We start from the raw sequence: 115,343 nt of genomic DNA, 5'->3' as shown, positions 1-115,343 counted from the left end.
AACCTTTTGAGATTCGGCCCAGAAAGGCTTACCTACGTTAATTGCATCACCAACCAAAAATGCAACAATTGCAAAACCGATGGCACCGATCAAAATGTACCCTGCGCGATTCCGCAAAAATGTCATTAATCCCATAATATTCTTATTTATAAATCTTTTTTAAGAGGGCGCAAGATACAACTTTTGCGAAAAAAAGAAAATATTAAATTGTTTTTGATTAAGTATTTAAAAATTAAGGAAATATGGCCTTTTGAGTCCCTCGGTTATTCCCCGAATTTTTTGTCCAGATAAGTCTCTCCAAAACCTTGTTCGAACTTAAAAATGCTGAAATCTTCCGTTGCACTGAAGTTTTTTGCATTAATCACGGTCCCATCCGGCTTGGTCACCACTCCTGTTGGAGAGAAAAACATCCGCTTATTTTGGTCCCAGGTCAGCTCTTCGGTATTGAAGGTTAACTCTTCGTTCACCACGATCACATTCCGTCTAAAGATCACCAGTTTTTCCGATTCCCGCTGAATCGCATAATCGGAAGTTACCGAGCCCTTGACGCCTTGCTGTTCGTTTAGAAATTTGATTCTCACGCCTTCCGGCATCTCCTGATATACCGCACCATTTTTGGGGGTAATCTTATCCATGATCGGAGCCGTTGCCGTTGCTTTTACCATGGCCGAATCACTGTAAGTGATATTCACATCCGTGGTACGGTCCCTGTTCAGGATGAGTTTATCCTTCGCGGAAAGTGGCGCTGCTTTTTTCAGGTCATCCTCTCCGCAGGAGCTTAAACAGAGCTGGAATAAGCAAAGTACAGCGATTCCAGATAGTGTTATAGCCCGGGATTTCATGATCATGATATTTTAAAATGGTTCCGGGTTTAAGCCCGGAGCTCATTAATAAAGTTTGTGTTTAATAAACCAGGTATCGTTAAGCGTAAAGCCAAGATGGAAGTTGATATAATTCTCTTTTACAAGGCCGTTCGTCAATGTTCCCCTTCTTCCGATCTCTGTCGTAAAGTTCATTTTGTAAACTGAATACCTGTCGGACGACAAGGGCAAACCTAATCCAAAAGTAATTGCCTGTTGTTTAATGTCCTGACCTGCAGTCTGGATATAAGTTTTGTCGTACATGAAACCCAAACGATAGTCTACACGCTTAAAGTAACTCCCAATAGAAGTAATGTCAGGTGTATATTGTCCACCGGCAGAAACACCCCAGCTATCTTGCAATCCTTGATTTACACCATCAATGGCTAATTTTTTCCAGCCACCCATTCTATAATCGGCACCAAACATCCATTTATTATCTCTCTGAATTGTAAATCCAAAGCTATGCGTCAATGGCAATTTTAATTTCGTTTCTTTTCCATTGATGGAAGAAAGGGTGTCTATGATACCACTTTCATCGCCGGAAGCATCCTTAGCATATTGACTGGCAAGGTAAGTTCTTGTAGAGTTGAGAGAAGAAGAAGCAGATCCTGAGTATCCAAGGGTAATTCTCTTCTTAGCTCCCAAAGGGATTTCATATTGAGCACCATAAGAGAAACTCACACCGCCAACGCTATTTTTATCTGTTTCTCTCGAATATTTCGAAGCAATCCTATCCAGTTCTATAGAACGGCTTTTTTGCAGGTTTCCGAAGATGTATTCTACGTTTCCACCGATTCTGAAATGATCACCAATTTGCTGACCAAAACCAAGATAAGCTTTAGACAAACCACCTTCTCCGGAATAGATACTTGTAGAATTGCTCGTATCAACTTTTGCTGATTTGGTGTATTCATACCCTACCTGAGTATAAGGCATTAAACCAAAACTAAATCCGGATTTACCATTTTTGATGGGGAAAGCAAGTGCGATATGACTCAATGAAGCATTAAAGCTTTTCTCTGCCAGACTTCCCTGATTCAGTGTCGTGAAGGTTCCTGACATTCCTATATCCACCGTGGTCAGGCTAATTCCAGCATAAGAAGCCGGATTCTGCATGTTGATATTGCTATATCCACCCGGTCTGAAAACACCTGTAGAGATGCTTCCCATCGCCCGCAATTGTGGAAGTACCAATGGTTTGACATTTCCAAGTCCAAACTGTGAATATGGAGATTGAGAAGTAACCTGTGCCTGAGCAGTAATACCGGTAAACAAGGCCAATACGGCTGCTATATAATTAATTTTTTTGTACATATTCAAATGCAATGACTTCATTTAATCCTTTTAATACCAAATACGGATCGTGAGTAATTTGAGGCGCAAAGATGCTGTTTTTTAATTGTTTCAGCAAAAATGTAGCGCTACCCCCTGTTATCAATACCGTCAGGTCGTTATTTTTATTATTTTGTTGGGTGATAAACCCTTCAACTTCATTAATTACTCCTTGTAAAACACCATTTTGAATGGCGGTAATTGTATCTGTTCCCTCAGGGATTTCTCCTTCTTCCCTATCCCAGTCTACCAAAGGCAAACGCCCTGTATAATGATTTAATGCTTTAAAACGCATTTCTATTCCCAAACTTATACTTCCTCCAAAATATTCACTTTGGGCATTTAGTAAGTCGTAGACAATGCAGGTTCCGGCATCGACGATAAAACAGTTTTTCGCCGGGTAATAATAATGGGCCGCAATCACTTTCGCCCAGCGGTCCAATCCTAGCGTGGATGGTGTTTTATACTTGTTTTTCACCCCGATATTGCTCCCGGTTGAAAAAGGAATGTAAGTTGTATTTGCTTTCAAAACACTTATTACTTCTTCTAATTCAGGACCTACACTGGATATTGTGGAGCAAGTTATTTGGTATTCTTTAATTAAGTCCAGTATTGCGTCCGGTGTAATTTGCTTCAGAACCTGAGCATGAACCATTGTTCTGTCTTTAAAAACAGCAATTTTAGGGTTCGTATTTCCAATATCTATTACCAGATTATGCACTCAGGGCGTGTTCTAATACATAAACAAACTTCATGTCACAAAGCTATTAATCTTTAGCAAAGAATAAGGTTCCAAATTGTTAAAAAAAGTTAAACAAACAAAAAGTACTGAATAGCGAAAACTAAAATCAGGAACAAGCTTTCGTAAAACCATCGTTTTCTGGCATTTGAGAAATAATAAGCCAGTAAAACTGAGCCTGGAGGAACACATAAAAGGAAGTGATAAAGCCTGAAATCAGGCTTGGTATACACACTCACAATGGCCACCAGAAACATGATAAAAAGCATTTGAAAAGCCTTCCTTGTGCTGATAAAACTCCGGAAGAAATTCTCCCTCAATTGAATCATTGCCAGCACCATCATCACCAGTACCGGAACAAGCACCAGGTAATCGTTATAATTGATCTTAAAGACCGAAGGAAACTTATTACCAAGGGGCAGCCAGATCTTATAAAACATGGAAAGATTATCATTCCAGTAATAAAATACCCAGACAAAAAAGAAGATCGTTAAAAAGCCTACCAGGCCTGCCATCCATTCCCTCCCGTTAAAAGAACGGTAAAGCAACAGCGTGAACCAGATCATCACCAGCATCACAATAAACGGGAAATAGATCAGGGTGCCGATCGCAATGATCATCCCGATATCAAACATGATCATCAGTGCATTGGCAGATTTACCCACCTTCAGGAACTTGTCCATGATCCAGATCAGCAGGAAATTACAGATCAGTGTAGGGCTCAGTACCAGAAAAGGCATAAATAAACCCGCTGCAGTAACATACAACAGTGCTGGCAGGAACCCTGGTTTATTCAATAAACCATGATTGTTGACCACCCTGTTGAACAAAATCGCCTGAACATAGATGATGATCGCTGCAAAAAAGGCATTGCCAATAGGAGAAAAGGTATTTTGAACCGGAATCTGGATAAAAAACTTGGTATAGGGTTCCAGAAACTCAAAGTTCAGCTGTGCCGGAGGATCTGCAAATATCGCCATGCGCATAAAAAAAGTATATGCGAATAACAGGAGCAGGTTTATAGGGTTTAAATTTCTAAATTGATTGATCATGCCTGTATACTAAGGCAAAGTAAAGCAAATTATCTGGCAAAATCCTTTACTACTTTATCAATTACAGCGGCTGTTTCATCCGGAAAATGAAACTGATGCTCCTGAGGATTATTTACCCAGTTTTTTATGATCGGCAACCAATTCCTGTTGCTTCCCCAGATCACGGGCAAACCAAATTTCTTCAATGCAAAAGCGTTACACTGCTGTTCATATTGAAATTTCATCGGTGCAACGAGCAACTTCTTCCCAAGGAACAGGGCTTCAGCTGGCCCTTCAAAGCCTCCTCCGGTAAACAAACCCGCACAGGAAGCCAGGCTTTTGTTAAACAGTTCATTATTGACCGGACTCACCTCCACATTTCCATCTATATAGCTGATTTTGGTGTGTTTAGAAAAGACTTCCCATTTCACTTGTGGAATCTGTTTCAGGATTGGAACCAGGAATTTATCGTCGATCGCCGGCAGGTAGACCGAATAATGGCCCAAATTGCTGACCACCATATTCCGAATCTCCGCACGGATCACCGGTGTATAGATAAAATCATCGTAACGTTCGAAATGAAAACCTACATAATGACTTGCCGGAGCATAATATTTCATCACCAGCTGTGCCCAGTCTATACTTTTAGGCTTAGGCACTTTTCTCGACTGAAAAGAGGCCTGATGACTCAATCCTACACTTTCTACACCTTGTGTTCTGCAAGCCCAGGCCGTTACCGGCTCAAAATCATTCAGAATCAAATTGTAATCTTTCAGCGGGATGGTCTTCATGTCTTTCATAAAACGTGGAAGGTTCATCGTCTTCCAGGTTTCATAATGATTTACGCCACCTTTTTTACCGAAGACGAAGCTGAAGCCATGGAGTTGATATTTCACCTCCTGGACCAATTTAACGTCAGCTTGTGTACCGCTGACCAATAAATCAACTTCTCCATACTTTTGCAATAAAGGAACGATTTCCCTTGCCCTGCTAATATGTCCGTTTCCTGTACCCTGAATAGCGTATAGTATTTTCATTCGCACCGAATATCTACAATTTTTACGCGCTAGACAATTTCTAATTTAATCTTTTGAAGCAAGGCATTGATATCGAGCTTACTGTGAAGGTCTTCACTATCGGAGAGCTCGCCTTCTTCCACTTCATCTTTTTCAAAATCCTTATGATCGTATTTGAAAATCTTCCAAGCTTTATCACTGTATTCCAATGCGGTCAGGTTTTCCACCCAATCTCCACTATTTAGGTACATCACCGAACCTTCTTCAGTCGTTACGGTTCTCATTTCCGGCTGGTGGATATGGCCACAAATCACATATTGATAACCGTTCTCCACAGCCAGCTCTGCAGCTGTTGATTCGAACTTATTGATAAACTTTACCGCGTCTTTAAATGCGGCTTTGATCTTTTTGGAAAAACTCATTTTATCTCTGCCTACCAGCTCCAGGCACCAATTTACCAGGCTATTGATCAGGATCAGGGTATCATAACCTACGGCCCCTAATTTGGCCAGCCATTTGGAATGCTGCATGGTTACATCGAAGATGTCTCCATGAAAAAACCAGGCCTTCTTCCCGTCCAGTTCAATAACCAGCTTATTCTGAAGGTGAAAAGCCCCCATGTGCATGTCTGCAAATTTCCGCAGCAATTCATCATGATTTCCTGTCAGGTAATATACCGGTACGCCTTCTACTACAAATTTCATGAGCTTGCGCACCACTTTCATGTGGGTTTCCGGCCAGTACCGTTTGCTGAACTGCCAGATGTCGATGATATCGCCATTGAGCACGAGCATCTTGGGTTTAATGCTCTTCAGGTATTTCAATAATTCTTTCGCGTGGCAGCCATAAGTTCCAAGATGAACATCTGAAATTACGGCAATATCCACTTCTCTTTTAGACATCATCTTCCTCCATCATCAGTTCGTAAGGACTGAAAAAGAATGCAACCAATACAATTAAGCATATTATCAAAAACAACTCCTGCATAGGGATAACAGTTTAAGTTTATGATGCAAAGTTGCAACTCAAGGATTAACAGGCTGTTAAGTAAATATTATTTATTAAGCCATATCATCTTATAAGATGATATGGCTTAAATAGGAGTCGATTTCTAGTTATTTAGTTTTCTCTTTTTTAAACTTTCAATCTCTGCTTCCTGCTTCTGCAATCGTTTATCCTGTTCTATTAAATGAAGTGTAAGCTCTTCAATTTTTTGTAAAAGCTTAATATTCATTTCGCTTAGATTCAAGCCATCTTTGATCATTTTATCGGCAGGTGGAATACCCGGAAGATGTTTGTTTATTTTAATAAACTGCTCCGTTTCTTTCAATGTTAAGTTTATATAGGAATCTTCAAATACAAAATCAGCACCAGCATCAACGGCGACTTTCACCTCTCTTGCATAGATGTTACCAGCAACTGTTAGTTTTGCATTGGGTGCAGTTGTACCAATTCCTACATTGCCATTTGGCAAAAAAGCCATTAGAGGTTTATTAGAATTGGTTCCTAAATATCCATAACCAAGAGTAGCTACACCATTTACTGCGCTTCCAAAAGTACCCAAACCAAAGAAATCGACAGTTCCATTCTCATTACTCAACGTAAAGGCTCGCGCAAAATTCCCGGTATAGGCGGGGAAATTATTTTTAATTTTAATTCCAAGACTTGGTGGTCCAAGTGCTATTCCAATGTTCGGATCTTGTGCGTATACTCCAACTGTTGTAAGTGCTAGTATTAATGCAATTGTTGTTGTTTTCATAAACATATTATTATTTAATTTCTTTAAAACCAACTCTCGATACATTCCTCTAGCTTTTACCAGTTTCTGCATTTGCTTATTTTTTTAATCAGACATAAGATCAGCTCTTCTATTTTGAAAAAGAAGTCAGAAATTTCTATTTATAAAATAGTGACCGCAGGTCTCTAATCAGGTAAAAAAATAACCACTATAAGTGCTAAAAATCAGTTAAATTACCAATGATAGAAATACTTTTTTCATAAAATGAAGGTGCGGTAAAATTTAGATCTGTGCTGACATTTTAAAAGAGTGTGATTGTAAAAGTATTTGGAACCGACAAATTAACATTATTAAAAATAATATTATTTGAGCTGACCAGCCCGTCGATATCAATATTGCCATCCGACAACAATGCTGCATGTGGAAGGTTGGCCGACGTAATCATTAGAGAAACATTGAAAAGGGAGCCTTGGGAAATTGGAGTTGTAACCGTAACAGATCCCCCTGAAGCAATAAATTTCGCGTCGCTTACCGGAGTCCCATTTACATTCAAAATAACGGTAATCCCCTGAGGCAATGAATTTTCAATATTAAAATTCAAGTTCGTAGGGTTTGAATTATCAATATTACAGCTTCCAGCATTATTTGCGTAATTCTGACCATTTAATTCAATATCTCTGTCGGCTCTATAATCTGCACTTGCCTGAGAAAGGGTCGAAGTGTAAGTCCCCTCAGGCACAACGTAAACAACCTCTCCTCCAACTTTCCCTACACCGCAGTTGTTTCTAATTATTCTGGCCTCCTTGCGAGCATTGTAGTAAACTGTAGATACTGGAACTGGCTTATAATTATATTGATAATTCCTGATTATATTACCGTTGTGATCTTTAACACTTTTAAGCTTGTGAAAATTATCATATTGATAATACGTCGTTAAGCCTTTAATGTCAGTAGACGTGGTTATACCTAACAATGATTTGTAAGTATACTGAGAAATCCGGGCTTGAGGGAAAGCCAATTTTAGTGGCTGAAGAAAATTATCTAATGCTCCTTTATCAGGATTTGAATTTCTGAAGCTAGCTATATTCGCTGTACCCAAGACCCCCTCCATATCAGTGTAGGAAACATTGGTAATCTCCGCAACAGGAAATTCACCTTTATAGCTCCATAGATATACGATTTTGGTTACGCTGTCTTTAGTAATGAAAAGAGGATTGCCATTTTCATCATACTTCAAATAGTTGATTCTTTTTTCATAAACATCATTTCCCTTCGCAGCGCTGACATTTCCCACGAAAAATTGATTCCCAAATTTTTTAAAATCTTGCTTTGTTTTACTTAGAAGCACACTTTCTTTATAACTAAAAACTTCCACAGTGGGAGAGCGTATATTTTGAATTACCATCTGCTGATAATCGGTGTTACCGGGATAATCAAAAGGATGTGTGAAAACCTCCCTCCTGACTATATTGTCACTTCCAGTTTTCCTGACTTCAATTGGTGTTAAAAGTCGATAGGACGGATCATATAAATAAGAAGTCTTAGATTCAATTACGCCACCTGGGGCAAAATCTTTGACAGAAGTTTCAGTTAACAGGTTAAAGCTTTTATCCCCTAAGACACCCCAAACTGAGAAATTCTTATTAAACTGGTAACCCAATACTTTCAAAGATTGGAGATAATATTTAAAAGGTATATCCTCCAGGAGGATAGGATAAGGGTCAGTGGTTTTGTCTTCTTCTTCTACTCGAATTGCAGTCAGGAATTTTGGTAAAGCGACTTTAGTATAACCATTTGTAGTTTCCTTCAAGAGGCCATAAGCTCCATTTTTATATTCATACTCGCGTTGCTTTAGAAGGTCAGGTTTAATGCTGCCCCGGTCCAGATTGATAATATCTGCTGGAATGTAGGACGAATATTCGTAGTCTGTTTTTCCGGACTTTTTATCCAGGGCATCGTTATACACTGTGACATTTTTGTAAAACCCTACAGACCCATTGTCGTCAAAGGGAAAACCACTCATTGCGTGGGATGCAAATTCATTATCATAGACATTAATGTCCTGGTAATTATACATTCCAGCGGGCTGGGCTGTTTTAGGCACATAAAACACTGCAGTATTCTTTAAAAAATGAGCAGGTGTAATCATGCGGGTCGTTGCCCCCCCGGAATACTCATAGAATTTTGACTCCGATATTTTATCTCCCTCAAAATTGATCACTTTTTTGATTCTCAATCCGCCAAAATAATTAATGGAATCTGTTTTCTCCGGGAACCCGGAATAGACGTTTTTACCCCGGTTCAATTCAAATTCAAATTCTGACCGTCCACCAGTAGGATACCTGATGGCAGTTAAAATACCAGCTTTAACGAGTGATGTATCTGGTTCTCTTGAAGGAACATAACTACGGACAGCCTTAGTAATTAAATTATTCACTATAGTTCCTTCAGTCCATTTAAATGGAATATGATGTTTATGATTCCCATTATAATAGCCCCAGAAATCTTCACAAAAAGCCTTATCTGTCTGATAATTGTAATTTGAATAGTATGGTAGATCAATTGGATTATAAGAAAACTTATATTCTTCCTGATCTACCTTAATTCCATTTAGCATTAACCTATAATTACCGCTGTTGACTCCTAGGTAATGATTATTGTCAAAACTCGTGATTTTTGATACATCGCCATCCTTAATTTCGATAGTTGATAGTCGTTCCTTCATCGGATCCAGCCTGTCTTTTAAATAGTTGAAAGATAGCACTCTATTTTTCCATGTTATAGATGAAAGCAGTGGGGAGTTAACTTTCGTCTGATACAACAAATCGGTCTCACGAGAATTAATATAATTCGTGCTGGTACTTTGCACGTATTCGTCAAAGTTAGGATCTAACTTTATCCAACCCTCATGTTTAACTTGTACGCCGTGTCGGGCTGTTTCAGAAAATCCGTAGGTATAATATTCATCTGAATTTATATAGTTAAGGTCGACTGTTTCATTCGATCCTGGAAATCCGATTTTTGTCAGATAATATTCCTTCGATCCTCCTATAAATCCATTGGGACCTTGCTGAACTCCTTTATGATCAAACTTCCAAATTATTCCTTCATCATCAGTAATCTCAAAAGAATTGAAGTTAATTCGTTTTATTTTCAAGGTAGAATAAGGCATTGTTTCAATCTCCTTACTCACCATATTATATCGGAAAAAGCCAGAAAAACCATTAAAGTTAATATAGTATTTGTCTGACGCAATATCCCCGGTTGAAACATAATTTTTATTTCCAGCGTATTGCAGCCACCTAACATCCGTCGTATTAGCTTGAGAAGCCAATAAATTATCGACATCCTGCGCTGAAGAGAATGCAAAATCCAGCGGATAGGAATCCTCATTATTTACGATGTTCTGCACAATCACTCCGCCTGCATTGAGCACCCAGCCTAGTCCCACTGTTGATGCGATATCACTTACCTTGTTACCCGATGCATGATAGGATATATTTATAGGAATTTCAAGTTTATTTGCCTTTAGGGTGTATATAGGGATACTAATATTGGGAACACCGGTGCTTAAATCAATCGGAATTTCACCATATCTCATATAGGTCTGAGCCTGAGGAGAAGCCGGCAATACTTTAGGAAGCGTAATTGGAATCGTACTCCCCTGCGAGAGCGCTATAAAAGGAATTAACAGTAGAAATAAAAAAACAACTAAAATGTTTTTTTTCAGGTTATTCAAAAATACAAACATGCAAGTTAATATAAAGGGGGTAATATGATATTTTCATTCTGAAGATTCAAGAGGCATCAGCTAAAAGGATGCTATAGAAATTTGAGTTATCAAAAAACAAAGAATAACCATATCCCTGAAGTATAAGTAAAATCGCGCTTTTTCAAAAGAGGAAATGAAAGCATATATTAATTTTTAGACAGGCCTAATCTACAAATTTAATCCTTATAAAATTTAGATTTCATTTCTTGCCTACTGCATTTGTCTATGTGTTCGATGGATTTTTCGAAAAAACTTCCTGGATTCACTATACCAAAACCTGCTTCATAGCCTGCCACTTTAGTCGCTGTCCGTGGAGCAGATTTCCACAAATGAAGCTAAGATAAACAAGTGCATAGATAGCTAATCAAATGATGATCCAATATCAATCTCACTAACTTTCCTCCCCTTAAAATCGACTATATAAAATGATAATTTGCGCTCATTATTATCGAAATTAATCTTTTAATTTGTCTAAACTTTTGGGTTCAGTCTACATTTCAGCCGGGCTCCAGATTCCTATTTTTAAAAGACTTTAATAGTATTCTATTAAACTGTTATAAATCCAGAAGTCCACTCGTCATGATCCAACCTATGAGATGAAATCTCAAACCCTTCAACAGAGTCTCTGAAACCGTCTAACGATTCCGAACGAGATTGCGCAGCTTCTGCTTGCTCTCTTGTGCTGTAAACACCAATCAGCTTAATATCTTCACCGGCTGAAAGTTCTTCGCTCAAGTGAGTATGCCATAATAAATAAACAATTCCATACTATATATAGATATATTTAACTCCGAAAAATAATCAAACCACTTTAATGGAATACTTTAATAAAAAATTATTTATTTCTTCTGTCACCATTCTTTTTTAACTTGTTATACTCGGTACCAGGCCCCGTACCTCCATTCTCCTTTTCCATATTGTGTATCCATTAACCTTTTAGCAAAATCGTTACCTGACTCACCAGCTTGGGGTTTCTGTCCACGTGCCCAATGGGGAACATCTGACCCCTTTTCCCTACCACTCTTTTTAGTGAGTAAATTTCGTGCCCCTAAATCGAATGCATTCTCAATAGTCAGAACGCCATTTATCAATTGCAGGCCTTCACCTAACCATTGAGTCGCTTTAGCCTCTGTTCCTACAAGAACATCTCCTCCAACTTCAAGCATGCCTAATGCGACTGCTCCATAATTTGTTTTTTCGGAAAAACTCCCCGAAGCACCTTTCACTATCTTCATAGCCCCTCTAAGAAGAGGTACCTTATTCAATTTCTTTTCAGCTTGTTTTGCTTTTTCACTAAGCTCTGTAATTGGTTTTCGATTTTCAGCTTGTTCTTGTGCTTCCTCCCGATCTCTAGGTTGATTGTTTGGACCAAATCCAAGTGTAGCTAATAGTTGAGCCCAAAAACCAGGATCGACGGGCATCATCCCATCGGGATCAACAAACCTTATAGGGTTATTGAACTCGTAATTATATGGAGAATGCCTCCTCATTTGTTCCGCCATCGGATCTACGACGTTCCAGCGACCTATTACTGGATCATAGAACCTAGCCTCGTAATCTGGTTAGGTTCTCTATTTTAGATTTTTTTTCTTCAGGTAATCGATAATCTCCTTTCTGACCTTAAATTCCTTCGAATTTTCATCATATTTCTGTTCATTTAGAAAATCTGTCACAGTCAATTCTTCCCTTGGAACCTCATTGTGTGCTTGCCTAACAAAAGAGTACCTTGGTATTTTTATATTTCTATCTATGATTAAATATTTTAACACATTTAGATTACCATGAATAATGGAGCTGGAAATGGGACCATTTCCTTCTATATAATTATATTTATTTATATCAGCACCTGACTGGACTAAAAGTTCCACTATATCAAGGCAATCACTCTTTGTTGCTTCGATTAATGGAGTCGCAATCGACTTGTATTCTGCATTCTGGAACTCTACTTCAATCTCATCATCTACTTTTCCGCCGTAATTAATAAGTGTCTTTAATATGGTAGTATCACAATAGTTTTTCTTATAAATATAATTACATGCCACAAAAACAGGTGTTATAATTTCATTCGTGGTAATAGAATTTGTTACCGATCTTTTATTCGGATCTGCACCTAATTCCAATAACCTTTTAACAGATGCTGATAAATCATTTGCAACTGCAAGCATTAACAAAGAGTGACCAAACTTTGGATCTAAAGCATCAACAGACACTTTTCCTTCTTTTACTATCTGAGTTATTTCATCAATAGACTCTCTTTTAACAGCTAAAGCTAACTCATAGCTTTCTGTTCCCTTAAATAGGTCAAAATCAAAGCCAGGTAAATATTTCGTACAGGAACACAACATTATGATTCCAATGAAGAATATTTTTTTGCAAACATCCATATTAACGTATACTCTTAATAACACTTAAAATACTATGACCATTTGTTTTTGCATCAGCTCCCTTCGGACTAATCATTTTTACATTTCCTATCGCGCTTGGTGATAACGTAACATCTTGAAAGATAGTTAATGGATCTGACTTAAGTTGATAAGCTGTAATTTGATTAGAAAAAGATTTAAAAATAGCAGAAAATCCTCCATATTTCATTTTTGTTCCCGTGCTAATACCTGCTGCATTGAACGTAATAGCCTTATCTCCAGTTACTATCGAATTAACACTAGCTTCACCTCCACCCAAGGAATGACCAACATAGGTAAGTTCTGCGTCTCCTAAATTAGCACGAATAGTCTTCGCATTATCTACTGATTTATCATATTGAGCTGAATTACCAAATAACTGTGCACCGTTAGCTGTTATATCCTGAGTATTTTTTATATCAGGAACTTCTGTCCCTGCTGTAGCGTAAACATACTCTGTTTTACCATCTGTTGTCCTTTCATATAAAGCGGACTTTATTCCTGTATTAGAATTGGTAAAGTCAGAAGATTTTAATCCAACATTTCTCTTGCTGACAGCCCAGCCCCCTTTTAATTGAATATAAAAGAACAGTTAAGCGGATGCAACAGATAGAAGGACTCTCTGACGATGACAAGTCTCACTTGATTGCCATCATTGACGCTTTTATCCGGGATGCTAACACCAGGAAAGAGTATAATCAATAAATAGGAAAAGCCAGTCTATCTACGTCCAGCTTTTCCTATTTATAATGAGTTATGCAGAATAGCTACAGGGGGTTTATATATTCAACACCTTTTAGCTCTTTAAATACATTTTCCAAGAAGGTTTCATTTTTAGAATGAATAATCCAATAAGATGAATCAATGAGCTCAATTGTATAATCACAGCCTGAATACATCTCTTTATCGGTCAGGTACTTTTTTATTTTTACACGTAGTCTGTCTCCAATAATCAAGAGATTAATCCCTTGAATGATCTGGCTCGATAACTCTATCAGTTCTTTCCACGTCATCATCGTAGCCTTTTCAGATTTATTGATTTCCTGCTCCAAATCAACGATTGACCTTTCTCCATCTAACTCTCCTACAGCTTCTAACCATAACATTCCCCATTCTATTTTTTCACCATCTTCAAGACAATTTAAGATATCCGTTAAGCTAACTGATAGTATAGAGCTGTCATCTCCATTTATTTTTATAGATCTTGTCATTTTATCACTGGCTTAAAAGGTTTATAACTAAAAGGCTCGGCTTTTTTACTTCTTTGAGGTGTACCACCGGTAGGATTAGGAAGATATTCATGTTGATGCGGATTCGGGTGAGTTTGTGGACGCCCATGATCAGTGAAATCTAAGTCTTTCACTGGCTCTCCTTTTTCATCAAATTCTCTAGCTTGTTTATAATCACCATTTCGACCAGATTTTTTACCTAATTGGGTATGAGGTCCTGCATCTGAAGCCTCAGGATCAACCGTAGGCCTTCCATTTTTATCTCTAGGTAATTCTCTGTCGGTTGGACTTTTCTCATCAGCACCTTTTTTGTCTGAAATCGGAACGTATGGTGGAGGCATAACAGGCTTAGGATTATCGGATCCTGCTCCCGTACCATTTTGCGGCAGGAGAACTAAAGCTACTGTCCCAACAACAGCTGTAGCAGCTCCAGTACCAACGACTTCTAATGTTCCAATAACTCCATTTGTTGAAACTGCTGTTTTTATAGCATTCCAAATTGCCCATCCAACAGTTGGGTCAATAGCCGCCATTCCATCTGGATCTATGTATCTAATCGGATTATTGAAAGCATAATTATAAGGAGAGTGCCGTCTCATCTCTTCCGCTTTAGGATCTACCACATTCCACCTCCCAATCACCGGATCATAGAACCTTGCCCCATAATCGTATTGCCTACCGCGTTTTTTTTGCCTTCTCCAAACTTTTCCAGCCGCACTTTTTCAGTGCTATAAAGAACGTTCCTCTACCAAAGATATAGATTTGATTTTCATCCACCAACCTTGTTTTTTGGTCGTTTTTGTTGTTTGTTTTTTGCAGAGAGCGGTACTATGAAAGGCAGTGCTTGTTCGTTAGATCATCTGTAACAGCAAAGGTAGCCTCGAAAGAAAAGCAGTAAAGGGACTTTCGCGGCATAAACGCGCTTAGCCTTTGCCCGCAAGGCCATTTATTCCACGTTCCCTTGACAGCTTTCCTTTCTTTGGCTCTGGGTGGCTTAACAGATGAACTACCTGAACCCTTGACGATTGGGAGGCCAGCAAAGTGCATCATGCAATCCCTCGCAGGGATGGAAAGTTCTTTGGTGTGCGGGGAGGATAAGATCGGATCTTTCTATCCCTGTGAGGTTGGGCGGGTCCAGTGCCCCCGTTTCCGAAGGGATTCCGTTGTTCCCCCGACCAGTCTTGCACTGCCCCAATCAGCTTCAACAATAACATGCTGCCGCAGGCTTTGCCGCTGACCGACCGGAGGAAGACGGCAGAGCGCAGGCCAGCCGGGGCGTGCGGCTATTTAACATAATAGCCCATTATAAGGGCAGCTTTGGTCGCGGGATAGCCTTCGCGGGGCTGTTTTATAATGTGTATTATGTTATATAGCTTGGGGCCGGTCTTCCCGGCAGAAGGGATCAGCCGGGCGAAAGGGCAGCAAAGCACAGAGGGAAGCTGAAAGCTGGGTGGGTTTTGATGCCCTGAAGGTGGTGAAAGGGATTACTTCAATGGATGGTGCTTGTTTAAAGCTTCTTTCAGGTCTTCAAGGTTGGTCGTCTGATAACGTTCAGTTGAACTTACATATTTATGGCCTGCCATATATTGAACCGTTCTTAAGTCCTTTTCCTTTAGCCATTCAGTGATGACACTCTGACGGATCTGCGCCGCATTCTTATATTTAGGGTTTAGCTTTCTTAAAGCATAATTGAAGTGTAACAGACTGTTCTTTAAGTTTTCAGAGCCGTTCATACTGATAAACAGCTGACTGATCTGCGCTGCAGGCTTCATCATTTCAGGCTTTCTTCCCGGCCTGTTATCTGTGCTGCCAGCCAGGATTTTAACCCGGGTAACAGTGAGGTATTCATGTAGCTCCATGATCTGGAAAGCTTCCAGTTTAAGCGTACGGCTATTGCTGCCACCCATTGCCGCAATCCGGATCTTCCCTTCTTTAAGCTGGATATGATCTGCTTTTAAGTGGTGCATTTCTTCATTGGTGATGCCCTGGTAGATCAGCAGCGACAACATCACTTTATTCCGCTGGCTACGGTCATCTTTCACCACATAACCTTCATACAATCCATCCAGCTCTGCTTTTTCCAGCAGGCCATGCGGGATACCCCGAACAGCACCTTTCAGCCGGATACCTGCGGCAGGGTTATGGACACCACTGCTTTGCTGAAGCCAGCTGAAGTAATAACGTATCGACAACAATACCCGGTTTACATAACCTGTACTGCAGCCTTCCTTTTGCAGATGATCGGCATAATCCAGCACATCACTGTAACTTATGGCGGTAATGGCCAGGCTTTCTGAGCTCATCCAGCCCTTAAACCCCTCCACATACCTGCGGTGCTGCTGCACCGTATTTGGCTTTAAGCCTTCTTTTTCCAGGTAAAGCTCAAAGCTGTTCATGTACAAGATGGGTATAGATTTGTGTACTTTCCAGGCTGCTGTGACCAAGGAACCGCTGGATCTGTTCCAGTTTCATTCCTGACTGCAATAAATGGGTAGCAATACTATGGCGAAGAGTATGTGCCCCAATCTGCTTTCTGATCCTGGCTTTACCTTTTAACTTCCGGATCCGTTCAAAGACAGTAACCAGCCTGCTGCCCTGAATACTCAGCAGCAGGGCATCTTCCGGTTTTCCGCTGAGCAGGTAAGGCCGGGAGTAGATCAGGTAGTTTTCCAGATCTGTTTTATTACTGCCGGTAAGGGGAACCAGGCGCTGCTTATAGCCTTTACCTTTCCTCACATACACCAATTCCTTTTCCAGTTGGATATCGTTTACATTCAGGCTCAGCCCTTCGTTTTTTCTAAGTCCACATCCGTAATACAGCGCCAGCATAGCCTTATCCCGCAATCCCAGTTTATCTTCTCCGGTTGCCTCATACAGCCTTGCAATCTCATCAGGACTCAGGATACATTTGATATTGCTGCTTTTACCTTTGATCTGTACTTTCACCTCAAAGCTTTCCTGATTGCTTTCTGACAGGTAACGGCTGAACTTACGGATCACCTGCAGGTGTTTACGCAGGTAGTTTTTACTCAGATTTCCTTCCTTCTTTTGGTTTGGACGTTCGGACAGCTCCTGCAGGTAGTCTTTCAGGTCGCTTTCCTGCACTGCAGATATGCTGTTACAGCCTTTTGTTTCAAGAAAGACCAGGAAGCTGGTTAGCATTTTGGGCATGTCCCTTGGACTGCTTGCCTCAAAGTTCAGTACCCGGAGCCAGCGGTCAAACCCGGCCTGCAGCCTTATATAAAGCGGGTTTTTCAGTTTTATATTTTGCCTGCCTTGCATTTTTTACTTTCCTTGGGTTACAGCATCTTTCTTATTGATCTTCTGATTGTTATGTAACCCATAAGGGCCCTGGGATACTCCCGGGTTACGGGTTACTGAGCGGATATCCTGAAGGATGTTTGCAATCAGGGTTTTGGCATCTGTACTAAGCACTTCCAGGTCATTCCAGCTCTGTACTTTATATTCAAAGCCTTTATAACGGTTGCCACGAACGATCTTGATATAGCCCATTCGTTCCAGCTCATACAGGTAACGGCTGATACTGCTCGGGCTGATCCGCAGGGCAGAGCGGATCTCTTTACTGTAAAAGCTCTCGGTATCCTGATCCTTTAACCAGGCTTTCAGTTTTTCAAAGAAGCCACGGCAGGCATCGTTCAGCTCATCACTCTTTTTTAAGATCGTTGCTTCCAGCAGCGTAAAGGCGGCTTCAATATCTTCTATCGTACTTTCAATATACTGTTCTCCGGTATCTGTATCGGTTTTCAGTTCCCGCTGGTACTGATGATAATAGGTAATGGTTTCGGTAAACAGCAATAGTAAGAGCATTGTCCTTCTGGGCTTAAAGACTGCTTCAGGTAATTGCAGATAGACTGCATGTGGATTTTTAACGGTAACAGGATTTAGGATGCGCTGCACATTTTTAAGCTGTGTCCGGATCCGCTGTTCTGCACCCTGGTCAACCTGCCCTGCACTGAGTCTTCGCTGATAGTCCATGATCTTTTTATCCTGCTCCATACTGTTATCCATATACAGCAGGATACAGCGGTTGGCATTATCCTCATATAAAGCTTCTCTGGTGGTGCAGCCACTTACACAAACAGGCCCTTCTACATTCAGGGTTACTGTTTTCAGGTTTCCCTTGTTGTCTTTCAGGGTAACGGTCTTGGAGATCTTACGTTTACTTTGCAGCTCCCTTAATGGGTACAGCACACTTTCTGCTCCGTCCAGATCTTCAATCAATAGCAGTTTATGTTTCAGTTCTTCCCTGCCAAAGTAATAAAAGGCATTACTGGAAAGGGTAGTGATTTCCAGTTTATCTTCTTCAGGCATCAGCTCAGACACTTTTTCCTGAAGCCAGGTCTTTCCGGTGCCGCTGGCACCAAGACACATCAGGTGCAGTGGCGTATGCCGTTTTCTCGATGTATAAGTCAGGTAAGCAATCATACTGTTGGTTTCTTCACCAATTAGTCCGCTGGCTGCTATCGCAGCCCCGGTACGTTGCAATAAGCCCGGAGATTTCAGAAAAGCTACTGCAGCTTTTCTTTCCTGATCACTCAGCTGCTTTTTCTCTATGGTTTTGGGCTTCATCGCTTCCAGGCGTTCGGACCGGTAGTTTTCCAGTGCTCCGCACAAAAGGTTGATCACAGTGCTGATCTCCGAAGTACTGATGTCAAGTACCTCTGCGGATTTCTCTATCATCTGCTCCGTCTGGATGCTGTTGTACAGGTCCAGATGATGACGGAATGCAATACCGGAAGGTTGAGCTTTGAGGCTGATCTTCAATGTCACTTTTAACCGTTCCAGTCCGGTGAGCCGGATGCCGCCGGGAATGGTGATGTGCAGTTTCCCCGAGATGTAGATTAACAGCTCGGGGTTATCACTGTGCAATTTGGAACTGTTCATTACCCCAGGGCTTTAATGACCAGCATTCCGTTATGGACCTGGATGTCCACCATATCCCCGGGATGAAAGCCCTGGGATTCCAGCCAGACACCGGAGATTCTCAATTCAGGTACTATTTTAGTACGGCCTAGGCTCAATGCCCTGTATTTGGGCTGCAACTTCACGGATTTACTGATTTGTCTGTTCATAAAAAAGTTTAAGTTTTCTGCATGTGTAACTTGTTCCTCAAAACCATAAACTATTTCTCTTTCAAACAAATAATACCTTACTTTTTTATGCACCTAAGTTCTCTTATATTTACACTTCCACTGTAACAGAGGCTATATATGAGTAATACATTGAACATCGGAAGCAAAATAAGCACGCTTAGAAAGGAAAAAGGATGGTCACAGGGTGACCTGGCTAAAAAGATTAACGCCTCCCGGGAGATCATAGGGAAGTACGAACGCAATGAAAACTTGCCATCCATTGAAATGGTTGCCAAAATGGCTAAGGCCTTTGGTGTTACAACGGATTTTCTGATCGGAGAAGGAGAAAATGCCTCCTATGACAAAGAAATCGTAGATCGCATTAACGACATCCAGAAAATGGATGCCGAGACCAAAAGCATCCTGTTCAATGTCATTGATACATACATCCAGAACTTTAAGACCAAACAGGCCTTTCAGTAAAACAGCATAGCCCGGTTACCCAGGCTATGGAAGCGCTCTAATGTAAACGCACTAAAACATGCTTTCTTGAGATTTAAAAGATCTATTATATCCAGATGGTGGCTTTAGAGAAGTTCTTTAACTACTCCTTCTCCAAAAGGTTCCCGACCTTCACCAAAAGTAAATCTCGAGCCCAAACCAAAATTTTCTCCTAAGAACTCTCTATGCAAAAAGGCTATCTCGACAATATCTTCATCTCCAGGAGGAAAGTCACTCCGACCCTTCAAAGTAATTTGCCCGGACGTCTTCACCTCTCCAACGAAAGTAAATAGAGGCCTATAACCCGTCATAAATGGCGTTTTACGACCATTTATATACAATTTAATTCTTGCTTTTACTCTTATCATAATTGGCTAAGGAATTGGACTATAATTTAATGGAACGCCTTTTAGTCTACTCAAGTTCTTCGCAGCAATATCAATTGCATTCATCCCATCTGCCACAAACTTATGAGCTCCGTTTAAAACACTGTTAGGAATCCGTACTTTCATTATGGTGTTGGGAATGCCATCTAAGCCATAGTTATATTTACCAAATTGCGCCGCCTCTCTTAATGTTGGAGCAAATAATTTTGATTCATATCCACCCTTCATAACTCTAAATCCAAATTGCGCAATATCGTCTGCCTCCGCAGAAGAGACTGCCCTAAAAATTGTACTGTATCCACCGCCAGAAGACAGACCCTCCGCAAAGGCAGCCCTTCTTCCAATTCCATTTATCAAGAAGTTTCCGGCGCTTTCAGTTGCACCTACTGCACCAGAGGCTGCAATGGCGCTCACTGTCGCAATTCCTTCTGCCATATTCAGTGTAGGCATATTCGCCTTAACCGCCTCACCAATTGATGGTCCCGCAGGTCCGGCATCTAACTGAGGAAGATTATAGCTCCAGGTCTTATCTGAGTTTAGATTGATTTTATATCCTGATGCAGTGGTGGCAGTTCCATCTTTACCCGCATACAGCGCACCTTCTCCATAAAGAGCCGTTGCACTCTTCTGATCTGTTACATTATCATCCCACTTCGCATATGATTTACCATCCACTTCATATTTAACCCAATCATCACCTTTCATCCCATCAGGATCTACGAAACGTAATGGATTATTATATACGAAAGTATATGGCGAATACCTCCTCATTTGCTCCGCAAGCGGATCTACAACATTCCACCTCCCAATTACCGGATCATAGAACCTGGCTCCATAATCGTACTGCTCTCCTAACTCATCCTGAACCTCCTTTCCGTTATAAAGATATTTATTCGGCCCCGCACTCACAACTTTACGCTTTCCAAATGCATAATAATTATCTGACTGTAAACCCCGAAGTAACTTTGAATCTGGATGTTGGTTAAAAGTAAACCTCACATTCCCTAAATGGTCGGTCAGGTTGTACTCATAACTATAAGTCCCTGAATTGTTTCTGGCCAATCCTTCTTCGGTATGGATCACCTCTATTACCCCATTCTGGTATTCTATTCCTGAAACATAATCTCTCGCCACCCCAAGACTCAGTTTCTTTAATTTATTTCCTGTTGCATCATAAGTATAAGCCAGGTCTACTCCTGTCTTTTTTGCAGTAGCCGGAAGGTTCAGTACATTGTAAGTTAGAACCACGCCCGTCCGTCCATCAGTGGTCACATTCCCATTCGCATCATAAACATAAGTTCCGGTAACCAGCGGAGCTCCACTAATATTCGTCAAACGGTTACCTGCATAGTTGTAAGTTCCAAGACCCGCCCCATCCCGGTTCATCGTCTTGATGTTCCCCATCACATCATAACTCAGCACCTCATTCATCACAATTCCCGTACTAATGCTGCTGGTTAGCCGGTTTAATTTATCATAACCATAGGTAAATTTATTTGTTAAACTGGTTCCTGCTCCCCATTCCTGATTGGCAATGTTTCCATTGTATTGTGGTGTAGCCCCATCATTGTACTTCATAATCAGGCTGAACTGACCGGAAGTACTGCTCCTCAGCCAACCACGTTCATTATATCCGTATTGGGTGTTTTGCAGATAACTTATCCCATTGTCGATACTGTGCAATTCTTTTTTCAGCAGCTGTCCGATTTCATTATAACTCAGCTTACTCAATACCACCTCCGGACCGGTATTGATCTGCTCAAGGGTAGCCAGTTTTCTTCCCATATGATCATATTCATATTTGTTGGCAATTGTAGTCACTGTGCTGCCTGTAGTATGTTTTCTGCTGCTGGCCTTTAATTCACCTGCAAAATTCCAGGTATTAAACACTTCATCAGTTCCGATTAAATGATGCTGGCTTTTAGTCCTGAGTACCCTACCCTCTGCATCATAATAACTTGTGCTCAACCGCATGGTGCTTAATTGTGTTGCCCCAGCCCCCAGCAGATTGACTTTGCTTCCCGTAGCTAAACTTTTAACCGAATTACTTTCTCCGGTTGATGGGCCTGAAAAACTATTCCCATAGAAATCATAACTATCAAAATAATTGATCGTATAATAGTATTCTACCAGGTTATGCTTCGGAAGGGTCCGGTTGGTATACCCTGTACCCGTTAAGCTGATATTGGTATCGTCACGAACTTCCCATAACGTACAAAGGGCACATGAAGTATCCTGCCCATCAACATCAGTCTGCCAGACTGCCCTCGACAAAACACTATTGATAATCCCCGTTATTATTGATCTGCCAAACGCATCGTATTTACTGAATAACCATTTGCCAGCTGCTTTTTGCAGGGCATCCTGACTCATTACAGCCTGATCCAGTTTATTGTAAACCATATATTCCCAACCCTTACCCGGAAGTTTCTTTTCAATCATCCGTTTTCTTCCATCATACCGGTATTGATAGCAGAAATCATTCAGAATAGCCTGAGATGGAACTGTAACTCCGTCTGGCGCAGCACCGGGAGGCAGTACAAAGCTCAGGTTGCCGAGATCATCGTACACATAATAAGTAGAAAGGGTTTCTATAGTACCCAGTCCATTTTTATTAAAGGTACGCTTTAGTACCACCCTGTCTTCTTTATCCTTATATTCTTCCGTGGTTCCTGCTTTTCCATCGGCGGTTACCCAGTTCTCATCCTTACCAATGGTTAAATACAACTGGTTAGTCCCGTAATAACCGGTTCCTGAAAGCGTACGTTCATGGGTCTGCCCAGCTGTTATTACGGCATTGGCAGCGTATAGCCTTACTGCAAAACCGGTAGTCGCATAATTTACATCAACATTGTTTGTTCCGTAATCCAGTTTTTGAGTATGTCCCGAACCTAGCTGCCAGGCCGCACCAGGCGCCCCCTGTTCCAACACCCGGTTTAAAGGGGAAGCCTCGAACCTCGTTTCTGAAAAAGCAGCTGAGGGTATCGGAACAACTCCCGGAGCAAGCTGCAAAGTTGGATTGGTATAAAACGTCCCCTGATCAACAATTGCTGTAGCTTTAAAGCTGCCATTACTGGCAGCAACTGTAGAAACATAGGGCAGGTATTTTTTAGCTTCCCGCCCAAAAGCATCATAAGCAACTGGCTGGACGATATCTCTGAAAGCCGGGCTTCCCTGTACGCTGATCGTTTGTTGCGGACGGCCAAGCCCGTCAAAGTACTGTATACTTTGGTTTTCGTCACAAACCTTCCGCTGAACTTTAAGATCAGCATCCGTCTTGACATCAGGAACTTTAAAGGTCCGCGTTAAAATATAATTCTGATTAGTACTGGGAACGGAAAGCAAGTCTACACATTCCCGGAAATTTGTACCAATATAAATCCGAACCGTGTCGCCCAAAGGAATATGAAAACCCGGTTTAAGTGTAATACTTTTTGTCGCTCTGATTTCAGACTGTTTGGTATAGCTGCTTAATTCAATATCAGGTTGTTGGGCATAAACCATACCAGATGCAAGCCATAACAGTAGCGTGGAGAGCAATAATTTCTTTTTCATTTTATAGTTTAGTCTTTGAAGTTCATTTCTATAATCCAGCTTGTTTTTTAACTGGTTGTATCAGCTGTTCAAGCCTATGGATCCGGCTTTCCTGATCTGCAATTTTAGATTGCTCCTTCTTCAATTCTGATATTTCTTTATCTTTTTCAATCAGGTATAAGGTCAGTTCCTCAATCTTCTTCAGCAGTAGCTTGTTCATTTCCCCTAAGGCTATTCCATCTTTTTTCACTTCAGCAGCAGAAGGAATTTCAGGTAAGTGCTTATGGAATTTAATATAGTTTTCCAACTCCAGAAGAGATAAAATTTGATGATTAGCATCAAAAACATAATCAGGCCAGTTTGCCGTTTCGACCTTAACCTCTTCCGCACGGATCCTACCTCGAACAGATAGTTTCTCTTTAGGGGTAACAGTACCTATTCCAATATTCCCGGCCTTATCTACTGTTAATGCAGTAATATTTGTCCCTTCAAGATCAATTACATTCAATCTGATCTCCTGATCCAATAATCTCATGTAAGACCCTCCTCTTACCGTACTTATTCTTACTACTCCGTTGGCAGAGTTGCTATTATATACATTGTTTCCAATTCCTGTACCGGTATAAGTCCATCCAGGTTCACTTGCCCACAAAGTAAGATGGGCCTGTTGTAATGGGTCAGCAGTATAATAATGGAGATTCAGGTTAGTGTTTGTATGACCACCGATCATTTGTAACTGATACTGCGGGTTTGTTGTACCAATACCAACCTTTCCAGTTACAGGAAAAGTATTTGTCTGCCCAAAGGATCGGACAAAAAACAGTGTCATAGCACTTAACATGTAAATTTTAGTCATGTTTTTTTAAATGATGATTATCATGAAGATCAGTTTTTGGCTTTTTTAGGATTAACAGAATCCAGTTTCTCCATCAATAACTTGATTTGAAGTTCCTGAGCTTCCAGCCTTTGGGTATTCTTCAGATTTATTTTGTTTTCCTGAATTACATAAAGTGTCAGCTCTTCTATCTTCTTTAATAATCGTGCATTCATTTCTCCCAGGTCAACTCCATTTTTTTCTACTTCTACGGCCGATTGAATCTCTGGTAAATGTCCCTTTTCCTTAATATGCTTCTCTATATCAGCAAGTGCAGGCAGTTTATAGGCATCAGTAAACACATAATCCGGCCAATTCGCAGTCTCTACCTTTATTTCTTTTGCCCTTATATTGCCATTAACCGAAAGCTTTGAATCCGGATTAGCTATCCCTATACCAACATTTCCGTTTTCAATCGCTTTTATGGCAATTTGAGCTCCATCAGTTTTATAAGGGTTTCCCACATATAAACTCCAATCATTGGTCATAGGAAGCAGCTTATTTACAGTCAGGTCATTCCCTGTTACATTTAAAGCCGTCCAGGCGGAATTGGCATTAATAGACCTTACTTTTACGTTTATTGTAAGAGGAGCTGCAGGATCTCCAAAAGTATTAATTGCCCTGATCCTCATTCTGGGACTACCGTATTGCGTATTAAAATCAATGGTAAAATTATGCCCATCAGATCCACTATTCGCATAACCATTACTATTCACTCTACCAACTTCTCTCCAAAGATTGGAGTTATTATGGGAAACACTGGCAAGGTAAGTTGCAGCAGCAGCCATACTATTCCTGACATAAGAAATCGATATTTCATAATTTCCTGAGGCTCCTGCACTAATAGGTGATGTTTTCAAGAATTCAATATAATCTCCTTTAACAAAACCAGCGGGGAAAGTTACCTGCCCCTCGTAATCCTCTATAGAGAAATAATTTATTTTATTTTCAACAGTGCTACACGAATACTTATTAAAGGTCCGGCCCGCCATTGCTTGCATTACAGTTAAACTTAATAACGAACTAATACAAATTATCGAGCGTATTTTCTTTTTCATTCTGCAACAAAGATAACATCACACTTATTTAACTTGTATTATTTTAAAAAATACTTTCCTAAAATTTTTATTTCCTATTAACCAAAAGTAAAGCTACTCAGCTCAGGGTATTTCAAAGTGCCTCCAGTTAACCTGGCGGAGCCACAGCCCAGTTAAAGCAATTCCACCGGCGTGGAAATTATTGGTTTTTGCCATCAAAGTAGTGCCAGTATCGCTCAGGTAAATAGCAACAATCAGATCTAACTCTAAATGCATAATTAAATATTTATCCCGAAAGACATAACGATAGCTGATACCCCCATTACCACACATAAAATGATAAAAGCCCAGGTCGCAACATACTCCCTTGCCACAAAAGATTTCACAGCTGTTCTGTTAGAAAGCCTCAGTCCTTCAATTGCTCTGTACAAAAAATAAGCGATCAGGAAGAGGCCCAACCCACCAAGAAAGTATTTCCAATCCATTTGTTCTTTTTATCTTTAAGTTTATCAATTAAACTACAATATCAGACAAACAAACCTTTTTCGCAAATAAGAGGACGTACGCTAACCTGATCAGCACAAACCTGTTTCTCATCAACAAATGCAATGCCCGTATAAAATGTCTTTTTCATCAAGATAAGAACAACTATTTTTCCAGGCGTTTTTCCAGATCCGGAATGCTTACCGAGATCATTTTTCCAATGGGCTTTCCATTTCTGTAAGTTAAAACCCGGAACAAATCTGCTCCCAAAGGAATGCTTAATGGTGCTTTATATGCGGCTGAAAATTTATCCGGGTAGGTGCCGTCGAAAGTATAATACACCTCCAGGTTTTTCAACTCCGTATCCAATGCAATTTGAAAAGTTTTATTGACGCTGTCTTTAACAGGCCTGATCACAGGATCGTATATACTCCTTGCATAGTTCGTGTTTGAAAAGTCATAACGTGCCATATGACCTTCCATTCTCGGAATAAAATTCTCCCAGTTTTTTAGTTCTTTTGGCGACCATAATGCTTCTGCTAAAGCAAATGCCCGGGGCCAGGTCATATACTCTGCATGGCGATAACTGGGAACAGACTCTGTCCAAAGACTACCTTGCCCTCCCAGAATCAATGCAGGGTTCAGCACTTCTTTTGGAACAGGATCAAAATTATAGCAATTGCGCAGTGTAAGCATCGAGTAAGTAGGTGGTTCAACAGCGGGGTCTCCCTGGTAAAGATCCAGGTAACAATTATCGGTGGGAGTCATGACCACATGGTGATTCATCTTAGCTGCATCAATCCCTCCCTTCATTCCCCTCCAGGACATTACAGTTGCTTCAGGAGCCAGACCGCCTTCCAGAATCTCATCCCAACCCATTAGTTTTTTACCTCTGGCCTGAACCATCTTTTCCATGCGCTTGATGAAATAACTCTGCAGTTCCTCCACCGATTTAAGCTTTTCGACTTCCATTCTCTTTTTACACTTCACACAGTCTTTCCAAGCCCCTTTATCACATTCATCTCCTCCAATATGGATATACCGGCCCGGAAAGAGTGCAGCGACCTCTCCGATTACTTTATCCATAAATTCAAAGCTCTGCTCATTTCCCGGGCATAGCGCATTCTCTTTCTTCTCAGGAAAGTTATTGCCAACATTTACGCTAAACGGGCCTCCGCTACATGACAATTCAGGATAAGCTGCCAGGGCAGCGAGGCTATGTCCGGGTACATCAATTTCAGGTAATATCGTCACAAACCGCTTACTCGCATAAGCGACAATTTCTTTAACCTCTTCCTGAGTATAATACCCTCCATAGCTGGCAATTTCACCAGCTGCCTGAGGTTTCCGGCTCCACCATAGCCCCATTCGCGGCGCTCTCCATGCCCCCACACTAGTGAGTTTAGGCAGGCTCTTGATTTCTATACGCCATCCCTGATCGTCGGTCAGGTGCCAGTGAAAAACATTCATTTTATACTTTGCGAGCTGATTGATGTACTTTTTAACCAGCTCCTTTGGAAAGAAATGGCGACTTACATCCAGCATCAACCCTCTCCAGGCAAATCTTGGATAATCGGTAATTTTCACACAAGGTATCGTCCAGTTTTGATCATTAACTTTTGCCGAACTTTCAATTGTTCTGGGCAGCAACTGCATCAGGGTCTGTATGCCATAAAAAAGCCCAGCTGGTTTATTTGCCTGAATGTTAACTCCCGAAGGTTTCACATCCAGCACATATCCTTCTTCGCCGATCAGTTTATTATAAGTGCTGTTGATATTAAAATGAATGCCATCTTTTCCCTGGCCAGAGCGGAGCAGGGAATACCCTGTCGGCATTTTTACCATGGCAGCAAATAATTCCGTGATATCCTTATAGGCATCCGCTGAAATCAACCTGGTACTACTTTTCAATTTGAAAACACCTGCCCGGTTCTCTACTTTGACAGGTAAAGGAATCAAGTCCGGATTTGTTGGCTTAGCTTCGTTTGTGGAAGCCAAACCAACAACTGGTATCGCTAATGTCAATACAGTAGCCAGGAAAATCAGGCTTGCCAATAGTATATTCTTTCTCATATCTACGCGTTATTGTTTATTCAACTCCTGCCATTCCAGTGGTATCATTTTCCAGCGCCTGTTTTCAGGGCCATCAATTTCAGGACCATACCATACAGACTCCTGCAAAAATTCAGTTCTGGTTTTGCTTCTAAAATTAATCATCAAATCATTTTAAGCGCTTCTTTTTTTACCTAACTATTAAGCGATTTTGGCGTACAGTCTGTTTTTTGAAAAAACCCGGTGATTCTTTATGATGAGCCCCGCTCGGGCCATAAAAAAGCCCGATACTTTTTAGGTATCGGGCTTTTCTTTTTTTAAGAATGAGCTTAAGCTGCCTTCTTCTTTTGTTTGCTTTCTGAATAAAATGCGAATCCTAAACCTGCAAGTAACAGGATAGAACCTGCTAAGGATATTTTTTCACCCATATAGTAGGAAACCGGCTCAAACTTGAACTCTACTTTATGATTTCCAGCTTTCAGCTGAGCTGCACGTAACACGTAATCAGCTCTGAAATAAGGCTTCAATTCGCCGTCCACATACATGTTCCAACCTTTGTCGTAATAGATCTCAGAGAACACCGCAATGATATCTCTGGGCGCGCTGTAAGAATACACCAAATGATCCGGGTGGTAACTATCCAGTTTAATGAATGCAGTTGGATCTGCACCAACACTTCTGGTATCAATTAAAGATTTATACCTAATGTCTACAATCGCTTCCTTTTTAGGGTCAAAGCTACTGATCGCTTTCATTTCTTCATCCGCATCCTTTGCGAACTGAATATTCTGAACGATCCAGGCATGTCCTGCTGCAGTCGGGTTGCGTTGCATTTTATAAGATCCGTTTTTAGGATCCTGTGTGATCAGATATTTCGTATTCAACATATCCAACACATCCTGATTAATGCTTTTTGAGAATTGGTTATCAATTAGTTCCTGATAACGTTTCAGCTTAGCAGCATGGTAACCACCCACTGTTTTGTGGAATTGAGAAGCACTTGCATCCTGGAAAGTAGAGATACTTAAATCCAACACCCTATAATCCGGATCTTTATCCGCCATAATAAAGGTATCCACATCACGTGGCTGAAAATGATTATTAACATCACTTTTGCTGGCAAAATTGCTGTTATTTAAATAACGGCGATCCACCTGCCACATGTCGACCATGATGGCAACTCCAAGTAAAATCACTGCCGTTTGTACGTTCAGTTTCTTATTTAAGAAAGCCCAAACCAGGCCATAACCAATCACGATAAACAATAAAGAGCGTAAAGCATCCGCACGGGCGATGTCTGCGCGGTCAGAAACCAATGCACTGGCAATATTCTGTGCGATTCCGCTATTGTTTTCCAGCATCTGTGTCAATGCCTGAATCATTTGTGGGTGATTCTCTGCGGTGAAGCTAAAGAATGCCGTAGGCATAATCGCTACTAATAAACTGAAACCACCAGTGATTCCGGCAGCAATAGTTAACTTTTTAACGAGTGTTTTTTGATCATAAGTACCTTCCTGTGCTTCTTTTATCGCAAGGACAGCCAGAACCGGCACCATTAATCCAACCAATGCCAGAATTGATTCTACCGCTCTGAACTTGTTGTACATTGGGAAATACTCGAAGAAAAGATCTGAAATCATCGGGAAGTTCCTTCCGAAAGACAACAACATAAACAAGATCGTTGTACTTAAGATCCACCATTTGATTCTGCTTCTAACGATCAACAGACCGAATACGAACAAGAAACAGATGATTGCACCAAAATAATAAGGGCCTGAAGTACCTGGTTTCTCACCCCAATATTGTTGCAAACCAACCTGACCTGCCAGTTGTTGAATGGCCTGGGTTGGATCTCCACCTGTAATTCCCTGTAACGCTTTATACGTATGGCTCTCTGGTTTCACCAATTCGTCTATGCTTGTTGGTCCACCATAAAGGTTTGGAATAAGGAAGGTAAAACTCTCTCCTACACCCTGACTCCAGCCATAAGCATACTCTTTTGACAAACCGTTTTTCTCTTCTGCCTTATCTGTTGTTAAATTAGATTTACCTCGGTTAGACTCCTTACCATACTCGTAAGTTGTCCATAATTTTCCGGCATTGACCATAAAAGCCAAAACCATGGCAACGGCAAGGAAGCTCAGCGCTTTTCCAAAAGCTGCTGTTTTTTTCTCTTTAACCGCATGGTATACTTCAATACCGATAAAGATCAACAGTGCAATCATCAGATAATAGGTCATCTGAATGTGATTCGCCCTGATTTCTAAAGCCAGGAATAAAGCCGTTAAGCTTCCTCCCAACCAGTATTTACCCCTGAGGGTTAGGATGACCCCCGCGATGATTGGCGCACAGAAAGCAATGGCTAATGCCTTATTGCTATGCCCTGCGGCGATAATGATAAAATTATAGGAAGTAAAAGCGAAAGCTATTGCTCCTGCTGCAGCGAGCCAGGGGTTTACCCTTAGTACGCAAAAGAGCAGATACGCACCTACCAGGTACAATAAAACTGCATCTACAGGATCAGGAAAGATCGCTTTTATGAAAGAGATCACATAAGTTGCTCCATTGAGCGGGTGTTGTACCCAAATCTGATAAGCGGGCATACCTCCAAACATCTGGTTCGTCCAAAGTGGCCCTTTGCCATCTTTAGCCTTATAATCCATGATTTCTTTGGCAGTGGCCTTTGCCTGTATAACGTCACTTTGCGCAGGAGCTTTTCCTTGCAATACGGGACTGAAATAGACAAAACAGATGATAACAAAAAATCCAATGATGGCCAGGTGTATGCCATTCGCTTTTAACCAATTATTCATTAAGGTTTGTTTAAGATTAAACTAACCCCAAAAATATAAAATTGATACAGATTAGGAAGTAAATTTATCGATAAGAATAAAATACCTTTATTTTACCTCTTCATAGTCTACGAAATCGCCTAGTTTATCTGTTCTCCCGCCTTTAGGCTGGGGAGGCATATAATCAATAGAAATAGCTCCTTCAGGTCTGCTGTTGCGTTGTCTCGACTGGTTTTCAGCTTGTTGCTGAACCTTGCTAAACATATTTTTTAGTACCATTGGAAATATCAGACGGAAAATCAACCGAAGGATATAGAGTACTAAAAAAGCGATAAAAAGAAATTTTAAAAATGCCATTTTGTTAATTTAATGTTTACAAATATAGACGGAATTAGATTTTCATTATTACAAACCCCTTCTGATTATTGCATTTTGATTACATACCTGGTATTAATCTTCTACAATTTCAGCCACACGCCCTACCTGACCATCTTCCAGGCGAACTTTAATTCCTCTGGAATGAAAAGCAGAAGAAGTGAGCAAATTGGCAACGATGCCTCTTGTTAACTTTCCGCTTCTCTGGTCTTTTTTCAGGATGATGTCTACTTCTAATCCCGGGTAAATGTCTTTTCTATTCTTTCCGTCCATCTTATTTACTAAATCTTTCTTCAAATACTTTTTCCATGGCAAACATTTCATCACGTAATCTTGCCGCCATTAGGAAATCCATTTCTTTTGCCGCCTTTGCCATGTCCTTACGTGTTTTATCAATTGACTTCTGCATTTCGGGCTTCGTCATGAACTGCACAATAGGATCTGCAGCCATACTTACTTCATCCACCTCTACATAAGCCTTGGCTCTTGCCGCATTACCAGAGAAATCCAATACTGAAGTCTGTTCCAATATCGCTTCCCTGCTCTTGCCCACTGTTTTAGGTGTGATGCCATGCTCTAAATTGTATTCAATTTGTCGGGCGCGGCGTCTGTTGGTTTCAGAAATTGTTCTCTCCATCGAGTCCGTGATGTTGTCAGCATACATGATTACTCTTCCCCTGTCGTTCCTGGCAGCCCTTCCGATCGTCTGAATCAGCGCCCGGTCTGAACGAAGGAATCCTTCTTTATCTGCATCCAAAATTGCTACCAGTGAAACTTCCGGTAAATCCAGTCCTTCCCTTAGTAAGTTGATCCCGATCAACACATCAAATTCACCCAGGCGAAGTCCACGGAGGATTTCCACCCTTTCCAGCGTTTTCACCTCAGAGTGAATGTAGCGACATTTTATGTTTAGGCGGTCCATATATTTTGCGAGTTCCTCTGCCATTCTTTTGGTCAGTGTAGTCACCAGGATCCTATCGCCCATTTTGATTGTTTTATCAATCTGATCCAGCAAATCATCCACCTGGTTTACGGCAGGTCTGATTTCAATCAGCGGATCCAGTAAACCTGTAGGCCGGATGACCTGTTCAATGACCACACCTTCGGTTTTCTGCAATTCATAATCCGCCGGAGTTGCACTTACATAAATGGTTTGTGGCGCAAGGCTTTCGAATTCATCGAAATTTAAAGGTCGGTTGTCCAATGCGGAAGGCAGTCGGAAACCATATTCTACCAAGGACATTTTACGTGACCTGTCTCCACCATACATGGCGCGGATTTGAGGTACCGTTACGTGGCTTTCATCGATCACCATCAGGTAATCGTCTGGAAAATAATCCAGCAAACAGAAGGGGCGCATTCCAGGAGAACGGCCATCAAAGAAGCGGGAATAATTTTCAATTCCTGAGCAATAGCCCAGTTCTTTCATCATTTCAATATCAAAGTTCACCCTTTCTTCCAATCTTTTGGCTTCCAGAACCTGTCGATCGCCAATCAATTGATTTTTGCGGATCTCCAGTTCTTCCTGAATCCCCCAGATGGAAGAGGTAAAACGGTCTTTTGGTGTCACGAACAAGTTTGCCGGATAAATGGCCATATCTTCCAGTTTCTCCAGGGTTTTCCCGGTTACCGGATCGATTACACTTAACTCTTCAATATCATCCCCAAAGAAAGAAATGCGGTAGGCATTGTCCAGGTAAGCTGGAAAAATATCTACGGTATCTCCTTTAACCCGGAATGTTCCCCGCTTAAATTCATTGATGGTACGGGCATATAAAATCTCTACCAGACTGTGTAAAAAGCTATTTCTGGAGATTCTGGTACCTACCGCAAAACGGAAAACTGATCTGGAGAAATCTTCCGGATTTCCCATACCATAGATGCAGGAAATGGAAGAAACGACAATGACATCTCTACGGCCGGACATTAATGCCGAAGTAGTGCGTAGTCTTAGCTTCTCGATTTCTTCGTTGATGCTCAGGTCTTTTTCTATATAGGTATTCGTACTGGGCATAAATGCCTCAGGCTGATAATAATCGTAATAGGAAACGAAATAGTTGACCGCATTTTCCGGAAAAAACTGTTTAAACTCCCCGTAAAGCTGTGCCGCCAATGTTTTATTATGACTCAGAATTAAGGTTGGTTTTTGAGTTTGTTGAATAACGTTGGCTATGGTAAAAGTTTTACCAGAGCCTGTTACGCCTAGCAATGTCTGATAATTTTCTTCGTTATTTACCCCTTCTACCAGTTGTTTGATGGCACTGGGCTGGTCTCCTGTTGGCTTATAGTCTGATACAAGTTGAAATTTCATCTGTAGATTTTCTATTTATCGCTCACGCTCGGTTCGTAAGAATCAAAGATAAGGAATTATTTATGTGGATTAACCTTTCCATCTATAGCTTATGCTTCAGGAGGCAGCATCATGCACTAACCATCGTTATTACTATGCTTCCAATTACTTCTATTTTGCTTCTTTATTGAGGGTAGGTTGCTAGGGCCCAAGAGGGCCTGTAGCCTCATCAACCCTTGTTCTTCTCACATGAAAATTATTTGTAAAATAAAAGCAATTGGTAACTTGATGTACGCTTATTATTCACTTTAATAAAACTTATTGCTTATATTGGTATTGTTGATATAAAACTTATTAACTGATTTCACTGAATAATTAACCTGTTAAATATGGCAAAAGCACCAAATGGCCCTCTGGGGGCGTTAAATGGAAAATTACACAACCTGGTTTTTTACATGCTGAACGGACAGCCTGTTGTTCGTATGATCGGCGATCCGGGTAAACCAAGCAGGAATCAGCTGGCCAACCGTCAGGCGATGTCTGTGACGATGGAAATGGTGAGCAGGATCTCTGAGTTTACCAATGTCAGCTTTGAGCTGGAAGCAAGAGGAACGGTACGAAATGCCCATAACCTCGCGACTTCTTATATTAAAAAACATGCTTTAAAAGGGGAATACCCAAATATTTCTGTGGATTACAGTAAGGTCATACTCAGCAATGGTAATTTACCAGGTGCAAATAATCTTAAAATCGAAAAGAAGGAAAAAGGAGTATTGGTGAGCTGGGATCCGAGTGGTCAGTACAACGACACGGTGATGATTCTTCTTTATCACCCGCTGGAAAAAACGGCAATGTCTGTGATTAATGCCTGCAGGAGAGATGCCGGGAGTTATTTTATCGATTTGTACGAGCAGCGGGTTGAGGAACCGATAGAAGCCTATATCTGCTTTAAATCCGCCAATGGCAAGGCCATTTCAGACAGTGCTTATATTGGAAATTTGAACGGGGAAGTAGAAAGTAAGGAAAAACAGCAGGAGAAACAGAAATATGCGCTGGTAAAGCAGCGGTTTGATGTACTGGAGGCCGATTATTTAAAACAAATGGCAGATAATTACGGAAATCCCGTCAATACTAAAGCCTTCCGGAATCTGGAAATGGAATACGAGGTGCTGAAGTATAAACTGGCAAATCTTCCAGGGAAACCAAGCTAAAAAACAAGCCAGATTAATTATTTTTCCGGAAAAAGCTCAGATTAATCACGTTAAAAAATCAAACAAGGATTTCCTAAGGGGCCGTTATGCCAAAAAATTAATGCCTGTTCTATAATTTACCTTCAACTACTTTTCTTGCTCATGATCAGCGAATGCGGTTAATTTCTATATATATTATTTATTTAACAATAAGAATAATAAATTAAATGTATACTTTTACATTTCCTAAACTAATGCAAGGATTAACATATAATGACTACTCAGGAAAAAGCTTTAGCGAGAACGCTATTTAAACTCAAAATTCATGAGTCAGATGGCGGTAAATACGAAAATATTTTCACCGCTATTATGAATTATGAAGCGCTTTCATTTCAGCAGATTAAACCCTGGGGCAATATTGGGGATAGAAAAAATGACGGATATATTCCCAATAAAGAGATATACTTTCAAGTGTACGCTCCAGAAGATATTAGGAATAATTATCCAGTAGTCATCACAAAATTAGATACAGACTTTAAAGGCTTATTGAAACAGTGGCCAAATGTCAGGGAGTTTTATTTTGTTATCAATGATAAATATCACGGTGTAAATGCAGATAGTGAAAAAGCCTTAGCCAGTATTATAAGGAAGAATAAACTGAATAATGGTGGATTTATAACTTCAAAAGATTTAGAAAACAAGTTATTTAAATTGACTGATGATCAAATCATAACGATTACAGGTTTTTTGCCAGACACCAATAGCATCACTAATTTGGATTTTTCAGTACTTTCTGAAGTTGTTGGCTATATTATGAAATTACCGATTATTCCTGTTCTGGAAAAAATTGAATTTCCAGATTGGGATGAAAAGATTAAATTCAATAAACTAAGTCCTTTTACTAAAAATTATTTAGAGATAGGAGTGCAAAAATTAGGAGCTCTAAATCAGTTTATATCAAATCAGGGCTTTTTGGAGGATTCCCTTCAAGAGCAGCTTTCCGGCCTATATCAGAACTTAAAGACACCTTTTAATAAAGAAACTGAGGAAGAGTATCCTGGCGATTTAGTTTTTTGGGAAATGGTCAAGCAATGCTCACCTAGAAATGAAGCTCATTTTGAATCCGCGGTCATTACTATCCTTGCAAAATATTTTGAATCTTGTGACATTTTTGAAAAAAATCCTGATCTAACATACAATGGTACTACCAAGTAAACATGTGAACTTTTCCGAATCTCTTTTAGGGTTTGGCAGCTATTTGCTCCAAAAGCTTGATCGACCATCGAGTGTAGACGAACTATGGAAGGCATATCAGACAGATTTAAAATTAGGTTATTATTTTGCAAAACAGAGCTTTGACAATTTAACACTTACATTAATATTTCTTTATGGCATTAAAGCAATCAAAGAGGAGAAAGGGGTAATTCACAAATGCAACTGATCTCTCTTGAATCCAATCATAGCAGTTTTAGGCCAGTAATCTTTAAAAACCGCACTGGTTTGAATTTTATAGTCGCAAGACAGTCGGCAAATAACCAAAGTAGCGATAAGACATTTAATGGCGTAGGAAAATCTCTGTTAGTAGCATTGATTCATTTCTGTTTGGGTTCAAGTAAAAAGGACTCACTTAAAAAGCACTTACCTGGCTGGAGTTTCACGCTGACTTTTATTATAGATGGAGTTCAATACGTTACATCCAGGTCTACTGACAATCAAACTAAGATTAATTTGGATGGAGTGGCGGTAAAACTGGTCGAATTCAATAATAAATTTGGGGATCTAATTTTTGATATACCAGAGGATGTCAGTCAGTTGTCATTTAGAAGCCTGCTTCCCTTTTTTATCCGTCCCAGACGTGGCTCCTATACATCCTTCAACAATCCAAATGTTGTAAACAATGACTTTCAGATTTTAATAACGAATTCTTTCCTTTTGGGGCTAAACGTTCATTTAGCAGAGGAGAAATTTAAGCTGAGAAAAGAAAAAGAGCGAATCCGAAACTTAGTTAATGAATTGAGTAATGATCATTTGCTGAAGGATTTTTTTATTGGCAATAGAGATGTTTCTTTAGCAACACAGGATCTGGAGGATAAAGTAAAATACCTTGAATCAGATTTGCAAAAATTTAGAATTGCTGAAGACTATTATGATATAAAAAAAGAAGCCGACAGAATAAAGAAAGAATTGGAGAACACTCAAAATCAAATCGTGTTGATACAAAACCAAATTCTAAATATTGAAGAGAGTCGAAAAATCTCCCCTGACATCAAAAAGGAGAATATTGAACGGATATATAAAGAAGCCTCCGTTATTCTAGCCGACGGCGCATTGAAAAAATTAACCGAATTGGAACAATTCTATAAACACTTAACAATAAATAGAGAAAAGAGACTAATTGACCAAAAAGACTTATTAACGAGAGAACTAAAAACACTTTCTAATCATTTTGAAGCATTAAAAAATGATTTTGATAAAAATCTAAAATATCTTGATACTCATCATGCTCTAGATGTTTTTGTTAAGCTAACAAATAAGTTGGCTGATCTCAAAAGCGAGAAGGATAAATTAACAAGATATGATGAACTGCTAAAAGAATATCACAAGTCAAAACTTAAAATCGAGAAAGACTTTATTGAAGCAACGGATGAAACTGACAAATATATTGCCGAATTTGAAAACGTCATAAAGGCACTTAGAGATTTCTTTAGGGAATTAACCAAAAGATTTTATCCCAAGTCGGCGGCTGGTATAACAGTCTACAATAATGACGGAGACAACCAATTAAGATATGATTTTGATGCAAAAATAGAAGCAGATGCCTCTGACGGGATCAATAGCGTTAAAATATTCTGCTATGATTTAACCTTACTTCTAAAAGGATTTGGGCACAAAATGCAGGTTGTATTTCACGATAGCAGGTTATTGGATGGTATCGATCCAAGACAAGTGGCTGAATTATTCAAAACCTTGAGAAACTACATACTCCCTGGCAATAAACAATATATACTTACAATAAATCAAAATCATTTAGATGAAATGAAACAATATCTATCTGAAGATGATTATAAATCCGTCGTATTGGACAGCATTTGCCATGAACTTGAAGATGACTCAGCTTCCGGTAAACTTTTAGGAATCCAGGTGGATATGACCTATGATTAATCCTTATCTTTTAAAGCATGCTCTTTAAAAAGAGCGTTTAAGGTTAAATCTGATAGCTGCCTGATAGTTGCAAAATAGAAAAAAAGCAGATCAGAAAAAATTCCCCTTAAATAAAAACTCCCCTGGACGGGGATTGTCCAGAGGAGGGTATTAGGGGGGTATTATTGTTTTGCAGCGCAGATTCCTGCTGCAAGTTTTTTTCCAAGTCTTTATGTCCCGTTTCGGTACAGAAAGACTGTTATTTTCTAATGGCCAGTTACCTTACATTTTGTGCTATTCCAGACTTCCTGATGATCTGATCGGGAATAGGCAGTGCATATTTCGGATCATTTGGTGGTAAAACATATTCCTGACTTCCGCCACTGCGCTTTAAAGTCAGGGCAAATTCAGGTTCTTTATTCAGACGTTTTAAATCCATCCATCGCGTTCCCCTAAGCACCAGTTCCTTTCTTCTTTCCTTCAGAATTAACCGCAGCGCTGCTGATTGATCAGTAGCTGTTAGCGGAATAAAATCTTTGATTCGTTTTTTTAGCAGGGTATTCAGGTCGTCCATCGCGTCGTTCACTTTATTTGCTCTTGCAGCCGACTCTGCCCTGTTCAGGTACATTTCGTCTGTTGCCACTCCTGTGAAGTAGGCATAACTGCCATCGTAACTTCCTTTAAAACCCATCGATCCATCCCTGTTTTCTTCAAAGAAAACCGTCTTCCTGTAATCATTATTCGGGTACAAATCATATAAAGACTGATCAATCTCAGGTGTAAATGAGACTTCCATTGAGAAAAACATGATAATTTCCGGATTGGTGATTCCCGGCAAAGGATAAAACTCGGTGTTGTCCAAATCTGCATAATCAATCAGTTGATTATTCAGCTGTAAAGCAGCATCAGCGTACTTTCCGGCATTCGGATAATCGCGCATCGCCAGGTATACCCTTGATAAATAAGCATAGGCTGCTGCCTTTGAAGGACGGATATTATGTGCTGCATTTGCCGGCAATAAATCTGCGGCCTGTTTCAGGTCATTTAAGATCCTGTTGTAGGTCTCCTGCACATTTGGCCTTGTTGTTTTCACATTAAAATCGGAAGTCATCGTTAATGGAATTCCCGGATCAGTCATTGCGGAAGCAGGGTCATAGGCTTTCGCCCAGTTCAAAGCAGCCTCAAAAAATGCCCTTCCACGGAAGAATAAGGCCGAGCCTCTTACATTGTTCCAGCTTTGCTCATTAAAGCCAGTCTTGCCAATCTTTTCGGTTCCTTCAATAGAAACATTGGCAATAAACACTTGCGTATAACTGGAAGACCAGTCGTTACCATTAACATCGGAGAAGCTTTTGTCCTGCCAGGTGTATAAATTACGTCCTTCCACACTGAGACGGTTGTAAGCATCAGCGCTTAAGGAATAATCGTCTGAACTGACAAATGCAGCAATGTTAGAGGACAGGTTCAGTTCAAAATTACCATCTAAAAGCGTTTGATAATCTTCCAACGATTTTGGCACCAGCAGCTTTTTATCCGGTTTTTCATCCAGAAATTTCTTACAGGAAGCAAGTGTACTAAGGACGGCCAGTAACAGTATATATAAATTAATCTTTTTCATTGTATCCATTATTATTGATTAAAAATCCGCCTTTAATCCAAGCGAGAAGCTCGCTCTAGGGTTAAACTCATTGTTATACTCAGGATCTATCCCGAACTTATTTGCCCTCCATAAAACCCCGAGGTTACTTCCATTAGCAAAAAACTGAACCTGCTCTACCGGCAATTTCGACCAGTGGCTTTTCTTTAAGCTATAAGCAAGGTTGACAAACTGAAGGCGGATATGATCGGCTTTGCTAACCAGAATTTCCGACATATTATAGAAACCACTTCTATCGGCATTATTGGGATAAATAAATGAAGGAACGTTGGTATGTTTTTCGTCGCCAGGTTGTTGCCAGCGTTGCGCGTAATCCGCATGCCCACCATTGCCCGAACTAGATACCAATGTCGAATAGTTTACCGATTGTCTTCGGAAATAGTGTCCCATTTTATAGCTTAGATTAACCGTCAGCGACAGTTCCTTCCAGCTTAGGGTATTCATAAAATTACCAAAGACCGTTGGTGTAGCAGAACCGGAAAAGACCATATCTGAAATCTTACTGTTAGCCCCTATAAATGCTTTATAATCTTTTGAGACCTGACCATTCAAATACCCCTGAGGATCGCCTGTAAGTGGATCCAGTCCTGCCCATCTATGAGATACGATGGCAAAGACCGGTTGTCCGACCAGTGGCAGAGGGGCTAATTTCAGGCCATCACTTACGTAATCACCTCCACTGGTACTTCTCAGCAAATATTTAGTCACCTTATTGGTATTGTAGCTGAAATTTAGTTGCTGCGACCATTTAAATGTCCGGTCGATAAGATTAGCCCTCAACTCTACATCAATTCCATTTCCAACCATATCTGCTACATTTCTGGTGATCCTGGCAATTCCGGTCGTGGTATAATCCATATCATCAGTCCCAAAAAGATCCCGTCCTTTTTTATGATAATATTCAACGCTTCCTGAAAGTACATTATTGATCAGCCCGAAATCAGCACCGATATTGAACATATTTACCCTTTCCCAGCGAAGCTCGTTATTTGGAAACTGACTGATGACAGACTGAGGAAAACCAGTATAAAAAGCAGATCCGGCACTTTGTAAAGTAAGCACTGCCGTCTTTCTGCTATCCAGGTTTCCACTTGCACCGTATGTTGTCCTTAATTTCAAATAAGGTAAAAATGCCAGGTTGTAAAACGATTCCTCAGAAAGGTTCCAGGAAGCTCCGGCAGACCATAAAGGGACGCCTTTTTCGTTCGTTTTTACGCCAAACAGATTAGACATATCCTTACGTACACTTCCCGAAAGGGTATATTTGTTTTTATAGGTATAGGCGGCATTTCCAAATAAGGACACGAAGTTATTCAACAATTCATCGGCCCTCAGTCTTGAAGGAAGAAATTGATTATTTCCGGAAATAAAATTCGGATAACCATTCATGAAATCAGGTTTTCCGGACCTCAGGTTCTCTTCGTCATAGCCATAAGTAGTATAGCCGTCTATCACAGTAGAAATCTGTCTTACTTCTGTTCCCGCCAATACCACCATCTGATGATCTCCGACCTTTTTGTTATAATTTAACTGTAAGCGGCCATTCTGAGAAATGATGCTTTGGGCATCGCGGGTCAGTATCGCTCCGTATGGAGCATTGTAAGTCATCACACCTGTCTTCCGGTTCAGTTTCGAAAAAGAGTTCAGTAAATCCCTGGTTTCAAAACTCCCCAGGTCTCCGAGCAGGTTTGTTTTCCTTTGCTGATTTTCGTATTGATATTTAAGGTCCAGGTTCAGGTCTTTGGTCAGTTCATAGTTCAGGCCAACATTTGCCATGATGCTTTGAAGATTCACTTTGCTCACATTATGTTTATAATTTTCCAGCGGGTAAAGCTTCCAGTCCATCAATTTCCCCATTCCGGCGGTATCCGTATAGGTTTTCCGATACACATGAAAAGGAATCGCATTTCCCCCCTCATCTGCCAGTTGAGTATAAGGGTATATTCTCCTTCCGCCAAGGGTATTCATCTTGTAACCTGGCTTTCCCGATGTGGTATTACTGTTGGTATAATAAAGCGAGGTACTGATCTGTAGTTTATCTATCGGTCTGAAGGTATTTGCTGCACGGAGGTTAATGCGATCGTACTTTTCTGAAAGTACAGACAAATTCCTGTCGTATCCTCCGGAGATCATATACGTCATTTTCTGCGCACCCCCCTGCAGGTTCAGTGCATACTGTTGGTTGACTGACGCTTTATACAGATATTCCGAAATTTGATTTCTGGAATCAATTCCCCTTAAGGCATCAATGCCTGATTTAGCCTGATCAGCTGTGATCTTTTTATCCCTCGCTGCGATCAGTAATTCTATGACCTCCGACAACTCTGGTCTCCTTTTATCGTTCTCCTGTACTTTATAGGCCCCTGCTGCAAACATGGTCTGCTCCAGGTCAATAAAATCACTGGTGCTCATCTGCTTAAGGTCAAAAAGATCCGGTTTACCGGTAACCGTGACGTTGGAATTGAACTGAATTTTCAGTGGTTGATCGTACCTTCCTTTCTTCGTCACGATGACAATCACACCGTTTCCGGCTCTGGCTCCCCAGATAGAGGAAGCGGCAGCATCTTTCAGAACGCTTATACTTTCAATGTCGTTCGGATTAATATTGTTGATGTCTCCTTCATAAGGAAAATTATCCAGCACAATTAATGGTGCCATGGAACCATTGATGGTACTCACCCCCCGAACTGTCAGTTGGGCCCGGTCTGCGGCTCTGTCGAAAGAAACACTGTTTGTAACACCATCCAGGCGGTTCAGGATATTTCCGCCCACCTGTTTATTCAGCGTTGCATTGTCAATCAGGGTAAAGGAACCTGTAGCTCTTTCTTTAGGAATTTGCTGATAACCGGTATTGACCATTACCTGCACTTCTTCCAGCTCTCCGGCCTTTACCTCTAGCTGGATGGAAGGGTTTAATTTGAGCGCAGCAGCACTGATTTCTTTGGTTTGATACCCGATATAAAACACCTGTAAAATGGCATTTTCTTCTATATTCTTGAATTGAAACTCCCCCTTTTCGTTGGTCAGCACCGTATGTTCTGTTCCTTTGATTTTAATGGTGGCTTTAGGAAGACCTTGCCCGGTTTCATCGAGAACTCTCCCGCTGACGTCAATAGCCGCCATATATGCGACAACTTTATCAATGATTGATTTCTCTTTGACGCGGATGACAATACTTTTATCTTCTATGGCATAGGATAAGTCCTGTTTTTGCAGGCACATTTCCATCACAGCTGTTAAAGTGGTATTCTTAAAATTAACGTCTATACGTTTCCCGGCATCCAGACTTTTATCTGCATAAAACACGTGATAACCAGTCTGTTTGGCCACCTCTCTAAAAATCTGTTCCAGGCTTACTTGTTTTTTGCTCAAAGTTATTTTCTGAGCAAACCCGGCAGCGCTCACCTGTAACAAGCTGGCCGTCAATATAATTATGATTAATTTCACAATTAATAGGAATTTTGTTGGCAGCCGGGAGCATAGCATGCCTAGGTTAAAAGCATTTAATTTCATAGTTTTGGTTTAGTTGGGTTAATGCCCGGAGTGGGTGCGATCTTATTTCTCCCGGTGTTAAAACCGGAAGGGGTTAACTCAATCATTTAGCCGGATAGTGTTCGTAGCACGATCCGGCTTTTTTTATTGGTTAACCTGTTGGATAGGTAGATGGTTAAGGTAGATTTCTCTTCATATTTGATTTATTTTGACACTATAATTTTTCTTCCCTGGATTTTAAAGCTTACTGCTCCGGTGAGCTCCAGTCTGCGCAGCACCTTATTTACATTGTCGTACCTGGATACAATTCCACTGAACGTTTCTTTTCTTGGGGCATATTGTTCATAGACAATTTCTACATTATACCAACGGGCAATTTTCCGCATGATCCCTTCCAGGCTCTCGTTCTTAAACATGAAAATGCCGTTCTTCCAGTCTGTATTTCTTTCTATATCGGCTTTCTGAACATCCAGCCTGTTCGCCTTCAGCATTGCTTCTTCACCCGGACTTAACATCACCACATTGCCCGTCGTCAAAGATGAGACCCTTACCGATCCTTCCAACAGGGTAGTTTTTGTCTGTTGCTCGTCCAGATAGGCATTGATGTTAAAATGTGTTCCCAGAACTTCTACCCGCTGTTTATCCGTGGTGACTACAAAAGGAGTTTTGAGTTTTGCGACTTCAAAATAGGCTTCTCCGCTTAGGGTTACCTTCCGTTCCCTCGTTCCGGAAAAAGCGGTAGGAAACTTTAAAGCAGAAGCAGAATTGAGCCATACTTTTGTTCCATCCGGCAAGCTCAGCAGATACTGTCCGCCCTGAGGTGTACTTATGGTATTCTCCCCTGTTGTTGCAGCAGTACCATCGCTAAGGCTATACACCAGCTCACCATTTTTGGTTTTAGTGATCTTTACGCCTGAGACCTCTGCCAGCTGACCATTTGGTGCCGTTTGCAATGAGATCACTTTTCCATCTGCCAGGGTTAAAGTGGCCTTATTTCCTCCCGGCGAGATGGCCGCAGCAGCCTGTTCCCGGAGCTGTTCCACTCTGTTAGATTTAAAATAATAAAGCCCTGCACATAGCGTAAGGAAAATTACCGCAGCGGCAGACCAACTGCGGTAATCCCAGCCCCGAACAGATTTAGAACGCTGTAGAGGGCTTTCCCTATGATCGAAGATATACTGAAGCAGCTCGGTTTCCTGGACTGCGGTCAGCTGTTTTTCATCGGTAGATGTATTTATAGCATCGTCGAGCAGGTCACTCAATTCCATGTTATTTGCGGGATCATCCACCAGTACATAAAATTCTGCCAGCTCTGCTGCTGAGCATTGGTCATTTAAGTACTGATTTAGCAAATAAGGAAGCTTCTGATTCATATCTTTCGTGGAAACGGTTTATTCTTCTCTTCTTGTCCTTTGGCGACCGTTTACCTATACATAGACACGAGAAAAAGCAGGAAGGGGTAGTCGGGTATGAAATATTTTCAGAAATACACAAAAAACGACCTTAACGCAGGATCATGGTAATGATCACCATTGGGATGCCCATCTTTTTAAAATGAATCCGGATTCCCCTCAAGGCTCCTTTCATGTGTGAATGGACAGTTGATGGTGCAATGTTTAACCGGAGGGCAGCCTGTTCGTAGGTAAGTCCCTCTTTATGGCAGAGTTTATACACCTCCTGTTGCTGGGCAGGAAGTCTTTCGATGGCCTTCTGAACCAGCGCTACGGTATCTTTATAATCCAGTGCATGCTCGGTAGAATGATCCGGGATTTCCTTTGCCTCAAAATCACCGACAAGCACTTTATGTTTGGCAATATTGCGCAAGGCATTTAAAGAAAGGTTTCTTGTGATTCTATTGAGATAGGCACCTAAGTTCTCGACCTTGCCAAGGTTAGCTCTGTTTAGCCAGATGTTCAAAAAAACGTCCTGAATGATTTCTTCCGCCAGGACCTGAGACCGGGTTAACTTCAATGCAAAAGCATAAAGACCAGGGTATCTGGTTTCAAACAATTGGCTGAAAGCTTGTCGGTTCCCCCCGATAATTCCTTTCAGCAGTTCCGTCTCGTCATACATCGGCTTAATTGACAGAAATTATCCTTCCCGCTAAAACAATTTGAAATTTCATATGTATATTTACTATGAGCAGTAAAGATAAATTTTATATACTAAATTATATACTATGAAGCTTCTGGTTTATACCCCCCTGATCACTCCACGCATAAAATATATCTTTAATTTTATCTTTAAGGATATATTAAGGGCAGATCTGGACATCAGCCAGAACTTGTCAGAATTTATCAACGCCGAAGGTCCCAAGCTTTGTTATGGAGGACAGCCTGTTGTGGAATCCTTATTCTTCAAGAGCAGCGGATTGCTGACCGACCAAAAGATCGCTGTTCAACGGATTGGCACCACCAGCTTTGGAGATCAAAAAGTTCCTTTTCCTGTGGCCGCTGGTCAATTGCCTTTTGATATTTTTGCCGCTTCCTTTTATTTTCTGACCAGGTATGAGGAGTACCTCCCGTTTGACGACCGCAAAGGGCCGAATTACCATGCCCGGCTGAGCTTACAGCATAAACTGGGACTGCTTCAGGTTCCGATAATTGATGAATGGGCATTGATTTTAAAGAACATTCTCCTCAAAAACTTTCCTTCAATGACCTTTGGAAAGAAAGATTTCAGTTTTCAGCCAGCATATGCTCCTGAACTCAGATCCAGGGCAACTGACAACAGGTTAAGAAAAGCATTACATTTCATGAATTCCCTGGTCAGAGAGAAGCTGCAAAGAAAACATTATGAACAACAAATAAAGGGGATCCACAGCTTGATGGCAGAGATGAATAAAAATGGTCTTTCCAGTCGGCCGGAGTTTCTACGCACAGAAATTTCGGGTATTCCAGCCCCCAAAAAACACAGCCATTGGGAAGAGAAGTTAAAAATCCCTAAGAGTTACCTGAGGCTCAGCATAAAAAACATCAATCAGGATTACAGCATGTACTATCCCGATACTCCCGGTTTCAGAGCAGGTACCTGTAGTCCGTTTTTCTGGTATGACCTCCAGATAGAAAAACAATCTCAGTTAAAAATCTATCCAATTGCACTAACAGACCGCGGATTGCGATCCGGCAAAACCAATAAGGACCTGCTTTTACAATTGAATGAGCTGATGGACCATGTAAAACTGGTAAATGGTAGTTTTTACAGCCTTTGGCAGGATAAGACCATTGCTCTGGCCTAATCTTTTATCTTTACACCCTCCTAGACTTTTACACGATGATATTTAACCTTGATAAAACAACTTCCATTGCCAATGTCTTCCTGGCTGAGCTCCGCGATGAGAACATTCAGAAAGATGCCATGCGCTTCCGGAAAAATATGGAACGCCTGGGCGAGTTCTTCGCTTATGAGATCAGCAAAACTTTAGAATTTGAGCGTAAAGAGACCCAGACTCCATTGGGATTAGCTAAAACAGCATTTATGCCTCAGCAACCGGTATTGGCAACGATTTTAAGGGCAGGAATCCCTTTACATCAGGGATTATTAAACATATTTGACCAGTCGGAATCTACCTTTATCACCGCCTATCGGAAGAACCATAAAAACGGAAATTTTGTAATTCAGGTAGAACACATCTCTACTCCCGATCTGACGGATAAAGTGGTGATCATGGCCGACCCCATGCTTGCTACCGGGATGAGCATGGTTTTATGCTGTAAAGAACTCATCAACCGTTACCAGATCAGGGAACTACATATTGTGGCCGCCATTGCCAGTACAGAAGGCGTAAACCATGTGCGGGCAAATTTACCTAAAGCGAAGTTATGGCTTGGCGCAATTGATGAGGAAATGACCAGCAAATCTTACATTGTGCCCGGTCTGGGGGATGCCGGAGACCTTGCCTATGGCATAAAGCAATAACGGAGGCCATATGAGTATAATAAAAAGACCGGTTATCAAACTTAGGCTTTCCGTGTTCGATAAAGGGATTGAGGCCTTTGGGCTCCTGGTCCTGTTGGCGGGATGGGTCTATGTATTGGTGGCCTATTCGAAGTTCTCAGATTCCATTCCGACGCATTTCAACATTAACGGGAAACCCAATGCTTTCGGTCCTAAATCTGATCTTTATCAGCTATTGACGGTATGTACCTCCTTATATGTATTGCTAACTGTAGCGAACCTATTTCCGCAATATTTTAATTACCTGAAAGCCATCACCCCTGAAAACGCCAAAAAGCAATATACGATCGCCACAAGAATTCTTCGATACCTGAAAGTATTAATTGTGCTTATGTTTGCGGCACTGGTGTTCATTACCTCAAGGTATTGACATCACATAACCCCCTGAATAATGATTAAACATATTTTTTTCGACTTAGACCATACCATTTGGGATTTTGACAGAAATGCTGAAGAAACCCTGACAGAATTATATGCCCAGTATCAACTGGAATCCCTCGGACTTCGCTCTTCCCGCGAATTTATTGACACCTATACGGAAAACAATCAATTGCTTTGGGCAGAATACCATTTAGGAAAAATAACGAAAGAAACGTTAAGATCTGAGCGTTTCAGTAAAACTTTTATCCAGTTAGGCATACAACCTTCCCACATTCCGTCTCAATTTGAAGACGATTATGTGCGGCTTACCCCTACCAGAACCAATTTATTTGAAGGCTCTGAAAAAGTATTGACTTACCTTCAAAAGAAATACACTTTACATATCATTTCCAACGGATTTAAAGAAAGTACCTTAACTAAAATGGATAAATCAGGCCTAAATCCTTATTTCGCCAATGTCATCATTTCGGAAGATGTAGGCGTTAATAAGCCCAACAAAGCCATTTTCGAGTATGCATTACGTTTAGCTTCCGCTCAAAAGGAGGAAAGTATTATGATTGGGGATAGCCTGGAGGCCGACATCCGCGGTGCTCAGGATTATGGGATGAAAGCTATTTACTTCAATCCAATGAACAAGGAAAAGCCTGAAGATGTGCTCTGGCAAATCACGCATCTGGAAGAATTACTACATCATTTCTAAAGACGATATATTTTGGTATGGGATTCGCATTCCCAACACACACAAATAAAAAGCCTTATGAAAAGATTAGTTTTACTGTTTGCCGTTATGCTGCAAACCGCCCTTACTTTTGGGCAAAACCGGAGTACTTCAGAAGTATTCGTCGAAATCCCTGAGCGTGGGAATTATGTGGTTTATCTGGATGATGATTTTGCAGGATCTTCCAAAGGCCGTTTCCGTTTTTATGAGGTATACAGAAATTCTCCAACCCTTGTGGTGAAGAAAGACAGTGTTGAGCTGTTTCGCAGAAGGATTAATGTTGCTCCAAATACCCGGATGATTGTCAGCTATTCCAAAAGATTAGGATTGCGCAATGTAGTCACTCTTCCCATATTTGACCGTGGACAATATGCACTGGACGACTGGGACAGGAGTTACGCTGGTAACGGAAGCGGATATGAATACGAAGAGGCCATGACTGATGAAGAGTTTAAAGATGCGATGAGCGTTATTAACAATGAAATGTTTCCGAAAAACAAGTTGGCATTGGCGAAGACTACTTTAAAAAATTCAATGATTACGACCAATCAGTTGCTCGTTTTAATGAAAGCCTTCCCCTTTGACGAAGAAAAGATTGACGTGGCACATTATGCTTATGCACGTGTTACCGATCCCAAAAACTTCATCAAGGTCCCTAAGGCATTGATGTCCCTGTTTGCACAGGAAGACATGATTAAATGGATCAGCAAGCAATAATATTTATTTCTGATGGGTACTGCCAAAGACTATAAAAAGATTCAGGATATCGTTGCCAGCTATAAAAACCAGCTGGATCAGATCAGTGAAGAAACATTTTTGCTTAGCCCTCCTATCGGGGGCTGGTCCTACAGCGAGGTTTACTTTCATATCTTTGATGCCAGCATGCTGTCTCTGACGGAAATGACCAACACCATATCCGGTAAAGGGGAAAGAAAACCAACGGCCTTTATCGTGAAAGTGATTCTATTCTTTGGCAGTCTTCCTCCGGGAAAGAAATATAAAGCACCAAAAATGCTGGCCACAAGGCTGAAGAAAGTCAGCAAAACCGAGGCTGCAGCCCTGATCGATCAATTCCTTCTGGAATTGGATCCCGCTTTAAAAAAGATCGAAAATGCAGACAAAACGCTTAAAACACGACATCCGAAGCTTGGCTATTTAAATGCTTTTCAATGGCTGAGATTTATTGGAATCCATTTGAACCATCATTTGCAACAATTACAAAGGATTGAGGAATCCTATCAAAGATAACCCAACAAATTTCACATCTTTGTCTATCTTTTATCTGTATTAAAAGAACAAAAAATACGATTATGAAAAGGATTCTATATATCAGTTGTATTGCTGTGGCACTTTCTGCCTGTAATTCCAGTCCGAAGCAAACGCAATCCGTGATCACGCCAACTCCCACAGGTCTTCCTTCGGCATCGGCGCCGGTAGCGGCCACAGGAGAAAAACCGACACATAATCCTGCTCATGGACAACCCTATCATGATTGTGCAATTGCCGTAGGTGCTCCTTTGAATGCAAAGAATAATACGCCTGCTGCTACTGCTGCGCCTGGTCCGGCACCAGTTACCGCAAGTCCGGTAACTGCTCCTGCAGCAACGGCCCCTTCGGTTCCTGCCAATCAGAAGGAAGTGAGGCTAAACCCTGCACATGGACAACCGGGTCATAGCTGCGCAATTGCTGTTGGCGCGCCTTTAAGTTAATTTAAGCAAGGTCAAACAAGAATGAAACCATCATGATCTTACCGATCACACAACGAAATGTATTTCAAGATCATGATCGCTTCATAACCGCTAAAAACCACGGAGTGCTCTTAAGTACATTAAAACAATGAATACTTCGAAAAAACGAACAGTATACTGATGAAAATTCCAAGTATTCCTGGTTTTGATCAGGGAGCGATAGAAAAATATGCTAAAAATGCCGGCTGGCTGATGATCGCCAGGGTGGGCAGTCTTGGAATAAAAATTCTGATTGGGATCATGGTCAGTAATTATCTCGGTCCGGAGAAATTCGGTATTTACGGCTATCCTTTAATCTTCGCCACCTTTTTCATTGCTGCAGCTGCGCTTGGGCTGGATGGATTTGTTACCCGTGAATTGCTGCGACACCCGGAGAAGAAAAATCAACTTCTGGGTACTGCTTTTATATTAAAACTGCTCGGAGGATTACTAATTCTTCCACTGATTTATATCGCTTACCAGATCTGGAATGGAATAAAGCCCATTGCAGCCCCTTTCTCTTACATCCTGATTGTGAGCTTTACCGGAGTTTTTCAGGCATTTAACATCATAGACAGTTATTTTCAGTCCAGGGCCCAGGGAAAATTCATCATGAAAATTCAGGTCCTCGGGAACCTCTTCTCTGCTGCGCTTAAGCTGGTCCTGATCCTCCTTGGCATGAGCCTAAGCTGGTTTATTGTCGCCTTGCTGCTCGATGCAGTATTGCTGGCAATTGGCTATGTATATGTTTACCAGAATAATGGCGCATCTCTCTTGCAATGGAAATTTGAAAGTAGCATTGCAAAATTTCTACTGAAAAATTCATGGCCACTGGCCTTTTCGGCAATTTTGGTGACCATTTATATGAAAATCGATCAGCTGATGATTCAGAGCTACCTCGGTTCCACAGAACAAGGGATTTACTCGACCGTTGTCCAGCTATCTGAATCCTGGTATTTTATTCCTGTAGCGATTGTAACTGCTGTTTTTCCCGCCATTATGAATGCAAAAAGGGATGATCCGGAACGTTACCAGAAAAGAATGCAGAACATGTACGACCTCATGGTATGGATCAGTATGAGTATCGCCATTATCATGACTTTCGCTTCTCCTTTGGTCTATAAATTCTATACACCCGAGTACCGGGGAGCTGCCCATGTCTTATCTATACACATCTGGGCCGGCATTTTCACCTTTCTGGGGACGGCCAGCGGCCAGTTTCTTATTGCGGAAGGTTATACAAAATTATCTTTATTCCGGACGGGAATGGGCGCTTTGATCAATATTATTTTAAATATCTACTGGATTCCCAGGTATGGAATTACAGGCGCTGCAGTGGCGACTTTAGTCGCTTATTTCGTTTCTAATTTCATGATACTGCTGGTTCCAAAAACACGGCCTCAAGGCATCATGATGCTCAAATCTTTGTTCCTGATTACGCTTGTGGAGAAGATCAAAAACAGGCCCCGTTCTCTAAAACCTTAACCGGATCAGCATTGCGATCAATAATTATACGGATATATTAGCTTTTTGCGTTTAACATTTTAACTTTGACTATTAAATATTGGTATGATCTGAGCGGAAGAAAGCCCTCAGGGTCATGACAAACACCGCATCAGATGGCTTCTGGCCCTTGCTGACAATTAACAACATAACCATTACAGATGTCCTTAAGAAAGGTAGTAAGATCAATCGTATTAAAACCAATAAACATGTTGGACCTTATTCAGTTAAAGTCCAAAATAAAAAATTCATCTGCGCCTTTGAACATCATCATCGGTTCGGAGAAAACGGCTTATCCCAACTGGCTGCCTACGAATATAGAGAGCTTAAATCTGTTGGAAAAAAGCTCTTTTCAGAACCTGTTCGGCGAAAAGAAAGCGACAAAATTTCTTGCAGAGCATGTCTTTGAACACATCAGTTATGCCAATGCACTAATTGCCTTAAAAAACTGTTTCGAGTTTATGGAAAAAGGCGGCAGCATCAGAATTGCAGTGCCTGATGGTTTTCATCCCAACAAGGACTATATCGATATGGTAAAACCAGGAGGACATGGTGAAGGTGCTGACGATCATAAATTGTTATACGATTATCACCAGTTGTCTAAAGTGCTGGAAGATGCCGGTTTCCGGGTTCAGCTTTTGGAATATTATGATGAGCAACGTCAGTTTCATTTCGTAGACTGGAAAAGTGAAGATGGTCACATCCTCAGGTCCAGAAGGTTCGACAAAAGGTTTAATGAACCTTTGGGTTATTCCTCACTGATCATTGATGGTATAAAAGATTAATAGAAATGGCCATAATCACAGAAGATCTAGTTGCTTCCTATAATGATTTTTACACCGATAGTGATGTAGAATGGCGGATGCTTGGTGCAAAATCCAAGGCAAAAAACCTGATAGAAGTTTGTCAGGGGATTCAGCCTAAAAAGATCCTGGAAGTAGGTGCCGGAGATGGCAGCATTTTACATTACCTCAATGAATGGAAATTTGGAGAGGAGCTTTATGCACTTGAAATTGCAGACAGTGGCGTTTCTTTAATCAGAGACCGAAAGCTGGAACGCTTAAAAGAGGTGAACAGCTTTGATGGATATACCATTCCTTATGCTGATGACAGCTTTGATCTGGTGATTCTTGCCCATGTACTGGAACATGTAGAACATGAACGGATATTGCTGCGCGAATTAAAGAGAGTGGCTAGATACCTGGTGATTGAAGTTCCTTTAGACTACCGTTTTGGAGTAGATCAGCGCATGAAACATTTCCTGAACTACGGGCATATCAATATGTATACCCCTACCCTGATCCGCTTTCTGTTACAGAGTGAAGGCCTTTCTGTGGAAGCCGATAAAACCTCTCTTACCCCAATAGAAACGATCAAATTCTGTGAGTATCAGGTGAAGAAAACGCCAAAGAGCCTGTTCAAAACCTTAAGAATTGAGCTGGAATACAGGATCAAGAACCTATTGGGCGCCATTTTAGGAAAAAACAAACGCGAGCAATTTGGAAATGCTTATACCGTTCTTACTAAAAAGTCAACCCAAAACCTGGAGATCTTCTAAATATGCAAACCTTTGCACCTATCGCCTTATTCGTTTATAACAGACCGCAGCATACTGAGCGTACCATAAAATTCCTTAAACAGAATCAATTGGCCTCAGAAAGCAGGTTGTTCATTTTCTCCGATGGCTTTAAATCTGCGGAAGATGAAGCCAAAGTACTGGAAGTACGCGAATTGCTTAAAAATATTGACGGATTTAAATCTGTTGAGGTGGTTGAACGCAAAGAAAACATGGGCCTGGCCAACTCGGTGATTGCCGGGGTAAGCCGTTTGGTAAAGGATTATAAACAGGTGATCGTGATGGAAGATGACCTGATCACTTCTCCATATACGCTGACCTATTTTAACGAGGCTTTAGACCGTTACCGCAATGAAGATCAGGTGATGCATATTGGTGCTTACATGTATCCACTGAAGGAAAACAACATCCCGGAATCTTTCTTTTACCGTGCTGCAACCAGTTGGGGATGGGCTACCTGGGATCGGGCATGGCAACATTTTGAACCCAACATTGATACGTTGATGGCACAATTTGATGCCAAAAAGAGATCCGCCTTTTCTATTGAGCATAAAATGAATTTCTGGAAACAGATGCAGGACTTCAAGAAGGGGAAAAACAATTCCTGGGCGATCCGCTGGTATGCTTCGATCTTCCTGAAAGGAGGATTGACATTGAATCCTGCGCAATCGCTGGTCAACAATATCGGGCATGACGGAACGGGAATTCATTCGGGAATCAATGACATTTACAATGTGATCATCAATCCAAAGCCCATCAGCGATTACCCTGTTGAAATAAAAGAAAATAAAGCCGCCTACGAGACGATCAGGGAATTCCTGTCGACCAGGAAGGGAAATCTATGGGAAAGGCTTAAAAGATATCTAAAACAACGTTTAGGCTAAGTTCTATACCTTCCCCATAGGGTGTTATACTTTTCTTGCTTCCAAAATGATATAAGGAGACAGTTGTCTGGAGTTAAAAGGAAAAACCTTGCTGAACAACTTCCCTGCCAGCCATACGGTTTTCTTTAACAACCGAACACCTGCGGGCTTTTGTTTTTCATTTTCCAGCCAAAGGCTGAAATGTCCGAAATATCTGGATTGCACCAGCTCCAGGCCTGCCTGTTTGCAGATGTTAGCCAATAATTCCGGATCCATGCAGTCAATATTATGCTTATCGTAATTCTCCCTGTCAAAAGTCTTTTGAAACCAACCGTTCAGCGCCTTAAAATTGGGCAATGTGATCAGTAAAGTACCTCCCGGTTTAACAAAAGCAATATGCCTGTTGATGATATCGGCGGTATCGTTGAAATGTTCGATCAATCCACAAGACAAGACCAGATCAAATTGCTGTTCCGGCTGATAGTTGAACAAGTCCGTCTCTATGATGTGAATATCCGCTTCCTTTAACTGGTTGGCTTCGAGTAAAGCATTGGTTACCGGCTGATGGACAAAATAATCAAGCAGGGTCACGTCAAGTTTGAAGTATTTCTTGAGGAATACCGCATAGTATCCCGGGAAACCACCCAATTCAATTGCTGTTTTTACCCCTTGTTTATTGATGATCTCTCCCAATTCTTTATAAAAAAGGTAGTTTGACGGAATGTTAACCGACAAATCGGTTTTGCTCTCCCAATAATTCACCCAAAACTGTCTGTCCGTTAACAGGTTGTCCATATTATTTTTTTAAATCTTTTAGTATTTCTGATACTGCACGTTCCAGTTGAGGGTCTTTATTCTCTAACCTGTCGGTGAATGTATTTTTCACGTAAATATCAGGAGCTACCCCTTCAGTTTCAATATTTTTACCATCCAGGGTATAACAACCCCATGCCGGAAGGCGATAAGATGAACCATCGACCAATCCTTTAGCGGAGGTAAAGATAATCCAACGATAGGTTTCTGTCCCAATAATCTTACCTAATTTTAATTCTTTGAATCCCGCGGCCGTCATTTCGGCATCACTTAAGGACTGTTCATTGATCAACAACACGATTGGTTTGGCTGCAGGGCCAAAATTACTTTGCGGAGCCATTTTACCACCACGGTATTTCCATTGAAGGTAAGGTCTTTGCGCCAGGAACTTTAACACCTCATCATGAACATTACCTCCGGTATTGTAACGCAGGTCGAGAATAATGCCTTCTTTATTGTTTTCCTGAGCCACCATATCCAGCAGGAAATTTTCCAGTTCACCGCCACCCATATTTTTCATATAGGTATAAGCGATCCGGTTATTGCCCAATTGTTTTACGCGTTCTCTGTTGTTGGTAATCCACTCATCGTACAGGTTATTGCGCAATGCGCCGGAGCTTTGAGGATGTACTTTTGTTTGGATGGTTTTCCCTCCACGTTCTACGGTAAGTGTCATTTCCTGTCCGAGGGAAGGCGAAGTAAAATACGTATCGCGGTCGGTATCTTTGTTTACTTTAATCCCATCTACCATCGTAATCACATCTCCTGCTTTCAGGTCGACACCCAGATGCCTGGCATTACTTCTTGCCACAATCCGTTCTACTTTAAAAGGGTCTTTATCGGAAAAAATGATCCCGGTTTCATTGGTAGCATAGTTGAGATTTTTACGTTCTTCTGCACCGGCAGAGCCAAAGCCCAGGTGTGAAGAGTTCAATTCGCCCAACATATCGTTTAAAAGAATGCGGAGGTCATTGCGGTTATTCAGGTATGGAAGGTAGTTTGCATATTCCTGTTGAGTTTTTAACCAGTCGATTCCATGAAAAGCTTCGTTGTAGAAGTTTTCCTCTACACCGGCCCAGGTTTCGTAGAACATCTGATTAAATTCTTCATTCAGGTTTCTGTTAAATTTAAAGCCGATGTCTAAACGGTCTAATTTATTGGCTTCCAGGTTGTATTTATTAATCACTCCACGAACCAGGGCGTAATATTTACCACCGGCTTCCACTATGCTGCCGTATCCTTCCGTTACTTTTTCTGTTTTAGGGCTTTCAAACGGTTCAGTTACCGTCCGGTAAATTCCACCAGTACCTGCCTCGTGATCAGAGTAAAAGAACATATAGGTTTTTTCTCCTTTTGCAAAAACCTCTACTGCCTGCTGACTTCCGAAAGACGGCCCTTGAAGCTCAATCCGGTCCATGATATTTTCGGTATTGATCGTCATCACTGCAGGCGCTTTTTCTTTCTTTTCTACCGGCTTAGCTTTTGTGGTATCTTTTTTAGCCGTAGTTTTTACTTCAGTTTTATCTTCTTTTTTCTCCGTGAACAGTTCGTCAAACTTATCCATGCGGTAAGGCTCATCATATTCCTCCAAAGCCATCCGGTAGACATGTCCGTTTTGCATCCCTGAAGGATAAGACGGTTTTGTTCTTGCGCTGACAAAATAAATGTACTTTCCATCCGGTGACCAGCGCGGAGAAGCTTCCGAAACACCTGTATTCGTCAGATTAATGGTTTTATTGTTTTTAATCTGGTGCACGAAAATGTCCTGTTCAAAATTACGGTAAGCCGTAAATAACAGGTATTCTCCATTTGGTGAAAAAGAAGGCGAAGAATTGGAGAAGGCCCAGATTTCGTCCTTCACCAGGGTCTTACTTTCCAGGGATTTAAGATCGAGCATACGAACTTCATCTCTGCCGCTTAAATAAACTGCCTGAGTACGCTCTTTATTGAAGGCAATATCCCGGTTATTTCTATTGTCTTTTGTCAGTTGCTTCCATGTTCCTTTTCCATCGGCAGCAATGGTAAACCAGTTCTGATAACCTTTGTAGGTCTGGTTAAAAACCAGGGTACGGTTATCGGAAAGCCATTTTACTTCCATTGCGCGCTCTGCTATCGGCGATCCTCTTTCTATTTTTTTAACAAATTTCCCTTCTGCATCACTCACAAACAGTTCTCCTCTGGAGATAAACGCCAGCTTTTTACCATCCGGCGACAGGTCAAAAGTGCTAATGGCAGCCCGGACATCAAATTCCTGCTCTTTGGCTAAAATATTATTTCTGGAAATGCTGATATTGATCTTCTCTGATTTTTGAGCAGCAACATCATATAGATAAAGTTGATAATCTTTCTCAAACACTATTTTATTTCCTGATGCAGCCACCACAGGCCGCTTAATCGCCGACTTAAAATCAGTCAGCCTTGTTTTTTTCCCGGCTTTGAAAGTATAAAGGTTGTATTCATCATTCCATTCATCAGAAGCGAAAAAGACATTGCCATTTTTATCTATACTTGGCCAAAGATCCTTGCCTTTATAGTCTGTGTATTGTTTATAAGTTTTTGTTTTTGGGTTCCAGGATTGGATATCCGGGTTAAAAGCACCTTTATAACGCTTACGGTTCGCCGCGTTTTTACTCTCCCAGGTATCATTAAAAAACAATTCTCCACCGGGTGCTTCTGCGACGTTGTGAATCAGGTTAAAATAGTGGTCAAAAAGCCGGCTTGCAGTACCTCCGGCAATGCCCACTTTATAGGCCGTATAACCATTGTACCGTCCCGAAGTAAAATAAATAGATTTGGAATCCCAGCTCCAGCTCTCCACCTCATCTGAGGCATCATGAAAGGTCAGCTGTGTTACTGCTCCTCCGGCAAGTGGCATGAGGTATACATCGTTGTTTCCAAACTGGTTAGACGAAAACGCCAGCCATTTTCCATCCGGAGAGACTTTGGGGCTGATCTCATGACCAGGCATTGCAGTAAGGCGCGTAGCGGCACCTCCGGTGGAGGGAACCTTCCAAAGGTCTCCTTCATAGCTAAAAACTACAGTCTGACCATCCGGGGTCAATGCAGGATGTGCTGTAAAATAGGGCTCGTTCTGAGCCATGGCTACCACATTTGAAAACAGTAAGGCAGCGGTAAGGGCATAAAAAACTTTTTTCATTGTATATATTTGGTTCTGTTTAGGGGTATGGCTTAGGATTCTTTCGATTTTTAAATTAATTTTATCGGCATACAAACAATGTTTTTTCTATTATACTGTTTTAAAAGAATATGTTCGTGGTACTTTAGCTATTTTTAGCGCATGTATAGGGCTGTTAACAGCAGATGACACTGAAAAAATTCAGTGTCGCAAAAAACAACATCTTTTTATTAAATTTTGGTAGAAACCAACGAAAATACACAAGAATTTAACAACGGTTCACAATAATAGATAATTTTGATAAATTGAAGGTAGTACACTTAAATACATATGAAGGGAACGGGGGTGCCGGAAGGGCCTGTCTGCGCTTAAGTGATGCCCTGAAAGCGCATGACGTCGATTCGAGTGTGGTGGTCTATTTTCAATTTAAGGAAAGTAAGCTCACGGATACTTTTAGCAAGGGGCCTTTTCAGAGAGCCCTGGCGGTTTTCAACATTCTTGCAGAGCGTTATTTATCTAAAGCATTCGCTAAAGCAGTAAAAACGCCCTTTTCATTGCAATGGTTTGGCCGTTCTGTGATCAAACATCCTAAGGTAAAGGAAGCCGATATTATTCATTTACATTGGATTAACCACGGTTTCTTATCTCCAAAATTTCTGGCGCAGATCGATGAACTGGAAAAACCGGTGGTCTGGACTTTTCACGACAGCAATGCTTTTACCGGCGGTTGTCATGTCCGCTATTCCTGTGAAAATTACCATAAGGAATGTGGTCACTGTCCATTGCTAAAGTTTAGCGGGAAGGATGATTTTTCCCATAAAACCTGGTTGCGGAAGAAGAAGGCTTATTCTGAGCTGAACTGTCATATTGTAGCCCCCAGCAACTGGATGGCAGACTCTGTGAAACTGAGCAGTTTATTGGGAACCCGTGGCATTACCGTTATTCCAAATACGATTGAGACCAATGTTTTCAAGCCCTATGTCAAATCGGAAGCGAAAAAGGTGTTAAAGATCAACCCCGATAAGTTTGTCATGATGAGTGGTTTTATGCCTTCCAAGAACGATAAACATAAGGGAACCTCCTATCTCATCGATGCTTTGAATGATCTGGCGTCGAGACCGGGAATCATTAAAGAAAACATTGAACTCGTCATCTTCGGAAATAAAGACAAGGTCGACATGCCGGAATTTCCTTTTAAAACCACTTTTCTGGGAACCATCAGCAATGACGAACACCTGGCCAAGTGTTATTCTGCAGCAGACGTATTTATCACGCCCTCACTGGAAGATAACCTACCCAATACAGTCATGGAAAGCCTGGCTTGCGCAACCCCCGTAGTGGCCTTTAAAACAGGTGGCATTCCGGATATGGTGAGGCATCTGGAAAATGGCTATCTCGCGGAATATCAATCTTCCGAAGACCTTGCTACGGGAATAGAATGGTTATATCATGACGAAAATGCGCCTGATATTCAGAAAGAAGCAAGAAGAACGATTTTAACTCAATTCTCTGAAGACGTTATTGCAGAAAAACACTTATTATTGTATCAATCCCTTATTAATTTACAGCCGCGTTAATTTTAGATTTAGATTTTACCTCCATGCAACCAAAGCTAAGTGTCATCACCATCGTTTATAATAATGTAAAGGATATTGAGCGCACGATGCTTTCCGTGTTGAATCAGACCTATCCGAATATAGAGTACATTCTGATTGACGGGGCTTCCAGTGACGGCACAAAAGACATCATTTATAAATATAAATCAAGGCTTGCCCAGTTCATTTCAGAGCCGGATAAGGGAATTTATGATGCGATGAACAAAGGTTTATCACTTGCGACAGGTGATTATGTCCTATTCATGAATTCCGGTGATGAGATTTATGCGCCGGTAACGGTGGCAGAAGTGTTTGATACCGCAGCGGCGGCAGACATCTATTACGGTGAAACAGAGATGTTTAACGAGAAATGGGAAAGTCTGGGACAAAGGAGACATCATTCGCCGGAGAATTTCGACTGGCAGAGTTTTAAATATGGGATGAGCATCAGTCACCAGGCAATTTATGTGAAACGCAGCCTCGCAGAACCTTTCAATCTGGAATATAAATACAGTTCTGATATTGACTGGATCATCAGAGCAGCAAAGAATGCTTCAAGTATTGTGAATACCCATAGCTACGTGGCGAAATACCTCGTTGGTGGTGTGTCTAAGAAAAAGCACCTGGCCAGCCTGAAAGAGCGCTTCAAGATATTTACCAGGTATTATGGATTGGTTCCAAATCTGATCAATCATATTTTCATTGCCGTCAACCTGGCGCAGTATTACATCCGCCACCGCAGAACCAATGATTAATCATGCCTTTTCTATCTCATATTACCTTACCCAAAACCGAGATCGCAGACTATCCGTTTTCTATCCCCGCGTTTAAAGAGGGATTAACACTCAGGTTACACGACAATGTGACTTTCTTTGTCGGGGAAAATGGTTCCGGAAAATCGACCCTGTTAGAGGCAATCGCTGATCAATGCGGATTTAGCCTGCGCGGCGGAAACCGCAATCATAATGTAGACAGCGGGGAAGAATACAATGGCTATAATACACCACTTAGCGGCTCTATTACCCTTGGCTGGACACCAAAGCGCATCAGCAATGGCTTTTTCATGCGGGCGGAAAGCTTTTTCAACTTCGCAGATTATATTGATGAAATTGCTGAAGAAGACCCGGATATATTGGACGCCTATGGCGGTAAATCTCTTCATGAGCAGAGCCATGGGGAATCGTTTTTGTCATTGTTTCAAAACCAATTCAGCAGAGGCATTTATATTCTGGATGAGCCTGAGGCCACCCATTCTCCCATGCTCCTTTGTTATCCTGAAGCAACAATTTTTAATTTCGGGACCTCCGGACTGGAAGAAATCGTCTATAAAGACACAGCGCATTACCAGCTGACGAAAAGCTTCCTCGATAACCCGGATGCCTACTTTCGTTTTCTATTTGACTAAAACACCAGGGCTGTCCATGACAAAATCATGACAATCTCTTAACGCCAAATTTATACTGCAGCGCTACTTTTGACTCAAAGCAATATAAAGCGCTCCATGTTACAACGAATTCTCAGATTTCCCTGCTATTTCGGCCTTGTCCTTCTTCTTCTTTTCCTGGCTGTTGTTTTTAACGGTTGTTTTTCCAAGACTGAAGGATTTCTCCTGCTCAATCTTTATCATCCTTTATGGCTGGATCGCTTTTTCATGCTGGTCACAAATCTTGGTGACGGCCTTTTTAGCCTGATGGTAGTGATCGTTCTTCTTTTGTGGAGAAAGAGAAAAAAAGCAATTATACTCTTGGTTGCTTTTCTAAGCTCGGGCCTGATTGCTCAAATTATGAAAAGAACTATCCAGATGCCGAGGCCCCTTGCCTTTTTTGAACAGACCGGATTTGATTACCCCTATTTTGTAAATGGTATAAACCTGCATGGCTCAAATTCTTTTCCTTCCGGACATACGACCTCAGCCTTCGCCCTGGCCACAGTAATGGTCCTCGTTTTTAAGAAAAAGAGGATTTCTCTATACTGTTTGTGTTTCGCTGTCCTCACGGGTTATTCCCGCATCTACCTCGCCCAACATTTTTTACAAGACGTTATTGTTGGCGCATTGATCGGAACCTGTTGCGCTTTACTGAGCTATCAATGGATTTATAAATCAAAGGTTTTTAAAGACAACCGGCTTCCTTCCTACCGGTACAGAGCAACTTCGCCGTTTCAACACCTGTCGTCTCAGGACTAGGTTTTTAAAAAATATACTTTTAATACAAAACAGTATCGGAAACTTACAAAAGTCTGCCGCTGTGTATTTAAGTATCAGGGATTAGGTATCATTACGTCAACCATTGTGGCAAATTGTACCTGCTTATAAACTAGAACAATAAATATGTCCCCTGAGCTCCTTAGGGATTCAGGGGATTTTTTATAGGATTTTAACGCTGAATTAAGGGTTGGTAGACCACAATGCAGCCTCTTTCAGGAACACCCTGCGGTTCAGCTTTAATTGTGCAACCACAAGTTCTGCAAAATCTTCCGGCTGCATTACGCGGTCAGGATTTCCATCTGTTAATTTAAGGTCTTTTGCCATATCTGTAGAGACCGTACTCGGTACTAAAGTGCTCACACGGATGTTGTGTTTGCGTACTTCCTGCATTAATGATTCGGACATTCCGATCAAGCCAAATTTAGAAGCGCTATAGGCACTCGTCACTGCGGCACCATTTTTACCGGCAGTAGAGGAAACATTGATAATGTCTCCTGCTTTTCTTTCGATCATCTCCGGAAGAACCGCACGGGTAACGTGATAAGGGCCAAATAAGTTCACTTTAACAATTTCTTCCCATTGTGCAGGCTCCAGTTCCATGAAAGAACCAAAAGCACCAATTCCGGCATTGTTAATAAGAATATCGATGGCACCCAATGAAGATTTTATCGAGTCAATGGCCACATTCACGGCTTCAATATCGGTTACATTTGCAGTAGCGATTGCCGTTTTAACTCCATATTGTGAGAGTTCTGCCGCTACTTTTTGTAAGTCAGACTCCGTTCTTGCTACTAAGCCTATGTTCACGCCTTCCTGTCCCAAAGCAATTGCAATTGCACGTCCGATTCCTTTTCCGGCACCGGTGATGATGGCATTTTTTCCCTTCAATGATTCCATATTATCTTGTATTAAGGGGGCAAAATTAAGAAAAAAGAGGGCTGGAAAAGAGGGTTTGAGGAATATTACTTACAAATAGAAAAAGCCCGCAGGTGTTGACCTGCGGGCTCGTATTTTCTGATCCGAAAGGACTAGAAGTTTTTACCTTTTATTTTACGTTCACCTTCAGTTAAGTAGATCTTACGTAAACGCATGCTTAATGGAGTGATCTCGATGTACTCATCAGCCTGGATGTATTCCATAGCTTCTTCCAGAGAGAACTTAATTGCCGGAGCAATGCGGTTGCTATCATCAGTACCAGATGCACGCATGTTGGTTAAAGCTTTACCTTTAACAATGTTTACTACCAAGTCATTGTCACGGATGTGCTCACCCATAATCTGACCTTCATAAACCTCAACACCCGGGTCAACGAAGAAACGACCACGATCCTGTAGTTTATCGATTGAATAAGCAGTTGTGCTTCCTTTTTCCATAGAAACCAATACTCCGTTCAACCTTCCAGGAATTACACCTTTCCAAGGCTCATAAGCTTTGAAACGGTGTGCCATAATCGCTTCACCACCTGTAGCGGTTAATACGTTATTTCTTAAACCAATGATACCACGTGCAGGGATGTCAAACTCTAAGTGTTGTAAATCTCCTTTAGGTTCCATGATCAACAATTCACCTTTACGTTGTGTTACCAGTTCAATTACTTTACCAGCAACTTCACCCGGTACATCTACGATCAAAGTTTCAATAGGCTCACATTTTTTACCGTCAATTTCTTTAACGATTACCTGTGGCTGTCCTACCTGAATCTCATATCCTTCGCGACGCATAGTCTCGATCAATACCGATAAATGGAGAATACCCCTTCCGTATACTAAATAAGCATCAGGAGATGGAGTTTCTACGACTTTAAGCGCTAAGTTTTTCTCCATTTCTTTGTAAAGACGTTCTTTGATACGTTGAGACGTTACAAATTTACCTTCTTTACCGAAGAATGGGGAGTTATTGATGGTGAACAACATGTTCATTGTTGGCTCATCAATTTTGATTACCGGCAATTGTTCCGGAGCATCAAAATCAGCGATGGTATCACCGATATCAAAACCTTCAATACCTACAACAGCACAGATATCACCAGATTTCACTTCAGTAGCACGGATCTTTCCTAAACCTTCGAAAGTATATAATTCTTTAACTCTTGTTTTTACAATTTTACCATCACGTTTGATCAAAGTAACCGGTTGATTTTCTTTGATCACACCACGATGAACACGTCCAACTGCGATACGACCTACGAAAGATGAATAATCTAAAGAGGTGATCTGCATTTGTAAAGTACCATCGTTTGTAGGTGCAGGAGGGATATTAGCAACAACTGCATCTAAAAGTGCGAAAATGTCTGTAGTAGGCACTTTCCAGTCAGTACTCATCCATCCTTGTTTCGATGAACCATAAATTACAGGAAAATCCAATTGATCTTCTGTAGCTTCAAGGTTAAAGAACAATTCGAAAATCTGTTCGTAAACCTCTTCAGGGCGACAGTTTTCTTTATCAACTTTATTTACGACTACGATTGGTTTTAAACCCAGAGCCAAAGCTTTTTGTGTAACGAAACGAGTTTGAGGCATCGCACCTTCAAAGGCATCACACAATAACAATACTCCATCAGCCATTTTCAATACACGTTCTACTTCACCACCAAAATCGGCGTGACCAGGGGTATCAATAATGTTGATTTTTACATCTTTATACTGAACAGATACGTTTTTTGAAACGATGGTAATTCCCCGTTCACGCTCCAAATCATTATTGTCAAGTATTAAATCTCCCGTTTGTTCGTTATCACGGAAGATTGAACAAGAGTGTAAGATCTTATCAACCAGTGTAGTTTTACCGTGGTCAACGTGGGCTATGATAGCTATATTTCTTATTTTTTGCATAAAATGCGTGTAAATTTTGGCGCAAAGATACGACTTATTATCGACATATCAATCAATTAGTTAAGAGCAAATATTGAAAAATAAGTGTCTTTTATAATGTGATCGTAATGACCATTTTATTCAAAGCAAGTATTGGTGTTCCACTTGTTAATGCTTACTTTGTTGACAGTAAAAAATCATCCGGAGAAAGGGATGGATAAACGTCTCAATAATTATAACAGATGGAGAAGAAAGCAGTTCTACTTGGTGCGAGTGGATTAATAGGAGAAAGTTTACTCGAACAGCTGCTGAGCAACAGCCATTACAAAGAAGTGCTCATTGTTGGCCGGAAAAAGCTGGAAAGGCAACACCCCAAGCTAAAACAGCTGGTTGTAGATTTTGATAAACTGAACGATTATGCCTTACAAATCCAGGGAGATGTGGTTTTCTGTTGCCTGGGGACCACAAAAAGTAAAACACCCGATCAGGTACAATACAAAAAGATAGATTATCAATATCCGCTCGATGCGGCAGCAATTGCCCAAAGTAATGGCACAGAACAGTATCACCTTGTGTCGGCCTTAGGCGCAAACCCTTCTTCCAGCATCTTTTATACGAAAACAAAAGGAGAAGTAGAAAGAGACCTGAAAGCCATTCCATTTAAAAGCATTCATATCTATCAACCCTCACTACTCGTTGGCGAAAGAAAAGAAAGCCGCAACCTCGAGGGCCTGATGACGGTTGTGATGCAGATCTTAAACCCATTGTTGATTTCCGGTTTGCGGAAATACAGGAGCATTAAAATTGAGAAGGTCGCATTGGCGATGATCAGGAAATCCCTGGAAGATGCCTCCGGAACATTTGTTTATCCTTCGGATAAAATTGAAGAAATCAGCAGTAAATCTTATAAATAGGTTTTTCTACCGAATGCCCAGGTTAGAAATGCCGGCATTGCTTTAGACCAGCTAGGAACATCATGTTTCCCTCCTACCATTTCATAATAGGCGATGTCTTCGGGACGCTGGTATCCTTTTTCCAGCAAGCCCTTAATTACATCAATGGTATCATCAATAGAATCTATAATGTAATTGCGGTTCCTATCAGCAGTTTCGTCTTCTGTCCCTGTCATCAGCCAGAATTTAAGCTCCGGTTTGCCTTTTGTTTGCTTAATCATTTGATGAAGAATGCGGTCGTCATCTGTATAACCGTCTTTAAGGTCTTTTTTTCTCCACCAGAAAGATCCTGAAAAAACCCCTACTGCATCAAAATAGTTGTCGTTATTCCAGGCAATATCAAACGCGGTCAATCCTCCAAGAGAACACCCGGCGAATGCCCTTTTCCCGTTGATGGGCATCTCTACTTCTCCCTGAATAAAAGGAAGCAGTTCATTGATGACAAAATCAGTGTAAGAAATAGCAGCGCCACCCCTTCCCAGAAAGTCGGGAACACCGGCAACCCCATATTCCTGAACGCGGTCTTTAGAAGCTTTAACAGCCACGACCACCAGAGGTTCTATTTTATGCGTCCGGTATAATGCGTTTAACGTATTTTCCAAATCCAGGCCTTCGGCGTCCTGTCCATCGTTTAAAATAAGCAGATTCAGTGTTTCATTCCCCAACAGGTTGTCAGGAGTAAAGATCTCCAGCTCTACCTCTCTTTTTAAACTGTTAGACTTTATCACGTTTTTAGTTCTGATCACTTCCGAAAGTAACATGGTGGTATACATAATGCGGCAATTTCCCCTTTCTCACAAATAGTTTGCAAAGGTACTATTATTGACAAAATATATTCATAAGTGTCAATATTTTTCAGCTAATCATCAGATTTATAGAAAGAAATGCGAATATTCCTTTGGGTTTAAAAATAGTTTTTTATACCTTAAAGCAGCTAATTTTCGCAACATGGTTGAAGAGTATAAAAAATGGTATAGCCATAATCTAAACGCGGATTTTGAGCTGCTGACCTTCGGACAAAGTGGTTATCCGATCCTGCTCTTTCCCACCAGTATGGGGCGGTATTTTGAGAACAAAGATTTCAAATTAATTGAGTCTGTACAACACTTTATTGAAGAAGGAAAAATCAAAATCTACTGTGTAGACAGTATCGATAAACTAAGCTGGTACAATAAGGACATCCATCCTGCAGACCGGGTAAAGAACCACATCTGGTATGATAAATTGTTATTGGAAGAGGTTTCTTCCCTGGCAAGACAGGAGACCGGACACGACAGGATTATTACTGCAGGTTGTAGTTTCGGGGGTTATCATGCGGCGAATTTCGCCTTCAGACATCCCTGGCTCGTGAGCCATATGTTTAGCATGAGCGGTGCCTTTGATATCCGCGGACAGCTCGACGGCTTTTACAACGACGACGTGTATTTTAATAATCCGGTAGATTATCTCCCACATGACCAAAACCGGGAGCTTTGGAATATGAAAATTATTCTGGGAACGTCCGATAGGGATATGTGTAAAGGAGACAATGAAAAGCTCTCCGGTATCTTAAATGAAAAAGGCATCGGGCATTGGCTGGATATCCGGCAAAATGCAGATCATGACTGGCCCATCTGGCGACAAATGTTTCCGGAGTACCTGTCGCAATTGTAATTCATTAAGGGTATATTTATCAGAACATTAACGCCTTTTCGTTGTTTCATCAATAACAAAACCAAGAGAATCACAGAGGATTCGAAAAACAAACCAAAACATCAGTAAAAAACCAGGAACCTTGTCGGCCAAAAACCAACAAAGGGGCCAGATAACGTAAAAATCAGAAAGACCTATAAAAACTACGCTAATTATATGAAAAAAATCGGAATCTTATTTGGGCAGGAAAGATCATTTCCAGAAGCCTTTGTAAAACGGGTAAACGAAATCGCAGGACCAGACATCAGGGCAGAATTTGTAAGTATCGATAAGATATTTCAGGCCGAACCATTGGGATATTCGGTGATTATAGATCGGATTTCGCAAGATGTTCCCTTTTACCGTGCGGCACTAAAAAATGCAGCGATGACAGGAACAGCAGTGATCAATAATCCTTTTTGGTGGAGTGCTGATGAGAAATTTTTCAACAATGCACTGGCCATAAAATTAGGGGTTCCGGTTCCTAAAACCGCATTGATCCCATCCTATGATCAACCTGATGATACTACAGATAAATCATTCAGCAACCTTGCCTTCCCGATGGACTGGGATGGAATATTTGAATATACAGGCTTCCCGGCCTACATGAAGCCATTTGATGGCGGTGGTTGGAAAGAGGTGTATAAGTTGCATGACAAAGAGGATTTCTTTGATAAGCACAGCCAGACTAAACAAACGGTGATGATGCTTCAGGAAGAAATCGTTTTTGATGAATATTTCCGTTGCTATTGTATTGGTGGTAAGTATGTAAAAATTATGCAATATGAGCCTAGAAATCCTTCACATTTGCGCTATGCAGTCGAAAAAGGACCTTCAAGCGAGAAACTATTGCAAACGATCCATGATTATGTGCTCCTGTTAAATCAATATCTGGGTTATGATTTCAATACGGTAGAATTTGCGGTTCGTGATGGCATTCCATATGCAATTGATTTCTGTAATCCTGCACCTGATGCGGAAGTAACCAGTGTGGGCCAGGAGAATTTCGACTGGGTAGTAGAAACATCGGCAAAATATGCGATAGAACGCGCAAAGGCACATGTGGATGGGCAAGACAACCTGACCTGGGGCGAATACATCAGAACGTCTGCAAATGATGTTCCACTGATTGGAAAAGCAAAACCGGCAGCAAAGGCTCAAGAAGCGGCAAAAACAACTGCAGCGCCGAAAGCAGCAGCAAAGGCAGCAGCGAAAAAAGCTCCGGTAAAAGCAAAGAAAGCAAGTACAACAAAAAAATAACAAGGCATCAATTCAACAGTTAATATGATGAACGATTTTACGCTTGGTGTAGAGGAAGAGTACATGGTGGTCGATCCCGTAACACGCGAACTGACCTCACACGATCAGAAGATTGTGGAGGCAGCACAAAAAATACATAAGGATCAGGTAAAGGCAGAAATGCATCAGGCCGTGGTAGAGGTAGGTACGGGAATCTGTAAGAACACAGAACAGGCCCGTGCAGAAATTTCTCAATTGAGATATACGGTATCTCAACTCGCAGGAGAACAAGGTTTACGCATCGGCGCTGCCGGTACGCACCCATTTTCACATTGGGAAAAGCAGCTGATTACAGAGCATCCGCGCTATAGCGAGATCGTAAATGAACTTCAGGAAGCAGCAAGGTCTAACCTGATTTTTGGCCTGCATGTGCATGTTGGCTTTCAGTCCAGGGAGCTGGCCATTCATATTGCCAATCAGGTCCGGTATTTTTTACCCCATGTCTTTGCCTTGTCTACCAATTCTCCATTTTGGGAGAGCAGAAACACAGGATACAAATCTTTCCGGACAAAAATATTTGATAAATTCCCCAGAACAGGGATTCCTGACATCTTTAACAGCATCGAAGATTACGACAACTACGTGAAACTATTGATCAAAACCAATAGTATTGACAACGCGAAAAAAATCTGGTGGGACATCAGGGTACACCCCTTCTTTGAAACTATTGAGTTTAGAATTTGCGATTGCCCGATGCTGATCGATGAAACGATGGCATTTGTTGCCTTATTTCAGGCTTTGTGCGCAAAGTTATATAAACTGCGGCTGCAAAACATGAAGTTCATCAGCTATTCCAGAGCATTGATCAATGAGAACAAATGGCGTGCTGCAAGGTATGGCATTGATGGAAACCTGATAGATTTTGGAAAAGAAATGGAAGTAAACTGTAGAAATCTTGTCCTGGAGTTATTGGACTTCGTAGATGATGTGGTGGACGAACTGGGCTGCAGGGATGACATTAATTATGTACACAAAATTCTGGAAAATGGCACGGGCGCAGACAGGCAATTGGCTGTTTACGAACAAAATGGTAACTTTGAGGCGGTGGTAGATTATATCACTTCACAAACGTTAATTGGTGCGAGATAGAATATGACAAGGGATAGAAATAAGATTAGGGTTGCCGTAATTGATATGAACAATGGGGTAACCAACCAGGGGATGCGTGGGATTCAGGAAGTCTTGTTGCGTTATCAGAAAGAAATGTCAGTAGAGTTATCTTATGATGTATTTGATCTGAGACAAAAGGGCGAAATTCCAGGCATTGGTTACGATATCTATATTTCAAGCGGAGGTCCGGGAAGTCCTTTTGATGGAGAAGGACAACAATGGGAAAATGACTTTTTCGCATTGCTGGATAATATTGATGCATTTAATGCCGTAAATGAACATCAAAAGAAATATGCGTTTTTAATTTGCCATTCCTTCCAGATGGCCTGCCGGAAATTTGGCGTAGGAAAGGTCATCAGAAGACGTTCTACCGCCTTTGGGATCTTTCCTATTTACCTGACAGAAGAAGGGGAAGACGAGATGGTATTTAACGGCCTTCCTAATCCTTTTTATACCGTAGACAGCAGAGATTGGCAAGTGATCAATCCCGAAGATGTCTTTTTCTCTAATACAACAGCACAGGTCCTGGCTTTGGAAAAAGAACGCCCTCATGTGGACTTGGAACGCTGTGTGATGGCCGTTAGGTTTACCAAAGAAATTATAGGCACTCAGTTTCATCCGGAAGCAGATCCGGTAGGAATGAAACAATACCTCTTGCAGGAAGACAAGAAAAAAGCAATTATTGAAAATCACGGCGCGGAAAAATACCTGGATATGTTGGACAGCGTAGACGATCCGAACAGGATTACCCTCACCAGAAGCGTGATTTTACCCAACTTTTTAAATGAGGCATTAAATGCCTTACAGGAAGCATAACTATGATTAGCAGCTACAGAGCATCATTTAATGAGCATTTTTCGGAGGAGAAGTATCTTGAGTTTTTAGAAAAACTTGAAAACGGATTTACTAAAATTCCCTTTCGCGTTGCGGAAACACCCATATTTCTTCCTGCTTCATTAAAAGAAAAACTGATCGCTGCCGGTGCTGAAATTATAGCGCTGATTCAACAACCGGACTTTAAGGAACTCACGGAAAAATCGATTCCGGAGAACTGGAAGGTTCCTGCAGAAAATGCTCAGCCCCACTTTCTAACGTTCGACTTTGGCATCTGTAAAGATGAACATGGCGACTTAACACCCAAGTTGATAGAAATGCAGGGTTTTCCTTCTCTTTATGGATTTCAGGCATTGTTAGGGGAAACTTATAAAGCAGCGTATTCCCTTCCGGAACAGCTTACACCATATTTCAATGAGTTAGATGAAGCAGGATATATCGCCTTACTCAAAGAAGTCGTTCTTGGAGCTCATGAAGCCCATGAAGTTGCATTGATGGACATTGATGCCTCCAACCAAAAGACCGCTATCGACTTTCTCGTGACGGCCCGATACCTGGGCATCAAAATTCTCAGCCTTAGCGACATTAAAAAGGAAGGTAAAAGCCTGTACTATGAGCAGAACGGGGAACACATAAGGTTGAAAAGAATTTATAACCGACTGATATTTGATGAGATTGGCGACAATACCGATCTGTTCAAAGACAGTTTTGACCCCCGGGATGAGCTGGATATCGAATGGATCACCCATCCGAACTGGTTCTATAGGATCAGTAAATACACCATGCCTTTTTTGAAGAGCGAGTTTGCCCCTGAAACATTTTTTCTGGATCAACTGAGCAGTATTCCTTCAGATCTGGAAAACTACGTGCTGAAACCTCTATTTTCATTTGCGGGAATGGGTGTGATTATTGATGTGAAAAAAGAGGATATTGAAGCTGTTGCAGATCCTGAAAACTGGATTTTGCAAAGAAAAGTAAATTACGAACCAGCGGTTCAGGCACCCGATGGAGGGGTAAAGGTAGAAATCAGGCTGATGTATTTATGGCCGGAAGGAAAAGAGCCTGTACTTTGCATCAATCTGGCGCGTCTGAGCAGAGGCAAGATGATCGGTGTACGCTACAATAAAGATTTTGATTGGGTTGGTGGAACCGTTGGCCTGATGGAAAAGTAAATTTACATTCAACAGACCTGCTAAATGCAGTCTTTAATTAGTTTTGTAATATGGACATTCAAACCATTTTAGTTGTTATTCTTTTTATGGCCGCGATATTCTATATCGGTCGTATGATATATAGATCGTTATCTCCTAAAACCGGGGGCTGCGCTTCTAATTGCAAGTGTGGTGTAGATTTTTCCAATATCGAACCCAACAAGAAATAGATTTCATCTATATCCCCTATGATTGAACAGTTCAAACTCTATTTACAAAAGAAGGTCGCTATAACAGATGAGCAGTTCGATCTGATCGCCGGTAAGCTCAGGGTCAAGAATTTTGACAAGAATGAAATGATCCTGATGAAAGGAGAGGTTTCTCCCCATGGTTATTTTGTATTGGATGGATTGTTACGCAGCTATTCCATCGATGCAAAAGGCAAAACACACATTATTCAATTCGCACCGGAACAATGGTGGATGTCGGACCGCAATGGCATGTTTAATGAAGCCTCAGAGTTTTTTATTGATGCTATAGAACCGACACAGGCGATCGTTATGCCCAAAGCGTTTATTGATGAAGCGGCAAAACATGTACCTTGCATGTATGATTTCAACAATAACATGTTACATAATTCCATCCGCTTTATGCAGAAAAGGATCAATATGCTGTTGAGTGCCCCAGCCGAAGAAAGATACCTTAACTTTATTCAACTTTATCCCAACCTGACATTAAGAGTCCCGCAATGGATGATTGCCTCCTATCTCGGCATCACTCCGGAGTCCCTCAGCAGGGTCCGTAAAGACCTGGCACATAAGCATTTTAAAATATAGCCCTTTCTTATCATACATCAATGTGTACCTGATGTGCTTGTCGTAATTTTGTGTTGTTAATAAAGAAAACAACTAAATAAAAAATATTATGGCAACTACACAATGGGCATTAGATCCAACTCACAGTGAACTACAATTTAAAGTAAAACATTTAATGATCACTACTGTAACCGGTAGCTTAAAAACATTAAATGCATCCTTAACTTCTGAAGCAGATGATTTTCACAATGCTCAGGTTTCCTTTGATGCAGAAACAAGCTCAATTGATACTGGTAATAAAGACAGAGATAACCACTTAAAAAGCGGCGATTTCTTTGACGCTGAAAAATTCCCTAAAATCACGTTCGACTCTACTTCATTGAGCAAAGACGGTGATGATTATACTTTACATGGAAACCTGGTTGTTAAAGGGACCAGCAAACCGGTAAAATTGAATGTAGAATTTGGCGGTATCGCTACCGATCCATGGGGAAATACTAAGGCTGGATTTACCTTGAATGGTAAAATCAACAGAACAGACTTCGGATTAACATGGAATGCAGCTTTAGAAACAGGTGGTGTAATGGTGAGTGAGGAAGTAAAAATATTAGGTGAATTACAATTTGTAAAACAAGCTTAATCAAAACTCATGCATCCAGGTCATAACACAAAAGAAAGACGGAATGGAAGCAAATATTAAACAGGTGTCGGCTGTTTTAAACCCGCCGGCACCTCATATGGTCGGAGACGGCTTCAGGGTTCATAACTTTTTCCCAAAAGGATATAAGCTTAAAATGAGCCCTTTTTTCCTATTGGACTATAATTCTAAAATACAATTTTCTGCACGTAATGAACCGAGAGGTGTTGGGGTGCATCCACACCGGGGTTTTGAAACGGTTACCATCGCCTATCATGGCGCAGTGGCCCATCAGGACAGCGCCGGAAACAGTGGAATTATTAAACCCGGAGATGTGCAATGGATGACTGCGGCAAGTGGAATTCTACATAAAGAACACCACGAAGAGGCATTCAGCAAAAAGGGAGGCCCCTTTCAAATGGTTCAGTTATGGGTAAACTTACCAGCAAAAGATAAAATGAGCAAGCCGAAGTATCAGGCGCTCTGCCATGGGAGTATTGCCCGTCACGAGCTGGAAAACGAGGCAGGGGTAATTGAAGTCATTGCAGGAGAATATATGGGTACAAAAGGCTCTGCAAGTACCTTTACACCAATAGAAGTCTATAATCTGCGTCTGAATAAAAATGGGAAAGCATCGTTTAGTTTCCCTTCGGACTACAATACCGCGTTTGTTGTCATTGAAGGCGAAATCAAGGTGAACGATACAGTACTGGCAAAGACAGATCAGCTGGTTCACTTTAAAAATGAAGGAGAAGAAATTCGGGTTGAAGCGATACAGGATAGTGTTATCCTGGTTTTAAGCGGAGCACCAATCCATGAACCCATCGCACAATATGGTCCGTTCTTAATGAACAAACCGGAAGAAATTCAACAGGCGATTGCAGATTATAACCAGGGCAAATTTGGCTATTTAGAAGAATAATTTATAAAAAAAACCGGAGATGATGTCTCCGGTTTTTTTTATGTTGGTTGTGCTTTAAATCTTCTGGATCAGACAAACAGCGTAAGCCACTACACCTTCTTCCCTTCCGATAAAGCCCATTTGCTCGTTCGTGGTTGCTTTTATAGAGATGTCCTCGATATCAATACCAATCGCTGCTGCGATATGCGCCTGCATAGCGGGAATATGCGGATTAATCTTCGGCGCTTCCAGGCAGAGCATGGCATCAATATTACCAATTTCAAAACCTTTCTCTTTAACCAGTTTCACACTTTCCTGTAACAGGATAATGCTGCTGATCCCTTTCCAGCGTGGATCTGTATTTTTAAAGTGAAAGCCTATATCTCTCAAATTGGCTGCACCAAGCAATGCATCGCAAATGGCATGTAACAACACGTCGGCATCAGAATGTCCAAAAGCACCTTTATGGTGTTCCAAATCTACACCTCCCACCACAAAAGGATGATTCTCCTTCAGCTGATGTACATCAAAGCCAAACCCTACCTTAATCTTCATTTCTATATATTTTTGTTTATTAGTATTCCCGATCCATTATTTGGCTTCGCCAAAATTGAACAATAAAGAGAACCTCAGCGTATTTGCCAAAGGACTCTTTTGCGGACTGGCCAGCAAATATGCAAAGTCTATGTTGAATACATTGTATTTAAGACCTGCACCTAAAGTAAAGTAGCGTCTGTCGCCCTTTTTTGGACTTTCATAAAAATAGCCTGCACGAAGGGCAAATTGCTGATTGTACCAATATTCCATCCCTGCAGCAATGTTAATTTCCTGCATTTCTTCTTTAAAGCCACCAGGTGCATCGGCAAAAGAGCCAAAAATACCTGCAGGAACAGACCTATCCGGATCCTGACCAGCAATTATTTTTCCATCTGCATTGTAAACAGGCTGGGTTGGCACCAGTAATTTATTAAAGTCGAGCGCAAAGGTAAACTGATTAAAATCGTCAATAATAAAAGTGGAGGCCCCTCCTATTTTTAGGTTTGTAGGAAGAAAATAACCATTATCTCCATCTACATAGCTCATTTTTGTGCCAATATTTGAAATGTTCATTCCGGCAGAAAGAATGGCATCTTTACCCAGAAAACGGGTTGGTTTTTTAAAATACGCCGAGACATCGACGGCTACGGAATTCCCGGCTTTAGTCTGCTGACCGGCTGAGAATTGTCCTGAAAAAAGATTGGAACGGATATATCTTGCAGCTGTCCCTAATGAAAAAGATTCTCCCATTTTCCTGGAAAAAGAAACATCAAAGGCCAGTTCATTTGGGTTATAAACACCCAGGTCCTGCTGATTGACATCGGTTAATTGAATTTCTCCCAGGCTAAAATACCTTAAAGAAGCGCCGATGGTATTCCTGTTATCTACTTTATAATAACCGCTGAGGTAAGTCAGGTTCACATCCGGGATGAGGCTTTTTAGCCATGGGCTGTAGGAAACGGAAAAACCATAAGTACGCTCTAAAAATGCCAGCTTGGCAGGATTAATCCCCATGGCATTCGCATCCGGCTGAACAGCGACCCCTGCCTCCCCCATTCCACCGGCCCTCGCATCGGGACTGATCAGCAGGAAAGGTACGGCGGTAAAAATGTTGCTGGAACGACTTCCATTCGTCTGAGTTCCCGGTTCAACGCTTTGTGCATATAAATCAGCGCAAACTGTTAATAAAGAAAATAAACTCAAAACAGTTTTTACCAGTCTTCTACTCATTTGCCAAATAATTACACCACTATTATATGCAAGTTAACATAGTGTTTAATAAAATCAAAGTATTATGAACTTTCTATTCGATTTGAGATACCTTGTATAATCCATTAAGAACCACCAGAATATTTATTCAAATATGCCTTAAAGAGGCACAAAACACCATTTTTTAAAGATTATTTTTATTTAAAGCATTTGTTTTGTTGTAGTGTACGTCTTTTTTTATGTAATTTTAACAGTTAAAGCACTATGATATCCCTCATATATGAAAAAATCATACTTATATTCAATTGCATCTATTGCAATTATAGCTTCTCTAGCCTCCTGTAAATCAAAGTCAGGAACCTCTGAGAAGACAGGAATGGCATATAACAAGCAAGAGTTTGGAGGCTTTGAAGTAAATAAAAAATTCAAGCGCGGTCCGGGTCCCGGATTAGTCGAGATTGAAGGTGGTGTATTTGTCATGAGCGGAAGTGCCATCAATGTTCCCGGTGAGGAGCTCAGCAATTACAATCATAAAAGGGAGACTACGGTTTCTTCTTTCTATATGGATGAAACAGAGGTTTCCAACACCAACTGGCTGGAATACCTGAACTGGATCCGCACCAGCTATCCAACGGATCATGAATATTATTATAATGAACTTCCTGATACCCTGGTTTGGCGCAGGCCTTTATCCTATAATGAACCTTACGTAGATAATTATTTAAGGCACCCCGCTTATCAGGATTATCCTGTGGTAGGTGTAAGCTGGGAACAGGCAGAAAGGTATTGTGCCTGGAGAACTGACAGGGTGAATGAGTTGTTGCTTCGTGAAAAAGGTTACATGACCAGCTTTAAGGACATTAACGGCGGAACCTCAAAAACAGCAGGTAACGCGACGGCAACAGCAAGGCCAACAGAGCCTTTTAACACGGATATTTACCTGAACGGGCAGTATGACGATAAGGGTAAAAAAGCAATGAAAGATCTTAATCCTTCTAATGCTTCCGGTGCAAAAGGAGCGACAACAGGTAAAAATGCAGCCACTAGAAATGTAAGACTGGAGGATGGCATTATCAAACAGCCTTACCGCCTGCCAACAGAAGCAGAATGGGAATACGCAGCTCTTGGCTTAATTGGAAATACACAGTATGAGAATATCGCTGCGAATAAAATCTATCCATGGAATGGTTTAGGGTTGAGCTCTGCAAAAAGAAGTACAAGAGGATTAATCCTGGCTAACTTTAAAAGAACCAAAGGTGATTATATGGGTGTAGGTGGATCACTGAATGATAAAGGTGGACTTACAGTTGCCGTAAGGTCTTATATGCCAAATGATTTCGGCTTATACAATATGGCAGGAAACGTGAACGAATGGGTTGCTGATGTTTATCGCTCCAAAACTTTTGAAGCAGCAGACGCCTTTAATCCATATAGAGGAAATTACTACAAAGACAAGAAAGTGGCTGATCCGGTTAGCGGAAAGATTGAAAAAGACAAATACAACAAGCCTGTCTTAACAGATGCCATTTCTTACAAGAAACAAACCTGGGCAGAAAAGCAGGCCGCAACGCCTCCGCCAACGGTTAATACTTATGCCGATCAAAGGGGCTATCGTGATAAAGCAAATGATTTATACGGAGAGATTACCCTGGTAACAGATAAATCAAGAGTATATAAAGGAGGATCCTGGGAGGATCAGGCATTGTGGCTGAACCCTGCAACTAGAAGGTTCCTTGCACAGGATGAATCTACCGCTGATATTGGTTTCCGTTGCGCAATGACGATGTTGGGTGCTTCAGAGATCAGATCTACAGGAAAGCCTCAATTTAAGCCAAAGGCAGCGAAAGCATTCAGGGCTGGCAAATAAAATTAAAAGCATAAAAAAAGGAGCAACGCTCCTTTTTTTATGCGAATTGCAGTAGAATTTCGTTCTTTTCTACCTTATCCCCCTTCCGGATCAGAATCTTCTTCACTATTCCTCCGGTTGGTGATTTAATAATATTTTCCATCTTCATCGCCTCCAATACCAACAGACTGTCCCCTTTATTCACTTCCTGTCCTTCTGTTACAATGACATTCAGCACCAATCCTGGCATAGGGGCCTTAATTTCGAGCACCTTATTTGCAGAGGAGCTGTCCATCCCCAGTTTTTTGAGCAATTCATCATACTGGTCTTCTATTCCAACCTGATAAAGAGTACCATTTACTTTAATGACCACTGCCTTTCCGTCTTCGTTGCGCTCTACCAGCTCTATATTATAGGATTTATTCTGATAGATCACATGTTTCTGTGTTGCAGAGAGATCTCTGGTATCGATCTGCAGCTCCAGCCCATTAACTTTTAATACTTTTTCTGCTACTTCTACCTCAAAATTGTGTTGTTCATTTACTTTGACCTTCATAGTTATTGTGTTAATGCATATTGAACTAAATTTGCGCCCATTTTTAAGGCGTTCAGGCGCTTATCTTGTGTGTCCTCGGGATAAGTACCAAAGTCTTCCCATCCATTCCCCAGATCGCATTCAAATGTGTAATAGCAAACCACCCGTCCTTCCCAGATTAAGGCAAGCCCCTGAGGTACTTTACCATCATGTTCATGGATTTTAGGCAGTCCTTTCGGGAATTTAAATTTCTGGTGATAGAGTGGGTGATTCGGGGGCAGGTCTACAAAAGAAAGCTCCGGAAAAACCTTTTTCATTTCCTTACGGATAAACTTATCCAATCCGTAATTATCGTCGATATGAAGAAATCCCCCACCGATCAGGTATTTTCTTAAATTCTCTGCTTCATTAGGACTAAAGACGACATTGCCATGCCCGGTAAGGTAGATAAAAGGATAGTTAAACAGCTCAGCGCTGCCTACTTCGACGATAACGTCTTGCGGCGCAAAGTTTGTATTCAGGTTTTTATTACAAAAATCGATCAGGTTTGGAAGCGCAGTTCTGTTGGCATACCAATCTCCTCCCCCATTATATTTCAATTTTGCCATTTTATAGGTGGGTGGCTTAAAACCACTCAACAGGATCATTAATCCGGCAATTAAGCAAAGTTTAATTTTCATTGGAATAATAATTGTCTTTTATCGGTTATGAAGCGATCATGCGCCTATTCATTGCTTTTTTAAGCGGTATGCTTATGATGGTTTCATCGGTTCAAATAATTCACCTCAAAACAGGCAGCCAATGCAGCAGTTTCTGTTCTCAGACGTGTATTACCTAAAGTTAGGGGTTTAAACCCGCTTTGCAAAGCAAGTTCGATTTCCTTCGGGCTAAAATCACCTTCAGGGCCAATAAGTATGAGATAACGTTGATGAGGCACGAGCAGCTGGCTAATGTATTGACGTGGCTCCCCATCAATACAATGGGCAATCATTTTAACGGAATCATGCTCCATTTTCAGGAAATCAATTAAGGAAATCTGCGGATTTAATACCGGGTGATAAGCTTGTAAAGACTGCTTAACAGCGGAGGTGATTACTTTGGTTAACCGGTCTTCTTTAATGATCTTCCGTTCCGATCTTTCACAGATCACCGGAGTAATTTCATCAATTCCTATTTCAGTTGCTTTCTCCAGAAACCATTCCAACCGGTCGATGTTCTTTGTAGGTGCAACGACGATATGAAGGTGATGGTTTCTTTTTTGATGCTCCTGAACGGATTGTGTAACACGAAGCTGAACATTTCTTTTACTCTCTCCAATGATCTCTGCTTCATAAAAGCCACCTTTTCCATCAATCAGATTGACAACATCGCCACGGCCTAACCTTAGAACTTTCAGACAATGCTTACTTTCTTCTTCGTTTAAGCTATACTCGCTGGAATCAATATCGGGTGTATAAAAAACATGCATCGCTCAAAGGATTAATGGTTGTCCACCATATCGCTTTTCGCAATCACCAGTTCAAGCTTTATGGTTTCAATGTTTTGCTCGGTTTTCTTTAGGATAGTGAATAAATAACCGTAACACTCTTCGCTGTCCCCTACTTCAGGTATTTTACCGAAAGCATGAGAGACCAATCCTCCTACCGTATCGAAATCTTCGTCTTCAGGAAGATCATGAGGTAAATGCTCATTTACATCGTAAACAGTAGCATAAGCATTGATGATAAATTCCGTCTCAGAGATCTTCTCTACTGTTGGTTTTTCCTCATCATACTCATCCTGGATTTCTCCAACAATCTCTTCTACGATATCTTCCAGTGTAACCATACCTGCGGTTCCACCAAATTCATCGATGACAATCGCTATCTGGATACGTTTCTGCTGAAGTTCACTCAACAGGTCATTGATTTTTTTGGTCTCAGGAACAAAATAAGGCTTTCTGATGATGTCTTTCAGTGCCCAGTCCTTCTTATCTGCCAATAGCGGTAAAATGTCTTTAGCATGAATAATACCAATGATTTTATCAATGATTTCATCATATACCGGTAACCTGGAATACCCTTCGCCAATGATTTTTGAAATCACATCGGCAGGGGCAGCAGAAAGTTCAATTCCTGATATTTTGGTTCTGGGAACCATAATGTTCTTTACAACCCTTTCATTAAAGTCAAAGACATTTTTAATTAATTCGTGCTCATTGGTATCTAAAGCCCCACTTTCTTTACCCTGATCCAACAGATAATGAAGTTCCTCTGTACTGTGCACAGATTCATGTCCACCTACATTAGAAATTCCGAATAATTTAAGGATCACATTGGCAAAACCATTCAACACCCATATAAATGGTCTGAAGATCAGGTAGAATGCCTGTAAAGGTATGGCAATAAACAATGTGGTAGCTACTGGTCTCTGTATCGCCACCGATTTAGGCGCCAGCTCACCGAACACAATGTGCATTACGGTAATCAATAAAAAGGCGATGGCAGTAGAGATGGAAGTAATGTATACTTCAGAAAAGTTAAACCTTACCAGGAAATCGTGGATCAAACTGTGCATGACAGACTCACCAACCCAACCCAGTCCAAGTGAAGCAAGTGTAATACCCAGCTGCGTTGCAGCCAGGTAACCATCAAGATGCTGGGTAATATATTTTGCAATATTCGCTACCCTGCTTCCTGATTTTGCTTTAATTTCAATTTGAGAGGCTCTGACTTTTACAATTGCAAACTCTGCTGCAACGAAAAAGCCGTTCAGTGCTACTAAGAAGAATGTTAAAAATATCTTAAAACCTTCCATTAAGAATTGTTATTTCTAAACTTTTGGTCATAAAGGATGATACTTTCCTGTATCACTTTATGTGCATACCGAACGCCCAAAAGATGTTCAATAGTTACTTGTTTTTCTTCTAATGCCTTATAGTCCTGAAAGAATTTAACAATTTCTTTCATCGTATGAGGAGGCAATTCTGCTAAGTCATTGATGTAGTTAACAGACATGTCGTTTTTTGCTACTGCAATAATTTTATCGTCCTGCTCACCATTATCCACCATGTGCATTACACCAATTACTTTCGCTTCAACGATAGACATCGGATAAACGTCTACAGAGCATAGTACAAGGATATCTAAAGGGTCATTATCATCACAATAAGTTTGTGGGATAAAACCATAATTTGCCGGATACATTACAGAAGAGAAAAGTACTCTGTCTAATTTAATCAGGTGGGAATCTTTATCAATTTCGTATTTAGCTTTAGATCCTTTAGGAATTTCAATAATTGCATTTACGGATTCTGGTAGGTTTGCACCCGGAGAAACACAGTGCCACGGATGATGCTCGTCTTTAATCATTTTTATTGTTCAGTGTTTGATATATGATCATTGTCGTCCTTCACAACTTTCTTTTTTACAAATGTGTAAACGAGAGGTATAGTGGTAATGACAATGAAGCCTATAATAATGTATAATAAATAGTCGTTAATCTCTTTTTCAAATCTCTTGCCAAGGAAATAACCCAGCAAAGTTAAGGAAGCAATCCAAATAATTGCACCCGCAAAGTTATATAATGCAAATCTTTTAAAGTCTAATTTTACTACACCAGCAAAAATCGGTGCAAAAGTTCTTACAATCGGAACAAAGCGCCCCATTATAAGCGCAAAGGCTCCCTGTTTATTATAATAATCTTCGGCAGCCTTTAAATAGCGTTTTTTAAAGAAGAAAGAGTCCTTTCGATGGTACAGTACGGGGCCCGTCTTTCGACCAAACCAATAACCGGTAAAATTTCCAGATACAGCAGCAACGATCAGTCCGGCAATCAACACATATAAGTTGACATCCAATTTGCCTGTAGCGACGAACATACCTGCGAGGAACAACAGATAGTCTCCGGGTAAAAAGAACCCAAAGAACAAACCCGTCTCGGCAAAGATGACGAACATTACAACATAGAAACCACCTTCTTTAAGTAGTTTTTCGGGATCAATGAAGTGCTGTAATGAGTTCCAGAAATCGTGCATAGTTCAATTATTCGTAAAACTACATATAATTATCTACAGAAATGATTATATCAGATTTAAAATTACTGAAGGATATACACCAAGGAAAACAGTAATGATCAATGACAGGACCAATACAACTTTATATTGCACAGGGGTTTCCAACTCAATCTCAGCTCCATCTTTGAAATACATCGCCACAATAACCTTGAAATAATAGTAAAACCCTACCAATGCGTTTAAAATCGCAAAGGCCACCAGATAAAACTGGTAGTCATGCATTACATTCAAAAACATCAGGTATTTACCAATAAATCCTGCAGTTAAAGGAATCCCTGCCAAAGACAACATCGCTACTGTAAGTACGAATGCCGCAAAAGGATTGCGTTTTCCTAAACCATTGAAACTTTCAAAGTTGTCATTACCCGTTTTCTGTTTCACCAGAATCAATACCCCGAAAGCGATAATACTTGCAAAAGTATAAGCAGCAGCATATACCAATACGTTATTCGCCGAACTTGCAGTTAGTGCAACTAAAGAGAACAACAGGTAACCTGCATGGGAAATACTGGAATAAGCCAGCATTCTTTTGAAATTCTTTTGGAATAGCGCCGTAACGTTACCGATGAATAAAGTCAAACATACGATCACCATCAAAGGAGGTAACCAGAAATCATGTAAAGGCGCAAATGTATCTGCAAATAAACGAAGGAAAGCGGCAAAACCAGCCGTTTTCACCACGGTAGACATAAAGGAGGTAATTAATGTCGGAGCTCCTTCATACACATCCGGTGTCCAGAAATGGAAAGGTGCTGCACCAATCTTAAAGCATAGACCTACCATCAATAAAATCACACCGGGATAGAATAAAGGCGATATGCTCTTGTAATTAGTCACCAGGTACTGATTGATCACTTCGAGATCAAAAGATCCTGTAGCGCCGTAAATCAACGTAATACCGAACAATAAGAAACCTGTAGAGAATGCACCCATCAGGAAGTATTTCAAGGAAGCTTCATTGGAAGCAAAATTGTTTTTCCGGATTCCCGCAAGAATATATAGGGCAACAGACATGATCTCTACACCGATGAACAACATCGACATGTTTTTATAAGAAACCATGATGACAATCCCTGACAGGGCAAAGAGAATCAGCGTAAAATATTCGGCAATGTTCTCACTGTGTTCTGCAAAATAGTTTTGTGTCAGCAGGAAGATAAAGAGTGTTCCTAAAATGGTGATTCCGGCAAAAGCCAATGCAAAATTATCCATTTGCATCATACCATAATAGGTCTGGTTTGTATTCCATGAGGTAACTACAAAAGCCAGTGAAGTAAGCAAACCAATTAAGGTAAGGGGTAATAACGCTTTTTTAGCTTTAAACAAACCTGCGTAAAGCACCACTAAAGCTGTAACAGTAATTGTTATGATGATATTCATTTGCTTAGTTTACCGATGTTAATTTTTGTGTTACCTGTTCTATTAATTGTTGTACCGAGGCTTCTGACAAATGCAGAATTGGTTTAGGATAAACTCCCAAAACGATGATCAGGGCACAGATGATATACAATACGACTTTCTCAGATCCTTTTATGTCTGTAAATCCTATCGTAAGGTCGTTGGTTTTTCCAAGCATAATGTTCTGATACATTCTGAACATATATACTGCACCGAAGATGATGGATAATCCAGCGAAAACGCCAGCCCATACTTTATACTGATATATTCCGATTAACAATAAAAACTCTCCAATGAAACCATTCGTTCCGGGAAGTGCTACTGTTCCCAATACAATGATCAAAAATACGATGGCCAGTTGTGGCGCCTGTTTGGCAATCCCACCAAGTTCAGCGATTTTATTTGTTTTCATCCGGCGGGCAATGATGTCCAGCACAAAGAACAAACCAACCACATTGATACCATGACTTAACATTTGTACCATTGCACCCTGCATCCCTTGTGTGTTTAACGCAAAGATACCTGCAGAGATCAAACCAACGTGAGCAATAGAAGAATAGGCTACTAATCGCTTCGCGTCCTTTTGGGTAAACGCAATGATTGAAGCATAAACCACGCCTATAATAGAAAGAATGATCGCTAGATTTCCCCATTGCTGAACACCTTCCGGTGCAACAGGTAATAACCACCTGATCACTCCGTAAATACCCATCTTCAGCATAATCCCTGACAACAACATTGTCCCTGGAGTCGGTGCCTCAGTATAAGTATCCGGCTGCCAGGTATGGAAAGGAAAAACTGGCATCTTAATCGCAAATGCGATAAAGAAAGCCCAGAAAATCCAGCTCTGCTGAACAGAATCAAGGTTTAAATTATAAAAAGCCTGAATATCGAAATTATGAGCAGGATTCTGTAAGTATAGGTAGATGATCCCCAACAGCATGAATAAAGATCCCGCTATCGTGTATACAAAGAATTTCATGTTTACTTTAATTCTGTCTTTACCTCCCCAGATCGCACAGATGAAATAGATCGGGATCAATGCTGCTTCCCATCCGATATAGAATAAGAAAGCATCCATTGCAGTAAATACCAATAGCAAACCAAACTGCATAAATAAGATCAATGCAAAGAAAGCATTGCTGTTTTTGTAGTCATGCTGATAAGCGGAAAGGATAATGATCGGAACCAATACATTGGTCAATAAGACCGTGATCATACTGATGCCATCAATTCCCGCATGGAAATTGATTCCCAAATCCTGGATCCATGGATAATTCACCGCAAACTGCGTACTGGCATCCGGGGTGAAATTACATACCGTGATTAAAGTCAATGCCAAAGAAAGGATTGCTGAAACCAAAGCAACATGTTTTGCTGCACTTCCTGTGAAGGCAGTAACCACGGCGCCAACCAATGGTAGAAATATAAGAAGTAGTAAAAGTTGTTCCATTATGTTTTGTTGAACGATCTTTTATAGAGATAAATAAGTATACAATAACAATGAGATGATTCCTACCACCATCATAAAGATATAAAAACCAACGTTTCCGGACTGAACCAACCTTAAGCCTTTACTGGCCTCCGAAGTACTCCATCCCAAACCGTTTACTATACCGTCTACAATTTTATTGTCAATAATTTTGTAGAAGAAAGTAGAAAGCGCATCCAAAGGTTTTCTGATCAACAAATCATAGATCTCATCAAAATAGAATTTGTTGTATGATAAGTTCGCCAATGCCGATCTTTTTCCCTCATCAGGAATCGGAACATGGTTTTGTTTGATATACTTCACATAAGCAAAAGCAATTGAAACCAATACACCTACTACAGAAACAGCCATTAATGCATATTCTGTAGCATGGTCCGGAGCTTCAGCAGTATGCTTGATCACTGGGGCCAGCCAATGCGACAACCAATGATTTCCACCCAATGTCTCCGGAATACCGATCATTCCACCGATGGCAGAAAGAACCGCAAGAACGATCAAAGGAATCGTCATTGATTTTGGAGATTCATGGATTTTCTCTTCCGCATGGTGTGTTCCACGATACTTTCCGTAGAAAGTAAGGAACAACATTCTGAACATATAAAAAGCCGTTAAGAAAGCACCGAAGACAGCAATCGCCCACATCACTTTATCGTGCATGTATACATGCGCCAGGATCTCATCTTTTGAGAAGAATCCTGAGAATGGAGGTAAACCTGCAATGGCAATGGTACCAATCAGCATCGTAAGGAAAGTTACCGGCAATTTCTTACGCAAACCGCCCATATGTCTCATGTCCTGCTCATGGTGTAAAGCATGAATTACAGAACCTGCACATAAGAACAATAAAGCTTTAAAGAAAGCATGTGTAATTACGTGGAAGAAAGCACCATTATAAGCACCCACACCCAGGCCAAGGAACATATAACCCAATTGTGAAACGGTAGAATAAGCCAGTACTTTTTTAATATCTGTTTGTGTCAACGCGATGATGGCTGCAACAATAGCAGTCGCCAGACCGACGATGGCAATAATGTGCTGAATCATTGGTGCCAAATCAAACAATACGTTTGATCTTGCAATCATGTAAATACCAGCCGTTACCATCGTTGCTGCGTGAATCAATGCAGACACAGGAGTTGGTCCCGCCATCGCATCAGGCAACCAGGTAAACAAGGGCAATTGCGCCGATTTACCGCAGGCACCGATGAACAATAACAAGGCAATTAAAGCGATGGTACCATTTCCTGGAAGCATATTAGCTGCCTGAGGGAATATTTTAGAAAACTCTACACTACCAAAAGTGGTAAAGATGAAGAACACCCCTAATAAGAAGCCAAGGTCACCGATACGGTTCATGATAAAGGCTTTCTTTGCAGCAGAAGCATAGCTGCTGTTGGTATACCAGAATCCGATCAGTAAGTAAGAACAAAGACCTACCCCTTCCCATCCGATAAACATGACGATATAGTTGGAACCTAATACCAACAATAACATGAAAAAGATAAACAGGTTTAGGTAACTGAAAAACTTACCAAAAGCCTCATCACTGTGCATGTAACCAATCGAGTAAATATGGATCAGGAAACCGACACCTGTAATGATCAGCAGCATGATTGAGCTCAAAGGATCTACCAGGAAAGAAAGTGGAATACTAAGCTTACCGGCACTGATCCAGTCAAACAAGAAGATCTCATGAGACTTATTTGCATCTGCTCCCAATTCGAAGAAGATACCTACACTAATGGCAAAGGAAATGAATATCACGCTGCTTCCGATAAAACCGATCAGGTTTTTAGAAAGCGTATTTCTTCCCAGGCCATTGATAACAAAGCCTAAAAGAGGAATTAAGGGAACCAGCCAAACTAAATTTATCATGTTATTACTTTATTCTTATTAATTACCACTTAAGGCGATTCAATACGTTTATATCTATAGATTGTGTATTTCTGTACACCATTACAATAATACTTAGTCCTACTGCAACTTCAGCAGCGGCAAGTACCATGATAAAAAACACAAATACTTGTCCTGAGGGATCATTGCTATGTACCGAAAAAGCGGTAAGCAATAGATTCACTGCATTCAGCATCAATTCCACAGACATAAAGATGACGATGGCATTTCTGCGGGTCAATACACCAATCACACCGATGGTGAAAATAATAGCACTTAGCCAGATATAATGGTTAAGTGGTACGCCCTGTAATCCTTGAGTTAAATTATTCACTATGCTTTTTCTTTTTTAGTTAATAATACTGCGCCTACCATTGCGGTTAACAATAAGATAGAAGACAGTTCAAAAGGTAACATATAAGGACCAAACAGTTCCTTACCTAAATTCTTTACCAATCCCAGATTCGGATTTTTCAATAAAACAGGATCAGAGATTGCAGTAGCTTTCAGGGAACCTATAATCGTAACCACCAGGCAACATCCTGCAATGACCCCAACGATCTTGACCAGACCCGATTTTAACGGCTCATTGTCTTTATTGAGGTTGAGGAGCATCAGCACAAAGAGGAACAGTACCATAATGGCACCCATGTAAACGATGAAGTTCACTACTGCCAGGAATTGTGCATTCAGCAAAATGTAATGAACTGTTAATGTAAAGAAAGTAACAATTAAGTAAAGCACACTATGCACCGGGTTCTTGGAAAAGATAACCATCAGTGAAAAGATGACGCTTAATGTTGCTACAAAATAGAATACCGATGTACCCATTTATTTATGTTTAAACTGTTTATATTAATAACCCTGAGGTTATGTATGCTAATTATTTCTTATTCAATGGCTGTTCTACCAGTTTATCCTTGCCGTAGATAAAATCTTTACGCAGGTAATCTGAAGGAACAATTGGTCCATCTAAGTAGATGGCTTCTTTTGGACACGCCTCTTCGCACAATCCACAAAAGATACAACGCAACATGTTGATCTCATATACAGAAGCATATTTCTCCTCACGGTAAAGGTCTTTCTCTTCCGGTTTACGCTCCGAAGCAATCATCGTGATGGCTTCCGCAGGACAAGACAAAGCGCAGAGACCACATGCGGTACAACGTTCTTTACCTTCTTCATCCCTTTTCAGCGAGTGCATCCCTCTGAAATTGGTAGAAAATTCTCTTTGTACCTCCGGATATCTGATCGTTGCCTCTTTCTTAAAGAAGTGGCTGATCGTAATAGCCAATCCTTTCGTGATTGCAGGCAAATACATGCGTTCTGCAAACGTTAGGGGTACTTTCTCTAATACTTTCTTTTTACTGGTTAATGGTTCCATTAAACCTCCTTATTATACCGCTAAATGCGGACAGTTAAAACTTTTCAATTACAGCAATCACAATACTTGTGACAATGATATTTGCAATGGCTAAAGGAATTAAAACTTTCCAGCCTAAATGCATTAGTTGATCATAACGGAAACGAGGAATGGTCCAGCGTACCCACATGAAGAAAAAGATAAAAGCAAAGATCTTCAAAAAGAAGACACCCGTTCCAATCAATGGACCAATTACCTGACCTGTATGTGCCAGTACCCAATCCATTCCAGGATAGTTATAACCTCCAAAATATAAACTTGCCATTACTGCTGCAGAAACAAACATATTGATGTATTCTGCGAACAAATAGAAACCAAGTTTCATGGATGAATATTCGGTATGATAACCACCGATCAACTCCGTCTCACATTCCGGTAAATCGAATGGTGCCCTGTTCGTTTCTGCAAAAGCACAAACCATAAACAGTAAAAAGCCTACAGGCTGATAAAGTACATTCCATCTCCAGCCATGTTGATTGGCTACGATTTCGCCGATGCTCATGGAATTGGTAACTAATAACAACGCAATGATGGATAAACCCATTGCAATTTCGTAACTGATGTTTTGAGATGCCGCACGGATCGCACTTAACAAAGAGTATTTATTGTTTGAAGCCCATCCACCGATCATTACACCGTAAACACCTAAAGAGACCACGCCAAAGATATATAGGATACCCACGTTGATATCGGTTACCTGTAAAGGAATTACGCGGTCACCTATGGTCATTGGCGTACCCCATGGAATCACCGCCGTACCGATACAAGCCGTTAACATGGCTAAACCGGGACCAACCATAAATAACCATTTACTGGCATTCGTAGGGATGATCTCTTCTTTCATGAACATTTTCAAACCATCGGCCAAAGGCTGAAGAATCCCAAAGGGACCCGCTCTGTCCGGTCCTAACCTGTCCTGTAAAAACGCAGCCACTTTCCTTTCTGCATAAGTGGAATACATGGCTATCACTAAACTTATACCGAATATAATCGCTACCAGTACAAATTTCTCTATTACAAAAGCTATATCCATTAGAATTTAGTGGTTTTTTCTAGTTCTACCCTGTTTGCTTCCTGTAATCTGGCATTATCCTGAATTACCGGCAAAGGTTTTAAAGTATCATAATGATTGGAGGCAATTACAGACGTATCACTAATGTGTGTAGGATGTTCAATCGTCCAGTCTGCGGTTTTCTTTTTGTCAAAACGACAAGTATTACAGATGAACTCTTCTACCTCACCATAAATGTCTTTACGGGCTGTTACACGCAAGACATCTTCTCCTTTATACCATAGCGTTACTTTTCCGCTACAAGTAGGACAATCTCTGTGTGCATCAATTGGTTTAGTAAACCAAACCCTGTTTTTAAACCTGAAAGTTTTATCGGTTAAAGCGCCAACCGGGCAAACATCGATCACATTTCCGGAGAAATCATTGTCGACAGCCGTTTGAATATAAGTAGAGATCTCTGAATGATCTCCACGGTTTAAGATTCCGTGAACACGTTTATTCGTAATCTGATCTGCAGTAAACACACAACGATAACAAAGAATGCACCTGTTCATGTGCAACTGGATCTTATCGCCAATATCTATGCGTTCGAAAGTTCTTCTTTCAAACTCATACCTTGTTTTCTGCAAACCATGCTCGTAACCCAGATTCTGAAGGTCACATTCACCTGCCTGGTCACAAACAGGACAATCCAGCGGATGGTTGATCAACAACATCTCCACTACACCGCTTCTGGCTTCAATCACTTCCGGAGAAGTAATGTTCTGCACCTCCATTCCATCCATTACGGTGGTCCGGCATGAAGCTACCAGTTTCGGCATCGGACGGGGATCCTTTTCAGAACCTTTACTCACCTTAACGATGCAGGTCCGACACTTACCACCACTACCTTCTAATTTGGAATAATAACACATCGCCGGAGGAACAATATCGCCGCCGATTTGTCTGGCAGCATTCAGGATGGTGGTTCCTGGCGCTACTTCTACGGTTATTCCGTCTATGGTTACCTTAACTTTATCACTCATTGTTAAAGATATTCTTTTATCATTCTTCTGCTTTCCCGGTCTTATAACCGCTTAAACTTCAGTTTGATCGTTAATTTTCTGTACTCACTGTTTTAGCTATTGGTTCAGCATAATTTGCCAATCCATAATTTGTATCCAGGCTTTTCACCGGTTCATTCACATGCCATTCAAACTCATCTCTGAAATGTCTGATGGCACTCGCTACCGGCCATGCTGCTGCATCACCTAAAGGACAAATGGTATTTCCTTCAATTTTCTTTGAAACGTCAACCAACAAATCAATATCACTCATTTTACCATGGCCAAATTCAAGGCGATGAAGTACTTTCTCCATCCATCCTGTTCCCTCGCGACAAGGTGAACATTGGCCACAACTCTCGTGGTGATAAAAACGGGAGAAGTTCCAGGTATTTCTAACGATACACTGATCTTCATCAAAAGCGATGAACCCTCCTGAACCCATCATCGATCCGGTAGCAAAACCACCTTCAGATAAAGATTCATAGCTCATTAAACGGGGATCCCCATTTGCAAGCTTTAAACTAAGGTTAGCAGGAAGTATCGGAACAGAAGATCCACCGGCAACTGTTGCCTTTAATCTTTTGCCATTGGCAATACCACCACACCACTCATCAGAATAGATAAATTCTTCCACAGGTAAGCCCAGCTCAATCTCATAAACTCCCGGTCTTACCAGGTTCCCCGAAGCGGAGATCAGTTTAGTTCCTGTACTGCGGCCGATTCCGATTTTTGCATACTCATCTCCGCCATCATTGATGATCGGAACAGTAGCAGCAATAGATTCCACGTTGTTCACTACCGTTGGGCAGCCATACAATCCTGCGATAGCAGGAAATGGAGGTTTGATCCTCGGGTTACCACGTTTACCTTCCAGTGATTCTAATAAAGCAGTTTCTTCACCACAGATATAAGCACCACCACCCGGCTGAACGTATAGTTCCAGGTCGTAACCTGTTCCTAAAATATTTTTACCTAGAAATCCGGCATTTTTGGCTTCAGCGATTGCTTTTTCCAGAATGCGGATCTGAGGCATCATTTCTCCACGTACATAGATATAAGAAGTATGTGCACCCAATGCAAAGCTGGATACAATCATTCCTTCGATCAGTGCATGAGGGATATGGGTCATCAGGTAACGGTCTTTAAACGTTCCCGGCTCCGATTCATCGGCATTACATACCAGGTAACGCGCTACCCCTTCCGGTTTAGCCAAAAAGCTCCATTTCATTCCTGTAGGAAATCCTGCACCCCCACGACCGCGTAATCCGGACTTTTTCACTTCTTCTACCACTTCATCAGGGGTTAAAGTTTTCAAAGCCTTTTCCACAGCGCGGTACCCGCCTTTCTGGCGATAGACATCAAATGTATGAATGTCCGGTACGTTTATATGTTCTAATAATAGTTTACGGGCCATTATTTTTTGCGTAAGTCTTGTATCAAATCGTCTACCTTTTGTTCGTTAAGGTTCTCATAGAAGGTATATTCAGGACCTATCTGTAAAACCGGGCCATAGCCACATGCCGCTAAACACTCTACCCCTCTCCAGCTGAATAAGCCATCCGGTGTCACTTCGTTTTCTTTCACACCAAGGCTTTTCTGCAGGTGATCCATCAGTTTTTCCGCTCCCACTAAACAGCAAGGTCCTGTTCTGCAAACTTCCAGAACATATTTACCCTGAGGTTTCAAAAAGTACATGCTGTAAAACGAGGCTACTTCATATACTTCAATGGGTTCGATACTCAGAAACTCCGCAACTTTATCCATGGCATTTGGACTTAACCAGCCCAGTTCTGCCTGTACTTCATGCAAGATTGGCAATAAAGCAGATTTTTGCTTTCCTTCCGGATATCTCTTAACGATCTCTTCAGACTTTTCAATTAAAGCCGCTGAGAATTGCACAGGTTGTTGTTCTTCTACTTTAAGCATCTAATTCTCCTGCAATAATATTCATACTACTCATGTTAATAATGGCATCTGACAACAGCATACCTTTACTCATGGGCGCAAACATTTGATAATTAATAAAGCTTGGTCTTCTGAAATGCAGACGGTAAGGTGTTCTTCCTCCATCATTAATCAAATAGAACCCCAGCTCCCCGTTACCACCTTCAACAGCATGGTAAACTTCCGCTTTAGGAGCATCAATTTCGCCCATCACAATTTTAAAGTGATAGATCAATGCTTCCATATTGTTGTAAACTTCTTCTTTTCCAGGCAAATAGAATTCAGGAACATCTGCATGGAAAATTCCTGCCTTTTCGCTCTTTAATTTCTCCATCCCCTGCTCAATCAGGCGAAGACTTTGCCACATTTCCTCATTACGCACCAGGTAACGGTCGTAAATATCACCGCTGGTACCTACAGGAACTTCAAAATCGAAGTCTTGATAAGAAGAATAAGGCTCACTTACGCGAACATCATAATCTACTCCTGTAGAACGCAATAAAGGTCCTGTCCACCCATAATCCAAACCCTGTTCTGCAGTTACGCAGGCAACTCCTGAAGTACGGTCTATAAAAATCCTGTTGCGGTTTAAAAGACTTTCAAACTCTTTTAAAGCAACGGGAAACTCTTTTAAAAACTTATTGATTTTCGCAAAGGCGATGTCGTTGAAATCTCTTTCAAAACCACCAATCCTACCAATGTTTGTTGTTAAACGTGCACCACAGATTTCCTCAAAGATCTCATAGATGTGCTCTCTGAACTGAAAAAGGTATAGGAAAGTAGTCGTCGCCCCTGTATCCTGGGCAATGATCGTATTACAGATAATATGATCAGCAATACGTGAAAGCTCCATAACGATTACCCTTAGGTAATCGACCCTTTTAGGCATTTGGATATTTAATAATTTCTCTACCGTCATGTGCCATCCCATGTTATTGATCGGCGATGAGCAGTAGTTTAACCTGTCGGTTAAAGGGGTGATCTGATAGAATGGACGGTGTTCTGCAATTTTCTCAAAAGCACGGTGAATATAGCCAATGGTAGAAACACCACTTACAATACGCTCGCCGTCTAATTGAATTACATTCTGAAAAACACCATGGGTTGCAGGGTGAGTAGGTCCTAAATTCAGGGTTACCAACTCATTCTGAGGATCGTTATCTGTATATACCGGTTGATTGTGATTCATGTTCTTATCTACCAAAGTATTCGTCTTTTTTATCTACTCTGTTTGGATCTTCCAAAGGATACTGCTTCAACATCGGATGAACACCTAGTTCGTCCATGTTCAATATTCTTCTCAAGTCCGGGTGACCTTCAAATCTTACTCCGAAGAAGTCATATGTTTCTCTTTCCATCCAGTTTGCTGAATTCCATAGCACTGTAGCAGTAGGAATGGTCGGATGATGTTCGTCGATGAAGACTTTTACCCTAACCCTGATCTTTTTAACCATGCTATGCAAGTGATAAACCACTGCAATACCATGTTTTTTCTCCGGATAATGTACCGCAGTGATATCAGTCAGGAAATTAAAATTAGTATTGGCATCTTCTTTCAGAAACCTCAGCACTTCGATGATGACATCTTTAGTGGTTTCGAAAGTAAGCAAGCCATATGGCTCATTCACGCCGATGATCTGTCCGCCGAACTTTTCTGTTAGCGCCTGAACGATTTCATTATTTGTAACTTCTGCCATTATAATATTCCGTATGAAGCCAACATTTCCTTGTATTGATCTGAATCTCTTCTTCTGGAAGATTCATTCCTTACCAGCTCCTGGATCTTGCCAAAGCCATCTAAGATTGCTTCTGGTCTCGGTGGACAACCTGGGACGTAAACATCTACCGGAATGATTTCATCTATTCCCTGAAGTACAGAATAGGTATCAAAGATTCCTCCACTTGATGCGCAGGCACCTACAGCGATCACCCAACGCGGTTCAGCCATTTGTAAGTACACTTGCTTTAATACAGGGCTCATTTTCTTGGCGATGGTTCCCATCACCATTAATAAATCCGCCTGACGGGGAGAAAAACTTAAACGTTCAGAGCCAAAACGACCGAAGTCATAGTGAGAACCCATGGTAGCCATAAACTCGATACCGCAACAAGACGTAGCGAATGGCAGGGGCCATAATGAATGGGAACGTGCCAAACCAATTACTTTGTCAAAAGAGGTGGCAAAAAAACCAGATCCTTCTATGCCTGGAGGCGCGTCTACTATATTGATGTCACTCATGATACAAAACGAAAAAAGGTTCATTCCTACAAAGAATGAACCACAAATTTACAATATTTTGGAAGCAATTGACCTAAACTAACATCATTTAGAAACAATCTAAATAGGTTAATTCCAGTCTAAAGCTTTCTTTTTCAAAACGTAGATAAAACCAAGTAACAAGGTGCCCATGAAGATGAACATTTCGATCATACCAGTCATTCCAAGCTCTCTGAAGTTAACTGCCCATGGATACATGAAAATCACCTCCACATCGAACAGAACGAATAGAATGGCGACTAAGAAGTATTTAATAGAGAATGGCTGACGCGCATTTCCAACAACTTTAATCCCTGCTTCGAAAGTTGACAATTTATCTGCTGTCTTTCTTTTAGGGCCTAAAAAATGAGTTGCGATCAAAGTCACAACAACAAATCCTAAAGCAACAATAACTTGAAATACAATAGGTAAAAAATCTACAGGTACACTTTGGGTTTCCATGACATTAAATTTGGGACAAAATTAAAAGAAAAAGGCAGGATAACAACCCTGCCTTTTTCTTTTATTCGAAAATATTACTTTTTCTTTACCGGACTCTTAGGTGCTGGTGCAGTTAATTGTTTTAAACGTTCCTGTGCTCCTGAGTTCTGAGGATCAATAGCAAGGGCTTTTGTCAGGTATTCTTTAGCTTTTTCTTTATCAGTCTGAGCATAGTATGAACCCGTATAAACATAAGCTTCTACTAATTCTTTTGGAACTGAAGCCGCAAGTTCTGGCTTAGTTACGGTAACTAACTGAATCAATTGATCGTAGTAAGGAACAGCTAACCATTTTGGGTTGGTTGCATCATCTGCATATTTTGCGATACGAGCTCTGTAAGCATAAGCCAATGCAAAATCATTCTTAAACTTGATAATAGAAGAGAAAGCAGAATCCGCATCTACTAAAATCTTTTTATCAGGATGTTTACCATCTCTGTCTTTAAGTGCGTAGTCATAATATTTAGCTACGCCCAAGTAATAAGAGTTGGTTAATGTGTTTTTGCCATTAGGATTTGATTTAACAGCAATTGCAAATACATCACCAGCTTTAGCATAGTTTTTTGCTTTGAAAAGAGACATTGCTACTTCTTCTAAAGCTTCTGCATTTGTAGAATCTTTCTCTACAGCTTTAACGATGTTTGTCAATGCAAGACTGTCATTACCATTTTGCATTAAGGCTCTTCCAAGATATAAATAATCGGAAGCTACGATACGTGAAGTATCTTTTACTTTCGCAAAGAAGTCGTTCATGTATTCTAAACTCTTTGGATAGTTCTTGTTTTCATAAGCAGAGTAGCCACGTAATCTTGATACGACAAGGCTTTTTGGATCATTAACATTGGTTGTTGCTAATTCACTTGTAACCTGCTCTAAGGTTTGGAAATCTTTTGCGTAAAACAAGAACTGCGCATAACGAAGTTTTGATTCATAAGACTGATCAGTCAGGTCAAGATATTTTTTATAGTTTGTCAATGCCAAAGCAGATTTAGCCGCCTGTTCAGTAGCAACCTGATTTGCCCATTGCATGTAAAGTTCTGCAATTTCTCTGTAAGCAGGACCATAATTTGCATCTGCAGCAATGGCGGAGTTTAGCTCTGCTTCAGCTTCAGGAAATGCTCTTGATTCAGTATACATTCTTCCAATTTGAACTTTAGCTCTTAACAGCGCTCCGTTTATATTCAAAGCTCTCATATAGCTCTGTAAAGCCTCAGAATTTTTCTTTTGCAAAGCATAATAATCACCCAATGCCACGAAAGTCTCTGCATCTTTATCGTCTTTATCCAATTCATCTGCTTTTTGAAGATAAGGCAGCGCTGAAGTGAAATCAGGTTTATCAGTAGCAATATATGCTTTACCGATATACAACTGAGGAATATAATCTTTTTTAGAAGATACTTCTACAGCTTTAGCAAAATTGGTATTTGCTGAAGTTGGGTTGTTAGAAAATAAATCAGCCTCTCCTAAACCAATATAGTTTAAAGAGTTTTTTGGATCAGCAGCAACGCCTTGTGTAAACACCGCTCTTGCAGAATCCACATAATCCATTCTTAGATAAACATCACCTAAATTAAAGTAATTTTCTCCTTTACTAGCTTGTGATTTCACCAATGCTTTAAGCATGGTAGTCGCTTTCTGGTACTGTTCGGCATCTATTGCCTTTTTTGCATCATTTAAGCTTTGAGCAAAAGAGGCAGAACCCATCACTACTAAACCTAAACCTAAGGTTATTGCTTTCTTTGTCATTTTCATGGTTCAAATATAAAATTTAGTTTGTATTCTTAAAATTAAATTCTCTCGGCATCATCTTATGTGGACCCAGTCCTGATTTGAGTACAATCAGTTGCCCCCTCTGGCTTACTAACCAGTTTGCAAAACCTGTGCCTAAACCATTACGGCCTTCCGCATTGATGATATAAATGTTCCTTAAAAAAGGATAAATCCCACTAATCAGATTTTTCTGATCAGGCTTGTAAAAAGTACTATCCCCTTTCTTACCGGGTAAATTTTTCAGGCCCATTACTTTTATTTTCGCAATCGACTCTGACATTTCTTTACTATTATAAATCAGCCAGTTAACACCAACCACTCCAATAAAATCTCTCTTATCAGCAACGTACTTTATCACGTCATTGTTGTTCTGCAACGTATAAACTCCCTTTTTAGGAAGTTCTTTTATACCTGCCAGATCTTTAAAATATCGTAAAGTACTGGAATAAGCATTATCAAAAACCAATTGCTTGCCGCTTGTTGCTGTTCCTTTTAAAATTTCTATCACCTCTTTAACGGTAATATTGGTATCAATATTAGCCGCATTTGTGATCAAGGCAATCCCATCAATCGCAAATCTGGAAGTTTTAGGTACGATACTCCTGTTCCTGTACATCTTATCCTCCTCCGGTCTCAGCATACGTGACAATATAATCACTCTGATGCTATCGTTCAGAAAGGTAGGAATAATTTTGTTTTCATTTCCTTTAACAATGTTAAAAGTAGCATTAGGGTAATCTGTTTTAAAAACATCAATCTGATCTCCCAAGACTCCCGAAAATGATTCGTCAACCAGAATTTTCACGCTCCCGGAGGTACGTGTCTGTTCAACGGTATTTTCTTTTTTTGCTTTGCGCTTGCAGGCTACAAATACAAATAACAATAATATCAGACTCAGGTGTTTCATTTGATTTCAGCTATATTTTAATGATGATGCCCAAATTGTAGAGATTAATCCTCTTTTGGATTGATCAACCGGGTAAATCTAATTGCAGCATAGGCAATTAACAAAAGTCCAAATAAGATACGATAGGTTTTTTCGATTTCAAACGGGATATCTTTCCAGAAGATCAATAACAATCCCAAAATCAGATAAAACGTAAACATCACTAGGCCTAAAATGAACAGAAATCGCTGTTGAGGCGATTTCTGTTTAAATGTTTTCAAGTTAAACATTCTTTTATTCTATTGTGATAAGGTAAAGCTGATTGGAATATTGTACTTCACACGTACCGGTTTTCCGTTCTGAATACCTGGAGTCCAACGTGGACTTGCTTTCAATACTCTGATTGCTTCCTCATCCGTACCACCACCAAGTTTTCTTTCTACTTTGATGTCGGTTAAGTCTCCATTTTTCTCTACTACGAAAGATAAGAATACTTTACCCTGAATGTTGTTTTCCTGAGCCATTGCCGGATATCTTACTGCTTTTTTCAAATAAGCATAAAATTTCTCCATACCTCCAGGGAAACCTGGCTGTGTTTCAATACTCACAAAGTCATAAACCTTGGTATCTTCTACCACTGCAGCTTGTTTTGGACCATCTCCAACCGGACCGGCAATAACAATATCAGCTGTAGGATCACCTTCGATCGTTTTCTGACCAGGATCTGCTTTTTTCAAATCTTCAATCTGAACAGGTTCTTTATCTATTACCTCATTATCCGGTTTAACAATCGGAGGAGGGAATTTGATCTGATCCTGTTTCGGTGGCGGTGGCTCTACCGGTGGTGGTGGAGGGGTATCCGGATTCACCGGTGGCGGTGGCGCAACCACTACCTCTACTTGCTTGATCTCTTTGTCTTCGGGAAGACTGCCTTTGATCAAGCTAAAAATTTTAGGGGATACAAACGCAACTATAAAAATTGTAGATGCAATCAGTAAAGCCTTTGAGGTATTTGCGGCACTAGAACTACGAAGCTCATAAGCCCCATAACTTTTGTTCTTGTTTGCAAATACTACATCAAGCCATTCCCGTTTCAATAAATCTATTTTAGAACCTAACATAGCTTACTATTTAATATTATTAATTCTCTTATTATAAAATTCCAGCACCCTTCATGAAATCTTTTTCAGCATCAGTAATGTTCTCATCATCAATTGCAGGCGCCGTAGTGATCTTAGTGATCGCTAATTCGTCCATAATATCAACGAAGTTCTTATAGGTAGCTCCTGAAGTAGGCTTGATCACCATGATGATCTGTCTTCCGCCAGTTGTTTCTGCTACTTTCTTTTTATTATCTAATATTGATTTTCTCACATCGCTGAAACTTTCCACATTAGGAGTAGACTTCCCAGCCTCACCCATGTACCAAGCTACTTTGTTGTTTTTTCCCAATAGGATGGTCATCGTCTCAGAAGCGCGTAATTCGTTCTTTTCTGTAGACTTGTCATCTTTATCAGGCTTTGCAATATCCATTGCAATTGGTTTCGACAGGGAAGTGGTCAACATAAAGAAGGTGATCAGCAAGAAGGCCAAATCCACCATCGCCGTTAAATCGACTTTGGTATTCGCTTTCTTACTCCTTACTTTTTTGCCTTTTTTCCCCCCGCCGGAGGTATCTAATTCTGCCATAATATTTATCTATTTAGCATCGCCTTCGGCAGATGTGATTAAACTAAACTTGTTGATTTTTTGTTTCTGCAGAATATCTACGATTTTCTTCACTGCAGGATATTCTTCCTGAGCATCACCTTTGATACTTATCCGCATCGAAGTGCCGTGTAATTCTGCAACGGAAGTACGGGATTGTAAAATCCATTCCGCCAATTGATTGTTTGTTGAATCAGCGGGGATACCAGTAGCGATACCGGATTTAGTTCTATCATCGCCGCTCATCATTATAAATTGCTTTAAACTCTGAACAGGTACTCCGAAAGCACCAATAACACCAAAACGCTCTCTCTCTTCCGGAGTGAATTTAATGCTGTATTTCTCACCCATTTTATCAAGGGTCGACATTTTAACGTCTTTCCCAACGATCTCATAAAACACTTTGCCTTTACCTATCGATAATATACCCATGTCCAAATCAGGAACTTTAAGTTTATAAGTCGATGAAGGGATAGTAACATCCAAAGGATCAGGCTGGCGTGCTGTTGCTGTTAAAATAAAGAAAGTAAGCAATAGGAAAGACACGTCGCACATGGCGGTCATATCTATCGAAGTACTCTTTCTTTGAACCTTTGCTCTTGGCATAATTTTAAAAATTATTGATGTATTTAACTAATGATGTTAATTCTTCCGGTTTTCCATAAAAGCCGGTAAAAAAAAATACATTATTTTTTATTTATGCGTAGAAGCGTAAGTTTGGATGATGCTGAAACCTGCTTCATCAATTGCATAAGTTAATTTATCAATTTTTGAAGTCAAGATGTTGTACATGATAATTGCGAAAGTAGAAGTACCAATACCAGTTGCTGTGTTAATCAAAGCCTCAGAGATACCAGTTGCTAATGCAGCCTGATCCGGAGCACCAGAGTTAGCCAAACCACCGAAGGCCTTGATCATACCTGTTACTGTTCCTAATAGACCTGTTAATGTACCTACTGATACTAATGTTGCAATTACAGTTAAGTTTTGCTCTAACATTGGCATTTCTAATGTAGTTGCTTCTTCAATATCTTTCTGGATAGCTAAACATTTCTGATCTGTATCCATGTTCGGCTCAACTTCCATTTCTCTGTATTTTTTCAAACCAGATTTGATTACGTTAGCCACTGAACCTTGTTGTCTATCACACTCAGCCATAGCACCTTCGATGTTATTTGAGTTTAAAAGCGCTTGTACTTTTTTAACGAAAGCATCTAAGCTACCTTTACCTGTTGCTTTTCCAATAACAATCATACGCTCAATAGAGAATACAATAACCATTAAAAACATACCCATTAGTACCGGTACAATTACACCGCCTTTGTAAGCCATACCTGCATAGTTACCTACTTTTGGCATAGTGTCATGCAAATCCGGATCTGCACCATCAATGAAGTTATTTCTATCACCTAGAATAAACTTGAAAACAAGAATTCCGATAATGATACAAATAGGAATTGTTAATGTAGCGAATAAATTTGAAGCAGATGAGCTTTCTTTTTTAACTGTTGTTGGTTTTGGTGCGTTTGCCATTTTTTTTTAGTTTTTTAGTTTTTAGTACTTGTGTTTTTTTTAAATTTAGATTAATATTCTGTAATACACACAACGATCATTACAAACAATTGTTGTAAGAACAAATTTATAACTTTGATTTTAATTCCAAATTAAATAATCGTTAGTTCCTTCCCTTTGAGACATCTCCCCCCTGTCCGTATCGGCGTATATTAAAAAAGATTGTCTCGGTGTGGAGACAATCTTTCACAATTAAAACTAAAAAAAAATTGAAATGCAAATTTTTGAGCAAAAAAAATGCTTTAAGGTGCGTTTTCGACAACTTTAGGGAATGAAGCCAGCATTTCTTCACTTGCAAAAGCTTCAAACTGCTTAAAATTGTTAACAAATGCCAACGCAAGTTCGTTTGCCTTCTGGTCATATTTTTTTCCATCTTCCCAGGTATTTTTAGGATGTAATATTTCTGATGGAACACCCGGACATGCGTCTGGAATTTGCAAACCAAAGATCGGATCTGCATTAAACCTTTCTTTTTCCAGCTCACCTTTTAAGGCAGCCGTAATCATAGCCCTGGTATAAGCCAGTTTCATTCTTTTTCCAACACCATAAGCACCACCGCTCCATCCGGTATTCACCAACCAGACATTTACATTGTGTGCACGCATCTTTTCACCAAGAAGTGACGCATATTTTGTAGGATGTAAAGGTAAAAATGCCTTACCAAAACAAGCGGAAAACGTCACCTGTGGTTCTGTAACACCTGCTTCAGTTCCTGCAACCTTCGCTGTATACCCTGAAATAAAGTGGAACATCGCCTGCCCTGGTGTCAATTTTGAAATTGGAGGCAATACCCCAAATGCATCCGCAGTAAGGAAAAATATATTTTTAGGTACTCCCGCGATAGAAGGAGTAACTGCATTTTCAATATAGTGAATCGGATAAGCGACCCTTGTATTTTCTGTTTTATCAATATTGCTGAAATCTACAGCACGGGTTCCGGGAAAATAATTGGTGTTTTCCAATAAGGACCCAAACTTAATTGCTTTAAAAATCTGCGGTTCTTTCTCTTCGGTAAGGTCCACACATTTGGCATAACAGCCGCCTTCAAAGTTGAAAATGGTTTCTTTACCCCAACCATGCTCATCATCGCCAATAAGACCTCTTTCAGGATCTGCAGAAAGCGTTGTTTTTCCCGTTCCTGACAATCCAAAGAAGATGGCCGTATCACCTGCCTCGCCTACATTAGCAGAACAATGCATAGATAACGTGTTTCTTTGTTCAGGCAGGATAAAATTAAGCACCGAAAAAATTCCCTTTTTTATCTCACCAGTATAGCCTGATCCTCCGATTAAGATCATTTTCCTGGAAAAATTTAATAAAGAGAAATTTCCCTGACGTGTCCCGTCAACGGCAGGATCTGCAAAAAATGTTGGAGCAGCTATAATGGTCCATTCCGGCGTTTCTACAACTTCTTCCTGTCCAAATCTTAGAAACAGGTTATTCGCAAACAAATTCTGATAAGCAGTTTCTGTAACTACTCTGATCGTAGTTTTATAACCCTCATCCGCACAGGCGTAAGCATCCCTCACATAATATTTCTGCTGATTAAGGTGTGTAGTTACCTTTTCCAGAAGATGATCAAAATTTTCAGGGCTAAATTTAATATTTATATCTCCCCACCAAACCGAGTCTTCTGTTAGTTCATCGCAAACAATAAATCTGTCTTTTGGAGAACGACCGGTAAATTTACCTGTATCAATTGCCAATGCTCCGGTATCGGCAAGGGTTCCTTCTCCATTTTTTAAGGCCTCTTCAACCAATTGTGCTACATCAAGCTGGTATAAGGATTGATCTGAATTTAAATTCAAATAGCTCAAATCCGGCTTAAGCGTAAGTGCTTTGCTCATAAATAAATAAGTTAGTGAGGCAAAGTTATACAGATAAAAAGGGAAAAGCAGTGCTTTTGCAGGAAAAATTTTACTTATTGTGCCGCGTACACTAACACAAAAACAACTGACAACCAGTGAATTACAAAATAATTACAGCAATTTATCAGCCTCCTGATTTTTTGACTTTATATCCTTCTTTCTGAAGAAGGAGTAAGACTTTATCTCTAAAATCACCCTGAATCAGGATCTCGCCATCTTTTGCAGCCCCTCCTACCCCACATTTAGATTTTAACATTTTAGCGAGTGTCTCCAATGCATCCGTAGTCCCGATAAACCCGGTAACCAGCGTTACCCCTTTTCCACCACGGTTTTTTCTGTCCAGCATGACCCTCAGGTCTTGTTGTTGATTAGGAAGCGGTTCATTTACATCTTCCGTTTCTGATTCATATATAAAGGAAGGATCTGTAGAAAACATAATCCCGCCAAAGTCATTCAATATTTTCTTTTTAGCTTTCATAATCAGGTGTAATGATGTTTAATGACAATGGTACAATAGAAACATTGATTTCCTTACCCATAAAAAAAGGTTCCCCATCAATATGTATGGCATCATTAGACATTCTTTCGATGCGGATTTCCCTTCCCTGAATGATCTCGACCATATTCGACTGATCAGCAGAAGCATTCAGCATGTGGTAAGCCAATACCGGAATTTTATATATAGGAAACTCCTTAATGATGCAAACATCCAGCAAACCATCTGTAATAGAAGCATTAGGTGCAATATGGGCATTATTTCCATACTGAGAAGAATTGGCAACGCTCACCACAAATGCTTTTCGGATGTATTCTTTACCATCTATATATATATGATAGGTCTGTGGTTTATAATTGAGCATTTCTTTAAACCCCAGTTTCAGGTATCCTGAAAGCCCTCTGGATTTATTCCCTGCAAAAACAGAACTTATATGCGCATCAAATCCCATTCCCGCCATGTTAAAAAAGCACTTATCGTTAAATCTTGCGGTATCAATTACCCTTACTTTACAATCATTAATCACTTTAATGGCCTGAGTAGTATTCATAGGGATCTTCAGAAATCTTGATAAACCATTCCCCGAACCGAATGGAAGAATCCCAAGAATCTTATTTTGTTGCATCACCTTGGTTCCGATCTCATTAATCGTCCCATCCCCTCCAACAGCAACGATGATGTCGAAATTTTTACTCGCCGCTTCCTCTGCAATTTCCGAGGCATGACCAATATACTCCGTAAAGCTATAGTTCGCATTAAATTTGGACCGATCCAAATTTGCATCGATTAGCCCCGGGATCTTCAGCTTATCCTTTCCTCCTGAGATGGGGTTGATAATAAATAAAATATTCGATTTTGACAAAATACTGGTTTAAATACGGTACAAAATAATTGATATTTTTTGACTATTTGAATATATATGGTAATTTTGCACTATTAAAGTGGACTGATTTGCGATGCTATCATCAAAAATAGCGGGATTGCAACCACGTAAAAAAAAGTGCTAACCTATTATTCACTTCATTTTACGACCTGTATCCAGGATCAGAGGCCATTTTATATAATTGTTTATCACAAAATTAATTATTTAAGATGTCATATTTATTTACATCAGAATCTGTTTCCGAAGGTCACCCAGATAAGATCGCAGATCAAATCTCCGACGCATTAATTGATAATTTCCTTGCTTTTGACGCGGAGTCAAAGGTTGCATGTGAAACACTTGTTACAACTGGTCAGGTTATTTTAGCAGGTGAGGTAAAATCCAAAACTTATCTTGATGTGCAACAGATTGCACGCGATGTAATCAAAAAAATTGGTTATACGAAAAGTGAGTACATGTTCGAGGCAAACTCCTGTGGGATTCTGTCTGCAATACATGAACAATCTCAGGATATCAACCAGGGTGTTGACAGAAGCAGCAAAGAAGAACAAGGTGCAGGTGATCAGGGAATGATGTTTGGTTACGCAACTAACGAAACTGAAGACTATATGCCTTTAGCCCTTGACCTTTCTCATAAACTATTACAGGAACTTGCCGCTTTAAGACGCGAAAATAACGAAATCACTTATTTACGTCCTGATGCCAAATCACAGGTAACCTTAGAATATGACGATAACAACAAGCCTGTCCGCATTGATGCCATTGTAATTTCTACTCAACATGATGATTTTGATGAAGAATCAACCATGCTGGCAAAAATCAAAACAGATCTTGTAGCTATTCTAATCCCTAGAATCATTGCCAAATATCCTCAATATGCACATTTATTCAATGATGCGATTGAATACCATATCAACCCAACCGGTAAATTTGTAATCGGTGGTCCACATGGTGATACAGGTCTAACGGGCCGTAAAATTATCGTGGATACTTACGGTGGCAAAGGTGCACATGGTGGTGGCGCATTCTCAGGAAAAGATCCAAGTAAAGTGGATAGAAGTGCAGCCTATGCAACACGTCATATCGCTAAAAACTTGGTAGCTGCAGGTGTTGCAGAAGAAATTCTTGTGCAGGTAAGTTATGCCATCGGCGTAGCTAAACCGATGGGAATCTACATCAATACTTACGGAACAGGAAAAGTAAACAAAACAGATGGCGAGATCGCTAAAATTGTAGAAGGTTTATTTGATATGCGTCCTTACTTTATTGAGCAACGCTTAAAGCTAAGAAACCCAATCTATAGCGAAACTGCAGCTTATGGCCATATGGGTCGTAAATCTGAAACTGTTACTAAAACTTTCAGAACACCAAACGGAGAAGAAAAAACAGTAACCGTAGAATTGTTTACCTGGGAAAAACTTGACTTCGTAGATAAAGTAAAAGCTGCATTTGCATTGTAAGCATTACAATCACATTGAAAAAAGGCTGAATGAACAATTTATAATGTTCATTCAGCCTTTTTTATTTTGAATCTGTTCTGGTAGTGCTCGGGTAGTGTTATGGTAGTGTTGTATCGTTCTCTATGTTCCGGTCGAATATGGTGCGAAGTCTTTGCAAGTGTTCTTCGACTCCGACTCGAAGAAGAGTCGAACGAAACATAGAGAAGAGTCGACCAGTATCACAACACTACCCAAGCACTACCCGACCAATGTCAGGTCTTACAAACCAAATTTTGCCAGCAAGGCGGCATCTTCTTTTAATAAATTGCCATCATCGATCAGGTAAGATTTAACATCGGTGATCTTCATTTCATCCAGTGCATCTACAAAGTTTTTATACGTAGACTTCTCAGTAGGCTTAATGATCACCACCATAAATTTCGACGGATCATTACCATGTAAGCTGGCGATTGCTAATTTGTTGCGCTTCAAAACCTCGTGAATCGCCGCAAAGGTAGTTTTCTGAGGCTCCGATTTCCCTGCTTCTCCCCTATACCAAACGATATGATTCCCCTTCCCCAAAAGCAACGTAACTGTACGCGAGGCAGGATAAGGCTGACTGGGCACATTAGTTACCGGCTTGGCAATCTCCATTGCCTGAGACTTAGACAATGACGTAGTGAGCATAAAAAAGGTGATTAAGAGAAAAGCTAAATCTACCATTGCAGTCAGATCTACTGTAGGTGCTGCTTTTCGGGTTCTGTTTTTTCCTTTCATGGCCTGGCCATTTTGAGGAATGTTTAAGGTTGCCATCGTTCTAAGTTTTAATCATGATGATAAATCGACCACGATTGCATAAACAAAAAACCATTTCTCTATCCCGTTGTTTAATTAAGTATAAAACATCAATTATTATGGAACAGCCGATAGAAATGAATACACTCAGTCAGATTTTAGAAAAATTAAGGCTTAAAGGCCTGGATAACGAAATCAAGATGACAGATCATGGTAAAATGCAAGGTGTTGGTGTGAATAAAATTTACAACCCGGAAGATTTGTCCATCATAAAAACCTATCGTTTTGAGGGGGCTTCAGATCCAGGGGACAATTCCGTCCTTTATTTATTAGAAGATAAAGACGGACAGATCGGATATATTCTCGATGCTTATGGCATGTACAGTTCTCAGGAAGGCGCAGGCTTCGATGACTTCTTAAAGAAAATTCCTACTGCAGACAGAGATCTTCAGGAACTATTTACATAGCCAAATTATAAAACACAAAAGGCCAATCAATGATTGGCCTTTTGTGTTTTTAAGCGTTGTCTTCCATAGCACTTATGCCTAGAACGATCATACCATCGATGATCGCCAACACTAAGATTACCCATTCGTAAAGCTGCATATCTATCAATTTTTAATCATACTAATCGGGTGAACAGTAGTTTATTGTCTTGCGTAGGCTTCAAAATTACCTAGACAAGGATATGGAGCGCCCAATAACAATGTAATCTTAACATACCGGATGGCAGTTGCAGGACTAACCGCAAAACCCTGCTCCGTGGTAATTTTTGGATTAAAAGTTTTATCTGTTCCTCCTATATTGGTGAAACCAATTCCATCCACACTTCCTTCAATCTTAAATTGGGTAAAACCCTGATTCCCATCATTATGAGCATTTAGGCCCACTTTAGTGATCTTAATGGCCTGCTTCATGTCGACAATTAACCAATGAGGATAAGGATAAATTGGATCAAGGTTATAATCTGACTGCCAGAAAGACGGGGCGGAGGGGTTAGTAACACTCATTAGACCAACTTCATCCACAATATTCATAGCTCCGTTGAGCTCTTCATCGGGGTTGTTAATTTCACTTGATGCCGTAGCAGTCCATCCTGTTTTAGCCAGCTTAGCTTCTGGCTTTTGAACAGGCAACACCCCGATCAACCTTGTTGTCGAGAATTTACCTCCGGTATTTGAAATGGTAATGGAAAAGTTAGTCAACTCAAAAATGGGAATCGTAACCGTACCATTTTCCGCGACATTATTATCAACCAGCATTTCCTTATTAATACCATCAATTGTGTACTTAAATTTTAAAGTAACTGCCTTTTTCGAGGAATTTACCCATACAAATTTTGCGCCTTCCAATACCGGAGAAATCTCAATACTGGCAGCTACTGTTTGATAATTCGGGTCCTCAGAAACCACCACGGCAACCTCAGGAATTTCAGCCGCCGGAGCTACCGGGTTCTTTTTACATGCGGTAAAAAAGGCAATCAGTAATATACCCGTATAAACTCCTTTTATTTTAATCATTTTCATCTTCATTTAAATTTGTAAATGGCCGGTTATTTAATAAACTCGATTTCGAAATTTGAAATCCATGAAACTCCATCCAGCTCCCAGCTGGATATAACAGGCACTTTTAACCAATAAAAAGTAAGGGCAGTTACATCAGCGGCTGTTGCGATAACAGACAAGGTTCCATCGGTGATATTCTGAGGGTTTCTGCTACCGGGAATGTCGTTTCCTAAAGCATCCCAGGTTCCGCTCCCTTTCATTAAAAAGTTATAACCCGTAGGTGCGGCATTATTTATGACTGCCCCACCTCCATCGTCAAGCGGCCAGTAACCGATTAGATTTGCATAATTCGGATGTTTTGTTACATCTTTTAATGCGATGTTATCTTTAACTGTAGCTGCATCCAGGGCTACATTGAAGTACTCAATATCTGCTGCATAAAAATCCAGGTTACTGCTGCCATCGATATTTTTATGTCCTATAGTTAAGGGATTAATGGTACTTAAATCTTTTGCTCCAGTAACATCTCCGGTAGCCACCTGTAAGCCATCCGTATAAAGTGTCGCCGTTCTCACTCCATTGCTAAGTTTTACGGTCAGGGTAATGGTATGCCATTTTCCGTCGAAAACTGCAGTTCCATTGATCTGATTTTTACCTGTCCCCCCATTTGCAGAACCTCCAAAAATTACCGCATATTCTGCTCCTGCCTGCATCATTGTCCAGCCCGTAGTCGTTCCACCGGAAACGCCGGTACTTTTCGAGAAAAAGCCAGGATAGTAATTACCTACGTCAGATTTAATCTGCAGCTGCACGGTAAAGTCTTTATCTGCTCCGGCATTATATAATCCATTGTCGTTATTTACAGTTGCAAAAGCCGAGGTTCCTTTGAAGTGCATGGTATTGAACCCTTCTTTAGAAACACCTTTTTCTTTAAAATTTGGATTCGAACAGATCAGGAATCCTGGCTTAGGGTTCGTCTCATCGCCTCCCCGGTTGGTGGTTACAATAATCAGCCAATCTTCTTTAGCATAGTCTTTACGCTTCTTCAACGCAGCCACCATCTCGCCAACATAACCATCTGTCTTCTCAATAGCGGCCTTGTACGCAGGGGCATCCGCAGCAAATCCACCTGATTTACCAGCGGTTTTTACATCCCGAAAATCAACAAAAACCATTCTTGCGCTGTTATTCTGCAGGATGTTAACCGCTGAATCCTTAACCAAAGCATCGGTCGCGTTTAAAATACGGTGATCTGAGTGGATCACGTATTTATTTAATGCCGCGTCTGTAGTGATGGTAACCGTTTTAAACTCTGGCCTTACATCCAGCATTCTGGAGAAAACTGAAGGATAATTGGTAATTGCACTATGATCGTCATCACCACCATTATGTGGAATATAGGTGTCATCAGCGATTTTATGCTTTGCCGAAGATACACCGGTAAGCATACTTGCGATCGATCCCCCGTCAGTAGTAACTGCATCTCTTAACGCGGTAAAGCTATATTTACCGGTTTTAATCAATGCGGCTAGATTTGGAGGATTGATCGTTTTAATATCTGCACCTGCTGCCCCATCAATGTTTATAACCAAAACTTTCCTTGTGGCAAGACCAGTTCCATTATCTCCATACTCTTCAAATACCTGGGGTGGGTTTTCATACCTCTTACAGGCATTAAAAACAGTTGCACTGATGATTAGTGCGCCGGTAAACAGCAATATATTTTTTAGTTTCGTCATGATTCTTTATGATTTAGAATGCATTAAGGTTGAATAATGTTAAGCTCAGCAAGTGCTGCATTATTATTATTTGCCCAGTTGTTCTTAATTACAATTTTATAATATCTGTTTGCTATCGTTGCCGGGAAGTTGTAGTTGTTTCTTGTTCCTGCGGCACTCCCGATTTGGAAAGTACCAATACTCACCCAATCGGTATTGTTTTCGCTTTTAAACACTTCAATATCTTTTGGAACCTGACCGCCACTTGCTCTTGGGACAAAGTACATGCCCTTGGCTGATTTAGCAGAACCTAAGTCTAAAAGCAGCGTATATGGCATTGCGCCATAAGGCGATGAAGACCAACGGGAATGCCAAAAAGTAGCATTACTACCATCTATCATGGCAGATGCCCGGCCATTTGTAGCCCCTTCCCCAGTTAATTCTTCTGAACTGGCTGTAATCTTAATCGGATCATATTTTTCCGTTCCCCCGGTTTTTGTGACCGGATTATAAGTCCATATTTTCTTATCCAGCAATGGAAACATCTTTCCTATACGGATGGTAGACTGTGAACTTAACGCGATGCCCCAGGCTTCAAAGAAAGGCCTTAAATCTACCTTTGAATATTCCGAAAAGCGCTCATAAACAAAGTCATGTTTGTCAAGATCTGTATTTGAAAACCGCGGTGCATGTCTGGCTGCCGTATACAAATAAGGCATTGCATCGTAACCGTAAATTCCAAAAATCTGAAGGAAAGGGACCATTCGTCCAAATGGGTCGTTTATGCCAGCTGCCGAACCATCAAAATCCTTGGTGCCAGCACTTGCAGCAAAAGCAAGAGCGGGTTGCAACCAGTCAGTTCCATGTAGAACGGCAAAACTTACCCCATTCCTTTCCGCCACTTTAAAGTTGAAAAGGTTATTTGTAGTTTCACCAAGCGTACTCCAGCTCCATATCGAAACCTGCTGACAATTATGTCCGAATTCATGATAAGTACCCCAATTTGCACCGTGTAACAGCTGATCTAAGCTAACCACACTATTGAACCATTCGTCGTCCATCGTAGCAACTACCGGCCAGCCACTATGCCCGTACCCTACGGAAGGTTGAATATCCAGTACCTCTCTCCAGGCACCCTGCGGGCTCCTGTCTCTCTTATCGGCGGGGTTGTCAGACAGTCCCATCCATTTATTGTAATCAAGCTCAAAAACATCGTTCCATGCAGTCATCAAAGCCGTCGGATCGGTTAAAGGTTTGGCGGAAGCAAAGTTCCTGATCAGGAAATCCCTTGGAATGAGAAAAACAATACGTTTACTACGTATTTCCAGCCATGGAACCGTAGATGCTTTTACTTCTTTAATCCAGGCATCATTGATACTTTGTCCCAATACAAAATCGGGGGATTTTACAGCTCCTGTAATGGAAAACTCTACTGGTTGCGGAATACCGAAGGCTGCATTGATATAAATGGTCCCTCCATATAAATTTCTTACGTAATTATCACCGGGATATAATTGCTTATACATCGCAATAATCGGGTCCCGCTTTAAGTTTAACTGACCGGTAAGGTTATCCGTATGTCCGCCTACCTGAACACTTAAACCGTTGATACCTGCAGGAACCACAATTTTGATCAATTCTCCGGCAGGAGCATAAAACCCCGTACTGAACTGAGGAAATGGTGCAGATTGTATCCGCAGCAGGTAAGAATTGGATGCTGAAAAATTCAGATCCAGGGTAAATCTAACGTCTTTTACCCTTGGTTCGGTTGCTTCAACCATACCTGGAAAAATACGTGCCCTGGAATAAAGTGACCTGTCTACCATGGTCATAGCCGTATCTACAGTCTGCTGGCTTTCTGCAGTGCTTGGTTTATTAACACCATCTTCAAAATTGTAACGGTATTTTTCGCAGGAGGCTAAAGTAAGTATACCTGCAAATGCCAGTATTGTGTTAGAAAAAATAGAATTCTTCATATCTGGTTAAGGTTTAATATCTGAATAAATAGGGTTCCATGCTTTGCCATCAAGGTTCCAGGAAAGTGGGATAGAAATCCCCAGCCATTGGTATAATTCGAAAGGGATATCCACATTGTTAGGAACCAATCTGAAATAAGAATCATTAATTTCCGGACACAACAAGGATCCTGCATCGCTGAAATTTTCCCATACCGGGCTACCACCCATTAACAAGTTCTGCCCTTTTCCACTGACATCCTTTAAGGTAGTACCAGCACCTTCGTTCAATGGCCAGTATCCGATAAGATCTCCATAATGTGGATTTGTAGAAGCAACAATGGTCTTACAGCTGTAATTGCTGATCTCCTGTGTGGTTAAGGCTACATTATAAACCTGTAAACTATTGATCAGCACATTCGCATTTGAACTTTCACTTCCTGGATTATAACCAATCTTAAATGAAGAGGTATTGTTCAAATTATTGGTATTCATACTTCTTTCTGTATTTAAGACTCCGTCGGTGTATACACGTACCTTTTTATTGGTTCCATCGAAAACTGCAGTAAGTTTGTGCCATTTGTCATCAGAGATCACACCTCCCTGTGCCTGACTGGCAACGGAGGAGTTAAGTGTCCAGCTATCTCCTTCCAAAAACATATTCCATCCGGCACCCGTAAAACTTTCCGCGCGTTTTGATAAAAATGTAGGGTAGTAGTATTCCCCGCCTTTACTTTTAATCAGAAGTTCTATGGTATAATTTCCATTTGCACCAAAATTATAGGCATTTACATCTGTCACAATTGCTGTAGGTCTTTCGGTATAATTGAATTGTACACTTGACCCAGTGTAGGCAATCTGATCAGAATCCGGTTTAGGAACAAACAAAGTACTGAAACGAGGGTTATAGAAGATCACAAAATTGTTCCTCGTCTGGTCTCCATACGAAGTAAGGTCTGTACTGGCAGGATCAGGCGTAATTAGTCCACCTTTATTTGATGCAATTACCACCAGCCAGTTCTCATTTGAAAAAGTCTTTCTATTGCTTAATGCCGTCATGATCTCTCCTATATAATTGTCGATCTGAAGGATGGCATTTGCATATTCCGGTGTATACGTTTCGTAATTTGTTGCTTTTGCGGCCAATTCAACACTATGAAATTGAGCCAAAACAAAAGTGGCATCTCCATTCGCTAACTCGTCCTTAACCGCATTTTTAACGGATACATCATTATTTTCGAAATTCTGACGAACGGTTGCATCTGCTGAGAAATTAGCATTGAATGCATTTGAAGCGGTAATAGACACTGTTCTCAGTTTAGCATTCGCTTGCTTTAAGCGCGTAAATACACTTGGATACGTCGCAAGCTTATTACCCGCAAAGTCTTCTGAAATGATACCATGCTTATCATTACCCACACCGGTAATCATATTCGCCCAGGCTCCCGCATTTGTCATGGTATTTTTATTGTAATCGCTTAAAGCATCCAGTGCATAGATGGAATTTTTAGTGATTTTTGCAATATTAGGAGGATTAATGCTTTTTATGGCCTTCCCCCTTGCACCATCGACGATGATATACAATACTTTTCTTGCTTTAGCACTAATACCCAGGGTATCATTACCAGAGGTATCTTTTAAACGGTTTGGGAAATCTTTATTACACGCCGATATCGCAGCAATGAACAATACAGTAGCTGCAATTGCTGTTAATCGATTAATATTTGTAGTTATCCTGTTCATGTCTGTTCTGTTTATGGTTTGATCTCTACCCGGACTATATTTCCTACTCTTTTATTATCGAATTTTGTAAAATCCCCTACCAGTAATACCGCAGGATAACCCAAAGTAGAAGTGGTTTGGATCATTCTTGTAATCCGTCCCTGGAAGGCTCCGGTATTGTTACAGCCTGGAGCTAAAGTTCCATCCAGACCAAGGATCATGAAACCTTGCCTCACCACGCCATTATAACTGTTAAAGTCGCCGGAAACAATCACTTTCCCATTGTTCAACTGAGCGGCAAAGTTTGGAGCGCCTCCAACCAGCTGGCCGAACTTGAAACTCTCGTCCACAGTACCATTTGAATTTAACATCACCACTCCATTGCTTGCTTTTCCATTATAGTTTCTAAAACTCCCGGACAGCATAATTCTATTGGTGGTTTCATTAAAATTGATGGTAAATATGGCTCCATCGGCACCCGTCCCTGCAGAAAAAGTTGGGTCTATACTTCCATCAACATTAATTCGTACAATGTTTTTTGCCTCGGCCCCATTGAAAGTTGAAAAACTTCCAACGGCCACAATTTTACCATCGCTTTGCATGTAAGCACCAAAGATCGGCCCGTTTGTTCCGGTATAACTTCGCTTCAAAACAGGATCGAAATTGTAAGCAGAATCGAGATCTCCGTTTTCTTTTAGCTGAGCAATCTGAGACATCTTTGTAATGTCTATTATTTTGGAATCTTTAGTAGAACGCGGATAGAAATATTTCACATAGAAATCAAAATTTCCAAGCAGGACCGTTTTGTCAGACCTGACAAAGCTCTTTGCAATACCCCCAAGGAAATTTCCGGCATTAATACTGCTGAGCACCCCACCATTAAAAGCAGGAACCGTATCAAAACTCAAAGTAGGATTATTAGGTCTTGGATTGATCAGCTCAACAGACATAGAATCAAGCGAACCATCACCATTTAATCTGGTTACCCCGTTGGTTCCAGGAGTTCTGTTGAAGGAACTGAATGAACCGGAGATCATATATTTTCCGGAAGAAAGACGGTTAATGTTTTGAATGGGTCCATCGGCCCCCCCTCTGAAAAGAGAACTGGTATAGGTCCCGTCATTAGCAATCGCGACAATACGGTTTATAGGAGTAGAGGGGGCCTGGTTTTCGAAATTCGTAAACCCGCCTACCAAAATATAGCCCCCGGAAGAACTCGCAACAATATCATTAATTACCCCATTTGTTCCGTTTACGGCTTTAAATCCCGGATCTATTGAAACCTTCCCCTGCACTGTAAATTTAGGTCCAAAGAAAGACTGGCCTTCAAGCAATAGCGTCGTCCCACCAGTACTTGCATTTTGTGGAATTTTTACGGTAATGGAAGTATCCGTTACATTAATGATGTCCGCCTTACTTTCGTTAACCAGGAACTCCAGTTTTTCTTTAAACTTCATCACCCCCCGAACCTTAAAAGTAACTTCATCGCCTGGTGAACCCGCACTCGGGTCCGCCTCTGCATCCAAAAACTTTACACCAAGCGTTTCTTTTCCCCCTTTGTAAGGATCGTCCTGGAAAACCTCCTGTTTTGAACAAGAACTGCCAATGCCCACAAAAAGCACTAAAGCAAGTTTTATGAGGCTGAGTCTTGTATATTTTATATTGATTGAAATCATAAGTCTTATTAAAATAATCTTGTTTAACTGATATGGACTGCCCTATTCATTTGCTTTCGAAATACCGGCCGACTTAGCAGAGGTGATAAACCGTCTGCTCTCGAAGTCAAGAGAATGCCCCTGATAACGAAGTACGTGTATCACCCCATTTGTCGGCTGGATATCTGATGTAGCAATTGGGGTATGGATTAACCCCGTTTTGGGATTAGAAAAATCCGGAATAAAAGACAGCACCAACTGACGGTAGCCTACATACTTTATTCCATTCGCATCATTGTAAAATACCCCGATATTCATGGAACGACCACCGTAAGAGCCATAGCCTTGTCCTCCAAAAGCAGCCAAATCCAACGTATCAATCTGGGGAATATCTTTCAAGACATACGATCCTTTGAAGATGTACTTCGAAAAAACTGCCTTCCATACTTCTGGTTTAATCTGTGTTAATTTAGAGACGGTATCTCTGCCCTCACTTCTTAAATCCTCATTTAACCATTTCACGGCTTTATGTATGCAGGAATTGGCAGGAG

General features: G+C 40.7%; 107 protein-coding genes (2 of these 107 cut by a window edge). 31 read left to right on the top strand and 76 right to left on the bottom strand.

What is annotated here, in order from left to right:
- The 18 genes from AAFF35_RS30890 to AAFF35_RS30805 all read right to left on the bottom strand — a co-directional run.
- A protein-coding gene (locus AAFF35_RS30890) for a peptidylprolyl isomerase (protein ID WP_342330276.1) crosses the window boundary here: on the bottom strand, positions 1-135 show its 5' portion. Its footprint begins 1,962 nt before the window's first position; 135 of the gene's 2,097 nt are visible here — the first part of the coding sequence; the start codon lies at positions 133-135; its stop codon lies beyond the left edge, outside the window.
- A gap of 128 nt (positions 136-263) precedes the next feature.
- The gene (lptC, locus tag AAFF35_RS30885) at positions 264-848 is read right to left on the bottom strand and encodes an LPS export ABC transporter periplasmic protein LptC (RefSeq protein WP_342330275.1); all 585 of its coding nucleotides are present in this window, start codon (positions 846-848) and stop codon (positions 264-266) included.
- 39 nt (positions 849-887) lie between these two features.
- On the bottom strand, positions 888-2,198 hold the full coding sequence (locus tag AAFF35_RS30880) for a hypothetical protein (RefSeq protein WP_342330274.1): 1,311 nt from the start codon (positions 2,196-2,198) through the stop codon (positions 888-890).
- Positions 2,161-2,916 carry a type III pantothenate kinase gene (locus AAFF35_RS30875; protein WP_342330273.1) on the bottom strand — a complete coding sequence of 252 codons (756 nt, stop codon included), beginning with the start codon at positions 2,914-2,916 and terminating at the stop codon, positions 2,161-2,163. The genes AAFF35_RS30880 and AAFF35_RS30875 overlap by 38 nt, the downstream gene beginning before the upstream one ends.
- A gap of 89 nt (positions 2,917-3,005) precedes the next feature.
- Entirely contained in the window at positions 3,006-3,986 is a 981-nt protein-coding gene (locus tag AAFF35_RS30870) for a DUF6427 family protein (protein ID WP_342330272.1), read from the bottom strand.
- A 29-nt stretch (positions 3,987-4,015) separates the two neighbouring features.
- Entirely contained in the window at positions 4,016-5,002 is a 987-nt protein-coding gene (locus tag AAFF35_RS30865) for a glycosyltransferase family protein (protein ID WP_342330271.1), read from the bottom strand.
- A 29-nt stretch (positions 5,003-5,031) separates the two neighbouring features.
- Positions 5,032-5,883 carry a UDP-2,3-diacylglucosamine diphosphatase gene (locus AAFF35_RS30860; protein ID WP_342333389.1) on the bottom strand — a complete coding sequence of 284 codons (852 nt, stop codon included), beginning with the start codon at positions 5,881-5,883 and terminating at the stop codon, positions 5,032-5,034.
- Between the two features lie 209 nt (positions 5,884-6,092).
- Entirely contained in the window at positions 6,093-6,812 is a 720-nt protein-coding gene (locus AAFF35_RS30855) for a hypothetical protein (RefSeq protein ID WP_342330270.1), read from the bottom strand.
- Positions 6,813-7,020: 208 nt separating this feature from the next.
- Positions 7,021-10,470: a DUF5977 domain-containing protein gene (locus AAFF35_RS30850; protein WP_342330269.1), complete on the bottom strand. Its 3,450-nt coding sequence runs from the start codon at positions 10,468-10,470 to the stop codon at positions 7,021-7,023.
- Positions 10,471-11,363: 893 nt separating this feature from the next.
- Positions 11,364-11,993, bottom strand: a complete 630-nt coding sequence (locus AAFF35_RS30845) for a hypothetical protein (protein WP_342330268.1) — start codon at positions 11,991-11,993, stop codon at positions 11,364-11,366.
- A 69-nt stretch (positions 11,994-12,062) separates the two neighbouring features.
- Positions 12,063-12,875, bottom strand: a complete 813-nt coding sequence (locus tag AAFF35_RS30840) for an ankyrin repeat domain-containing protein (RefSeq protein WP_342330267.1) — start codon at positions 12,873-12,875, stop codon at positions 12,063-12,065.
- A 1-nt stretch (position 12,876) separates the two neighbouring features.
- Positions 12,877-13,173, bottom strand: coding sequence for a hypothetical protein (locus AAFF35_RS30835; protein WP_342330266.1), 297 nt, complete (start codon positions 13,171-13,173; stop codon positions 12,877-12,879).
- Positions 13,174-13,660: 487 nt separating this feature from the next.
- Positions 13,661-14,104, bottom strand: a complete 444-nt coding sequence (locus AAFF35_RS30830; protein WP_342330265.1) for a hypothetical protein — start codon at positions 14,102-14,104, stop codon at positions 13,661-13,663.
- Positions 14,101-14,763 (bottom strand): hypothetical protein, encoded by a 663-nt coding sequence (locus AAFF35_RS30825; RefSeq protein WP_342330264.1) that lies wholly within the window; start codon positions 14,761-14,763, stop codon positions 14,101-14,103. Before AAFF35_RS30825 ends, AAFF35_RS30830 begins: the two co-directional genes overlap by 4 nt.
- Before the next feature lie 843 nt (positions 14,764-15,606).
- Positions 15,607-16,518 (bottom strand): site-specific integrase, encoded by a 912-nt coding sequence (locus AAFF35_RS30820; RefSeq protein WP_342330263.1) that lies wholly within the window; start codon positions 16,516-16,518, stop codon positions 15,607-15,609.
- The gene (locus AAFF35_RS30815; RefSeq protein ID WP_342330262.1) at positions 16,505-17,404 is read right to left on the bottom strand and encodes a tyrosine-type recombinase/integrase; all 900 of its coding nucleotides are present in this window, start codon (positions 17,402-17,404) and stop codon (positions 16,505-16,507) included. Before AAFF35_RS30815 ends, AAFF35_RS30820 begins: the two co-directional genes overlap by 14 nt.
- Before the next feature lie 3 nt (positions 17,405-17,407).
- Entirely contained in the window at positions 17,408-19,027 is a 1,620-nt protein-coding gene (locus tag AAFF35_RS30810) for a hypothetical protein (protein ID WP_342330261.1), read from the bottom strand.
- A complete protein-coding gene (locus AAFF35_RS30805; RefSeq protein WP_342330260.1) occupies positions 19,027-19,215 on the bottom strand; it encodes a SymE family type I addiction module toxin in 189 nt (62 codons plus the stop codon). Before AAFF35_RS30805 ends, AAFF35_RS30810 begins: the two co-directional genes overlap by 1 nt.
- Positions 19,216-19,353: 138 nt before the next feature.
- Here AAFF35_RS30805 and AAFF35_RS30800 point away from each other — a divergent pair, with 138 nt between their 5' ends.
- Positions 19,354-19,698, top strand: coding sequence for a helix-turn-helix transcriptional regulator (locus AAFF35_RS30800; protein ID WP_342330259.1), 345 nt, complete (start codon positions 19,354-19,356; stop codon positions 19,696-19,698).
- 104 nt (positions 19,699-19,802) lie between these two features.
- On the opposite strand, the gene AAFF35_RS30795 is transcribed toward AAFF35_RS30800, so the two are convergent.
- The 11 genes from AAFF35_RS30795 to uvrB all read right to left on the bottom strand — a co-directional run bounded on the left by AAFF35_RS30795 (position 19,803) and on the right by uvrB (position 33,560).
- Positions 19,803-20,084 carry a hypothetical protein gene (locus AAFF35_RS30795; protein WP_342330258.1) on the bottom strand — a complete coding sequence of 94 codons (282 nt, stop codon included), beginning with the start codon at positions 20,082-20,084 and terminating at the stop codon, positions 19,803-19,805.
- A gap of 6 nt (positions 20,085-20,090) precedes the next feature.
- Positions 20,091-23,657, bottom strand: coding sequence for a DUF6443 domain-containing protein (locus AAFF35_RS30790; RefSeq protein ID WP_342330257.1), 3,567 nt, complete (start codon positions 23,655-23,657; stop codon positions 20,091-20,093).
- Between the two features lie 28 nt (positions 23,658-23,685).
- Positions 23,686-24,492 carry a hypothetical protein gene (locus AAFF35_RS30785; RefSeq protein WP_342330256.1) on the bottom strand — a complete coding sequence of 269 codons (807 nt, stop codon included), beginning with the start codon at positions 24,490-24,492 and terminating at the stop codon, positions 23,686-23,688.
- A 29-nt stretch (positions 24,493-24,521) separates the two neighbouring features.
- Entirely contained in the window at positions 24,522-25,370 is an 849-nt protein-coding gene (locus tag AAFF35_RS30780) for a hypothetical protein (RefSeq protein WP_342330255.1), read from the bottom strand.
- 455 nt (positions 25,371-25,825) lie between these two features.
- On the bottom strand, positions 25,826-26,032 hold the full coding sequence (locus AAFF35_RS30775; RefSeq protein WP_342330254.1) for a hypothetical protein: 207 nt from the start codon (positions 26,030-26,032) through the stop codon (positions 25,826-25,828).
- 163 nt (positions 26,033-26,195) lie between these two features.
- On the bottom strand, positions 26,196-28,103 hold the full coding sequence (locus AAFF35_RS30770; protein ID WP_342330253.1) for a family 20 glycosylhydrolase: 1,908 nt from the start codon (positions 28,101-28,103) through the stop codon (positions 26,196-26,198).
- A 9-nt stretch (positions 28,104-28,112) separates the two neighbouring features.
- Positions 28,113-28,247 (bottom strand): hypothetical protein, encoded by a 135-nt coding sequence (locus AAFF35_RS30765; RefSeq protein WP_342330252.1) that lies wholly within the window; start codon positions 28,245-28,247, stop codon positions 28,113-28,115.
- Between the two features lie 164 nt (positions 28,248-28,411).
- Positions 28,412-30,895, bottom strand: a complete 2,484-nt coding sequence (locus AAFF35_RS30760) for a hypothetical protein (protein ID WP_342330251.1) — start codon at positions 30,893-30,895, stop codon at positions 28,412-28,414.
- A gap of 87 nt (positions 30,896-30,982) precedes the next feature.
- Positions 30,983-31,231, bottom strand: a complete 249-nt coding sequence (locus tag AAFF35_RS30755) for a DUF4834 family protein (RefSeq protein WP_342330250.1) — start codon at positions 31,229-31,231, stop codon at positions 30,983-30,985.
- 93 nt (positions 31,232-31,324) lie between these two features.
- Positions 31,325-31,522, bottom strand: coding sequence for a YwbE family protein (locus tag AAFF35_RS30750; RefSeq protein WP_074608155.1), 198 nt, complete (start codon positions 31,520-31,522; stop codon positions 31,325-31,327).
- A gap of 1 nt (position 31,523) precedes the next feature.
- Positions 31,524-33,560: an excinuclease ABC subunit UvrB gene (gene uvrB / locus AAFF35_RS30745; RefSeq protein WP_342330249.1), complete on the bottom strand. Its 2,037-nt coding sequence runs from the start codon at positions 33,558-33,560 to the stop codon at positions 31,524-31,526.
- 368 nt (positions 33,561-33,928) lie between these two features.
- Here uvrB and AAFF35_RS30740 point away from each other — a divergent pair, with 368 nt between their 5' ends.
- The 3 genes from AAFF35_RS30740 to AAFF35_RS30730 all read left to right on the top strand — a co-directional run bounded on the left by AAFF35_RS30740 (position 33,929) and on the right by AAFF35_RS30730 (position 37,891).
- Positions 33,929-34,750, top strand: a complete 822-nt coding sequence (locus AAFF35_RS30740; RefSeq protein ID WP_342330248.1) for a DUF6266 family protein — start codon at positions 33,929-33,931, stop codon at positions 34,748-34,750.
- Between the two features lie 252 nt (positions 34,751-35,002).
- Entirely contained in the window at positions 35,003-35,944 is a 942-nt protein-coding gene (locus AAFF35_RS30735; RefSeq protein ID WP_342330247.1) for an ABC-three component system protein, read from the top strand.
- A gap of 216 nt (positions 35,945-36,160) precedes the next feature.
- Positions 36,161-37,891, top strand: a complete 1,731-nt coding sequence (locus AAFF35_RS30730; RefSeq protein WP_342330246.1) for a DUF2326 domain-containing protein — start codon at positions 36,161-36,163, stop codon at positions 37,889-37,891.
- A gap of 256 nt (positions 37,892-38,147) precedes the next feature.
- Here the strand turns inward: AAFF35_RS30730 and AAFF35_RS30725 are convergent, their stop codons facing one another.
- The 4 genes from AAFF35_RS30725 to AAFF35_RS30710 form a co-directional block, all read right to left on the bottom strand.
- The gene (locus AAFF35_RS30725; RefSeq protein WP_342330245.1) at positions 38,148-39,488 is read right to left on the bottom strand and encodes a RagB/SusD family nutrient uptake outer membrane protein; all 1,341 of its coding nucleotides are present in this window, start codon (positions 39,486-39,488) and stop codon (positions 38,148-38,150) included.
- Positions 39,489-39,506: 18 nt separating this feature from the next.
- Positions 39,507-42,974, bottom strand: a complete 3,468-nt coding sequence (locus tag AAFF35_RS30720; protein WP_342330244.1) for a SusC/RagA family TonB-linked outer membrane protein — start codon at positions 42,972-42,974, stop codon at positions 39,507-39,509.
- 248 nt (positions 42,975-43,222) lie between these two features.
- Positions 43,223-44,392 (bottom strand): FecR family protein, encoded by a 1,170-nt coding sequence (locus AAFF35_RS30715; protein ID WP_342330243.1) that lies wholly within the window; start codon positions 44,390-44,392, stop codon positions 43,223-43,225.
- A 130-nt stretch (positions 44,393-44,522) separates the two neighbouring features.
- Positions 44,523-45,092, bottom strand: a complete 570-nt coding sequence (locus AAFF35_RS30710; protein ID WP_342330242.1) for an RNA polymerase sigma-70 factor — start codon at positions 45,090-45,092, stop codon at positions 44,523-44,525.
- A 106-nt stretch (positions 45,093-45,198) separates the two neighbouring features.
- On the opposite strand from AAFF35_RS30710, the gene AAFF35_RS30705 reads away from it, so the two are divergent.
- The 11 genes from AAFF35_RS30705 (at position 45,199) to AAFF35_RS30655 (ending at position 53,765) form a co-directional block, all read left to right on the top strand.
- A complete protein-coding gene (locus AAFF35_RS30705) occupies positions 45,199-46,257 on the top strand; it encodes a hypothetical protein (protein ID WP_342330241.1) in 1,059 nt (352 codons plus the stop codon).
- A 35-nt stretch (positions 46,258-46,292) separates the two neighbouring features.
- On the top strand, positions 46,293-46,937 hold the full coding sequence (gene upp / locus AAFF35_RS30700; protein ID WP_342330240.1) for a uracil phosphoribosyltransferase: 645 nt from the start codon (positions 46,293-46,295) through the stop codon (positions 46,935-46,937).
- 10 nt (positions 46,938-46,947) lie between these two features.
- Positions 46,948-47,346: a DUF1648 domain-containing protein gene (locus AAFF35_RS30695; protein WP_342330239.1), complete on the top strand. Its 399-nt coding sequence runs from the start codon at positions 46,948-46,950 to the stop codon at positions 47,344-47,346.
- A gap of 21 nt (positions 47,347-47,367) precedes the next feature.
- Positions 47,368-48,057, top strand: coding sequence for a YjjG family noncanonical pyrimidine nucleotidase (locus tag AAFF35_RS30690; RefSeq protein WP_342330238.1), 690 nt, complete (start codon positions 47,368-47,370; stop codon positions 48,055-48,057).
- A gap of 57 nt (positions 48,058-48,114) precedes the next feature.
- A complete protein-coding gene (locus AAFF35_RS30685; protein WP_342330237.1) occupies positions 48,115-48,792 on the top strand; it encodes a DUF4476 domain-containing protein in 678 nt (225 codons plus the stop codon).
- A 12-nt stretch (positions 48,793-48,804) separates the two neighbouring features.
- Complete coding sequence (locus tag AAFF35_RS30680) at positions 48,805-49,323, top strand: DinB family protein (protein WP_342330236.1); 519 nt, start codon at positions 48,805-48,807, stop codon at positions 49,321-49,323.
- 62 nt (positions 49,324-49,385) lie between these two features.
- The gene (locus AAFF35_RS30675) at positions 49,386-49,784 is read left to right on the top strand and encodes a hypothetical protein (RefSeq protein WP_342330235.1); all 399 of its coding nucleotides are present in this window, start codon (positions 49,386-49,388) and stop codon (positions 49,782-49,784) included.
- A 159-nt stretch (positions 49,785-49,943) separates the two neighbouring features.
- Entirely contained in the window at positions 49,944-51,287 is a 1,344-nt protein-coding gene (locus tag AAFF35_RS30670; protein ID WP_342330234.1) for a flippase, read from the top strand.
- 227 nt (positions 51,288-51,514) lie between these two features.
- Positions 51,515-52,090, top strand: coding sequence for a hypothetical protein (locus tag AAFF35_RS30665; RefSeq protein ID WP_342330233.1), 576 nt, complete (start codon positions 51,515-51,517; stop codon positions 52,088-52,090).
- Positions 52,091-52,095: 5 nt separating this feature from the next.
- The gene (locus AAFF35_RS30660) at positions 52,096-52,863 is read left to right on the top strand and encodes a class I SAM-dependent methyltransferase (RefSeq protein ID WP_342330232.1); all 768 of its coding nucleotides are present in this window, start codon (positions 52,096-52,098) and stop codon (positions 52,861-52,863) included.
- A gap of 2 nt (positions 52,864-52,865) precedes the next feature.
- Entirely contained in the window at positions 52,866-53,765 is a 900-nt protein-coding gene (locus AAFF35_RS30655; protein ID WP_342330231.1) for a glycosyltransferase, read from the top strand.
- Between the two features lie 24 nt (positions 53,766-53,789).
- On the opposite strand, the gene AAFF35_RS30650 is transcribed toward AAFF35_RS30655, so the two are convergent.
- Both AAFF35_RS30650 and AAFF35_RS30645 read right to left on the bottom strand, forming a co-directional pair.
- Complete coding sequence (locus AAFF35_RS30650; RefSeq protein WP_342330230.1) at positions 53,790-54,539, bottom strand: methyltransferase domain-containing protein; 750 nt, start codon at positions 54,537-54,539, stop codon at positions 53,790-53,792.
- 1 nt (position 54,540) lies between these two features.
- Positions 54,541-57,714, bottom strand: coding sequence for an LpqB family beta-propeller domain-containing protein (locus AAFF35_RS30645; protein ID WP_342330229.1), 3,174 nt, complete (start codon positions 57,712-57,714; stop codon positions 54,541-54,543).
- 284 nt (positions 57,715-57,998) lie between these two features.
- Here AAFF35_RS30645 and AAFF35_RS30640 point away from each other — a divergent pair, with 284 nt between their 5' ends.
- From AAFF35_RS30640 to AAFF35_RS30625, 4 genes are all read left to right on the top strand, one after another.
- A complete protein-coding gene (locus AAFF35_RS30640; protein ID WP_342330228.1) occupies positions 57,999-59,270 on the top strand; it encodes a glycosyltransferase family 4 protein in 1,272 nt (423 codons plus the stop codon).
- A gap of 23 nt (positions 59,271-59,293) precedes the next feature.
- On the top strand, positions 59,294-60,043 hold the full coding sequence (locus AAFF35_RS30635; protein WP_342330227.1) for a glycosyltransferase family 2 protein: 750 nt from the start codon (positions 59,294-59,296) through the stop codon (positions 60,041-60,043).
- Between the two features lie 2 nt (positions 60,044-60,045).
- Positions 60,046-60,693, top strand: coding sequence for an AAA family ATPase (locus AAFF35_RS30630; protein WP_342330226.1), 648 nt, complete (start codon positions 60,046-60,048; stop codon positions 60,691-60,693).
- A 96-nt stretch (positions 60,694-60,789) separates the two neighbouring features.
- Positions 60,790-61,473, top strand: coding sequence for a phosphatase PAP2 family protein (locus AAFF35_RS30625; protein ID WP_342330225.1), 684 nt, complete (start codon positions 60,790-60,792; stop codon positions 61,471-61,473).
- 201 nt (positions 61,474-61,674) lie between these two features.
- On the opposite strand, the gene AAFF35_RS30620 is transcribed toward AAFF35_RS30625, so the two are convergent.
- Both AAFF35_RS30620 and typA read right to left on the bottom strand, forming a co-directional pair.
- Positions 61,675-62,391: a 3-ketoacyl-ACP reductase gene (locus AAFF35_RS30620; protein ID WP_342330224.1), complete on the bottom strand. Its 717-nt coding sequence runs from the start codon at positions 62,389-62,391 to the stop codon at positions 61,675-61,677.
- Positions 62,392-62,522: 131 nt separating this feature from the next.
- Positions 62,523-64,325, bottom strand: a complete 1,803-nt coding sequence (gene typA / locus AAFF35_RS30615; RefSeq protein ID WP_074608097.1) for a translational GTPase TypA — start codon at positions 64,323-64,325, stop codon at positions 62,523-62,525.
- Between the two features lie 221 nt (positions 64,326-64,546).
- Between typA and AAFF35_RS30610 the strand changes: the two genes are divergently transcribed.
- Entirely contained in the window at positions 64,547-65,218 is a 672-nt protein-coding gene (locus AAFF35_RS30610; RefSeq protein ID WP_342330223.1) for an NAD(P)H-binding protein, read from the top strand.
- Here AAFF35_RS30610 and AAFF35_RS30605 read toward each other — a convergent pair.
- Positions 65,209-66,030, bottom strand: coding sequence for an alpha/beta hydrolase-fold protein (locus AAFF35_RS30605; RefSeq protein WP_342330222.1), 822 nt, complete (start codon positions 66,028-66,030; stop codon positions 65,209-65,211). The two genes, AAFF35_RS30610 and AAFF35_RS30605, sit on opposite strands and share 10 nt — an antisense overlap.
- 175 nt (positions 66,031-66,205) lie before the next feature.
- Between AAFF35_RS30605 and AAFF35_RS30600 the strand changes: the two genes are divergently transcribed.
- From AAFF35_RS30600 to AAFF35_RS30565, 8 genes are all read left to right on the top strand, one after another.
- The gene (locus tag AAFF35_RS30600) at positions 66,206-66,910 is read left to right on the top strand and encodes an esterase (RefSeq protein ID WP_342330221.1); all 705 of its coding nucleotides are present in this window, start codon (positions 66,206-66,208) and stop codon (positions 66,908-66,910) included.
- A 195-nt stretch (positions 66,911-67,105) separates the two neighbouring features.
- On the top strand, positions 67,106-68,188 hold the full coding sequence (locus AAFF35_RS30595) for a hypothetical protein (protein ID WP_342330220.1): 1,083 nt from the start codon (positions 67,106-67,108) through the stop codon (positions 68,186-68,188).
- Between the two features lie 24 nt (positions 68,189-68,212).
- Positions 68,213-69,316 carry a carboxylate-amine ligase gene (locus tag AAFF35_RS30590; protein ID WP_074608089.1) on the top strand — a complete coding sequence of 368 codons (1,104 nt, stop codon included), beginning with the start codon at positions 68,213-68,215 and terminating at the stop codon, positions 69,314-69,316.
- Positions 69,317-69,319: 3 nt separating this feature from the next.
- Positions 69,320-70,153, top strand: coding sequence for a GMP synthase (locus AAFF35_RS30585; RefSeq protein ID WP_342330219.1), 834 nt, complete (start codon positions 69,320-69,322; stop codon positions 70,151-70,153).
- A 2-nt stretch (positions 70,154-70,155) separates the two neighbouring features.
- Positions 70,156-71,343 carry a hypothetical protein gene (locus tag AAFF35_RS30580; RefSeq protein WP_342330218.1) on the top strand — a complete coding sequence of 396 codons (1,188 nt, stop codon included), beginning with the start codon at positions 70,156-70,158 and terminating at the stop codon, positions 71,341-71,343.
- Positions 71,344-71,570: 227 nt separating this feature from the next.
- Entirely contained in the window at positions 71,571-72,158 is a 588-nt protein-coding gene (locus tag AAFF35_RS30575; RefSeq protein ID WP_342330217.1) for a Crp/Fnr family transcriptional regulator, read from the top strand.
- A gap of 88 nt (positions 72,159-72,246) precedes the next feature.
- Positions 72,247-72,777 (top strand): YceI family protein, encoded by a 531-nt coding sequence (locus tag AAFF35_RS30570; RefSeq protein WP_342330216.1) that lies wholly within the window; start codon positions 72,247-72,249, stop codon positions 72,775-72,777.
- Positions 72,778-72,820: 43 nt separating this feature from the next.
- Positions 72,821-73,696, top strand: a complete 876-nt coding sequence (locus tag AAFF35_RS30565) for a pirin family protein (protein WP_342330215.1) — start codon at positions 72,821-72,823, stop codon at positions 73,694-73,696.
- Positions 73,697-73,750: 54 nt separating this feature from the next.
- Here AAFF35_RS30565 and ispF read toward each other — a convergent pair whose 3' ends face one another.
- A complete protein-coding gene (gene ispF / locus AAFF35_RS30560) occupies positions 73,751-74,230 on the bottom strand; it encodes a 2-C-methyl-D-erythritol 2,4-cyclodiphosphate synthase (RefSeq protein WP_342330214.1) in 480 nt (159 codons plus the stop codon).
- Between the two features lie 36 nt (positions 74,231-74,266).
- Positions 74,267-75,442, bottom strand: coding sequence for a type IX secretion system outer membrane channel protein PorV (porV, locus tag AAFF35_RS30555; protein ID WP_342330213.1), 1,176 nt, complete (start codon positions 75,440-75,442; stop codon positions 74,267-74,269).
- A 259-nt stretch (positions 75,443-75,701) separates the two neighbouring features.
- Here porV and AAFF35_RS30550 point away from each other — a divergent pair, with 259 nt between their 5' ends.
- Positions 75,702-77,288, top strand: a complete 1,587-nt coding sequence (locus AAFF35_RS30550; RefSeq protein WP_342330212.1) for an SUMF1/EgtB/PvdO family nonheme iron enzyme — start codon at positions 75,702-75,704, stop codon at positions 77,286-77,288.
- A gap of 37 nt (positions 77,289-77,325) precedes the next feature.
- On the opposite strand, the gene AAFF35_RS30545 is transcribed toward AAFF35_RS30550, so the two are convergent.
- The 29 genes from AAFF35_RS30545 to AAFF35_RS30405 form a co-directional block, all read right to left on the bottom strand.
- Positions 77,326-77,823, bottom strand: a complete 498-nt coding sequence (locus tag AAFF35_RS30545; RefSeq protein ID WP_342330211.1) for an acetyl-CoA carboxylase biotin carboxyl carrier protein subunit — start codon at positions 77,821-77,823, stop codon at positions 77,326-77,328.
- 2 nt (positions 77,824-77,825) lie between these two features.
- On the bottom strand, positions 77,826-78,482 hold the full coding sequence (locus AAFF35_RS30540; RefSeq protein ID WP_342330210.1) for a DUF4159 domain-containing protein: 657 nt from the start codon (positions 78,480-78,482) through the stop codon (positions 77,826-77,828).
- Between the two features lie 83 nt (positions 78,483-78,565).
- On the bottom strand, positions 78,566-79,270 hold the full coding sequence (locus AAFF35_RS30535; RefSeq protein WP_342330209.1) for a 16S rRNA (uracil(1498)-N(3))-methyltransferase: 705 nt from the start codon (positions 79,268-79,270) through the stop codon (positions 78,566-78,568).
- 11 nt (positions 79,271-79,281) lie between these two features.
- Entirely contained in the window at positions 79,282-80,598 is a 1,317-nt protein-coding gene (locus AAFF35_RS30530) for a hemolysin family protein (protein ID WP_342330208.1), read from the bottom strand.
- Positions 80,598-81,152: an inorganic diphosphatase gene (locus AAFF35_RS30525; RefSeq protein ID WP_069378524.1), complete on the bottom strand. Its 555-nt coding sequence runs from the start codon at positions 81,150-81,152 to the stop codon at positions 80,598-80,600. Before AAFF35_RS30525 ends, AAFF35_RS30530 begins: the two co-directional genes overlap by 1 nt.
- Positions 81,153-81,154: 2 nt before the next feature.
- Positions 81,155-81,817, bottom strand: a complete 663-nt coding sequence (locus AAFF35_RS30520; RefSeq protein WP_124585715.1) for a DedA family protein — start codon at positions 81,815-81,817, stop codon at positions 81,155-81,157.
- Positions 81,818-81,862: 45 nt separating this feature from the next.
- The gene (locus AAFF35_RS30515; RefSeq protein WP_342330207.1) at positions 81,863-83,236 is read right to left on the bottom strand and encodes an NADH-quinone oxidoreductase subunit N; all 1,374 of its coding nucleotides are present in this window, start codon (positions 83,234-83,236) and stop codon (positions 81,863-81,865) included.
- Positions 83,237-83,240: 4 nt separating this feature from the next.
- On the bottom strand, positions 83,241-84,707 hold the full coding sequence (locus AAFF35_RS30510) for an NADH-quinone oxidoreductase subunit M (protein ID WP_342330206.1): 1,467 nt from the start codon (positions 84,705-84,707) through the stop codon (positions 83,241-83,243).
- Between the two features lie 21 nt (positions 84,708-84,728).
- A complete protein-coding gene (gene nuoL / locus AAFF35_RS30505; RefSeq protein WP_342330205.1) occupies positions 84,729-86,621 on the bottom strand; it encodes an NADH-quinone oxidoreductase subunit L in 1,893 nt (630 codons plus the stop codon).
- Positions 86,622-86,643: 22 nt separating this feature from the next.
- Positions 86,644-86,973, bottom strand: coding sequence for an NADH-quinone oxidoreductase subunit NuoK (nuoK, locus tag AAFF35_RS30500; RefSeq protein WP_074608051.1), 330 nt, complete (start codon positions 86,971-86,973; stop codon positions 86,644-86,646).
- A complete protein-coding gene (locus AAFF35_RS30495) occupies positions 86,973-87,470 on the bottom strand; it encodes an NADH-quinone oxidoreductase subunit J (protein ID WP_069378518.1) in 498 nt (165 codons plus the stop codon). The genes nuoK and AAFF35_RS30495 overlap by 1 nt, the downstream gene beginning before the upstream one ends.
- Positions 87,471-87,522: 52 nt before the next feature.
- A complete protein-coding gene (locus AAFF35_RS30490) occupies positions 87,523-88,023 on the bottom strand; it encodes an NADH-quinone oxidoreductase subunit I (protein WP_342330204.1) in 501 nt (166 codons plus the stop codon).
- A gap of 34 nt (positions 88,024-88,057) precedes the next feature.
- Entirely contained in the window at positions 88,058-89,095 is a 1,038-nt protein-coding gene (gene nuoH, locus AAFF35_RS30485) for an NADH-quinone oxidoreductase subunit NuoH (RefSeq protein WP_124585723.1), read from the bottom strand.
- Positions 89,095-90,099 carry a 2Fe-2S iron-sulfur cluster-binding protein gene (locus AAFF35_RS30480; protein WP_342330203.1) on the bottom strand — a complete coding sequence of 335 codons (1,005 nt, stop codon included), beginning with the start codon at positions 90,097-90,099 and terminating at the stop codon, positions 89,095-89,097. Before AAFF35_RS30480 ends, nuoH begins: the two co-directional genes overlap by 1 nt.
- Before the next feature lie 70 nt (positions 90,100-90,169).
- On the bottom strand, positions 90,170-91,534 hold the full coding sequence (nuoF, locus tag AAFF35_RS30475; RefSeq protein ID WP_342330202.1) for an NADH-quinone oxidoreductase subunit NuoF: 1,365 nt from the start codon (positions 91,532-91,534) through the stop codon (positions 90,170-90,172).
- Positions 91,534-92,046 (bottom strand): NAD(P)H-dependent oxidoreductase subunit E, encoded by a 513-nt coding sequence (locus AAFF35_RS30470; RefSeq protein ID WP_342330201.1) that lies wholly within the window; start codon positions 92,044-92,046, stop codon positions 91,534-91,536. Before AAFF35_RS30470 ends, nuoF begins: the two co-directional genes overlap by 1 nt.
- Positions 92,039-93,253: an NADH-quinone oxidoreductase subunit D gene (locus AAFF35_RS30465; RefSeq protein ID WP_342330200.1), complete on the bottom strand. Its 1,215-nt coding sequence runs from the start codon at positions 93,251-93,253 to the stop codon at positions 92,039-92,041. The genes AAFF35_RS30470 and AAFF35_RS30465 overlap by 8 nt, the downstream gene beginning before the upstream one ends.
- A gap of 4 nt (positions 93,254-93,257) precedes the next feature.
- Positions 93,258-93,761, bottom strand: a complete 504-nt coding sequence (locus AAFF35_RS30460; RefSeq protein WP_124585732.1) for an NADH-quinone oxidoreductase subunit C — start codon at positions 93,759-93,761, stop codon at positions 93,258-93,260.
- Positions 93,761-94,303 (bottom strand): NADH-quinone oxidoreductase subunit B, encoded by a 543-nt coding sequence (locus AAFF35_RS30455; protein WP_074608033.1) that lies wholly within the window; start codon positions 94,301-94,303, stop codon positions 93,761-93,763. The genes AAFF35_RS30460 and AAFF35_RS30455 overlap by 1 nt, the downstream gene beginning before the upstream one ends.
- Positions 94,304-94,411: 108 nt before the next feature.
- Entirely contained in the window at positions 94,412-94,783 is a 372-nt protein-coding gene (locus AAFF35_RS30450; RefSeq protein ID WP_124585734.1) for an NADH-quinone oxidoreductase subunit A, read from the bottom strand.
- A 74-nt stretch (positions 94,784-94,857) separates the two neighbouring features.
- Complete coding sequence (locus AAFF35_RS30445) at positions 94,858-96,567, bottom strand: tetratricopeptide repeat protein (protein WP_342330199.1); 1,710 nt, start codon at positions 96,565-96,567, stop codon at positions 94,858-94,860.
- A 22-nt stretch (positions 96,568-96,589) separates the two neighbouring features.
- Positions 96,590-97,498, bottom strand: a complete 909-nt coding sequence (locus AAFF35_RS30440; protein WP_342330198.1) for a substrate-binding domain-containing protein — start codon at positions 97,496-97,498, stop codon at positions 96,590-96,592.
- A 278-nt stretch (positions 97,499-97,776) separates the two neighbouring features.
- The gene (locus AAFF35_RS30435) at positions 97,777-98,598 is read right to left on the bottom strand and encodes a TonB family protein (protein WP_342330197.1); all 822 of its coding nucleotides are present in this window, start codon (positions 98,596-98,598) and stop codon (positions 97,777-97,779) included.
- 31 nt (positions 98,599-98,629) lie between these two features.
- Complete coding sequence (locus AAFF35_RS30430; RefSeq protein WP_074608021.1) at positions 98,630-99,166, bottom strand: biopolymer transporter ExbD; 537 nt, start codon at positions 99,164-99,166, stop codon at positions 98,630-98,632.
- Positions 99,167-99,175: 9 nt separating this feature from the next.
- Positions 99,176-99,790, bottom strand: coding sequence for a biopolymer transporter ExbD (locus AAFF35_RS30425; RefSeq protein ID WP_342330196.1), 615 nt, complete (start codon positions 99,788-99,790; stop codon positions 99,176-99,178).
- A gap of 87 nt (positions 99,791-99,877) precedes the next feature.
- A complete protein-coding gene (locus AAFF35_RS30420) occupies positions 99,878-100,717 on the bottom strand; it encodes a MotA/TolQ/ExbB proton channel family protein (protein WP_342330195.1) in 840 nt (279 codons plus the stop codon).
- Positions 100,718-100,998: 281 nt separating this feature from the next.
- The gene (gene pckA / locus AAFF35_RS30415; protein WP_342330194.1) at positions 100,999-102,603 is read right to left on the bottom strand and encodes a phosphoenolpyruvate carboxykinase (ATP); all 1,605 of its coding nucleotides are present in this window, start codon (positions 102,601-102,603) and stop codon (positions 100,999-101,001) included.
- Positions 102,604-102,748: 145 nt separating this feature from the next.
- Complete coding sequence (locus tag AAFF35_RS30410; protein WP_124585750.1) at positions 102,749-103,102, bottom strand: translation initiation factor; 354 nt, start codon at positions 103,100-103,102, stop codon at positions 102,749-102,751.
- On the bottom strand, positions 103,092-103,982 hold the full coding sequence (locus AAFF35_RS30405; protein WP_342330193.1) for a diacylglycerol kinase family protein: 891 nt from the start codon (positions 103,980-103,982) through the stop codon (positions 103,092-103,094). The genes AAFF35_RS30410 and AAFF35_RS30405 overlap by 11 nt, the downstream gene beginning before the upstream one ends.
- 230 nt (positions 103,983-104,212) lie before the next feature.
- Here AAFF35_RS30405 and metK point away from each other — a divergent pair, with 230 nt between their 5' ends.
- Positions 104,213-105,463, top strand: coding sequence for a methionine adenosyltransferase (metK, locus tag AAFF35_RS30400; RefSeq protein WP_342330192.1), 1,251 nt, complete (start codon positions 104,213-104,215; stop codon positions 105,461-105,463).
- Between the two features lie 258 nt (positions 105,464-105,721).
- On the opposite strand, the gene AAFF35_RS30395 is transcribed toward metK, so the two are convergent.
- A complete protein-coding gene (locus tag AAFF35_RS30395; protein WP_342330190.1) occupies positions 105,722-106,255 on the bottom strand; it encodes a biopolymer transporter ExbD in 534 nt (177 codons plus the stop codon).
- 101 nt (positions 106,256-106,356) lie between these two features.
- On the opposite strand from AAFF35_RS30395, the gene AAFF35_RS30390 reads away from it, so the two are divergent.
- The gene (locus AAFF35_RS30390; protein ID WP_342330189.1) at positions 106,357-106,704 is read left to right on the top strand and encodes a hypothetical protein; all 348 of its coding nucleotides are present in this window, start codon (positions 106,357-106,359) and stop codon (positions 106,702-106,704) included.
- Positions 106,705-106,884: 180 nt separating this feature from the next.
- Here the strand turns inward: AAFF35_RS30390 and AAFF35_RS30385 are convergent, their stop codons facing one another.
- The 6 genes in view from AAFF35_RS30385 to AAFF35_RS30360 are tightly spaced (at most 42 nt apart) and all read right to left on the bottom strand, a layout consistent with a single transcriptional unit that may run on beyond the window.
- The gene (locus AAFF35_RS30385) at positions 106,885-107,763 is read right to left on the bottom strand and encodes a discoidin domain-containing protein (RefSeq protein WP_342330188.1); all 879 of its coding nucleotides are present in this window, start codon (positions 107,761-107,763) and stop codon (positions 106,885-106,887) included.
- A gap of 26 nt (positions 107,764-107,789) precedes the next feature.
- Positions 107,790-109,481: a LamG-like jellyroll fold domain-containing protein gene (locus AAFF35_RS30380; RefSeq protein WP_342330187.1), complete on the bottom strand. Its 1,692-nt coding sequence runs from the start codon at positions 109,479-109,481 to the stop codon at positions 107,790-107,792.
- Between the two features lie 23 nt (positions 109,482-109,504).
- Positions 109,505-111,436 (bottom strand): M60 family metallopeptidase, encoded by a 1,932-nt coding sequence (locus AAFF35_RS30375; protein ID WP_342330186.1) that lies wholly within the window; start codon positions 111,434-111,436, stop codon positions 109,505-109,507.
- A 6-nt stretch (positions 111,437-111,442) separates the two neighbouring features.
- On the bottom strand, positions 111,443-113,158 hold the full coding sequence (locus AAFF35_RS30370; RefSeq protein WP_342330185.1) for a LamG-like jellyroll fold domain-containing protein: 1,716 nt from the start codon (positions 113,156-113,158) through the stop codon (positions 111,443-111,445).
- An 11-nt stretch (positions 113,159-113,169) separates the two neighbouring features.
- Positions 113,170-114,813, bottom strand: coding sequence for a DUF5008 domain-containing protein (locus AAFF35_RS30365; RefSeq protein ID WP_342330184.1), 1,644 nt, complete (start codon positions 114,811-114,813; stop codon positions 113,170-113,172).
- A gap of 42 nt (positions 114,814-114,855) precedes the next feature.
- Positions 114,856-115,343: the 3' portion of a fasciclin domain-containing protein gene (locus tag AAFF35_RS30360; protein ID WP_342330183.1), read on the bottom strand. It continues 232 nt past the right edge of the window; 488 of the gene's 720 nt are visible here — the last part of the coding sequence; its start codon lies off the right edge, out of view; its stop codon occupies positions 114,856-114,858.

It is taken from the genome of Pedobacter sp. FW305-3-2-15-E-R2A2, from assembly GCF_038446955.1.
Classification (GTDB): Bacteria; Bacteroidota; Bacteroidia; order Sphingobacteriales; family Sphingobacteriaceae; genus Pedobacter.
Note: the sequence above shows the minus strand (reverse complement) of the source record. Positions and strands in the feature narration are given on the sequence as shown.

Excerpts from the sequence above, each read along its gene's own strand:
- lptC (WP_342330275.1), bottom strand. The coding sequence starts at position 848 with ATGATCATGAAATCCCGGGCTATAACACTATCTGGAATCGCTGTACTT.
- AAFF35_RS30880 (WP_342330274.1), bottom strand. The coding sequence starts at position 2,198 with ATGAAGTCATTGCATTTGAATATGTACAAAAAAATTAATTATATAGCA.
- AAFF35_RS30870 (WP_342330272.1), bottom strand. The coding sequence starts at position 3,986 with ATGATCAATCAATTTAGAAATTTAAACCCTATAAACCTGCTCCTGTTA.
- AAFF35_RS30865 (WP_342330271.1), bottom strand. The coding sequence starts at position 5,002 with ATGAAAATACTATACGCTATTCAGGGTACAGGAAACGGACATATTAGC.
- AAFF35_RS30860 (WP_342333389.1), bottom strand. The coding sequence starts at position 5,883 with ATGTCTAAAAGAGAAGTGGATATTGCCGTAATTTCAGATGTTCATCTT.
- AAFF35_RS30855 (WP_342330270.1), bottom strand. The coding sequence starts at position 6,812 with ATGCAGAAACTGGTAAAAGCTAGAGGAATGTATCGAGAGTTGGTTTTA.
- AAFF35_RS30850 (WP_342330269.1), bottom strand. The coding sequence starts at position 10,470 with ATGTTTGTATTTTTGAATAACCTGAAAAAAAACATTTTAGTTGTTTTT.
- AAFF35_RS30845 (WP_342330268.1), bottom strand. The coding sequence starts at position 11,993 with ATGGCGGAACAAATGAGGAGGCATTCTCCATATAATTACGAGTTCAAT.
- AAFF35_RS30840 (WP_342330267.1), bottom strand. The coding sequence starts at position 12,875 with ATGGATGTTTGCAAAAAAATATTCTTCATTGGAATCATAATGTTGTGT.
- AAFF35_RS30830 (WP_342330265.1), bottom strand. The coding sequence starts at position 14,104 with ATGACAAGATCTATAAAAATAAATGGAGATGACAGCTCTATACTATCA.
- AAFF35_RS30820 (WP_342330263.1), bottom strand. The coding sequence starts at position 16,518 with ATGAACAGCTTTGAGCTTTACCTGGAAAAAGAAGGCTTAAAGCCAAAT.
- AAFF35_RS30815 (WP_342330262.1), bottom strand. The coding sequence starts at position 17,404 with ATGCAAGGCAGGCAAAATATAAAACTGAAAAACCCGCTTTATATAAGG.
- AAFF35_RS30810 (WP_342330261.1), bottom strand. The coding sequence starts at position 19,027 with ATGAACAGTTCCAAATTGCACAGTGATAACCCCGAGCTGTTAATCTAC.
- AAFF35_RS30805 (WP_342330260.1), bottom strand. The coding sequence starts at position 19,215 with ATGAACAGACAAATCAGTAAATCCGTGAAGTTGCAGCCCAAATACAGG.
- AAFF35_RS30800 (WP_342330259.1), top strand. The coding sequence starts at position 19,354 with ATGAGTAATACATTGAACATCGGAAGCAAAATAAGCACGCTTAGAAAG.
- AAFF35_RS30795 (WP_342330258.1), bottom strand. The coding sequence starts at position 20,084 with ATGATAAGAGTAAAAGCAAGAATTAAATTGTATATAAATGGTCGTAAA.
- AAFF35_RS30790 (WP_342330257.1), bottom strand. The coding sequence starts at position 23,657 with ATGAAAAAGAAATTATTGCTCTCCACGCTACTGTTATGGCTTGCATCT.
- AAFF35_RS30785 (WP_342330256.1), bottom strand. The coding sequence starts at position 24,492 with ATGACTAAAATTTACATGTTAAGTGCTATGACACTGTTTTTTGTCCGA.
- AAFF35_RS30775 (WP_342330254.1), bottom strand. The coding sequence starts at position 26,032 with ATGGATTGGAAATACTTTCTTGGTGGGTTGGGCCTCTTCCTGATCGCT.
- AAFF35_RS30770 (WP_342330253.1), bottom strand. The coding sequence starts at position 28,103 with ATGAGAAAGAATATACTATTGGCAAGCCTGATTTTCCTGGCTACTGTA.
- AAFF35_RS30765 (WP_342330252.1), bottom strand. The coding sequence starts at position 28,247 with ATGATTAATTTTAGAAGCAAAACCAGAACTGAATTTTTGCAGGAGTCT.
- AAFF35_RS30760 (WP_342330251.1), bottom strand. The coding sequence starts at position 30,895 with ATGAATAATTGGTTAAAAGCGAATGGCATACACCTGGCCATCATTGGA.
- AAFF35_RS30755 (WP_342330250.1), bottom strand. The coding sequence starts at position 31,231 with ATGGCATTTTTAAAATTTCTTTTTATCGCTTTTTTAGTACTCTATATC.
- AAFF35_RS30750 (WP_074608155.1), bottom strand. The coding sequence starts at position 31,522 with ATGGACGGAAAGAATAGAAAAGACATTTACCCGGGATTAGAAGTAGAC.
- uvrB (WP_342330249.1), bottom strand. The coding sequence starts at position 33,560 with ATGAAATTTCAACTTGTATCAGACTATAAGCCAACAGGAGACCAGCCC.
- AAFF35_RS30740 (WP_342330248.1), top strand. The coding sequence starts at position 33,929 with ATGGCAAAAGCACCAAATGGCCCTCTGGGGGCGTTAAATGGAAAATTA.
- AAFF35_RS30735 (WP_342330247.1), top strand. The coding sequence starts at position 35,003 with ATGACTACTCAGGAAAAAGCTTTAGCGAGAACGCTATTTAAACTCAAA.
- AAFF35_RS30730 (WP_342330246.1), top strand. The coding sequence starts at position 36,161 with ATGCAACTGATCTCTCTTGAATCCAATCATAGCAGTTTTAGGCCAGTA.
- AAFF35_RS30725 (WP_342330245.1), bottom strand. The coding sequence starts at position 39,488 with ATGAAAAAGATTAATTTATATATACTGTTACTGGCCGTCCTTAGTACA.
- AAFF35_RS30715 (WP_342330243.1), bottom strand. The coding sequence starts at position 44,392 with ATGAATCAGAAGCTTCCTTATTTGCTAAATCAGTACTTAAATGACCAA.
- AAFF35_RS30710 (WP_342330242.1), bottom strand. The coding sequence starts at position 45,092 with ATGTATGACGAGACGGAACTGCTGAAAGGAATTATCGGGGGGAACCGA.
- AAFF35_RS30705 (WP_342330241.1), top strand. The coding sequence starts at position 45,199 with ATGAAGCTTCTGGTTTATACCCCCCTGATCACTCCACGCATAAAATAT.
- upp (WP_342330240.1), top strand. The coding sequence starts at position 46,293 with ATGATATTTAACCTTGATAAAACAACTTCCATTGCCAATGTCTTCCTG.
- AAFF35_RS30695 (WP_342330239.1), top strand. The coding sequence starts at position 46,948 with ATGAGTATAATAAAAAGACCGGTTATCAAACTTAGGCTTTCCGTGTTC.
- AAFF35_RS30690 (WP_342330238.1), top strand. The coding sequence starts at position 47,368 with ATGATTAAACATATTTTTTTCGACTTAGACCATACCATTTGGGATTTT.
- AAFF35_RS30685 (WP_342330237.1), top strand. The coding sequence starts at position 48,115 with ATGAAAAGATTAGTTTTACTGTTTGCCGTTATGCTGCAAACCGCCCTT.
- AAFF35_RS30680 (WP_342330236.1), top strand. The coding sequence starts at position 48,805 with ATGGGTACTGCCAAAGACTATAAAAAGATTCAGGATATCGTTGCCAGC.
- AAFF35_RS30675 (WP_342330235.1), top strand. The coding sequence starts at position 49,386 with ATGAAAAGGATTCTATATATCAGTTGTATTGCTGTGGCACTTTCTGCC.
- AAFF35_RS30670 (WP_342330234.1), top strand. The coding sequence starts at position 49,944 with ATGAAAATTCCAAGTATTCCTGGTTTTGATCAGGGAGCGATAGAAAAA.
- AAFF35_RS30665 (WP_342330233.1), top strand. The coding sequence starts at position 51,515 with ATGTTGGACCTTATTCAGTTAAAGTCCAAAATAAAAAATTCATCTGCG.
- AAFF35_RS30660 (WP_342330232.1), top strand. The coding sequence starts at position 52,096 with ATGGCCATAATCACAGAAGATCTAGTTGCTTCCTATAATGATTTTTAC.
- AAFF35_RS30655 (WP_342330231.1), top strand. The coding sequence starts at position 52,866 with ATGCAAACCTTTGCACCTATCGCCTTATTCGTTTATAACAGACCGCAG.
- AAFF35_RS30650 (WP_342330230.1), bottom strand. The coding sequence starts at position 54,539 with ATGGACAACCTGTTAACGGACAGACAGTTTTGGGTGAATTATTGGGAG.
- AAFF35_RS30645 (WP_342330229.1), bottom strand. The coding sequence starts at position 57,714 with ATGAAAAAAGTTTTTTATGCCCTTACCGCTGCCTTACTGTTTTCAAAT.
- AAFF35_RS30635 (WP_342330227.1), top strand. The coding sequence starts at position 59,294 with ATGCAACCAAAGCTAAGTGTCATCACCATCGTTTATAATAATGTAAAG.
- AAFF35_RS30630 (WP_342330226.1), top strand. The coding sequence starts at position 60,046 with ATGCCTTTTCTATCTCATATTACCTTACCCAAAACCGAGATCGCAGAC.
- AAFF35_RS30625 (WP_342330225.1), top strand. The coding sequence starts at position 60,790 with ATGTTACAACGAATTCTCAGATTTCCCTGCTATTTCGGCCTTGTCCTT.
- AAFF35_RS30620 (WP_342330224.1), bottom strand. The coding sequence starts at position 62,391 with ATGGAATCATTGAAGGGAAAAAATGCCATCATCACCGGTGCCGGAAAA.
- typA (WP_074608097.1), bottom strand. The coding sequence starts at position 64,325 with ATGCAAAAAATAAGAAATATAGCTATCATAGCCCACGTTGACCACGGT.
- AAFF35_RS30610 (WP_342330223.1), top strand. The coding sequence starts at position 64,547 with ATGGAGAAGAAAGCAGTTCTACTTGGTGCGAGTGGATTAATAGGAGAA.
- AAFF35_RS30605 (WP_342330222.1), bottom strand. The coding sequence starts at position 66,030 with ATGTATACCACCATGTTACTTTCGGAAGTGATCAGAACTAAAAACGTG.
- AAFF35_RS30600 (WP_342330221.1), top strand. The coding sequence starts at position 66,206 with ATGGTTGAAGAGTATAAAAAATGGTATAGCCATAATCTAAACGCGGAT.
- AAFF35_RS30595 (WP_342330220.1), top strand. The coding sequence starts at position 67,106 with ATGAAAAAAATCGGAATCTTATTTGGGCAGGAAAGATCATTTCCAGAA.
- AAFF35_RS30590 (WP_074608089.1), top strand. The coding sequence starts at position 68,213 with ATGATGAACGATTTTACGCTTGGTGTAGAGGAAGAGTACATGGTGGTC.
- AAFF35_RS30585 (WP_342330219.1), top strand. The coding sequence starts at position 69,320 with ATGACAAGGGATAGAAATAAGATTAGGGTTGCCGTAATTGATATGAAC.
- AAFF35_RS30580 (WP_342330218.1), top strand. The coding sequence starts at position 70,156 with ATGATTAGCAGCTACAGAGCATCATTTAATGAGCATTTTTCGGAGGAG.
- AAFF35_RS30575 (WP_342330217.1), top strand. The coding sequence starts at position 71,571 with ATGATTGAACAGTTCAAACTCTATTTACAAAAGAAGGTCGCTATAACA.
- AAFF35_RS30570 (WP_342330216.1), top strand. The coding sequence starts at position 72,247 with ATGGCAACTACACAATGGGCATTAGATCCAACTCACAGTGAACTACAA.
- AAFF35_RS30565 (WP_342330215.1), top strand. The coding sequence starts at position 72,821 with ATGGAAGCAAATATTAAACAGGTGTCGGCTGTTTTAAACCCGCCGGCA.
- ispF (WP_342330214.1), bottom strand. The coding sequence starts at position 74,230 with ATGAAGATTAAGGTAGGGTTTGGCTTTGATGTACATCAGCTGAAGGAG.
- porV (WP_342330213.1), bottom strand. The coding sequence starts at position 75,442 with ATGAGTAGAAGACTGGTAAAAACTGTTTTGAGTTTATTTTCTTTATTA.
- AAFF35_RS30550 (WP_342330212.1), top strand. The coding sequence starts at position 75,702 with ATGAAAAAATCATACTTATATTCAATTGCATCTATTGCAATTATAGCT.
- AAFF35_RS30545 (WP_342330211.1), bottom strand. The coding sequence starts at position 77,823 with ATGAAGGTCAAAGTAAATGAACAACACAATTTTGAGGTAGAAGTAGCA.
- AAFF35_RS30540 (WP_342330210.1), bottom strand. The coding sequence starts at position 78,482 with ATGAAAATTAAACTTTGCTTAATTGCCGGATTAATGATCCTGTTGAGT.
- AAFF35_RS30535 (WP_342330209.1), bottom strand. The coding sequence starts at position 79,270 with ATGCATGTTTTTTATACACCCGATATTGATTCCAGCGAGTATAGCTTA.
- AAFF35_RS30530 (WP_342330208.1), bottom strand. The coding sequence starts at position 80,598 with ATGGAAGGTTTTAAGATATTTTTAACATTCTTCTTAGTAGCACTGAAC.
- AAFF35_RS30525 (WP_069378524.1), bottom strand. The coding sequence starts at position 81,152 with ATGATTAAAGACGAGCATCATCCGTGGCACTGTGTTTCTCCGGGTGCA.
- AAFF35_RS30520 (WP_124585715.1), bottom strand. The coding sequence starts at position 81,817 with ATGCACGATTTCTGGAACTCATTACAGCACTTCATTGATCCCGAAAAA.
- AAFF35_RS30515 (WP_342330207.1), bottom strand. The coding sequence starts at position 83,236 with ATGAATATCATCATAACAATTACTGTTACAGCTTTAGTGGTGCTTTAC.
- AAFF35_RS30510 (WP_342330206.1), bottom strand. The coding sequence starts at position 84,707 with ATGGAACAACTTTTACTACTTCTTATATTTCTACCATTGGTTGGCGCC.
- nuoL (WP_342330205.1), bottom strand. The coding sequence starts at position 86,621 with ATGATAAATTTAGTTTGGCTGGTTCCCTTAATTCCTCTTTTAGGCTTT.
- AAFF35_RS30495 (WP_069378518.1), bottom strand. The coding sequence starts at position 87,470 with ATGGGTACATCGGTATTCTATTTTGTAGCAACATTAAGCGTCATCTTT.
- AAFF35_RS30490 (WP_342330204.1), bottom strand. The coding sequence starts at position 88,023 with ATGGAACCATTAACCAGTAAAAAGAAAGTATTAGAGAAAGTACCCCTA.
- nuoH (WP_124585723.1), bottom strand. The coding sequence starts at position 89,095 with ATGGATATAGCTTTTGTAATAGAGAAATTTGTACTGGTAGCGATTATA.
- AAFF35_RS30480 (WP_342330203.1), bottom strand. The coding sequence starts at position 90,099 with ATGAGTGATAAAGTTAAGGTAACCATAGACGGAATAACCGTAGAAGTA.
- nuoF (WP_342330202.1), bottom strand. The coding sequence starts at position 91,534 with ATGGCCCGTAAACTATTATTAGAACATATAAACGTACCGGACATTCAT.
- AAFF35_RS30470 (WP_342330201.1), bottom strand. The coding sequence starts at position 92,046 with ATGCTTAAAGTAGAAGAACAACAACCTGTGCAATTCTCAGCGGCTTTA.
- AAFF35_RS30465 (WP_342330200.1), bottom strand. The coding sequence starts at position 93,253 with ATGAATCACAATCAACCGGTATATACAGATAACGATCCTCAGAATGAG.
- AAFF35_RS30460 (WP_124585732.1), bottom strand. The coding sequence starts at position 93,761 with ATGGCAGAAGTTACAAATAATGAAATCGTTCAGGCGCTAACAGAAAAG.
- AAFF35_RS30455 (WP_074608033.1), bottom strand. The coding sequence starts at position 94,303 with ATGAGTGACATCAATATAGTAGACGCGCCTCCAGGCATAGAAGGATCT.
- AAFF35_RS30450 (WP_124585734.1), bottom strand. The coding sequence starts at position 94,783 with ATGGAAACCCAAAGTGTACCTGTAGATTTTTTACCTATTGTATTTCAA.
- AAFF35_RS30445 (WP_342330199.1), bottom strand. The coding sequence starts at position 96,567 with ATGACAAAGAAAGCAATAACCTTAGGTTTAGGTTTAGTAGTGATGGGT.
- AAFF35_RS30440 (WP_342330198.1), bottom strand. The coding sequence starts at position 97,498 with ATGAAACACCTGAGTCTGATATTATTGTTATTTGTATTTGTAGCCTGC.
- AAFF35_RS30435 (WP_342330197.1), bottom strand. The coding sequence starts at position 98,598 with ATGTTAGGTTCTAAAATAGATTTATTGAAACGGGAATGGCTTGATGTA.
- AAFF35_RS30430 (WP_074608021.1), bottom strand. The coding sequence starts at position 99,166 with ATGGCAGAATTAGATACCTCCGGCGGGGGGAAAAAAGGCAAAAAAGTA.
- AAFF35_RS30425 (WP_342330196.1), bottom strand. The coding sequence starts at position 99,790 with ATGCCAAGAGCAAAGGTTCAAAGAAAGAGTACTTCGATAGATATGACC.
- AAFF35_RS30420 (WP_342330195.1), bottom strand. The coding sequence starts at position 100,717 with ATGGCAAACGCACCAAAACCAACAACAGTTAAAAAAGAAAGCTCATCT.
- pckA (WP_342330194.1), bottom strand. The coding sequence starts at position 102,603 with ATGAGCAAAGCACTTACGCTTAAGCCGGATTTGAGCTATTTGAATTTA.
- AAFF35_RS30410 (WP_124585750.1), bottom strand. The coding sequence starts at position 103,102 with ATGAAAGCTAAAAAGAAAATATTGAATGACTTTGGCGGGATTATGTTT.
- metK (WP_342330192.1), top strand. The coding sequence starts at position 104,213 with ATGTCATATTTATTTACATCAGAATCTGTTTCCGAAGGTCACCCAGAT.
- AAFF35_RS30395 (WP_342330190.1), bottom strand. The coding sequence starts at position 106,255 with ATGGCAACCTTAAACATTCCTCAAAATGGCCAGGCCATGAAAGGAAAA.
- AAFF35_RS30390 (WP_342330189.1), top strand. The coding sequence starts at position 106,357 with ATGGAACAGCCGATAGAAATGAATACACTCAGTCAGATTTTAGAAAAA.
- AAFF35_RS30385 (WP_342330188.1), bottom strand. The coding sequence starts at position 107,763 with ATGAAAATGATTAAAATAAAAGGAGTTTATACGGGTATATTACTGATT.
- AAFF35_RS30380 (WP_342330187.1), bottom strand. The coding sequence starts at position 109,481 with ATGACGAAACTAAAAAATATATTGCTGTTTACCGGCGCACTAATCATC.
- AAFF35_RS30375 (WP_342330186.1), bottom strand. The coding sequence starts at position 111,436 with ATGAAGAATTCTATTTTTTCTAACACAATACTGGCATTTGCAGGTATA.
- AAFF35_RS30370 (WP_342330185.1), bottom strand. The coding sequence starts at position 113,158 with ATGAACAGGATAACTACAAATATTAATCGATTAACAGCAATTGCAGCT.
- AAFF35_RS30365 (WP_342330184.1), bottom strand. The coding sequence starts at position 114,813 with ATGATTTCAATCAATATAAAATATACAAGACTCAGCCTCATAAAACTT.